Here is a 113,292-nt window from a genome sequence, read left to right as displayed (position 1 = left end):
CTTGTCCCTCTGCGACCACATCGAGGAACACCTCCTCGAGCGTGCCGTCGGCGCGCTCGAAGCGTTGACGCAATTCCCCCATCGTCCCTTCGGCGACGAGCCGGCCCCGGCGGATGATGCCGATCCGGTCTGCCATGCGCTCAGCGACTTCCAGGATATGCGTCGTCAGGATGATTGTCGCGCCTTCCGCCGTGCATTCGCCAAGGATATCCTTGACGACGCGCGCCATTGCCGCGTCGAGACCGGTGAGCGGCTCGTCGAGGATCAGGAGCCGGGGCTGGTGGATCAGCGCGCCGGCGAGCGCCACCTTCTGCTTCATGCCGCGCGAGAAGCCTTCGCAGCGCTGATCGGCCACCGGCGTCAACTCGAGGCGCTGCATCAGTTCATCGGCGCGCCGCCGCGCGGCCGCCCCATCGATCCCCCAGAGCGCGGCGACGAAGGCGAGATATTCGGCTGGCGTCAGCTTGTCATAGACCGTCGGCTCGTCCGGCACCCAAGCCATCACCTGCTTGGCGGCGAGCGGATCGCGTAGCCGATCGATGCCGAAGACCTCGACCGCACCCGAATCCGGCGACAGCAGGCCAGCGACGATGCGGAGCGTCGTCGTCTTGCCCGCGCCATTGGGGCCAAGCAGCGCGTAGAACTCCCCCTCCCGGATCGAAAGATCGAGATGATCGACAGCGGATTGGGCGCCGAAGCGCTTGACAAGGCCGCGAACAGACAGCGCGGATGGCATCAGGCCTCCTACCGGGAGCTGGCCTAGATTGTTCGAAACCTCTGTACGCCCGGTTAAGCGGGTTGGTTAAGAGGCCGAGCGATCGGGATTGGGGGTGATGGTGCCGAAAAGGCTCTGGGGCGGTCGCGGGCGGATGATCTCCGATGACGCGGCAACCCGCGTTTCGAGGATATCTCCACGGCCCTTAAAGCGGATTTACTTGGATATTCGCGTGGGGAAATGCGGAAATTCGCTATCGATTTCAGTGAGCGAACGCATCCCGCAAAATCGGGTTAAGCCGTTGATTTCATGAGAATGTGGCTCGACAGCTCGAGGAGCCAACATCTTTTCTGTCCCGAGCAGGTTTCTGAGTGCTGGCGGCTGATGCCGCCACAGGGCTATACCCATCAGCAGCCAGCCAGTTCTTAAATGTGGACATAGTAATACAAAGCGCTAAGACCCGTCCGCCAAGGCGCGTGCCGGGTTGAAGGGCTGCAATGACGTCTCAAGACAATCATCTCGTCGCGCCGGTGGCAAAGCCCGGCATATTGCAGCGCGCATACGATTGGGTGGTCTCCTATGCGAACCACCCGAATGCGGTTTGGGTGCTGGCTGCGATCTCTTTCATTGAAAGCTCGATTAGCCCCATCCCCCCGCTGCCGCTGCTGATCCCGATGTGCCTCGCGAACCCAAAGAAGGCCTGGCACTATGCGATGGTCTGCGCGATGTCATCGGTGGCCGGCGGTTTGGTCGGATACGCCATTGGCTATGGGCTCTATGAAACGCTAGGCCTCTGGATCATCTCGCTTTATGGCCTCGGCGACAAAGCAGCTGAGCTGCAGAAAAGCACGCATGATGCGTGGTTCTGGATCTTGATCACGAAGGGGCTGACTCCGATCCCATTCAAGATCGCAACCATCATGTCGGGCTTCCTGCATTTCGATCTGCTGAAGTTCACGTTCGCGACAATCGTCGCCCGCGTCACGTTCTTCTTCATCTTTGCGGCCGCGTTGCGTGTCTATGGCAACAGGATCCGCGAATTCATGGAGAAACAGCTGAAGCTTGCGACCTTCATCCTGCTGTTCTTCCTCGTCGGCGGCTTCTTCGTGCTGCCGCTTGTTCTGTAGGGATTGGAGCAGATCGGGATCGACCCCGCCGCACGGAAAGATAAACACGCGGCGCTTAAAACGGATTTACGCAGATACTCGCGTGGGGAAGCGCGGAAATTCGCTATAGATATCAGCGAGCGATCTCATCCCGAAAAATCGGGTTAAGTCATTGATATTCCATCCACGTGGCCCGACAGCTCGAGGAGCCATCTTCCTAACCAATTGGTGCCCGCGCTTTTTGCGGCTGAGCACAAGAAGCGGGGCAGCATCTGGTCGTTCTGGAGGCCAACCACCGCCGGCCGTCCCGAACCCGCCGAGCCAAGGGCCGAACGGCTTGCCCCTTGAACTCCCGTCTCACAGGTCAGGCGCGTACCATGGCAATTATGTTCATGCCTGCATTGCGGGCGACAACCAGCCCATCTTGGAAGACGTTGTTCACCCGCGCAGTCAATTCCTCAGGGGCTTGCCGGATTCAAGCATGTGCGCGATCCGCTCACGGCTTTTGGGTTCGGCCAGAAGGCCGATGAATGCCTCGCGTTCCAGTTCCAGCAGCCGAGCCTCGTCGAGGACCTCGATCAGGTTGGCCCCGCCACCCGTCAGGACATGCGCCAGCCGGGCGCAGATCGTGACATCATGGTCCGTCGCAAGGCCCATGCGGGCCATCGCCTCGGCCGATGAGACCAAAAGCGTCTCGCCCGATAGGCCCGGCAGCTGAAAGCGCGGCGGTTCGGAAGGGACCCGACGTGTCACCATCTCGCGCGCCTTCGTCTTCGCGTCCGTCAGAAGCCGCCGCCGGTTCATGGTGATCCCATCACCCGGTCTCAGGAAGCCCATCTCTCTCGCCTCGGCTGCGGAGCCGGAGACCTTGGCCGTCGAGATGGTTTCGAAGGCCTTCATGGCTGCCGGCATCGGACCGCGCGGCATCGCCTTCGCCGTGGAAAGGCGCCAAAGCAGCTCCTTGCACCCGCCCCAGCCCGGGATCAGCCCCACACCAACTTCGACGAGGCCCATATAGCATTCCGCATGCGCCTGAATGGCATTGGCGTGCAACGCCAGTTCGCAGCCGCCGCCCAGCGCCAAGCCCGCCGGCGCGGCAACGATCAGGATATCACTGTCGCGCAGGCGCGTCATGACGTGCTGGCCATAGGCCACGATGTTGGCGATGGCATCAGCGTTGTCGAGCGCGCCGGCCAGCTGTGCAAGATTCGCCCCGGCCGAAAAATGTGGCCCGTCGCTGTAGATGACCAGGGCGTCGAAGTCTTTGTCCGCGCGCTCGAGGCTGGCCTCGAGTTGGGCAAGAACCTGGCCATCGAGCGTGTTCATGCGCGTCGTAATCTCGAAACACGCAACGCCATCGCCGATATCCCAAAGCGCAGCCGACTCACCGCCGATCACCGGCGGGCTCGTGCGCTTAACATCGTCCAGAAGCAGGACCCCATCAGGCCGCACCATGTCCGTATAGCCGCCGGAACTTTGCAGCACCTGCCGGCGTCCGCCGCTCGCGTCGTAGAACGGCCGGGCCCCGGCCACCTTCAGAAGCTCTGGCACCGCGAGCCCATCGGCCTTGAGCCGTGCGACAAATGCTGTGATGCCGATCCTGTCGATCAACTCGAAAGGTCCGCGTTCCCAATCGTAACCCAGCCTCATTGCCTCATCGATGGCCTCGACGCTGTCGGCCGCGTCGCCGACAAGACATGCGGCGTAGGATAGGGTCTCACCCAGGACGCGCCGTGCAAAACGGCCATACTTGCTGTCATCGTCGATCAAGGCCAGCGGTGTCACGCGGGCATGCTTCAGGATCGGGATGTCGACCCGCATGGCTGGGCGATACTCGCCGGTCTGAAGGTCGACTGCCTCCTTGCGATTGCCAGCCGCGCGGTTCAGCCGGTAGAAGCCGCCCTTGCCCTTCCGGCCGGTATATCCAGCGGCAACCAGCTGCTCCATGATCGGTTGCGGGCGCAGCAAGGCATGGAAGGAATCCTCGGGCGGCAGCGCGTTGCCAAGACTTTTGGCCACGAGCGGCATCAGATCCAGGCCGACGAGATCGGCCATCCCAAAAATGCCCGTCTTGGGGATGCCCAAAGGCCGACCCATCACGGCATCGGCCTCCTCGACGGTCAGGCCCAGATCTATGGCCGCGTTGATCGCCGAGAGGCCCCAGTACACGCCAAGGCGATTGCCAATGAAGCCCGGCCGGTCGTTGCATCGCACAACGCCCTTGCCAAGGCGGTGATCGCAGAAGTCGCGGACCGAATCGATGGCCGTCGGGCGCGTTTGCGAACTCGCGACAAGCTCGAGCAGTGGCATGTAACGCGGCGGATTGAAGAAATGCGTGACGACAAAATCGGCGGCAAACGCCTCGCCAAGCCCTCCGGTCAGCACAGATAGCGGGATGGTCGACGTGTTCGAGGACACGATCGATCCCGTCTTCCGATGCGCATCGATCTTGGCGTAAATCGCGTGCTTCACATCGAGCCGTTCCGTGACCGCTTCGATGATCCAGTCACACTCGGCCAGCGCCGGAAGATCATCCTCGATGTTGCACGGGACCACGCGTTTCGCCGCCGAGCCCTGCATGAAGGCCGGAGGTTTGGCTTTTTGCAGCGCGTCCAGCGCACCCTTGGCAACCAAGCTGCGGTCGCGCGCCCCTTCGGGCACGATATCGAAGAGCAAGACAGGCACGCCGGCATTGGCGACATGGGCCGCGATTCCGGCCCCCATGACGCCGGCGCCGATGACGGCAACTTTCTCGATCCCGGACATCAGACGGCCTCCAGGACGGTTGCGATGCCCTGGCCCCCGCCGATGCATTGGCTCGCGAGCGCAAACGCGCCGCCCTCGCGCTTCAGTAGCATGGCGGCCTTGCCCGTAATCCGTGCACCGGTGGCGCCAAGCGGATGCCCGAGTGCAATTGCGCCACCGTCAATATTGACCGTGTCGGGATCAAGGCCGAGATCGCGCATGCAGGCCAAAGCCTGGCTCGCGAAGGCCTCATTCAGTTCGGTCACGTTCAGATCCTTTGCGCTGAGCCCCGCCCGATCCAACGCCTTTCTGCTGCTCACGACCGGGCCAATGCCCATGATCTCGGGGCTGCATCCGGCCACCGCCATGCTGCGAATCCGGGCCAGAACCTGCATTCCGTGCGCCTTGGCATATTCCTCCGAACAGACGAGCATGGCGGCGGCTCCATCGGTCAGAGGAGAAGACGTGCCCGCTGTCACCGAGCCTGTCTGGCTGAATGCCGGCTTGAGTTCGGCAAGCGCCTCGGCCGTGGTGCCGGGACGCAGACACCCATCCTGCAACACAGGTCCGGCGGGGCTGTCCACCGCAACGATCTCGTCGGCCAGCTTGCCGGCAGCCTGCGCAGCGGCGGCCTTTGCCTGACTAATGACGGCGAAGACCTCCTGATCAGCGCGCGAAATCTGCCAGCGATCGGCAACATTCTCGGCCGTCTCGCCCATGCCCATATAGGCTGCGGGCATGCGCTTGGCGAAGGCCGCGTTGGGCATGGGGTTGAACCCCAGCATCGGCACGCGCGTCATGCTTTCCACGCCTGCACAGATGAAGGCATGGCCCGCCCCGGCGGCAATCGCCCCGACAGCCATGTGGAGCGCGCTCATCGAGGATCCGCAGTAACGGTTCACCGTGGCCCCGGCGACGCTCTCCGGCAGCCCGGCCATGAGTGCAACCATCCGCGCGATGTTGAAGCCCTGTTCGCCCTCAGGGAAGGCGCAGCCCACAATGAGGTCCTCGATATCGGCGGGTTCCACACCCGTCCGCTCGATCAGCCCGCGAATGACTTGCGCCGCCATGTCATCGGGGCGCACGGAACTGAGCGCGCCTTTCCGGGCCAGCGTGAAAGGCGACCGGGCATACCCCGCGATTACAGCTTTTGTCATGGGCGTGTCTTTCTCAGGTGTAACAGGTTATGCGTTTCGCTGCCTTGAACTGGCCTTTGTCATTTCTGGCAGTCAGAAGCAGGCCGGTGAATGGCCGGAGCGCGCGCTCAGGCCAGCTCCAATCAGCTGTTGGTCCCCTCGAAGACCACGGCATCGGTTCTGGGCCTGGCAATCAGATCGGCATATTTCTTTTCAACCAGATTGCGTTTGATCTTCCTCGTCGGGGTCAGAAGGCCGTTCTCGATCGTCCAGGGCTCCTTGGCCACCACGATGTGGCTGAGCTTTTCATGCCCCTCAAGGCGCGCATTGGTCTTCTTCAGCGTCTCGGCAAGGCCCGTCTTTTCTTCCCCAAGGCTCATGATGTCACCCACCGCGTCACCCCTGACCACCACAGCCACCGGCTGCGGCAGGCCTGAACCCATTACGCAAATCTGCTCCACGTAAGGATTCTCCGCGATCAGGCTCTCGATCGGGACCGGGGCGACATACTTCCCCTTGCCGGTCTTGAACAACTCCTTCACACGGCCCGTGATCTTCAGGCTGCCATCGGTGTCGATCTCGCCCATGTCTCCGGTATGGAGCCAGCCGTCGCGGAACGTCTCGGAGGTTTTCTCGGGGTCCTTGTAGTAGCCTTTGACGATGCAATCACCCGCAATCAACAATTCCCCTTCATCAGAGATCTTGATCCTCGCCTCCTTGGCAGGGCCGCCGACCGTGCCGATCTTGGAATGCCTGAATGGATAATTGACGGTCACGAGGCCCGAAGTTTCGCTCATCCCGAACCCTTCGGTAATATTGATGTCGAGGCGCGAGAACCATTCCAGCACAGCAGGCGAAATGGGTGCTGCTCCCGAGCCGCAAATCCGCGTGCTGCTCAGGCCCAGAAGTTTCTTGATCTTCTTCTTCACCATGCCCCGGACGACGGGGATACGAAGCAGTCGATCCAGCTTCTTCTGGGGCAACTTGGCGAGGATTCCGCTCTGGAACTTCATCCAGAGCCGGGGAACCGAGATAAAGATGGTCGGGGACGCGTTGCGCACATCTTCGGCGAAGGTATCGAGGCTCTCGGTGAAGGCAACCGAACAGCCGTGATAGAGCCCGACATGCTGAACCATCGCCCGTTCGGTGATATGGGCGAGCGGCAGATAGGAAATCAACCGGTCATTTTCGGTATAGTTGAGAGCCTCGACCGCTGTTGTCGAACTGTAGCCGATATTCCTGAAGGTCACGACGATGCCTTTGGGATTGCCGGTCGTGCCCGAGGTGTAGATCAGCGAGAACGTGTCATCCATCTTGGGGATGTTGACGTCGACCAACGGCGCGTGGCAGGCGATCAGGTCCGTCATCTGATGATCGCAGGGCAGCGTCTCGTAGGGCTGGGCAATCGTCATGACGCCCGCGGGTATTCCCTGCCGTGCAGGCTCGAGATTGTCGAGTTTCCCGAGGATGATCGCCTTGGCCTCGCTGTGCTCGAGCACGTAACGGATCGTGTCGGCGCCTGCGGTAAAATAGATCGGCGCCGGGATAAGGCCGGCTGCTGCGATGGCAAAATCCGAAATGAACCACTCTGCCGTGTTCTTGCCGAGGATCGCAACGACATCGCCTTTCTTCAGGCCTAACGCACGGAAAGCCGCTGCCAGGCGCAACACCTCATCATGCGCCTGTGCCCAGGTCTTCTCGCGGTAGACGCGGTTGACGGGCTGGCGAAGATAAACCCGGTCGGGCGTCTTGCTTGCCCATTGGCGCAGCATCTCATACGGCACCGGATAGAGCGTGTCGGGCATCGTGTTACCTCCCTGGGACCGCTGGCCTTTGGCGGCGGCTCTCGTTTTTTTCTTTTCTCGCCGACCGATACCACGCCAGTCGCGCCGAGTTTGACCATTAGTGGACAAACCCGGCGCATCGATACGCCTAGGCTGCTTCGCAACGAGAAAACCAAATCGGCGGGGGGACGAAGTCCATGGTGGGAGAACTCGAGCAGGCAGTATCGGCGATCGTCGTGTGTTTCATCATGTTGGGGATGGGCGCGTCGCTCACGCTCGGGGATTTCGGCCGGGCGTCGAGGCGGCCACAGGGACTCCTTGTTGGCCTCGCTTGCCAATACGGGATCATGCCCATGCTCGGGTTCGCCCTGGTCAAGATCCTTGACCTGCCAGACGCCGTGGCCGTCGGGGTCCTGATCATCGCCTGCATGCCCGGCGGAACGACCTCGAACATGTTCACCTATTTCGCCCGCGGGAACCTGGCATTATCCGTCATGATGACTGTGGCCTCGACAGTCGTTGGCGTCGTGGCGATCCCGTTGCTCCTCACCTTCTATGCCGGGGCGCTAAAACTGACGATCCCGCACAAAAATATCATCATCGCGCTGGCGATCATGATCGTGCCCGTCGCGATCGGGATGTTGATTCGGCGGGCCAGCGGGCGGCTCGGCGCGATCACCGAACGGACAGGCTCGATGCTCGGCATTGTCTTCATCCTGTTCCTGATCGCCGCCTGGGTGCCGCGCAACTGGCAGTTCCTGATGGAAACGCGCGGCGGCGTTTACACCGCTGCTATCACGCTCGGCATCGCCGGCATCGCGCTGGGCTATGGCGTTGCGCGGCTGCTGCGGATGGATGAGACTGACGCACGCACGGTGGGGATCGAGACAGGGCTGCAGAACGGGCCGCTGGCCTTCAGCATCATCGCCTTCACCTTCACCGGGCCTGACCAGCAAAGCTACATGGCCGTGCCGGCGCTCTATTCCTTCTTCATCGTGATCGTGGCTTCGCTGGTCACGTTGCTCTTCAGGGCAACGGCCAAAAAGGTATCCAGCGAACGTCCAACATCAGCGCCGGGCGGATGACATGCGGCTTGCGTTCCCGTGGCGGAACATGCCTGCATTGCTCCTCCGATTGGGCGCACCACCCCGCCCTCGCCTTCGCAAACGTCCTTTCTCGCGACATAATGCCGGCATCAATGGACTGGTCGGATGTTTTCATCGGCCTCGGATCTGGACCAGCTCTACACTGGACCTGAGGAAAGCATCGGTTCGGCAACACATTGGAAAGCTTGCCCATACTGGTCAGAATTTGCGCGAGACAGCGAATTGGCCCGAATAGCTTCGGCGCTTGAAAATATTGGTCAGCGCCAAGTTCGTATCGGCCCGATAGATCTGGCCTGCGCCAAGCTCCCACGTGAAATCGAGCCCTGTAAATGGCGTCCAGACGAGGTTGAGTGCGGCCCGTCCGACCTGAACCTGGCCGCGTACCGGACCATCGGCCAGCTGCAGATCAACATAGGTGGCGAAGGCGTTTGACCGCCAGGTCGTCGACCAGCCATGGCTGTAGGCCAAAGCAGCGGTCCAGCCACGCATCGTCTCCAGAATGACAACCGAGGCATTGCGCGGTAAGGTGAAATTCAGAAGGCCGCCGGGCTGGGCAATGCCGAGAAATCCAGGCGCCGTATCGGCATAGGTTAGTTGCGCGATAACATAATCACCGGTGCCGAACCAGGCAATTTGCCGCTGAACGCCGACGATGGCTGCATAGCCATACCGCGTCGCGCGAGTGGGCGCTTCGAAGCGCAGCTGGCGCAGCGCGCCACCCAGATGCAAAGTGGTGCTGTCATTCTCGTACTGCCAGCGGGCCACGAAATCCGGCACCGCAACCCCTCCATATCCGGTACCGGCCAGCCGGCGCGTGATGGGGTCCTCCGCCGAAAGGACAAGCGTGCTTTTTTCGCTGGTGCGCAGGGCAAGCGACGACAGGAAGGTCGAGGCCGAGGGCGCCGTTGCCCTGAACCCGAACTCGTCGCCGGCCCAGAAATCGAAGTGCGAGCCCTTCAAACCCAACGTCACCGGACCAAGGCTCATCCAGATGCTGTTCGCCGATCCCGAACTGGTGCCCGCGGCGCTGGACCAATCGAGTTCAATGGCGGCGCGAAAGCGACCGATCGGCAAATCCTCGATCATCTGCAAACCGAAGGTGGTGCGTGCTTCCTTCAGCAGGCGGTCGCTGGCGCGGCTGACTCCGTTGGTCCCGTCATTCAGCGTTACCGAATAGGTCGCGGCCCCCGAAATTTTGTAGCACGGCCCGCGCTGCAGGCCCGACCGCGCGTGCGCCGCAATGAAATTGCGCACGGGCGGTTCCGAATCCTCGGTTTCCTCCTCCTCGTCGTCGTCGTCCTCTTCTTCCTCGCCATCATCGTCGGCTTTCGCGCTGTCGTTCTTCTGCGCAGATTTGGCGAAGCCTGCTGTCAGTTGACGCAGGTCGAGCCCGTCGAAAACCGGAAAGGGAAGATAAGCATCTGTATCTTCTGAGAAATGGCACGCAGCCAGCAAGGGAGCATTTGCCGGCCTCGCCTTGAGCAACCGCGCTGAAGCAGGATCAGACGCAGCAAGGATCGAACCGAAAACGACGATCCCGGCCGCCGGCCAAGCCAATCTTTTTGCGCGCAATCCAGAGACCATGCGATCGGTAAAGCGTAGATCGACAGACGGGTCAATGCGCCTCGTCTGCCCATTCCGGGAGACAATTTGACGAATTGCGACAAAGAAAAATCAATTGCCGGGCGAAATTAATTGTTATAAAACAAATACTTACGCCAGGACGTCGCTGGATCTCTCCGGCTTACCGAATTCGCGAGATCACTTCCTTGCCGCCACATCTCCTGTCGTGATCGACATCGTGAACCGAACGCGCAAGGCGGATGCGACAAACCCCTTCCCCCGGCGCGGAATCATCGACGTTGCGGCCATGGAGAAAGCCGCCCTGGCCAAATCGAAAGCTGGAACGGCACAGGAACAGGACAGTACCCTCCCTGCGGAGTAACGCGTTGTGCCGCTGAGGGTCCAGACCCATAAATCGGGCGCATTTTGACGAGAGGAAATCTGGAGATCAGAGTTTCTGGCCTGATCCGCAGGAAGCAATCGGGCTTGTGAGGATCAGGACGGAAGGTCTGACCCGGATCTGCCGCGCCTTCGGTGGTCCCGGGGTTTGAAAAATGGCCGAATTCAGCCATTTTCAAACCCCAAGGCCGTCAAGATCGCTCCATACTAATTTATCCTAGGCTCCATCAGGTAGCACTCGGAGGTCGTTTGCATGCAGATTGCCGTCAACGGAGCCCCGCAGATCGTAAAGGCTGCGGCCGATACGCCGCTTCTTTGGGTCTTGCGTGATGAACTGGGGCTCATGGGAACAAAGTATGGCTGCGGCGTTGCACTATGTGGTGCCTGCACGGTCCATGTTGACGGTCAGGCGGTCCGCTGGTGCCAGGTCCCGGTCGGGACGCTCGAGGGCGCAGCCGTCGTGACCATCGAGGACCTGGTGTTGTCGCCCCTTAGTTTCGGCCACGGCACGGATCTGCTGGAGAAGATCCCGATGAGCAAACCGTGCGGAAGGATAAAGACGCAGCGCTTAAAGCCGCCCTACCGGGATATCGGCATGGGGAAGCGCGGAATTTCGCTATAGATATCAGTGAGCGATCTCATCCCGCAAAAACTGGTTAAGTCCTTGATTTTCCATCAATGTGGCTCGACAGCTCGAGGAGCCCTCCCCTGCTTTCCGCGTCGGGTAGCCGACCGCTCTTCCACACGGCTTTCGTTTGGTGATTCACGCAGCCTCAGCGCCGGTAGACCGAGGCATCGGGCGACACAGCGCCCCGCACGATCAGGATTCGTGTCTGGTCGCCGCGGATGCCAAAATCATTGTCATTGATAAGAACCATGGCGCCGTCGCCAAGAAAGGCGACACCTTCGATCTTTTCCGGCGCACCGGGAAAATCGCGCGCACTGTCGAAGCGCAGGGACTTGGCAACGGGAACAAGGGACAGCTTCGCCAGATCATTCTCGGCTTCCAGCGACGGGCTGGTCTCTATCCGGTCCCAGGCACTGCCGAGAATGTTGGTCGCGCCCGCCAGAACGATTTCATGAAGCTTGGTGGTTTTCTCCGTGCGTTCCAAAACCAGCAGGCGGTCCGGCCCAAGGGCGGTCAGTTCCGATATGCGCGGATCGTTCTGCTTCTCCGATGGGTCGAGCGCGAAGGTCCGCGGCTCATCCAGCTGATAGACCCACTCGCCCACGAGTTTGCCGGCCACACGATCGAATTTGAAGAGGCGGCTATTCCGCGATTTTTCGTAGGTTGCGGCATTCGGGTTCGCGAGTGGATTCTGGATGATGAAATACAGGAATTGCTCATCCGGCGAGATGGCCATGGATTCGATGCCCCGGTTGCCTTGCCGCCGGGAGAGGATCGCCGGGAGCGCTCCAATGATCTCCGCTTCCGAGCTCCGGTAGTCATCGACCTGGTTTTCCGGCACGAAACGCCGCAGGATCCGGCCGTCCGCAGACAAATGTGCAATGGATGGCCCCATTTCCTCGCCTATCCAGAAGCTGCCATCCGAAAGCCGGACGATCCCCTCGAGATCGAGATTGTCCGCATTGTCCGGCAGAACCGTCCCGGCCATGTCGAGGCCGGTATCCTTCGTCGCCTTCGTCTGCGGGTTGAGCAGGCCGGCGATCGGCTTTCCAGAGCGGGTCTTGACGGGAATCGTATCGAGAACGCGGAAGCTCTTGCCGGCCAGATCGAGTTCCACCTTGTAGATCGAAGGGGTGTAGTCCGGCATCGGATAGACGCGCCCGTTCCGATGTTTCTGGCAAAGCCCCGCAATCGCCTTGGAAAGAAGTTTTCCGGCCTCCCCGCAAGTCATGTTCGGGCCGCGATCCCCGACTGTCCAGATGACATTCGCGGGGTCCTGCGGGTGACGGAAGGCAGCGGAGCCGATGCCAACCGAATAGTTGAGCGTCGTCCCGCCCGGCGCCGAGATGCCCGGCAAGCGTTGCGCTGGATCGCTCTCGGACAGAACCGTCACATCCAGCGCCCTTGCCGAAATGGAACCGAACAAAACGCAGAGAATTCCCAGGCCGATACGCTTCATGGCTACCCCTCGCGATAGATCTTTGCATGACAGATCGCATGCACATGAACAGTTTATGACGGGCGTCAGGTCTGCGGAAATTCGCTATCGATTTCAGTGAGCGATCGCATCCCGCAAGATCGATCTCACCCATTGATATTCCATCGATGTGGCTCGACAGCTCGAGGAGCCCAACGTCTTTCTGTGCGGCGGCATCGGCACATCCGTTCGGGCCAAGGCAGAACGCCGTCAGCGGTCAGAGAACGACACCACGCATCGGTACGGCATCCGGCCGCAATGATGGCCTCGCTCAACACTGGATGTCACGAAACCAGGGCTGTCCGCCGCGCGACACGGGCGAAGCCTGGTTCAACGGCCCCGTCCCGATGCAGAATGGGGCTGCCTTCCATCATACGCCCGTTGCGATCCTGATCCGGGCCTCAAATGCGCCATCGTTGGTATGCCGGAACGTCAGCTCTCCACCATGCAGCCGGGCGATGCGGGCGACGATGGGAAGGCCGAGGCCGGCGGAGCGGCCGTTGTCCGACCGGAGTTGCTGGAAGGGCTGGAGCAGCCGTTCGACATCGTCCGGAGAAATGCCGATGCCGTGGTCGCGCATGGTGATATCGATGGTGTGGCCATCGAAGCTGGTGCTCAGCATAAAGGGCGGCTTGCCGTATTTCAGGGCGTTTTCGACAAGGTTCTCGATGGCGCGCTCGAGCGCCAAGGGGCGAATGGCAACCTGCGGCAACTCTCCCGTTTGAAGATCCAGTTTCGCGCCGGAATGACGATGGCTTTCGGCCACCTCGGCAACCAGCCGGTTGATCTCAGCGTAGACAATCGGCTCGGCAGCCTCGTCGCGCGCAAATGCGAGGAACTGGCCGAGTGTCCGGTCGACCTTGTCGATACTGTCGACGATGCGCGCGGTGAGATCCCTATCAGCGCTATCCCCGAGCACCTCGACGGCAAGGCGCGCCCGAGTCAACGGAGTTCTGAGATCATGGGAGATGCCGGCAAGCATCAGGGCGCGATCCCTCTCCATTGTTTCAAGATCGCGCACCATCCGGTTGAATGCTGCAGCGACGGCGGCCAATTCGACCGGCCCGTCCTCGGGCAGTTGCGGCACGGCAAGGCCCGCCCCGACCTGGCGAGCCGCTTGTTCAAGTTCCGCCAGTGGCCGGTTGACCTTCCGGTTGATCAGCAGGGCCCCGGCAAGCCCGATGGCGATGCCAGCACATGACATCATCAGCCAGGAGTAGAAGTTGCTGGCCACGATGCCCTTGGCTTCGGTCACCACCCAGAGCCGTTCAGCGCCCGCCTTGGCTTCCAGCCAGAGCACTTCGTCAGGGGCTGGCGTGAAGACGACCTGTCGTCCCGGCAAGAGGACCTCCATGCGCCCAACAAAAACCCGCGAGAGCCAGTTCGAGTCCGATGCCGCCGGTGGTCCGTTGCGTTCGATGCGTAAGGTGCCGGTGGATGCGGCCGCGATGATGCGGTCGCGCTCGCCAGTCTCCGCCGATGCCAGTGCCTGTTCGAGCACGGTCAGGTAACGGCCTGTCAGTTCTGCCAGCTGGTTGGCACGCGGCACCTGAACCATCAGCAGATGGCCCAGGATGGTGATGATCTGGCCGCCGAGCACCAAAGCCACAATCAGGGCCGCGTTGCGCGCGAGCAACGACCGTGGCCAGCGAGGCAAGCCATGTCCGCTCATGATGGCTCGTCGTCCAGCCGCGGCACATAGACATAGCCATGACCGCGCACGGTCTGGATGAGCTCGGGCTTGGTCGGGTCGTCCTCGATGAGCTGCCTGAGCCGGAAGATCTGGATGTCGACGCTGCGGTCCATCACGGCGACGTCGCCGCCCTTGGTGAGGTCGAGCAATTGTTCGCGTGACAAGGGCCGCCCCGGCCGCAATGCCAGGGCATGCAGCATCGCGAATTCGCCGGTGGTCAGGCGATGCTCGGTGTCGTGCCGCGTCAGCTTGCGGGTATTCAGATGCAGGGTGAAGCCGCCTATCGCGATCTGGCCGTCGGCTTCCGGCACCCCTGTCGTCACTTTTGGACGCCGACGCAAGACGGCACTGATCCGTGCCAGGAGCTCGCGCGGGTTGAACGGTTTGGCGAGATAATCGTCGGCACCCATCTCCAGCCCGATGATCCGGTCGATGTCGGTTCCCTTGGCAGTCAACATGATGATCGGGATGTCGTTGCCCTTGGCCCTGAGACGGCGGCAGATCGCGAGCCCGTCCTCTCCGGGCATCATCAGGTCGAGCACCAGACAGTCGAAGCTGTCGCGCGCCATCATCCTGTCCATCTGACCAGCATCTGCCGCTGTTCGTGCAGAAAGCTGGTTGCCTCTGAGATAGCGCTCCAGCAATGACCTGATCTCGATGTCGTCATCGACGATCAGGACAGAGTGCAGTTGGTTCATGAAGCCTCCTGTCTAGTGCGGACATTCTCGCGGCTTCCTGTGCATCGGTCCAGAGCCCAGGATGTTTCCAAATGTTTCAGGACGGTGATCTCGAAATCCACCGAAACAAAAACGCCGTTCGTCGAAATGCTGGTGGAATGCAGCACTCCCAGTTTGGGGACCGACGCCGCTGATGGCGCCGCCACCCAAGGAGTGTTTCTGATGTCCCGCCTGCTCACGACCATTGCCACCGCCACCATCCTCATCGCCGGCACAACCCTGGCTCAGGCCCAGTGGAGCCGCAACGGCAGCGCGACCGGCCCCGGTGGCCGTTCCATCACAAGCCAAGGCGGCGGTTCGTGCGCGGGCGGCACCTGCAATTTCGGCGGCACCACGACCGGCCCGCAGGGCCGTTCTGCAACGCGTTCAGGCAGCGTCACCCGCACTGCGCCCGGACAGTTCCAGTCCAACGGCACCTATACCGGCCCCGGTGGCCGATCTGCGACGCGCAGCGGCTCCTTCACCCGCAACTGAGGCCGCACATCCACCATCATGAGGGTTGCCGGTTCGGCTCGCGTCGAATCCGGCAACTTCCAAGCCGCGAGGAGGGCCGCATGTCTGACCTGATGATCGAGACCCCGGCGGGCACCTTGCCGCTGGTTGTCGCATTCGCGATGATCCTTGGCGGAGTGGTGTTCCGAAGCGCCATCATCGTCGGAGCCGCCTTCCTGTGGCTTCGATTCTCGACATTCGCTCGCAGCCGAAGGGTTTTCCGCATCGCTTTGCCGGATGGCCAGCTGAGGTCGGAACTCATCGCCGCCATTCCCGTCCTCATGCTTGATGCTGCTGCTGTCACGGTCATGGTCTATGCCGGGTTGCTGACAACTGTACCCGCGACCTGGAGCAACGCGCTTGTCACCTTCGCGCTGATGTTCGTCTTTTTCGAGGTGTGGTTCTACGTCACGCACCGCGCCCTGCACACGCGCGCGTTGTTCTTTATCCATCGCCAGCATCATACCGCGCAGGTCACCGATCCGCTGACATCGCTGTCATTCTCGCTGATCGAGCGGCTGATGCTGCTCTTCGGTGCCCTCGGCGCTGCGATTGTATTGTCCTGGACCATTGAGATCAGCGTTGCGGGACTCGCAGCTTACGGTTTGGCCAACTACGCCCTGAACGTGCTCGGCCATTCCAATGTCGAGGTGTTTCCGGGCTGGTTCGCCCGCTCGCGGCTCGGCCGCTGGCTGGTCACGCCGACCTATCATGCCCTGCATCATGCGCGCTATCGCGGCCATTATGGATTGTTCACCTCGGTGCTGGACCGCATCTTTGGCAACGTCTACCCGGATTACGAGCTGGTGCAGGACCGCGCCAGTGCAGGGCAAGGCCTCACGCGACAGGGCGAGCGCCTGAAGCGAGAGGCCTGAGTGCCCTTGCCGAGGCCCGGCGCGACAACGACCTGCGCCAGGACCGGCAGCAACTTTGCCAGAGTTCTCGTCACACGGATGGCGTCTCGCCCTCGAACCAGCCGACATCGAGAGTCGCGACTTCGCTGAAGGGCACGCCTTTATCGATCGCGAGCCGGATGATGGGCCAGGTCGTCCAGGTCATGGAGAGCGCTGGCATCGGGTCGCGCCAGGACCATGTCACATCGCGGGTGCCCAGCAATTGCTGCATCACCGAAAAATATCCCCGCCGGAACATGACGCCCGACAGAACTGTCAGCACCGAATAGAATTGCTGCAATCGTGTCTCGGCCCTGGGCACGGCGGGCAAGCCCTCAAGCACTGCTGCGGCGATGCTCCGATTCTCGAAAAAATGGAGACCAGAGGTCGTCCGGGGATTGCACTCGATGCCCCAGACCTCGCCCTCGGCATCGAGGATGAGGTCAAACGAAATGAAGCCGGTATGGCCGGAGGCGGCAACAAAGCGCGTGATCCAATCCGCGATGCGCGCTTCCTCCACCCGCTCGAAAAGGATGGCCACGGACCCCTGAAACATCCGGCCCCGATAGATGATGTTCCCGACAATGCGCCCCTCATGCGCGATGGCGCATGACGAGTAGATCTCTCCGTCTACGAAGCGCTGGACCACGCAGGGGACGTCTTCTTCAGGCACGGCACTCCCCGCAGGCAGGATCCGGACGCCGCGCCCGCCGCATGAGTGGATCGGCTTCACAACAACCTTATTGCGTGCCGCCAGGCCTGCGGCCTCGGGCGTGCCAAGACGGTGGGTTTCAGGAGTCCGCACGCCATAGGCAGCGCAAAGCCGGGTGAAGCCATATTTGTCGTACAGCGGCAGCAGCGTCCCGGGCGGTGGCGTGAAGATCGTGACGGTCTCCGGGACCAGATCGCGGAGAAACGAGACATGCATCGTCTCCTCGGAGATGGGGATGACGATATCCACCGCTTCCTCCTGCACCACCCGGGCGAGATCTTCGAGATAGGCCCGCTTGCCGGCACTGGGCGGGCGCACCACCACCGATTTCGCGACCGACCGCGAGACGCCGGTCAGATGCCGCGCGAACGGCTCTGCCACCACGACCTTGCAGCCCAGCGAGGCGAAACTGCGCGCGACATCGAGGGCCTTGGGCAAACGTCCCAGCGTGATGAGGACGGTCGGCGCGCTCATCGGCCGGCCCGGGTGACCGTGCAGACGATCTGCTCGGTCGGGCGGGTCGTGAGACGGGCAGCGGGGAGCACGCGCTCAGGCGCCCGGATATGGAAATCAAAGCGGCGGAACAGCCGCGCGATGAGGAGGATGGCCTCCGTGGTGGCGAACGCCGCACCGGCGCAGACGCGCGGTCCCTGGCCGAACGGGATATAGGTGCCAGGCATGATCTCGCCCTCCCGCTCGGGGCTGAACCGGTCGGCATCGAAGACATGCGGGTTTCTCCAGTAGCGCTTGTGCCGGTGCAGCACCCAGGGCGCCACCATGACAAGCGCCCCGCGCCTGACGTTGAGGTTGCCGATGGTCGTGGCCTCCAGAGCCACGCGCGGCAGGAAAGTAATGGGCGGATAGAGGCGCAGCGTTTCCCGGAAGACGTTCCGGATGAAAGGCAGCCGTTTGGTATGCTCGAATTCGACCGGCCCCTCGCCGCAGACCTCACGCAGCTCGGCGCGCAGCCGTGCCACCATTCCCGGATGGGTCGCCAGGAGGTAGAAGACCCATGTCAGCGCGCTGGCGCTTGTCTCGTGGCCGGCAAGAAAGAGCACGCCCAACTGGTCGATCAGCTCTTCCCGACTGAAGGGAGTGTTGGTGTCGGGATCGCGTGCGCCGAGAATGGCGGTGGCGATATCGTCGAAACGCGCCGCATCAGCCCCGACATGCGTGTCGATGAGGCTCGCCAGATGGGAGCGGATCGTGGCACAGGCCGCCAGAACCTCGGGCTTCTGGGGGGCGCTGGTCCAGGCCGGGTCGAAGATGAGGCGCTTGATCTCCACCTGCGCGACGCTGCGCTCGAACAGGGTGAAAGCATCGAACACGTCATGTGCGGCCTGGTGCCGTAGCGTGGTCGAGAAAACCGTCCGGCAGATGATGTCGGCCGTCAGGTGGCTCATTGCAAGATCGAGGGAAAAGGGTTCGGCTTCCGCCGCAGCGCGGTCAAGCATCTCCTCCGTGGCCTCGCAACCGGCCACCATCGCCGGGTAGGCATTCGTGACCCGCATCAGGCTGAGCGAGGGGTCGATCATGCGCCGCTGGCGTTTCCAGACCGCCCCGGACGACACGAAGATGCTGTCGCCGATCAACGGGTCCAGCGCCTCGACCATCAGATCGCTTTTCGGAAAAATGCCCTCGGGATCCGAGAGCACACGGCGCACCTGATCAGGACGGTTCACGATCACCGTCTGGCGACGCGACCAGCCCAGATGCCCCACCTCCACGCGATAAGCCGAGGACGGCAGCAGCGACAGCAGGTCGCCGTCCCCCCGCAACAGGACACGCATCAGGGCCAGCAGGGCCGCAAAGGAGGTCGGTTTTGGGGGAGTGAAGATCTCGGAGCCCTTTGGGGGCGTGACAGCAAGGTTCATCGCGCAGTGCCGTTCATCGACAGCGTATGTGATGCTTTACACATAAAACTGTCAAGTGATATTGTCACTTCAAGGCAAGCCGAGGGCACGTCGCATGATCCTGTTTCATAGCTTTGTTGCCCTCCATATCGTGACCGGCAGCATCGGCGCCATCGCCTTCTGGGTGCCCGTGAGCGGCCGGAAGGGCGGCGTCAACCACAAGCGCTGGGGCAAGGTATTCAACGTCTGCCTGCTGATCACCAGCGGCCTCGCCGTCGGGATGAGCCTGTTGACGCTACTCGATCCTCTCGGCACCCATCCCCATCTCGTGGGCCTGTTCGAGGCCGATTTCGTCCGCGGCATCTTTGGATGGATGATGCTGCATAATGGCATCCTGACCGTGAATCTGGTCTGGTATGGCTGGCAATGCGTGGCAAACCGGCGCGACCATGCCGCCAACCGGACGCCGATCAATCTCGGCCTCCAGGGGCTCCTCCTCGTATCGGCCTTCGCCTGCGCGCTCGATGGCTGGCGGATCGGGCAACCTCTCATGATCGGCATTGCCATCGTCGGCTTTGCGACAGTGGCGACCAATCTCTGGTTCATCCTGAACCCGAATCCCGGCCAGATGGACTGGCTGAAGGAGCATATCAAGGGCCTCGTCGGCGCCGGCATCAGCGTCTACACCGCCTTCTTCGCCTTCGGCTCGGTGCGGATCATGCCGTGGCTGGCGCTCCACCCCGCAATGTGGTCCATCCCGCTTGCGATCGGCGTCGGACTCATCATCTGGCACCGGCGCAAGGTCGATCTCGGCATGAGGGCGCGGCGGGCTGCAGCGGCCTGACGGGCAGCAACGCCCGCAGCGGACCGACAGCTCCGTCCGGGCTCAAGGTCTTCAGATACGGGGTATCTGGAAGCTCGCCGCCTCCGGAACGACCTGATCCAGAACACGGGCCGAGGCGATCACGCCCGGTACGCCGGCGCCCGGATGCGTGCCCGCCCCGACGAGAAACAGGTTCTCTACCTCCTCGCTGACGTTGTGCGGACGAAACCATGCGGACTGGAACAGTTTCGGCTCCATCGCGAAGGCTGCGCCGTCGCGGGAGTTCAAGCGGTCGCGGAAATCGAGAGGGGTCATGATCCTCTGCGAGATGATGTGACGTCCGAGGCCTGGCATCACGGTTTCTTCCAGCCGCCGAAGCACGCGGTCGCGATAGGGTTCCGCTTCTCGCGTCCAGTCGACACCCCCACCGAGATTGGGCACAGGCGAGAGAACATAGAAACTGTCGCAGCCAGCGGGTGCCAGCGAGGGGTCGCTCGCCGTCGGCCTATGGAGGTAGAGGGAGAAATCCTCGGCGAGCGTCTTGTGGACGAAAATGTCGCGCAGAAGCCCCTCATAGCGCGGACCCATCACCATGGTGTGATGGTAGACATCATCGAAGCGCCGGTCGGTGCCGAAATACCAGACGAACAGCCCCATCGAGAAGGCGGCGCGGTTGAGCTTCGCGTCCGTCCAGCGGCGGCGCCTGATGGTGCCCAGCAGCTTCCCATAAGTCCAGGCGGGATCGGCGTTCGAGACAACGATCTCGGCCGGGATCACCTCTCCCGAGGCCAGCCGCACACCCGCGGCCTTGCCATCGCGCGTGAGGATCTCTGCCACCTCGCTCTTCATCCGCAAGGCACCGCCATGGCGGGTGATGAGTTCAGCAAGCGCGCGCACGATCGCACCCGTGCCGCCCATGGCGTAATGGACACCATGCAGCTTCTCGAGATGCGCGATCAGGCAGTAAAAGGCGGTGGTGCTGAGCGGGTTCCCGCCGATCAGAAGCGGATGGAAGCTGAAGACCAACCGCATCTTGGGGTTCTTGAAATTGGACGAAACCTTCGCGAAAACCGATCGATACCCCTGAAGACGGATCATGTCGGGAATGGTTTTCAACATGGTCGTGAAGCGGTGGAACGGCTGGTCAGCCAGTTCTGCGAAGGCGACCTTGTAGATGGCCTCGCTCGCCGCGAGGTGGCGCTCGAAGCCCTCCAGATCCTCGGGCGCGATGCGGGCCACCTCGGCGCGCATCTTCGTGACATCGGCACTGGCGCGGAACTCCGTTCCGTCGTCGAAGCGGATGACATAGAAGGGGTCGATGGGCCGCAGATCGACCGCGCCCTGCATCCGCTCGCCATGCAGGGACCAGAGCTCCTCCAGCAGGTAGGGCGCCGTGATGATGGTCGGCCCGGCGTCAAAGGTGAAGCCATCCTGGTGGAACGTGTAGGCACGCCCCCCCGGGGCATCGAGCTTTTCCAGCACCGTCACCCGGAAGCCTCGCGCCAGCAGCCTCACCGCAGCGGCGAGCCCGCCGAATCCCGAGCCGATGACAACGGCGTGGGGGCGAGGCGGGGACGAGATCATGTTCATCGAAACTCCATCCTGGGAGAGGCTCAGCAGAAGCCGCAGCTTCGCGTTTCCGGGCCAGGAAACACAAGGGGATGTGCGGCAGCCATTACGTCGCACCCAGCGTGACGAGGGCGAGCACGACGTAGCGGGCCGTCTTGGCGATCGCAACAAGGAGGATGAAACTGGGCAGCGGCTCGCGCAGGATCCCGGCGACCAAGGTCAGCGGGTCGCCGATGATAGGCGCCCAGCTGAGCAGCAGCGACCAGCGGCCCCACCGATGGTACCAGTGCCGGGCGCGATCCAGCGAGGCCTCGCTTGCAGGGAACCAGCGCCGGTGCCGAAATCGCTCCACCATTCGCCCCAGTCCGTAGTTGACGAGCGAGCCCAGCGTATTGCCGACGCTTGCCACTGCAACCAGCAGCCATGGCTCGACATGGCCCGCGAGCAGCAGCCCGATCAAGACGGGTTCGGAAGCCACAGGCAGCAGCGAGGCCGCGCCGAATGCGACGAAGAACAGGCTGGTCAGGGTGGCGGCGGTCGTCGTCATGCAAGGCGCATCGGCTGGAACTCGAAAGGATACGAATGGATGGATTTGCCCGGCGATTGTGCTCGATATCGACAGGGCGCTCGCCCTCACCTGCCCGTCCGGTTGCCGTTTTGCCGAACGACAAGCCAAAGGCCGGCAACGCGAAACGGTCAGGAAGACAATCCGCCGAGCAGGCGAAGCCTTCCCGGCCCGCTACAACCAGCACGAGACCGGCCCCCGGAACCTGCCCTATCTCAGCGATGCGGTCCATCGACCTGACTTCCGCCTGTGTCCAATTCAGTTGACACAGATTACCGATGCGGGCTGTTGGCACAAGTTGCTTTCCGGCTGTCGACGCGCAAATGAAGCGTGGAATGCTCCTCCCCAGCAACCATCAATCGGCAGGCCGAGCCCGCTGCCATCGGTGAAGTGGTCCTCTGAGTGCGGGGCCCGGAAGCCGCGCTCGATCGACATGGATAGCCCCCTGCGGAAGCGCGAAAACTCGCGAGCAATTTCAGTGAGCGGTCTGGTCCCGCAAAATCGGATTAAATCACTGATCTTGCGAGAGTGTGCCTGACAACTCGAGGAGCCGGTTTTCTTGCGGCTGCACCCGCTGCCCCCTCCTTCAGGGCCCGGCCCATTCCGCGAATTCGGGAAAATCGGGCTTCCGGCCCTGCGCTGCGGCGAAAGCCACAAAATCGCGTGCGATGATGGCGTCGAGATGTTCCTGCGTCTGGACGATCATCTGATAGCCGCGATCGAAGATCACCAGCGTCTCGCCGCCCCGAAGCACGGACCGCATCAAGTCAGGAATAACCGACGCCTTCCAGAGGTCGGGCCTTTCCGGATCGACGAACAGCACCACCGCCTTCTCCACCGGATCCCGGTGGAAATAGGCTCCGGCTTCAAGGGGATGAGGAATGCGGTTCCTGTCCGGGCTGTCGGTCAGGCGCGCGGAGAGGTAGGCGCAATTATAGCTGAGGCAGGCGGCAGGCCGCTCCGGCTGCCCGAACAGGCTGCAGCCCTGGTCACGGATATGGGCGCAGCGCCGGTACATCGGCTTGTCGAGGGCCATGATCTTGGGCAGGACACAGCAATAGGTGCATGTCCGGCACCAGCTGATCCGCGCGCCGGCCTGCCGTTTCTGTTTCGCCTGTCCCATGCGGTGCTCCCAGAACCCTGCCGCGCATAGGCGATGCGGGGCATCGAGACAATCGGGATTCGCGTCCGGCTTCCGGGCGATCAGGCGGCGCGGATGCCCGCCAGGAATTCCTCGACATCCTTCTGGAGGCGCTCGCTCTGCGTGGCGACGTCGGATGAAGCCGCCTGCACCGTGGAAGCCGCCTCGCCGGTGACGCTGGCGCCCTGACTCACCACGGTGATGTTCGAGGAGACCTCGCCGGTTCCCTTGGCCGCTTCCTCGATGTTCCGGGCGATATCGCGCGATGTGGCGCTCTGCTCTTCCATGGCCACAGCGATGGAGGTCGTGATCATCGAGATCTCGCTGATGGTCTTGCCGATATGCTCGATCTTCGCGACCGAGTCGATCGTAGCCGACTGCATGGCGCGGATCTGGGCGGCAATCTCTTCGGTCGCCTTCGCGGTCTGGCCAGCCAGTGCCTTTACCTCGGAAGCGACGACGGCGAAGCCGCGCCCCGCCTCGCCGGCACGGGCGGCCTCGATGGTCGCGTTCAGGGCGAGGAGATTGGTCTGGGCCGCGATGTTGTTGATGATCTGGACGACATTGTCGATGCCGGTTGCCATATCAGCCAGCATCTTGATGTCATTGATCGTCGCCGCAGCTTCCTGCACGGCCTTCCGGCCGATCCCGTCGGATTGTTCGACCTGCTTGCCGATCTCGCTGATCGTGGAGGTCATTTCCTCGGCAGCCGCAGCAACGGACGAGACATTGATCATTGCCTGTTCGGACGCCGCCGCCACAGAGGCTGATTGCTGTGTGGTTTCCTCGGCTGTGCGCGCCATGTTGGCGGCGGTGCTGTTGAGTTCCTCCGAGGCAGCCGACAAGCCCTTCAGGGCAATGGTGATTTCCTTCTCGAACTGGGCGATCAGCACGTCCATGTTCCGCTGCCGCCTGGCACGATCCTCGATCATGGCTTCCTGGTAGACCGAGATGGCGATATCCATGTCAAGCATGAGGGCGCTGTTGACGGCCGCGAGCGCCGCCCGCATCTTGGCCGGACGCCAGCGGAACTGCGAGACGACAACATCGTTCAGCCTTGAGAGAACATAGGCATAGCCGCCGATAAACCAGCGCGGCTCGAGCCCGATCTTGTTATGGACAGCGCCGATGGTGCGAACGCCGTTGATATAGTCCGCATCGAACTTGCCGTTGAACAGCCTTTCCCAATGGCTGCCCTGGACTTTCTTGAGCCGTTCGACCTGCGTCCCCATCATGTCCGCGAGCTTCTGCTCGCTCGTCACATGGCGGTAGAAGCCATCGAGGACATCCGGCATGGCCTTGGCCACGTGCGGCCAGAGTTCGCGGAGCAGCGCACTGGTCTTGGCATTAATGCGCAGGAAGCGGAGACGGACGTCGCGTTCCTGCATGTCCATAGCCGTTGCCATAGCCACTTTCATGCTGCCTCTTTTTTGATCAAATGATGGCCGACATTGCTATAATTACTCTAGGTTGCTAAATATTCGTAAAATTTGATACAATTCCAACTGCGCTCGAAAGCCATATTACTGGAAAATCAATTGATTATAACAATCTTTGTTATGTCAAAAAACTGCTCGCTGGCTCCCGCCCGCAATGGCCTCGAGCGGGTCAAGGATGCCCGCAGAATCAGGCCGGCGAGAGACGCGTGACCCGGCTTGGATTGGCTTCCGCAAGCAGCAGGGATCCATCGCCTTGCCCGTAGATTCCATGCGCACCGTTCAGCATGGGTCGGGCCCGGCCGATCCTCTGGCCATCCGGGCCGAGACAGGTCAGGCTCGGCGTCTCATCCGTGACATAGAGCCGCCCGGCTGCATCGCCCCAGATCGCGACCGGACGCCGGAAGCCGCCCCATTCCGTGAGATAATGGCCCTCGGCGTTGAAGACCTGCAGGCGGTGATTGCAGCGATCGACGACGACCACCCTCCCATCCGGCAGGCACCAGAGGGCATGGGGCTCGGCGAATTCGCCCGGGCCCGTGCCGAAGCTTCCCCAGGTGGCGAGATGGCGGCCGTCGGCTGCGAAACGATGGACATGCCAGCCAGCATAGCCATCCGAGACGTAGAGCTCCCCGGAGGGCGCCACGGCGATGTCGGTCGGGTGATTGAAAGGCGCATGCGGCACGCCGCGGGTGCCGATCCCGCCGAGCCGGACGCCTTCGGACGAGAAGATGATGATCTCGTGCATGTCGCGGTCGACAACGAAGATGCGGCCGTCCGGATGGGCGGTCAGGCAATGGCTGTCCGCAATCTCCTCCCCGCCGAAGGCTCCGAGAAAGGCGCCGTCCGGCGCGAGGATGATGACGCGCGGATCATCCGGGTCGACCAGCGGATCATGGCGCAGCAGCACATAGATCCGGCCATCGGGCGCGACCGTCACATCCGAGACCTTGCCGCTATTGGCGGGCCAGGTGCCGAAGGGCCGCGTAACCGTGAAGACGCGCTCGCCGAGGGCGACGGCCAGCCTGTGGAGCGGCGGCGTGTTCCTTGTCATCGCTCAGGATCCGGGAAAGGGATGGGTGGCAGCCCAGTGGCGGGCAATGTCCAGCCGCCGTGTAACCCAGACGCCCTCGTGGCCCTGGATATAGTCGAGGAAGCGCTCGAGCCCTGCCGCCCGGGCAGGATGGCCGATCAGCCGCATATGCAGGCCCACCGACATCATCTTCGGCTGCGTCTTCCCCTCACGCCAGAGCATGTCGAACGCGTCCTTGTGCCATTCGAAATAGTCGTTCGAGGTGGCGAAAGCGCCGCAGAACTTGCCGTCATTATTGGCGAGCGAATAGGGCACGACGAGATGCGGCTTGCCCGAGACCGTCTTCCAGTAGGGCAGCTCGTCATCATAGGCGTCGGAATCATAGAGGAAGCCGCCCTCCTCGACCACAAGGCGGCGCGTGTTCACGCTGGGCCCGTAGCGGCAATACCAGCCGAGCGGGCGCTCGCCGAGCGTCTTGCGGAGAGATTCGACTGCGAGGCGGATATGCTCGCGCTCCTCCTCCTCGCTGAGCAGGAAATGCTTGATCCAGCGCCAGCCGTGGCAGCAGCAATCAAAGCCGGAGGCGCGGATCGCCGCTGCAGCCTGCGGGTTGCGTTCAATGGCAAGGGCGCAGCCAAAGATGGTCATCGGCAGGCCGCGCTCCTGGAACAACCGCATCAGGCGCCAGAAGCCGACACGGCTGCCATAGGCGAACATGCCCTCCCCCGCGAGATCGCGGCCCGGCACGCCCTGGTTGAGGCCATGCGCCTCGGTCAGGCCGATTTCCGTGAAATCCTCTCCATCCTGGATCGAGGGCTCGGAGCCCTCCTCGTAGTTCATCACGAAATTGATCGCGATCCGGGCGCCACCGGGCCAGCACGGATCGGGCGGGTTGGCGCCATAGCCGATCAGGTCACGTTCGTAGGTCATGGCGGTCTCACATGCTCATGCGGCGGGTCAGGTTGGTGAGCCGGTCCATCACGATCATCAGGACCAGCACGACAACAATCAGCGCACCGGACATCGCTGCGACGCGGACATCCAGCGTTGTCTCCATCATGCCCCACATCCGGATCGGCAGCATGTTGGTCCGGGCGTTCGACAGGAAGAGCGAGACCGGCACATTGTCCATCGAGGCCACGAAGGCGAGGAAGGCCCCGGCAGCGATGCCCGGGGCAATGATCGGCAGGGTAATCCGGCGGAACGTGTAGAGCCGCCCGGCGCCGAGGCTGGCGGAACTTTCATGCAGCGCCGGATCCAACTGCGTCAGGCTTGCCAAAGTGGTGCGGAAGATGAAGGGCGCGATCACGACGATATGCCCGGCGATCAGCAAGTTGAGCGAGGGCCGGAAGCCGAGGATCGAGAAATACATCAGCGTGGCGAGGCCGAAAGCGAGGCCCGGCAGGATCAACGGCGAGAGGAAGCCGGCCTCCATGGCCCGGGCCGAGGGGCGGCTGACCCGGTTGAGCGCTAGCGCGGCCAGGGTCGCGAGGATCGCCGCGAGCGCCGTGGCGCTGAGCGCGACCCAGAGCGAGTTCGACAGGGCGACATGGACATGGCGCGAGCGGACGGGATCGAGCAGCGCCTCGTACCAGCGCAGCGAGAAGCCCGGCGGCGGGAATTTCAGCACGGTCGAGGAGGTGAAGGAACTGAGCAGGACGATGATGACCGGCACGATCAGGATGCCGAGGCCGATCACCGCCAGCGTGCCCATGACCAGCGAATAGCCCCGGTCGGTCGGTGTGTTGAGCTGGCGCGTCATGCGGTCCTCGCGAAGCGGCCGAGCATGGCGAAGAGGCTGACGCCGGCCAGAACGGCGACCAGCAGCGTGACCGAGGCCACGGCGGCGAAAGGCCAGTTATAGACCACCATGGCCTGCTGCCAGATCAGGGTCGGGAGATAGACAAGCCGCGCGCCACCGATCACGGTCTGCGAGATGAAGGCCGTGGTCGCCGAGGCGAAGACGAGGGTGGCACCGGCAATCCAGCCCGGCAGCGAAAGCGGCAGGATGACCTTGCGGAAGGTTCGCCATTTCGAGCCGCCGAGGGCACGCGAGGCATCCGACAGGCTTGGATCGATCTGGCGCATCACGGTGATCAGCGGCAGCAACATCAGCGGCATTTCGATCTGCATCAGCGCGATGACGAGGCCAAGTTCCGTCTGGAGCAGGTTGAGCGGTGCGGTGGTCAGACCGAGCGCCAGAAGCGCCTGGTTCAGCACGCCTTCCCGGCTGAGGATGGCGATCCAGGCGAAGGTCCGGATCACCACCGAGGTCAGCAGCGGCAGCAGCACGATGAAGAGCAGCAGGCGCTGCAATCCCGGCCCGCTGGCGATGAAGAGCAGCGCGATCGGGTAGGCGAAGAGCGTGGTCATGGCCACGGTCACGAGGCCAAGCCGCAAGGTGTCCCAGACGACGCCGCGATAGAACGGGTCGCCCCAGAACTTGGCCCAGGCGGCCAGCGAAAACCCGCCGAGATTGTCATCCACCGAGAAGGACATCACCAGCAGGATAAGGAGCGGGGCAGCGAAGAAGGCGAGATAGGTCAGGCCGAGCGGCGCCGCGAGGCGCCACTCCACTCCTGCCGTCTCCCCTGTTGCCGCCCCGCTCATGTTCCCGCCACCTTACTTGGTGATTTCCTTGTTGAAGCGCTCGATCCAGGCCGCGCGCTGCGGATTGATCACGTTCCAGTCATGCGTGACCATCTTCGCCACCTCGTCGAGCGACTTCACGTCGAGATTGTCGGAGAGCTTCACATCCTTGTTGACCGGGATCATGTTGTAGGGCGAGAGCTGCAGCTTCGACTGCGCATCGGCTGCGATCACCGTGTCGATATATTTGTGCGCGGCCTCGCGGTTCTCCGAGCCCTTCACGATATGCAGCGTGGTCGAGAAGGTGATGGCCCCGCTTTCCGGCGCGATGAACGCGATGTCGACGCCCTTGGCCTTCAGCGTCGCGGCATTGTTGGTGTTGGTGTACATGATGTCGATCTGGCCCTGCTGGAACAGGCCCGGCAGCGCGGCCGGCGTCGATACGGCAGCGACTTTCGGCAGGACTTCCTTCAGCTTCTTGAAGATCGGCTCGATATTCGTGGCCGAACCGCCGAAAGCCTTGGCCATCTCGACGAGCGACACAGTGCCGAAAGTCGTCTGGAAGCCGGTCAGGCCCAGCCGCTCGACATAGGGCGACTCGAAGAGCTGCGCCCAGGTCTTGGGCGGGTTCGGAACCTTTTTCGGGTTGTAGCAGATGCCGACGACCTGCAGGTTCACCGTCACGGCATCCGGCGCGATCAGGCCGGCCGGGAGCTTCGAGGCATTGGGGAGCTTGGAGGCATCAATCGGATCGAACAGGCCGGCCTGCCGGGCGGCAGCAGCCGGGCCCGGATCCAGCACGAAGCAATCGAAGGGCGGCACGCCGCGGGCAGCACGCACCTTCGTCACCTGGTCGACGGCCCAGAGCGTGTCGAAGGCGACATCGACGCCGTGCTTGGCCTTGAGCTGCGGTGCGATGATCGCGCGATAGGCTTCATCCCAGGTGCCCGGATAAATCGCAGCATTGAGGGATGTCGAGGCGCGGGCGGGCAACGGCAGGGCAGCGGCGGCGCCGAGCGCAGCAACGCCCTTGAGGGCTGAACGGCGGGTCAGATCGGTCATGTCGGCTTCTCCTTGTGACGTCGTACGCCGCCTCATGCGGCGGGTTGGGGAAAGAGGATCGGCCTCGCATGCGGGGCCAGGGCGCAATGCGTAGCGGCCATCGGGCTGGCGGGTTCGCCCGGCCTGCGACCGGCAGCAACCTTGAAGGCCTCGCCGGAGCGGGTTTCGACGTCATGAATCAGCTCGCCGCCGATCGGCAGGCTGAGCTTGAGCGTGACAGGGATGCTCCCGGCGGTGGCTTCATCCGTCAGGACGAGCTGCTCGGGCCGGATCGTGGCGACAACCCGATCTCCCGGCGCGAAGGGCTTGCGGCTGGTCACCTGCCAGAGCGCGCCGCTGGCGAGGCGGACAGAGTAGGCGCCCTCGCCCGCGCTCTCGATCACGCCGGCAAAGCGGTTTGAGGAACCGATGAAATCGTTGACGAAAAGGGTTTCCGGCTGGTCGTAGATCTCGACCGGCGAACCGAGCTGCTCGATCCGGCCCTTGCTCATCACGGCGATCCTGTCGGCGATCGACATGGCCTCGTCCTGGTCATGCGTTACGAGGATGGCCGTCAGGCCGAATTGCCGCTGAAGGCGCTTGATCTCGATCTGCATGTCGAGGCGGAGATTCTTGTCGAGCGCGGCGAAGGGCTCGTCGAGCAGGAGAATGCGCGGCCGGACCGCCAGGGCGCGCGCAAGTGCCACGCGCTGCTGCTGGCCACCGGAAAGCTGCCGGGGCTTGCGGTCCGCGAACCCTTCCATGCGGACGGTGGCGAGCATCTCCTTGACCCGCTCGCGGCAGGTGGTCTTGCTCTCGCCGCGGGCTTCAAGCCCATAGGCGATGTTCTCCGCAACCGTCATGTGCGGGAACAGCGCGTAGGACTGGAAGACGATGCCGACTTCTCGCCGGTTCGGCGGCAGGGCGTCGACAACCCGGTCGGCGATGACGACGCGGCCCGAGGTCTGGTTGATGAAGCCTGCAACGATCCGCAGGAGGGTCGATTTTCCGCAGCCGGAGGGACCCAACAGGGCGATCAGCTCGCCGGCCCGGACTTCCAGCGTAACCTCGTTGACCGCCAGCGCATCGCCATAACTGTGCGATATGGCGTCCAGCGTCAGCGGCTGGCTCTGGATATCCGGCGGGATGGCAGGGGCTTGCAGGGACACGCGGTTCTTCCGGACGACACGACTTGCCAAAGGTCCACGCAACGCCCGTGCCACCCTGAAAGGGGCGGTCGGGGGCCTTGATTGCCTATCTCCTGAGCGAATTGTAGAATTTTTTATACAAAATACGCAATGCTGCCTAAAATTCAGGCAATCGCATGCCGGCGGCAGGAACGGGCACCGGCACTGCCCTTGCTTGATGAGGAAGAACTGCCCCTACGCCCTATCCGATGGCTTCAACCTTGCCTGCCCTTTCCGAGGCCCCCATGACGAATGACCTGACCGGCTATGGCGGCACATGGCCGGACATCCGCTGGCCGAACGGGGCCAGGCTCGCCGTCTCCGTTGTCGTCAATTTCGAGGAAGGCGCAGAGATGCAGGTCGGCTATGGCGATCCGGCCAGCGAGCGTATGGGCGAGGTGATCAGTGTGGTCGAGCCGGGGCGGCGGGATCGCGGGCAGGAGCAGATCTTCGCCTATGGCATGCGGGCCGGCCTCTGGCGCATGCTCGACGCGCTGGACCGGCATCGCTTGCCCGCGACCTTCTTCCTCTGCGGGCAGGCGGTGGAACGTTCCCCTGCCCTCGCCGCCGAGGTGGTCCGGCGTGGCCATGAGCCTGCCCTGCATGGCTGGCGCTGGCGGCCTCATGCGGATTATGCCAGCCGCAAGGACGAAGCGCGGGATCTCGACCGCTCCCTTGCGGTGATCGAAGCCGCCTGCGGCACGCGTCCGGCCGGGTTCTTCTGCCGGGGCGCCGAAAGCGACTGGACGCGCGGGCTGCTCCGCGAGCGCGGCTTTGCCTATGCCTCGAACGCCTTCGACGATGACCTGCCCTATTGGGACCGCGAGGATGGCGCGCCCCTGCTCGTCCTGCCCTATGCGCTGGATACGAATGACATGAAGTTCTTCCATCCCAACGGCTTCGTCCGTTCCGGCGAGATGGTGGAGTATGTCTCCGATGCGCTGGACGTTCTTCTCGCCGAAGCCGATCAGGGCCGGCCAAGGCTGATCAATATCGGCTATCATCTCCGCATCTGCGGGCGCCCGGCGCGCTTCCCCGCCTTCGAACAGGTTCTTGCCCGGCTCGCCGCCCTCGGCGACCGGGTCTATGTCGCCCGGCGTGATGCCATTGCCCGCGCCTTCGCCGCGGCTTGTCCGCCATGATGAGAGTTCGTGAGGATCAGCCGATGATGCCCGAAACCGTTCTCGTGGCCGGCGACCGGATCATCGAAGGTTTTGCGCCGGACGGCGCGCCGCAGATCCATGAGGACGCTGCCCTCCTCGTCGAGGCCGGGCGCGTGGTGGCGATCGGCCCGGCGGCAACGATGCGGGCAAGCCATCCCGGCGCCCGCGAGATCGGCGGGCGCGGCAAGGTGATCATGCCCGGGCTGATCAATGCGCATCACCATGTCGGGCTGACGCCGTTCCAGCTCGGCTCGCCCGATCACCCGCTGGAATTGTGGTTCGCCTCGCGCCTCGCGCTGCGTGACATTGATCTCCGGCTCGATACGCTGTTCTCCGCCTTCGAGATGATCGCCAGCGGCATCACCACGGTGCAGCATTTGCATTCGCGGGCGCCGGGCGATGCCGAGGCTGTGCTGGGCGCGGCGCGCAAGGTGATCGGCGCGTATCGCGAAATCGGCATGCGGGCCTCCTATTCCATGGCCCTGCGGGACCAGAACCGGCTGGTCTATGCCGATGACCGGCGCTTCACCGAGAGCGTTCCGGATGCGCTTCGCCCGGCCTTGCGGGCCTATTTCGAGCGGTTCACGCTGCCGCTGGATCAGCAGGTCGCGGTGTTCGACGCCCTGCTTGCGGAGCTGGCCGGGGACAGCCGCATCCGCCTGCAGATCGCCCCGGCGAACCTGCACTGGCTGTCAGACGCGGCACTCGGGCTCGCGGCCGACCTATCCGCCCGGCATGGCCTGCCGATGCATATGCATCTGCTGGAGACGCCCTATCAGCGGGAATATGCGCGGCGGCGGACGGGGGGATCGGCTTTGGCGCATCTGACGCGGTTCGGGCTCGTCCATGACCGGCTGACGCTCGGGCATGGCGTCTGGATGGGCGAGGCCGAAATCGATCTCTGCGCGGCGCATGGCGTGCGGATCTGCCACAATTGCTCGTCGAATTTCCGGCTCAAGAGCGGCATCGCGCCGGTAAACCGTTTCCTCGCGAAGGGCATCCCGGTCTGCATCGGTATCGACGAGGCCGGCCTCAACGATGACCGCGACATGCTGCAGGAAATGCGGCTTGTGCTGCGCGCCCATCGCGAGCCGGGCATCGACGCGCCGCATCCTTCGGCAGCGGATATCTTCCGGATGGCAACCGAGCATGGCGCCGCAACGACGCCCTTCGGCAGCGCGATCGGCTCGCTCCGGCCCGGCTCTGAGGCGGATCTCGTGATGCTGGACCATGCGCGCGTCACCCGGCCCTACCAGCATGCCGGGACGCCTCTGGTCGACGTGCTGGTCCATCGCGCGAAACCGGAGGCCATCGAGGCGGTCATGGTTGGAGGCGAGGTGATCTATGCCGAAGGCCGGTTCACGCGGATTGACCGTGAGGCCATCCATGAGGCGATCCGCGAGAGCCTCGCCGCGCCGCTCACGCCGGGCGAGATCGACCGGCAGCACCTGGCCGAGGCGGTGTTCCCGCATGTGAAGACCTTCTATGATCGCTGGCTGCCGGAGGAGCCACTCCCGCCGCACACGCATTACAATGCGCGCTGATCAGGCACCCCGGAACAGCGAGAAGCCGAAGGGCGTGAACTTGAACGGCAGGTGATAATGCTCGGCGACCTGCCGGACATGGAAGCGGAACGGGACCAGATCGAGGAAAGGAGCCTCCCGGCCCGCCGCCGCGAAGAAGGCGCCGAGATCGAAACGGACCTCGTAGAGCCCTGCCGTGATGCCCTCGCCCGACGCAGAAGGGTGGTCGAGCAGGCCGTTCGGGCCGATCATCCCGGTCGCGACCAGAGCCGGCAGGGGTTCGAGCCGGTGCAACTCCACGGCCAGACCCGCCGCGACCCGGCCGGTCGAGACATCAACCGCGTGGATGGAAATGCCGCCTGCCTTGCCCATGGACCCCGTTCCGGTTTGCCGCCCGGGAAACACTAGGCGAAGCCTTCGGCTGAATCCATCCCGCCGGGGATCAGTTCCAGGCGCCGATCAGCGCCTCGGCGTCGGTGATGACGGCCACATTCTGGAGCGCGTAATTCACCGAGGCCGTGTGCCATTCGGCATTCATGGTCGAGCAGCAATCCTCCGGCACGACCATGAAATAACCCTTGTCCGCACCCGTCCGCGAAGTGTGCTCGATGGACATGTTGGTCCAGGCGCCGGTCACCACCACGATGTCGCGCTTCAGGGCCTTGAGCACGGTTTCGAGGCGGGTGCCTTCCCAGGCGCTCATGCGCTGCTTCTCGACGACATGGTCGCCCGGCTGCGCCTCCAGCCCCGGCACCGGGGCGACACCCCAGGTGCCGCGCACCAGCGCCCGCGCGTCGGCCAGCCCCTCGAAGAGCGGGGCGTTCATCGTCACGCCCGGGCAGCCGGGCTCGACCACGAACCAGACATGGATCACCGGGATGCCCTTGGCCCGCGCCGCAGCGGCAAGGCGCGCGGCATTGCCGATCGCGTTCTGCTCGCGGCAATGCACGGGCGAACCCGATGCGGCAAAGGCCCCGCCCTCCATCACGACATCGTTCTGCATGTCCTGGATGATCACCGCGCAGCGGGCGGGATCAAGCGCATAGCCCGGCGCGGCCTTTTTCGTGCCGTTCCGGGCGATGCTGGCGCCGGCCTGCGGCGCCGCGCTGCTCCGGGCAGGCGCCTGGCGCATATAGGGCTCGCTGCGGGGGCCAACTTTTGTATCCACCGCATAGACCGAATGGGTGGCGGTGAGGAACAGGGTGCGGAAATCCGGCCCGCCCCAGGCGAGATTGCCGACGAGTTCCGGCACGCGCAGCTTGCCGATCAGCCGGCCATCCGGCGCATAGACCCAGACGCCGCCGGGGCCGCAGACCCAGACATTGCCGAACAGGTCGCATTTCATGCCGTCCGGCACGCCAGGCTCACTGGCCGAGACGATGCCGGAGGCAAAGACCCGGCCATTGGCCAGCAGGCCATTGGGCTGGACATCGAAGACGCGGATCACATGCTGGACCGTGTCGTTGATGTAGAGCTTGCTTTCGTCCGGGCAGAAGCAGAGGCCGTTCGGCTGGTCGAACATCATCCGCTCGACCAGCAATTGCGGCGCACCACCGCCGGGCGCGATGCGATAGACGCCCTGGAAGCCGAGCTGGCGCGGCCGCTCGACGCCGTAAACCGGCATGCGGCCATACCAGGGGTCGGAGAAATAAATCGCCCCGTCGGATTTCACGACAACATCATTCGGGCTGTTGAGCTCGCGCCCGTCGAAATGGGAGGCGAGGATTTCCCGCCGGCCATCGGACCGCTCGCGCACCAAAGTCGAGGTCGCGTGCTCGCAGACGATGAGGTTCAGATCGGCATCATAGGTCATGCCGTTGCATTTGTTGGCCGGGCGCATCACCTCGGTGATGCCGCTCCGGTCCCAGCGGCGGCGGACATCGCCGGGCATGTCCGAGAACAGCAAATACTGGTCCCGCGGGTGCCAGACCGGCCCTTCGGTGAAGTCGAAGCCGGTGCCGATCTGGCGCACGGGGGCCCAGAGATCGACCAGATCGGCAAAGGCCGGGTCAAGCGCGACATGCGTGGTCATGGGCGTTCCTCCGTCTTCCGGATCCTCGGGGTTCGGGCGGTTCCCGGTGTCAGACCGGGAACCAGTTCCGCTTCGGCACGCTCTGGACCATCGGGCCCGGCACGGCCATGTCCAGCCGGCCGACCACCTGCCCCGCCTCGATCTTCGCGGGCTTGTCGTGCACGGGAAGCAGGAAGCGCGAGGTGTTGAGCAACTTCTTGATCGCTGCTTTTTCCTGCCGCTTCGTGGTGCCGTGATTGCCGGTGACGCGCGGCTCGTCGGCATGGATCTCGTGATACGGGTCAACGATCTGGTCGTTGAAATCGTAAATCACATCGCCGCAGATCGTCGCGCGGCCCTCGGCCGTATCGACATGGACATTCATCGAGCCCTCGGTATGGGCGCCGGCCGCTTCGAGATAACAGCCGGGGAACAGTTCGATCATGCCGCTGAGCTCGAGATCCTCCAGCCGCAAGGCATGCTTGGTGTGGAGGCGGTCGATCAGATGCTTGATATCCGGCGCGGGATATTGCGGATGCATCAGCCCGGATACCGAATATTCCAGTTCGCGCCGGTTGATGATCACCGTGGTGTTCATCGGGAACAGCTCATCTTTGCCGGCATGGTCGATATGCAGGTGGGTATGGGCGACATAACGCACATCGCCCATGCGGACGCCGTGTTTCTGAAGCTGGTTCTCGATCATATTCTCGTGGAATTGCAGCCCGCGCATGCCGAGGCTTTCCATGATCTGGTTGTGGCGATAGCCGGTATCGACCACGACTGGCCAGGGGCCGCCGAGGATCAGGAAGCCATAGGTATAAACGCGCTTGCGCTGGCCGCAGCCGCGCCCCAGCACGAGGAAGCTCGATTCCAGCTCGATGTCGCCATAGTCGAGCACCTTGATTTCCAGCGGCATGGGGGTTCCTCCTCGTTATGTCAGTTTGTAGGTTTTGCGGGCGGTGCCCGCGAAAATCAGCGCCCTGTCCGCCTCCGGCAGCGCGGCGGCGGCGGAGCGGTGGGCGGCGACAAGGTCGGCATAGGTCGTCCAGAGCTTCTCAATCGGGAAATTCGAGCCGAACAGGCAGCGCCCGGCGCCGAACAGCGCGACAGTCTCGCGCAGGATAAAGGCGGTATGGGCGGGGTCGTTCTTCCGCAGGAAGGTGCCGAGGCCCGAAAGCTTGCTGACGATATTCGGCTGCGCCGCCAGCCGGGCCATGCCTTCACGCCATTGCGCGATCCCCGCCTCCGACAGGTCTTCCAGCATGCCCGCATGCTGGAGCACGAATGTAACGCCCGGACAGGCGGCGGAGAGTTCTGCCGCGCTCTCCATCTGCCCCGCAAAGACCTGAAGATCGAAGCTCCAGCCAAAGGCGGCGAGTGCCGCAACATTGCGTTGGAGCACGGGGTCGCGGGCAAGATCCGGCCCGGAGGCAAACCGGTAGAGCGGATTGGCGTGCCAATGGAGCTGCATGCGGACACCGCGCACCGAGGGCTCTGTGGCGAGCGCGTCCAGAGCCGGGCGTATATCCCCAGCCAGCATGTCGGCATAGGCGACGATCGCGACGGGGAAGCCGGCCCGCCCGGCGGAATCCGCCACGAAGCGCACCTCGTCCAGGGCCCGGCCCGGCGCCCAGTTCGCCTGGACATAGACCGCGCCGGTCATGCCGGCCGCCGCGGCATCGGCGAGATATTCCTCGATCGGATAATCGCGGCGGATCGGCTCGTAGGGGCCGAAAATGCGCTGTTGCATCGGTCCCACGAGCCAGGGCAGGTCCGCCTGCCGCCAGATATGGAAATGTGCGTCGATCATGCCGCCCTCCCCGGCCGGGCGGGGCCTTGCCCGAGCGCCAACAGGTGCCGGCAGATCGCGGCGGTCGAATTACCATTGGCGAGGCTGCCCAGCATCGGCCGGATCGCCGCCAGCGCCTCGGTCTGCGGCTGGTAATCCGGGTCGGCCGCCAGCGGCGAGAACCAGTCGATGCGGAAGGCGCGGGTGGCCAGACGACGGACGGCGCCGATCATGGCGGCGGGATCGCCGCGTTCGAGCCCGTCCGAGAGGATCGCCACCACGGCGCCGCGCGCATAGCCCGCAAATCGCGGCACGGCGAGGAAGGCCGCCAGCGCATCGCCGATCCGCGTGCCGCCATCCCAATCCGCGACAAGGCCGGATGCCGTGGCGAGGGCCTGCTCGCGGTTCCGCAGCTTCAGCGCCCGGGTGACGCGGGTGAGCCGCGTGCCGAAGGTGAACACCTCGACGCGCGGCGCGCTCTGCACGATCACATGGGCCAGCGCGAGATTGGCATCGCTGCGCTGTTTCATCGAGCCGGACACGTCGATCATCAGCAGGATCGGCCGGGGCCGGCTGGCGCGGCGGCGGCGGCTGAGGGCCATCACATCGCCATCGGTGCGGATCGCGGCGCGCAGGCTGCGGGCGAGGTCGATCGTCGCGCCGCGGCGGGCCCGGCGGTAGCGATAGCCGCGCCGGCGTGGCAGGGCGGCCGGCAGGTCGCGGGCGAAGCGCGCCAGCGTATCGGCGGCATCCGGCGGACGCAGCGCCCGGATGGCCAGAGCCTCGGCCTCGATGGCCTGCTGGCCGGTCTCGTTGATGCTCTCGCCGATCAGGATCTCGCGGCTGCCCTCGTCCTCCTGGACCTTCAGCTCCTCGTCGGGCTGCCAGTCATCCGCCTCGCCCGGTTCGGCCAAGCCACCGAGGAAGTGGAAATCGAACAGGGTGTCGAAGGTCCCGCGCTGGTGCGGCTGCGGCGCCAGCGTCGCCCAGGCAGCCTGCCGGACCTGCTCCAGCGAGCGCGGCCCGAGCACGGTGATCGCCTCGAGGAAGGTCAGGGTCTGGTCGGGTGCCACGGCGAAGCCATGCTCGCGCAGCAAGGCGGGGAACGCGACAAAGGGGCGGCTCGCGGCCGGCAGGGGGTTGGCGCGCCTGTCCGTCATGCCGCCACCGCCGCGATGAGGGAATCCAGCCGCGGGCGGAGGAAGGCGAGATCCTCCTCGTCCTTCAGCGCTGCGCCAATGGACCGACGGAAGGCATCCGGCCAGGCGGCGCCCGTCCGCGCCAGGGCGGTCGCGGCCTCCGCCCAGTCCACCGCCTCGGCCACGCCGGGCGGCTTGGTCAGCGGTTCCTGCCGCAGCAGGCCGACGGCCTGGACCACGGCGCGGGCGGTCTGCTCGGCCACGGCCGAGGAGCGGAGCATGATGATCGCCGCCTCTCGCGCCGGATCGGGATAGGCGATGTAGTGGTAGATGCAGCGGCGGCGGAGCGCCTCGTGCAGGTCCCGCGTGCGGTTCGAGGTGAGGATCACGACCGGCCGTTCCGCGGCCCGCAAGGTACCACGCTCGGGGATGGAGATCGAGAAATCCGACAGGAATTCGAGCAGGAACGCCTCGAATTCATGGTCCGACCGGTCGATTTCGTCGATCAGCAGCACGGTGGATTCCGGCCGCCTGAGGGCCGAGAGCATCGGCCGCTCGATCAGGAAGTCGTCGCGGTAGAGATCGGCGCTCTCGCCCTCCCGCGCCTGCCGGATGGCCAGCATCTGGCGCGGATAGTTCCATTCGTAGAGGGCCGCGTTGGCATCGATGCCCTCGAAACATTGCAGGCGGATCAACTGGCGGCCGAGAATGCCGGCCAGAGCCTTCGCCGCCTCGGTCTTGCCGACGCCAGGCGCCCCTTCGAGCAGCAAGGGCTTCCCGAGCGCCAGCGACAGGAACGCCGCCGTAGCGATGCCATCATCGGCAAGATAGAAGGCCGCGCGCAGGGCCTCCGACAGGGCCTCGGGGCTGGACAGACCGTTGGGGAGCGCGCGGATCGTCATGGCTCAGAGCGCTCCGCCGCGCCGCGCCTGCGGCTTCGCGCCGCCATTCGCCCGGATGCCGCGCAGGATCTTCTCAGGCGTGATCGGCAGGTCGTTCACCCGCACGCCGACGGCATTGTAGACCGCATTGGCGACGGCCGGCAGGACCGGGTTCGCGCACATCTCGCCCGGGCCCTTGCCGCCGAAGGGCCCGTCCGGCGCAGGCCGTTCGAGGATGGTGATGCTGTAGGGCGCGAGATCGCCCGGGCCGGGCATCAGATATTCGTTGAAATCTCGCGGGCCGTGATCCGGGTTCGGATAATAGGGCTCCGGCGTCTCGTAGAGGGCATGGCTGATGCCCATCCAGGCGCCGCCAACGAGCTGCTGCTCGACCATTTTGGGGTTGATGACCCGGCCAAGTTCATAGGCCGAACTCATGCCAAGGACGGAGACCTCGCCGGTCTCGTCATCCACCTCGACATCCGCCACGAGGCAGGCATGGGCGAAGGCGGTGTTCGGGTTCATCTCGCCCGTCTCGGGATCGACAGAGGAGAGCGGGATGAGGAAGATACCGCGCCCGGCAATCGTCTTGCCCTGCTTGAACTGGGCCGCCTGCGCGGTGGCGCGGACTGTGATGGCGCGCGAGGGTGCGCCCTTCACATGGATATTGCCCTTGCCGTCAGTCACGAGATCGGCGGCATTGACCTCGAGTTCCTCGGCCGCCGCCTCCAGCAGCACGCCCCTTGCCTCGCGGGCGGCCGCGATGACGGCATTGCCCATGCGATGCGTGCCGCGGGAGGCGAAGGAGCCCATGTCATGCGGGCCGGTATCGCTGTCGGCGGTGTCGACATAGACATCCTCGATCGGCACGCCCAGCGTTTCCGCCGCAACCTGCCGGGTCACCTGCTTCATGCCCTGGCCAAGATCGATCGCCGAAAGTGCGACGGTGAATTTCCCGTCCGGATTGGAATGGATCAGCGCCTGGCTGGGATCGCCGCCAAGGTTCATGCCGATCGGATAGTTGACGGACGCCATGCCACGTCCCTTGTAGCGGGCCATCTCAGCGCCTCCTTGTGCCGAAGACCGATGAGAAGCGATGCGCGCCATGCTGCGAGGCCGGTGCCGGGCTGGGCGATGGCGCGACCGCGGGAGGTGCAGCCGGCGGCGGAGGCGCGGTCATTGGCGGGGCCACGGGCGGCGGTGCGGCAGCCGCCGGGCGATAGGGCTCGTATTGCGGCACGGCAGGCGCCTTGGGTCGGTTCTCGGTCGAGCCTTCCATGATCGGCTGCTTGGTCATCGGAACCCGCATCGTGCCGGCCGGGAGGGTCTGGGTCGGGCGACCGCCGCGCGTTTCCGGACGGTTGATGCGGCCATTCTCGTCGATCGGCGTCGCGGGGATCTCGGCGCGAGCACCGCCGCCGCCGGTCAGCGAGGATTGCCGCCGCGCCTCGTCGGAGAGCGGCCAACGGGCCTTTTCCGCTGCGACCTGCACACATTCGATGAGGGCCGTGTTCTTCGCCACACGGCGATGGGCCTTCATGTCGCCATCACGATAGGCGTTGAGGATCCGGAACTCCATCGGATCCAGCCCGCAGGCCTCGGCGCCCTTGTCCATATGGACCTCGAGGGCGAAATCAACAGCCGTGATCCCGAAGCCGCGCATCGCGGTCGAAGGGCAGCGGTTGGTATAGGCGACATAGATGTCCGAAGCGACATTCGGGATCGTGTAGGGCCCCGGCAGATGGGCCGTGCATTTGATCGCGGCATAGCTCGACAGCCGGGTATAGGCGCCGGCATCGAAATAGGAGCGGATCTGCCGCGCGAGGATGCGGCCATCGCGGGCAATGCCGTCCTTGATATAGATGCGCTCGGCGCCGCGCGGGCTGCCATAGAGCATCTCCTCCTCGCGATCGAGGACATAACGGACCGGGCGGCCTGTCATCATCGCGCCGAGGATGGAGAGCGGTTCGGTGAGGGAATCCACCTTGCCGCCGAAGCCGCCGCCCACCGTACCGCCGATGAAATGCAGGCGGTTGGAATCGAGATTGACGATCTTCGCTGCCGTGCCGAGCGAGAAGAACAGGCCCTGCGCGCAGGAATGCACGACAAAGCGGTCATTCTGCTCCGGCGCGGCGATCGAGCCGTTCGTCTCCGTCGGCGCATGCTCGATCGGCGACATCTGGTAGCGGTCCTCGACGATATGGTCCGCCATCGCGAAGCCGCGTTCGACATCGCCGAAGCGCAGCTTCTGATGGTCGTATTTCTCGTGATATTCGAAATAGTTGCCAGGATAGGTATCGTTGATGACCGGAGCGCCGGGCTTCAGCGCCTCCTCGACGTCGAACACGGCCGGCAACGGCTCGTACTCCACCCGAACCAGCGCCCGCACCGCCAGCGCCTGCGCCTCGCTCTCGGCGATGATCGCGACGATCGGCTCGCCCTTGTAGCGCACCTTGTCCACCGCAAGGGTCGGTTCGTCATCCTTGCCGAAATTGATCAGCGAAAGCAGCGTGTTCTTGTTAACCGGTACATCGGAACCGCGCAGGATGCGCTTCACGCCCGGTGCTCTTTCGGCGGCAGCAATGTCGATCCGGCGGATCCGCGCATGGGGGTGCGGCGAGCGGACCACCTTGAGATGCAGCAGGCCCTCGAAGGCATGGTCATCGAAAAAGGGCGAGCGGCCGGTGACATGGCCCGGCATGTCCTGCCGTTGCACGCCCTTGCCGACGACATTGAGATTGTCGTCGCGCTCGTTCTGGAAGAGGTCCTTGCGGAATTCCATGGCGGGTTGCCTCCTCAGGATCGGCGCTGCGCCGGCAGCGTCCGGGCCGCGGCGAGGATGGCCTGGATGATCGGCTCGTAGCCCGTGCAACGGCAGATATTGCCGGCAATGGCATCGATCACGTCTTCGCGGCTGGGATTGGGGTTGCGGTCCAGCAGCGCTTTTGCCGCCGTCAGCATGCCCGGCGTACAGAAGCCGCATTGCGCGGCGAAATGCTCCATGAAAGCAGTCTGCAATGGATGCAGGTTGGGCCCATCAGCCATTCCGGAGACGGTCTCGATGCTTGCTCCCTCGCAGGAAGCGGCCAACGTCAGGCAGGCGAGGCGCAGCCCGCCGTCGATCAGGACCGAACAGGTGCCGCAAGTGCCCTGCCCGCAGCCATATTTCGGGCCGAAATCGTTCAGGCCGCGCCGCAGGACGGTCAGCAGGCTGTCCGCCGGATCGGCGAAGGCGGCTCGGTCGGAGCCGTTGAGGCGGAATTGCACGGGAACTTTCGCCATCCTCGCCTCCTTCAGCTCTGGTTGGCCAGCAGCCGGCCGAGATGGACCGGCAGGACCTCGCGCCGATACCAGTCGCTGGCGATCGCGTCGGTCACGGGTTGGACGCCCTCGAGCGCGGCGGCCCGGGCCGCGGCGATGCCGTTGGCGTCGAGCGCCTTGCCTTCAAGGGCACGCTCAACCCCTCGGGCCCGGACCGGCAACGGCCCCATCGCGCCATAGGCGACTCGTGCCTGACCGATCCGGCTGGCATGGCCCGGCAAATGGGTGGCGATGGAGAGGACCGAAAGGCCTTTCGGCTTGACGCGGCTGACCTTGAGGAAGCGGAAATCGCCCGGCGCGACCGGCCGGTTGAACTGGACCGAGGCGACAAGGCGAGCTTCCCCGCGCGATCGCCCGGCGAGGAATTCCTCGATCGGAACGGCACGCGGGCTGCCATAGCCGGCAAGCACCATCACCTGGGCATCGAGCGCCAGCAGCGCAACCGCGAAATCGCCATAAGGCGCGGCCGCGAAGAGGTTGCCGCCGATTGTCGCCATGTTGCGGATGGCCGGCCCCCCCACCGCCCGCGCGGCGGCGTGGAGGAAGCCGAGTTCGCGCTGGGCGAGGATCGCAGCCATGGTCGCGCCGGCACCGAGCTCGATCCGCGTGCCAGAGACCTGGATCTGCTGCCAGGCCGGGTCGGTCACGCGCAGGAGGGTGCCATCGGTCAGGCGGCCCTCGTTGACGTCGCGCATCACGAGGGTCCCGCCCGAAAGCAGGGTGGTGCGGGAATCCGCGGCGAGGATGCCGGCGGCTTCGGACAGGCTCTGGACCACACGCAGCGCAAGGGGCATGTCAGGCTCCCGTCTCAAGAAGTTGCGGCATCTGGCGGACGGCTTCCATGCCGGCGACATAGACATCCTCGCCCACCATCCGGGCGAATTCCTCCTCACGGCCGGCGGGGGTTGTGAAGCGGCTCTCCCAGTGCCAGAAGCTCCGGTTGCCGTCGGTCACCGGCAGCAGCCGGATATGCGCGACATAGTTGAAGAGCGGAACCGGCGTATCGAGCAGGCAATAGGAATAGCTCATCTCGAGGTCGGAGAGGCTGAGCAGTTGTTCGCGCAATTCGCTGCCGTCGCGCAGGGTGAAGCGCCGCACGCAGCCGACCTTGTCCACCGGATGACCCCGCTCGATCTGGCTGGTGGCCACGATCGGGTGATACTGGTCATGGGCGTTGAAATCGCGCACGACAGCCCAGAGGCGGTCAACCGGCACATCGATGATCGTGCTGCGCACCACTTTGGGCATGTCAGCCTCCGAAAGCCCGCTTCAGCGCGTCGAACCCGCCCTGGAAGACATTACCGCCGATGCCACTGACCAGATCGGCCTCCTTGTCGGCCGCGCAATCGAATTCGGCCGACCATTCGATGAAGGTCCGGTCCTGATCGGTGACCGGCGTCAGGCGCAGGGTCGCGACATAATTGGTCAGCGGCATGGGCGAGTCGAGGATCGAATAGGTGCAGAACATGTCGTAATCCGACAGGCCCAGCAGCTGCTCGCGCAGGCGGTCGCCGTTCCGGAGCGAGAAGGCCCGGATGCAGCCGACCTTGTCGGCCGGCTCGCCATTCTCGATCCGGCTCTCGGCAATGGCCGGGTGCCAGTTCGGCAGGCCGTTGAAATCCCGCACCCGGGCCCAGACCCGGGCCGCCGGAGCATTGATCACGCTGGAAGCGTAGACGCGTGCCATGGGTCACCTGCTCACTTTACGAAACCTGATTACTTTTTCTCACCGCCGCCATCCTTGCCGCCACCTTCCCTGGGCTTGGGCGGCTGGGCATCCTTGGCGACGCGCTGCATGTCGGAGGCCTCGCGCATCAGCCCGCCCATCTTGGCGAGGCTGCCGCCCTCGATGCCGATCTCCTTCAGCACCTCGTCGATCAGCGGTGCCTGGACACGGTAGCGCAGCGCGCTCTCGATCACCTCGTCGGTCGGGGTGCGGCCGGAGCCGGAACCGGAGCCGGACAGGCCATCGACATGGAGGATCTTGATGCCGTCGATCTTCTCCATCGGCTTGACGCTCTCGCGGACGATACCCTCGATCCGGTCGAGCAGGCGGCGACGGAACAGGCCATAGCGGGCGCCATCCGTCAGCACATTCTCGGCCTCGTAGAGCAGGCGCTGGGCCTCGGCCTCGACCGCGCGACGGACCTTGTCAGCCTCGGCAGCAATGCGGGTTTCCTCGGCCGCTTTCTCCGCCATCATGACTTCCACGGTCTTGCGGCGCTTCGCCGTCTCGCGCTCGCGCACGGTGGTGACCATCTCCGCGGCCTCGACGGCCTTGGCCTTGGCGATTTCCGCCTGCACCGCCGCCGCACTCTCCTCGAGTGACTTGGTGTAGAGCGTGATCGCCTTTTCCATCGAGGCATTCTCGACATCGCGCTCGCGCTCGATCTCGAGCTTGCGCAGGTCGCGCTGGCGGCCGACCCGGGCGGCATCGAGGCCACGATCCGAAGCGATCCGGGCGCGCTCTACCTCCTCGTTCGAGACGATCTGCGCTTCCTGCAGCGCCTGGACCCGGGCAATTTCCAGCTGCTCGATCACGCGCTTGCGTTCGAGGCGGGCAGCCTCCAGCGCCTGCTCGCGGGCGACATCGGTCCGCTCGACCTCCTGCTTGGCGACGATCTCGGCCTGACGCAGCGCCTTGTCCGCATCGGTACGCTCGGCCTTCTTCGCGGCGAGCGTGATGGCGCGGTCTTCCTCGGCCAGTTCGACGACGCGCTTCTGCTCGATCTGCAGAATCTCGCGCGTCCGGGTCGAAGCGATGCGTTCCTCATCGATCTTCAGCTCGGCGGCAATACGCTGCCGCTCGACCGCATCGCGGCGGTGAATCTCGGCAGCTTCGAGTTCCTCGGTCCGGCGGATTTCCAGCCGGCGGGTCTCGAGTTCGGAGGCGATGCGCTCGGCAGCGATGGCCTTTTCCTGCGCAATGCGGGCGGCTTCGGTGGCCTCGCGGGCGGTGATCTCTGCCGTTTCGACCACCTTGTTGCGCTCGATTTCCAGCTTGCGACGGCCTTCCTCGAAGCTGATCCGCTCGGCGGTGACAGCGTTTTCCTGCGCGATCCGGGCCTTCTCCACCGCTTCGCGGGCGGCAATCTCGGCCTCGTCCAGCGCGCGGTTCCGGGCGATCTCGAGATTGCGGATCTCCTGCTCGCGCCCGATCCGCTCTGCATTGACGAGGGCTTCCTGCGTGATGCGGGCCTTTTCGGTCGATTCCCGCGCGGCGATTTCCGCCGCCTCGAGCATCCGTGTCCGCTCGATCTCCTTCTGGCGGGTTTCCAGTTCGGAGGCGATCCGGGCAGCCTGGATGGTCTTGTCGTTGAAGATCCGGGCCTTCTCGATCTCCTCGCGGGCGAGAATCTCGGCGGATTCAACCGCCTTGGTGCGTTCGATCTCGCGCTGGCGGACTTCGCGGTCGGAGGAGATCCGCGCCTCGCTGATGGCGCGCTCATTGGCGATCTTCGACTTCTCGATCTCCTCGCGCGAGAGGATCTGCGCCTGCTCGGCCTCGGTATCGCGGGCCGCCCGCTCGCGGGCCACCTCGGCGCGCTGCATGGCCCGCCGGATCTCGATCTCGCGCTGCTGGTCCAGCCGGGCGGTCTCGCTCTCGCGCTCGATATCAAGGGCCTGCCGCTCCGCCTCGAGATTGCGGGTGCGGATACGGATCATCGAATCCTGCTCGATGTCATTGCGGAGCTTCCGCTTTTCCTCAATCTCCTCGATGATCCGCGTCAGACCTTCGGCATCAAACCGGTTGGACGGGTTGAAATATTGCAGGTCGGTCTGGTCGAGATCCGTAATCGCCACCGATTCCAGTACAAGACCGTTCTGTTCCATCATGTCGACGGCGGCATCGCGCACGCGCTGAACATAGAGGCCGCGCTGCTCGTGCATTTCCTCCATCGACATTTCCGAAGCGACCGAGCGCAGGGCGGAAATGAACTTGCCAGAGAGCAGCGCATTGAGCTGGTCGGGCTGGAGGGTCCGCCGACCCAAAGTGGCAGCGGCGATGGAGACCGAGGGCTTGTCCGGGCGAACGCGGACATAGAATTCCGCATCGATATCGACGCGCATCCGGTCCCGCGTGATCAGCGCGTCCTGGTTGGCCCGGGTAACGGCCATGCGCAGGACATTCATGTTCACCGGCGTGACATCATGGATGATCGGCAGCACGAAGGCGCCGCCATTGATCACCACCTTTTCGCCAAACAGGCCGGTCCGGACGAAGGACACCTCCTTCGACGAGCGGCGATAGAGCCAGTTCACCAGATAGACGATGATCGCGATCACGATCACCGCCACGATAAGCCAGAGAATGAGGGTTCCGATCAGTTGCCCCGTCATGTCACGTTCCTCCCTCAGCCTGCCTCACGCCGGACCCGGCGTGCCGCCCGTGCGGCTGATTGTCTTGAAAGCCCTCGTCTGCTCGCGGATCGCCACTTCCACCGGCAGGCGCTCCATCGAGGAGGCGCCGTAGAAGCCGTGGCAATGGCGGGTGTTCTTCATGATGAAATCGGCATCCGGCGGTTCGGCCACCGGCCCGCCATGGACGAGGATGATCGCATCCGGCTTGACGGCGAGGGCCGCCGCCGCCCAGGCATCGACAATGGCCGGGCAATCCTTCAGCTTGAGCGCGGTTTCCGCGCCGATCGAACCGCCGGTCGTCAGGCCGAGATGGCAGACAATGATATCCGCCCCCGCGCCGGCCATGGCGGCGGCATCAGCCTCCGAGAAGACATAGGGCGTGGTCAGCAGGCCCTTCTGCCCGGCCAGCCGGATCATCTCGACCTCGAGGCCGAAGCCCATGCCGGTTTCCTCGAGATTGGCGCGGAAGACGCCGTCAATCAGCCCGACAGTCGGGAAGTTCTGCACGCCGGAAAAGCCGATCCGAGCGACATCGTCGAGGAAGACATCCATCGAGCGGAAGGGATCGGTGCCGCAGACCCCGGCAATAACCGGGGTCTTCTTCACCACCGGCAGCACCTCGCTTGCCATGTCCATGACGATGGCATTGGCGTCGCCGTAAGGCATCAGGCCGGAAAGCGAGCCGCGCCCTGCCATGCGGAACCGGCCGGAATTGTAGATGACGATCAGGTCGATGCCGCCGGCTTCCTCGCATTTCGCGGAAAGGCCGGTGCCGGCACCGCCGCCGACAATCGGCTCTCCCCGCGCGATCATCGCGCGGTAGAGAGCGAGCAATTCGGTGCGGGAAAAGCGGGGCATGTCTCAGGTCCTGCCGGTGGCGCCCCGGAAGCGGCCCTGATGCAGCGCACGGAAATGCTGCACGAGGGCCGCCGCAAAGGCGGGGTCGTTGATGTGATGCGGAAGCCGGATGAGCTGCCGGGTTGCGGTGACGCGGATCGTCGAGGCCAAGGCGTCGAAAAGAGCGGCATCGGCGGCGGGATCCCAGAAGGGCTGCCCCGGCGCATCAAGAGCCGAGACGCCGCCTTCCGGAAGGAGGAAGCGCACGGGCCCTTCCATCTGGTTGAGGCGCTCGCCGATCCAGCGGCCCATCCGGGCATTCTCCTCCGCCGTAGTCCGCATCAGGGTGATCTGCGGGTTGTGCGGGTAGAAGAGCCTCTGGCGATAATGCTGCGGCACGGTTTCTGGCGCGCCGAAATTGACCATGTCGAGCGCACCGACCGAACCGACATACGGAATCCTGGTGCGGATCACCGCGCCGAAGCGATCTTCGGTGGCGGGCAGGATGCCGCCCATCATCATGTCGCAGATCTCAGTGGTCGAGACGTCGATCACTCCGGGCACGAGCCCGGAATCGATCAGCTTCTCCATGGAGCGGCCGCCCGTGCCGGTGGCATGGAAGACAAGCGGCTCCCATTCCCGCTCGATCAGCCGCGTCACCTGCTGGACGCAGGGCGTGGTGACGCCGAACATGGTCAGCCCGACCAACGGTTTTTCGGCCTCTGGCCGGCGCGTCGCGGGCCCGTGCTGTTGTTCATGGAAATTCCGCGCCATGGCTGCCATGGCCTGCGCAGCATTGCCGAGTACTGTCCGCGAGACGCGGTTCAGCCCCTGAACATCGGTCACGGAATGCATCATCGTGATGTCGGTCGCTCCGACATAGGCCGCCACATTGCCCGAGGCCATGGTGGAAACCATAAGCTTGGGGACCCCGACCGGCAGGGTCTGCATGCCGGCGGTGGCGATGGCAGTGCCCCCCGATCCGCCAGCCGAGAGAATGCCGATCACGCCCTGCTGGCGGGCCATCCAGGCGCGGAAGGCCTCGGTCATCGCGGCGACGGCCTTGCCGCGATCGCCAGAGGCAATGCCGGCCGAGCCGGTCGGCAGGGCCAGGGCCACTTCCTGCGCCGAGACATCGGCGCCCTGGTTGCGGCCATTGGTCGAGAGATCGACAAGGCGGGTGCGCAAGCCCGCGGCCTTGATCGCGTCGCGCAGGAAACGCAGTTCGTCGCCCTTGGTATCGAGCGTGCCGGCGATGATGACATGCGGCTCCTGCGGCGCGCGGGCCGCGAGCGGTGAGACATCGCCGACACGCCGGCCGTCGATCGTGGCGAGGGTCGGCCGCGAGATGGTGCGGGCCTGCGCCTCGATCCGGGCGGCCGGCACATCCTGCGACCAGCGCGTCGGGAGTGTGGGATTGGCATTGTAGACCCGGATGGGGCCCTGCGGGGCCGGGGCGGCCGGGCCGGCAGCGCCGGAAGGCGCTCCGGTAGCGGCGGGCTCGGTCTCGTCATGGCTGTGCCGGCCGACGCCGAGCAGGCGCTGCTGGAGATCGCGGTCGGCGGCGAGGATCGACGAGGCGATGACGCGGTGGATCCGGCCATTGACCATGATGGCGATCGTGTCCGACATCTGGGTCGCAACGCCGATATTCTGCTCGATCACGAGGATCGAGACGTCGCCCTCGGCCGCGAGGCGCACCAGCGTTTCCTCGACATGGGCGACGATGACCGGGGCGAGGCCCTCGGTGGGCTCGTCCATGATGAGCAGGCGCGGATTCATGAGCAGGGCGCGGCTGATCGCCAGCATCTGCTGCTCGCCGCCCGAGAGCTGGCCGCCGCCATTGCGCCGCCGTTCCGCGAGGCGCGGGAAGACTTCGTAGATGCGCTCCGGCGTCCAGGCGCCTTTCCCGCGCGACATCAGGCGGAGATGCTCGTCCACCGTCAGCGACCGCCAGAGTCGCCTGCCCTGCGGCACATAGCCAATGCCCAGCCGGGCAATCTCAGCGGAGGTGCGGCCAACCAGTTCCTCGCCCATGAAGCGGATCGAGCCGGACGAGACCGGCACGAGTCCCATGATGGCCTTGCACATGGTGGTCTTGCCCATGCCGTTGCGGCCGACCACCGAGAGTACGCCCGAATGGAGGGCGAGATCGACACCCTGCACGGCATGCGAGCGGCCATAGAAGACGTTGACGCCCTGGAGTTGCAGGATCGGCGCGCCGGCGCCGCGGACGGGGCGTTCACTCATGGCCGCCTCCGAGGTAAAGTTCCTGCACCTCGGGATCGTCCTCGATCTCCTCCGGCCGGCCTTCCTTGAAGATGCGGCCATTATGCATCATCGTCACGCTCTCGACGACGCGCAAAGCCACATCCATGTCGTGCTCGATGATGATGTAGCCGATATGGCCGGGCAACGTGGTGAGGATCGACACGAGGTCGCGCCGCTCGGTCGGCGAGAGGCCCGCCGCCGGCTCGTCGAACAGGATGAAGCGCGGCGCACCGGACAAGGCGAGCGCGATTTCGAGCTGGCGCTGCTGGCCATAGGCGAGTTCGCCGACGAGCCGGTCCTTCTCCGCGCTCAGATGCACGGCCTCGACCAGCGTCTCGGCCGCATGGACGAGGGCATCGTCGCGCCGCGGGCGGATCAGCGAGAAGCGATTCCGCGAGACGCCCCGGCAGGCCAGATAGACATTGTCGATCACCGAGAGGCCGGCGAAAAGCGAGGAGATCTGGTAGGTACGGCGCAGGCCGCGCCGGATCCGCTCATGCGGCGGGAAGGTGGTGACATCCTCACCGAAGAAGCGGATCAGCCCGGCTGTCGGCAGGAAATCGCCGGTGATGCAGTTGAACAAAGTGGTCTTGCCGGCGCCGTTCGAGCCAAGCACGGCGCGCCGTTCGCCCGGGCGGACCGAGAGCGTCACATCGGATATGGCAGCCAGCGCGCCGAACATCTTGGTGATGCCCCGCAGTTCCAGCGCGTTGCCTGCGCTGACATGGCTCTGGCCAAGGGCGACCGGCCGTGGCGGTGTGACGGGGGCGTTCATGCCGCACCTCCTCCTGCCTGCTGGTCCTGCTGCTGCCTGCGGCGCGCGCGCCAGCGGTCCCAGAGGCCGAGCACGCCATCGGGCGAGAACAGCACGACCGCGAGGAAGCCGAGGCCGATGATCAGCTTGAAACGCTCGGCGGAGAAGCCGAAAAAGCCGAGGATATCCGGCGAGAAGACTTGCAGCATCACATAGATGAAGGCGCCGATGAAGGGCCCGAGCGGCCTTCTCATGCCGCCGACCACAGCCACGACGAGCACATCGATCGCGGCGGGAATGCCGATCGTGCCCGGCGCGATCTGGGCATTTTGCCAGACCAGAAGGATGCCGCCAGCCGAGGCGAAGACGCTGGCGAGCGCATAGGCCGCGACACGATGGGCGGTGACGTTGAAGCCGAGCGCGGCCATCCGGCGGGGATTGTCCCGTACGCCCTGCAAGGCGAGGCCGAACGGCGAGCGCGAGACATAGACCACTGCACCATAGGACAAGGAGGCCAAGGCGAGGCTGAGATAGTAGAAGGGCACGGGATCGCGCCAGTTCACGCCGAAAAGCTGCGGCGGCAGGACAAGGTTGAACCCGGAATAGCCGTTGAAGATCGTGTAGTTCTGCCGGGTGAAATAGAAGAATGCCGCCGCGATGGCGAGCGTGATCATGATTGTGTAGATGCCCTCTGTCCGCACCGCGAGGGCACCGGAAACCGTGGCAAAAAGCGCGGCGATCAGGAAGGCGGCGGGCAGGACGATCCACCAGGCAAGGCCGAGGCTGACGGTGACCGTGCCCGACGTCCCGAGGATCGCCACCATGTAGCCGGCCATCCCGGCCACGGTCATCTGCAGCAAGCTGACCATACCGCCATAGCCGGCAAGAAACATCAGGCTGAGCCCGATCATGCCGAGAATGAAGGTCCAGCCCATGATCTGGAACAGCCAGAAATTGTTGGCCACGACCGGAAGGAACAGCAGCACCACCGCCAGCGCCCACCAGGGCGCGGGGATGCGCTCGAACCAGAGTTTCTGGTCGGCGCGGTTGGCGAAACGGGGGGCGTGGTCGGTCATCGCCATGGCCTAGCGCCTCACCCCGAGCAGGCCATGGGGGCGGAAAGCCAGCACGGCGGCCATGATCAGGAAGGTGAAGACCACCGAATAGGTTGGCGCATAGACGAAGCCCATCTGCTCTGTGACGCCGATGATCAGCGAGCCGAGGGCCGCACCGACAATCGAGCCCATGCCCCCGACAATGACAACGACGAGGCTGGCCAGCAGGAATCGCGTATCCTCGCCCGGCGAGAGCGACTGGAAGGTGCCGCCGATAATGCCCGCCATGCCCGCAAGGCCGGCGCCGAAGCCGAACACAGCGAGGAAGACGAGCTGGATTCGCACGCCGGAAGCGGCAAGCATCTCGCGGTCATCCACGCCGGCGCGGATCAGCATGCCAAGCGCTGTCCGGTTCAGGACCAGCCACATCGCCACGCCGATGACGATGGCGGCAATCAGGATCCAGATCCGCACCGCCGGGTAGCGCAGCCAGTTGGTGGCGCCGGTGCTGGCATTGATCGAGTTGATGATCGGCAGTTCCATCGGCCCGGTGAGGAAGCCGGGCGCGAGGATCGAGTAGGACTGGCCGCCCCAGAGCCAGAGCATAAGATCGGCGAGGACGATGGAAATGCCGATGCTGACCAGCGTTTGCCGCAGTTCCTCGCCCTCCATTTTCGAAAAGATGAAGCGCTGCATGAGCAGGCCAAGCAGGCCGACAACGAGGAACACCACAGGAAAGGCGATGAACCAGGAGCCGGTAAGGCTGGAAATTTCGTAGCCGAGATAGCCGCCGAGCAGGAAAAGCGAGCCATGGGCAAGGTTGACGACCCGCATTAGGCCGAAGATCAGCGTGAAACCGGCGGCGACGAGGAAGTACAGCGCGCCAAGCGTGATTCCGCCGAGCAGCGCGTTGAGGAAGATCTGCTTGCGGCCCCATTTCGCCACCAGTTCCGGCGGCCAGGGCGCGAAGACAAGCCAGAGGAACACCGCGATCAGGATCGCGATGATCAGGCTCCGGAGCGGATTGCGCTTGATGATGTCATCCATCGCGGCGTGTCTCGGAAGACCTTGTCCTCGGGCCGGCTTCCTGTCTTCGCAGGGATATGCCGGACCCGGATGGCGCCCTTTCGCCACCCCTCGCGGCCAAGACTAGAATGAGCGCCGGGCGGCACGCTTTCCCGAACGTCTTTTCTTTCGGGAAATGCGGGGCCAGCCTCAATGGACGGCCCCGAGCACGCTGCGCCGGTAGGCGCTGGGGGGCACGACACCATTGGCGATGAAGAAGCGCGAGAAGCTGGCCGGCGTGGCGAAGCCGAGATCGAGGCCGATTTCCGAGACCGTCTCCTCGCCACGCGCCAGCCGCTCGATGGCGCGTTCCATGCGGAGGGCGTTGAGATAGAGCGTCGGCGGCAGGCCAACCTGCTCACGGAACAGCTTGAAGAAATGCGGCCGCGAAAGGCCCGCCGCGCGCGAGACGGCGCTCAGATCGATCGGCTCGCCCAGGGTCTCGCTCAGCAGGCTGATCGCCCGCCGGATCCGGAAATCGCGGAAGCCGAGGCGCAGACGGTCGCCGCCCTGCCCGCCCGCCTGCCATTGCCAGGTCTGGTCGAAGGCCGCTTGCGTCAGGGCGCTGAGCCTGTCCTCGAAATTGCCATCGCCGTCGGAATAGGCAGCAAGCTGCCGCGCGGTTTCGGCCGCAAGGCGGGCGATATGGTCATCCATACAGACGACCGGACGGCCGAAACGCAGGATTTCCGACGCCTGACCGCTGGCCTCCACGAACCAGCCGGGACGGATATAGAGCACCAGTGTCAGGGTCGGGATGCGGCGATCCACCGGCATGAAGTAATGCGGCTGCCAGGGGCTGATCGCTGTCGCCTCGAGCGGATTGAGCGGATAGGCCCGGCCATCGATCACGACCTTTGCCGCCGGTCCGCGGACGTGGAAGATCAGATGCCCTTCCCGATGGGCATGCGGCACCATCGGCCGGTCCAGCTCGTAGAGGCAAGCCCGCCCGAACGCACCATGTGCGACAGCGTGAGCGATGCTCATCGGTTTCCTCCCGCTTGTTTTTCTTCGCGGATTACGACGAATGTATAGGCAGCCGGATAACTGGCAACCGGTGATTGGGAGAGAGGCTGCATCGGGCTCACCATGCGGCCTCAAGGATGCGGCGGCAGTCGCCCGGGGTCAGGCGGCGCGGATTGGCAAGGGCAGCCGGATCATTCGCCGCCATCTCGGCGAAACGGTCGAAACGCCGCCGGTCGATGCCGATTTCCCGCAGGCTTGTCGGCAGGCCGAGGCCACGGGCGAAGGCGCCGATCTCGGTGCTGAGCGAGACCTGCCCGTCCCGGCGCGCCAGCGTCATGGCGAGCGCGGCATAGCGATCACCCACGGCCTGGGCGTTGAAATCGGCCATCGCCGCGAGAAGCGGGGCGTGGAGGTCACCCGGTAGAAAGCCGGACTGTAATTCCGGCTCGATGGGCAAGGCCAGCGCATCGACCCCGCCCACGGCCTTTTCGAGCGCGAGGCCGGCAGTCATCGCCGCCGCCATGATCTCGCGCCTCGCCTCGCGATGGCCCGGCACGCCGAGAACCACCGGTAGCCAATGCGTCATGCGGCGAACGGCCTCGAGGGCGAGGCCATCGGCAGGCGGGTTGTAGCTCGGGCTGGCATAGGCCTCGATCGCATGGACCATGATTTCCATGGCCGAGGCGGCAATCCGGCGGATCGGCACCTGTTCGAGCACGGTCGGATCGACGATCACCCGGTCGGGCCGCGGGCATGGGGCCGGCCGGCCATCGCGCGGGCGGACATGACGACCGAGGCCGAGATCGAACAACCCGACCGGCACGGCGATGACTGTCAGCCTCTCGCCGTTCCGGGATGCCTCGGCCGCCGCCAGCCGCGCCTGACCGACAGCCTGGGCCCCGCCGACAGCGATCAGGGTGGAGGTGCCAATCTGCCGCAGGCGGGCCAGCAGGGCGCGGGTTTCCCCGCGCGATGGGGCGCCGGGCGGAAGGGCATGGACAATCAGCGGGATGCGGTCCAGCGCCTCGCGAACGCGGACAAGAGCGGCGCGGGCACCGGGCTCTTCATCGGCCAGCACCAGAGCCTCGGACAGGGCCCCGGCTTCCTCGGGCAGCGCATCCTCAATGGCTGCCTCGGCGAAATGGGTCCGGGTCAGATAGCCTATCAGGGTCATCCGCAGCACTCCCGGCGAGGGCGATCTGGCGCCGCCCCTTTTCTGTCTGCGCGAAGGAGAGAGCGGCTGGCCCCCGGAGGGCCAGCCGCATGTCGGCATGTCGATGAGGAGGGCTTCTCAGCCGCCCGAGCGCAGCTTCGCGCAATCCACCACGTTGCGGGACGGGAGGCCGAGAGCACGGAACTGATCCACAGTCATACCCAGCGTCTGGGTGACGTTGTCGGACTTTGCCACCATTTTCGTGGTCATGTTGCCATCCGCCCCATCAACCACCTCGTTGATGAACACCGTGCCGGTGGCCTGGCGGTTCTCGTTGAGCGTGATCTTGCCGACCGGGCTGTCCAGCTGGAGCTTGTTGAGGGCTTCCTTGAACTTGGCCTGGCCGTTCGACAGGTCGCCGCCGGCCGCTTCCAGGCCCTTGATGGCCGCGAGCGTGGCCGTGTAGTAGCCCAGCCCGAACAGCGAGGGCGATGGCAGGCGCTGGTTGGCCGGGAAGGAATCCTGGTAGAGCTTCACATAGGATTTCCAGGCCGGATCGGGATTGTCATTGGCAAAGGGACCGGAAACCGGTGTGCCGAACAGGGCTTCCTTGGCCTTGCCCCGGGCCGTCAGGACGGTCTGGTCCGCCATGATCGTACCCCCGATGAGACGGGTCTTCTCGCCGGCCTGCTGGTACTGGTTCAGGAAGTTGATCGCGTCCGTGCCGCCGAGACCGAGATAAATCGCGTCGACGTTTTCCGGCAGCTGGGCGATGATGCCGCCGAAATCGGACTGGCCGAGCGGCTGCCAGAAGCGCTGCACGATATCACCGCCCGCCTTGCAGTAATCCACCGCGAAGCCCATGAAGTTCGTGTAGCCGAACGAGTAATCGGCCGCGATGGTTGCGATCCGCTTGAAGCCCTTGGTCTTGACCGCATAGGAACCAAGGCCATAGCCCCATTGGGCGCCATCGAGGTTGAACCGGTAGAAATTCGGCGCGGGATCGACCCAGGTGGTCTCGAGCGCACCGGAAATCCCGTTGATCACCACCTTGTCGGGGATGGTCTTGGCGAAGTCGCGCATGGCGATACCTTCCGAGCCGGAAAGCGGGCCGATGATGAGATCGACCTTGTCCTGCTCGATCAGCTTGCGCGCCATGCGGATCGTGGTGTCCGGCTTGGTGTCGGTCGGCGCGACGACCGTCTCCACCTTCTTGCCGGCAATGGTGTTGTTGATCTGCTTGAGGGCGAGTTCGACGTTGCGGACGCCATCCTGGCCCCCGGTCGCAAACGCGCCTTCAAGCGCGACGAGAATGCCGATCTTGATGGTTCCGCCCTGCGCCATGGCTGCGCCTGGCAGCATGAGGGCGGTGATCGCAACGGCTCCGAGCAAAGTCTTGCGCATAGGTGTTCCTCCCTGTGACGTGGCAGGTCCCGCCGGCCATGACGCCGTGACAAGCCTGCTCGTCTCGCAGCGCGATCTTCAGCCGCGCCTCGTGGAAGGCTGCCGTTCAACCCCGAAACCGCCCATATCCCAGCGTCTCATTTTATGGCGAAGGGCCGGCCGCATGCCCGCTTGACGCCCCGGAATGAACCGTTTCGACTGCAGCGTCCCATCGTGGTGGCAAGAAAGCGGCTTATGACACGCCTGCGTTTCGGAATGATCGGCCTCGGCATGGCAGTGGCGCCACATGCCAGGAGCCTGCAGGACCTTGCGGGCGAGATCGAGCTTGTCCATGCCTTCAGCCCCAGCCCGGAGCGGCGGGCCGGCTTCGCGAAGACGTTCGGGTTTCCCACCTGCGGACGGGTCGAGGATATCGTCGAGGATCCAAGCCTCGATGCGGTGATGGTGCTGACCCCGCCGAACACCCATCTCGAACTGGTCGAGCGGATCGCCGCCACTGGCAAGGCTATCCTCCTTGAAAAGCCGCTCGACATCTCGACGCGCAGGGCGGAAGCGCTCGTCATGGCCTGCGAGCGGGCCGGGGTGACACTGGCAATCATGCTCCAGCACCGGTTCAAGCCGGCGGCCGAACGCCTCGCCGCCCGCGTCCGCCAGGGCAGCCTTGGGCCGCTGATCCGGTGCAGCGCGGCGATTCCGCTCTGGCGGCCGCAAACCTATTACGACGAGCCGGGCCGGGGAACCCTGGCGCGAGATGGTGGCGGCGTGCTGCTGACGCAGGGCATCCACACGCTGGACCTGATGATAAGCTTGGCCGGGCCGGTGAGCCGAGTCTGTGGCGATGCCCTCACCAGCCCAGTCCACCGCATGGAGACCGAAGATCTCGTGACCGCCAGCCTGCGTTTCGCGTGCGGCGCTGTGGGCACGCTCGATGCGACAACCGCCTGCTTCCCCGGTTTTCCCGAGCGGATCGAGATGATCTGCCGCAACGGCACGGCGATCCTCGCCGGCTCCTCTCTCGACATCCATAGCCATGATGGCGGGCATGAAACCATCCGGCCGGACAATTCGCCCGGCGGGACGGGGGCGGATCCGATGGCCTTCCCGCATGATTACCACCGGGGCGTCATCGCCGACTTTGCTGCGGCCCTCCGCGAGAAGCGGGCGCCGCGCATTCCCGGCCGGGACGTGCTGCATGTCCACCGGCTGATCGATGCGTTGCTGGAATCGGGCCGGACCGGCCTGCCGGTCGATCTTGCCGGCTGAGGCCGGAAAGCGCGTTCCTATCGGGTTTTCTTCTCGATCAGCGCGGCAATCAACACGTAGCCGCGCCGCATCGCATGGTCGAACGGCGTCACTCCCTCGCGATCGGCAAGGCGCGGATCCGCGCCGGCTTCGAGGAGGGCATCGACGATCTCGACATAGGCGGGGCCTCCATCGCCGAGAATGACGGCTTCCAGCAAGGCCGTCCAGCCGAGGCGGTTGACGTGATTGACGTTGATCTTCGTCTTGAGCAGCCGGTAGACCACCTCGACATGGCCGTAATGGCAGGCGGGGATCAGCGCCGTGCCGCCATAGCGGTTGGTCGATGTAAGATCGGCACCATGGGCCAGCGTCATCTCGAGGATCTCCAGTCGGCCTCGGGCGCCAGCCAGCAGGAAGGGCGAGTCGCTGATCGAGTCCTTCGCGTTCACATCGGCGCCGGCCTGGATCAGGATCCGCGCGACCTCGACATGGTTGCCCTGCACGGCGGTCAGCAGGGCCGTCCGGCCTGTCCGGTCGCGCACATCCACCGGCACGCCGATGCCGAGGAACCGCGCGACAGCATCGGCATCGCCGGACGCGGCGGCATGGATCATGGCGATGGCGGAGGCCTCGTCGCGGGATTGCGCGGAAGACAGCATCACCAGCAGCGTGGATGCAGCGGACAATGCGATCAGACGTCTCCGGCTTTCCATCATCGGACTCCCCCGGGTCCAGCTCGGCAGCCGCCCCCTTGGGAAGGCTAGCATAGCGGGGTGCCGACGCGATTCACATTGTCTCGACGGCCTTCCCTTTGGAGCACGATGCGATATCTCGGAACGATGACACGCCTCGCCTCATCTTCCACCGTGCCCTCTCCAGTCGCCCCCTCCCCCGACCGGGTCCTCATCTGGTTCCGCAGCGATCTCCGCCTGACCGACAACCCTGCCGTCGTTGCTGCACGTGGAGCGAAGGAAGCCCTGTTCGTCTTTATCGACGAGACGAATGATGGCCTGCGTCCACGCGGCGGAGCCAGTCGGTGGTGGCTGCATCACTCGCTGGAGAGCCTCGGTCGGAGCCTTGCGGAACGGGGGCAGAAGCTGCTGTTCTTCAAGGGGGATTCCCGGCAGATCATCCCTGCATTGGCCAAACGGTGCAGCGCGGGCCGCGTGGTCTGGAACCGGCGCTATGGCCAGCCGGAGCGGGATATGGATGCCGGCATCAAGGCCACGCTGAAGGCCGACGGCATCACGGCCGAAAGCTTCAACGGTGCCCTGCTCTTCGAACCGATGGAGATCCGCTCGAAGGCCGGGGGCCCGATGCGCGTCTTCACCCCGTTCTGGCGGGCCTGCCGTGCCCTGCGCGAGCCGGACCAGCCGGTTGCCGCGCCGGAGCGGCTTCCGCCAGCGGCTGCCACGACGCCGACCGACAGTCTCTCCCTGTCTGATCTTGCGCTGCTGCCGACCCGGCCGGACTGGGCCGGCGGACTCCGGGCCAGCTGGCAACCGGGTGAGACCGGGGCAGCCGGCAGGCTGGCGGATTTCCTTGGTGGCCCGCTGCGCGATTACGGCGAGAACCGCAACCGCCCGGATTATGTTTCTACCTCCCGGCTGTCGCCGCATCTGGCGTTTGGCGAAATCTCGCCGCGGCAGATCTGGCACGCGACCGAGGCTGCCCGCATGGCCGGGCAGGCCGCCGGGAGCGCGGACGATATCGAGAAGTTCTTTTCCGAACTGGGGTGGCGGGAATTCTCTCACCACCTGCTGTTTCACTTTCCCACCCTGCCGAAAACGAACTATCAGCCGAAATTCGATTCCTTCCCGTGGGAAGAGAACCCGGAGGGGCTCGCAGCCTGGCAGCGTGGCCGGACCGGCTATCCGATCGTCGATGCCGGGATGCGCGAACTCTGGGAGACCGGTTTCATGCACAACCGGGTGCGGATGATTGTCGCATCCTTCCTCATCAAGCACCTGATGATTGATTGGCGGCTTGGCGAAAACTGGTTCTGGGATACGCTGTGCGATGCGGATCCGGCGAACAATGCGGCAAGCTGGCAATGGGTTGCAGGGTCAGGTGCCGATGCGGCGCCCTATTTCCGGATCTTCAATCCGGTCACGCAGGGGGAGAAATTCGATCCGGACGGCGACTATGTGCGTAAATTTGTTCCGGAACTGGCCCGTCTTCCGGACAAGTTCATCCACAAACCGTGGGAAGCGCCGCATCCGATCCGGCAGGCTGCGGGTATCGTGTTGGGACAGACCTATCCCGCGCCTGTCGTCCAGCATGAGCATGCCCGACAGCGTGCACTCGCTGCCTTCCAGTCTCTCTCCGGGGAGCCTCTTTGAAAGGACACGCCTTGCGAATTGCGATTATCGGGAGCGGCATTGCCGGTCATGGCGCCGCCTACCAGTTGACCAAGGCCTACGGAGCTGCCGCCGTCACCGTCTTCGAAAAGGAAAACCGCCCGGGAGGCCACAGTGCGACGGTCGATATCGTCTATGATGGCACGCCGATTTCAGTCGATACCGGGTTCATCGTCTATAACGAGCTGAACTATCCGCTCATGTCGGCCCTGTTCGCGGAACTCGGCGTCGAGACGCAGCTTTCCGATATGGGTTTTGCGCTGTCGCTTGATGACGGCGCCTTCGAATGGTCCGGCCAGGACAAGGATGTGCTCGCCTCGATGTTCGCGCAGCCCGCCAACGCGCTGCGGCCGGCGTTCTGGCGCATGCTGGCGGATATGATGCGCTTCAATTCGAAGGCCGTGAAGGATCTCGAGGCCGGCCGGCTGGCCGGGCTCCGGCTGGGCGATTACCTCGCCGCCGGCGGCTATGGCGCCTTCTTCCGCGACAATTACATCCTGCCGATGGGTGCTGCGATCTGGTCGATGCCCTCCTCGGCCGTGCTGGATTTCCCGGCGCAGAGCTTCGTGGCCTTCTTCAACAACCACCGGCTGCTGCATCTGTCGCGGCCGCGCTGGCGGACGGTAACCGGCGGAAGCCGGAACTATGTCCGGGCGCTGATCGGCCGGTCGGGCCACCAGACGGTTTATGGCGATCCCGTGCTTGAGGTGCAGCGCGAGGGCAACGGCGTGCGCATCGTTCTTGAAAGCGGCCGCATCGAGCATTTCGATGCCGCTGTGATGGCCACGCATTCCGACACCGCCTCCGAACTGATCGCCGCCCACTGGCCCGAGGAAGCGGCGGTGGTTGCCGATATCCGCTATGCCGAGGCCGATGTATACCTGCATCGCGACCCTGCTTTCATGCCGCGGCGCAAGCGGGCCTGGGCCGCCTGGAACGTGCTGAGAAAGCCCGCGCGCGATGCCGCCCCGGTGACGGTGACCTACTGGATGAACCGGCTGCAGGGGATCGACCCCGCCCGTCCGCTCTTCGTGACGCTGAATCCGCCCGCACCGCCAGCCGAGGGCACGGTGTTTGGCCATTACCGCTACGCCCATCCGCAATATGACCAGGCGGCGATCACCGCACAGGGCCGGATGCCCGGCCTGCAGGGGCAAGGAAGGCTGTATTTCGCCGGGGCCTGGATGGGGTATGGTTTCCACGAGGATGGCCTTCGGGCCGGCTTCGACGCGGCAGCCCGGCTGATCGCGGATCAGGCCGGCCATCACGTGGCCGCCGATCAGGCTCTGGCCTGAAGGGAGCCCGATGACACGCGCCGATGCCATGGCCTTTCCGCCACCGGATGTCCCGGCCGTCTTCTATGTCGGCCCGGTGATGCATGCCCGGTTCCGGCCGGTGCCGCACCGCTTCCAGTATCAGGTCTTCTCGCTGCTGGTGGACCTTGACCGACTGGACGAAGCGGACCGGCTGTCGCGCTTTTTCTCAATCGGTCGATTCAACCTGATCGGTTTCGACATGCGGCCGCACGGGCCCCGTCCCGGCGATGATCCACGCCGCGCCATCCCCCGTATGCTGGAAGAGGCCGGCATGGCCGAGCCGGTGGAGAAGGTATTTCTCCTTTGCTATCCTAGGGTTATGGGTTTCGTGTTTAATCCGCTTTCCGTCTATTTCGCCTATGGCCGGGGCGACCGCCTGATCGGCGTGGTCTATGAGGTGCGGAACACGTTCGGCGAGCGGCATTCCTATGTCGCGCCGGTGCAGCAGGGCGAGATCAGCCCGGCCGGCCTGCGGCAGAGCGCGAACAAGCTGTTCTATGTCTCGCCCTTCCTGGACCAGACCATGCAATACCTTTTCCGGCTCCTGCCGCCTGGCGGCGAACGGCTCAGCCTCCGGATCCTCGAGAAGGATCCGGACGGACCGATGCTTGCAGCGACTTTCACAGGCCGGCCGGAAGCCATCACCGATCGTTCATGCCTGCGCCTCAGCTTCGGCATGCCGCTGATGACGCTGAAGGTCGTTGCAGGGATTCATTTCGAGGCCTTGCGGCTCTGGCTGAAGGGGATACGTTTTTTCTCCCGACCGGCGCGACCGCCCGCGATCAGCCATGACGGGCGGTTTCTGGACGGCCATCATTTGGGGAAGAAGCCCGGTTCGACCGGGACAGGGGAGACCGGGCATGCAGCCTGAAACACAGCAACCCGTTGTGCTGACGGCCGAAAATGTCGGCAAGACCACGCGCGGCCTGCCGCAAACCATGCAGGCCGCCTTGCGTTTTGCCACGGGGATCCGGCGCGGCCGGATCGATTTCATCCTGCCGACGGGACATCATTTCCGGATTGCCGGCCCGGAAGCCGGCCCGCAGGCTCAATTGCACGTCCTGAACTGGCGTTTTGCCCGCCGCGTGATGTTCGCCGGCGATGTCGGCCTCGGCGAGACCTATCGCGACGGTGACTGGGACAGCCCCGACGTGACGGCCGTGGTGGCGCTGTTCGCGTCCAATGCCGATCTTGTCGACAATTTCCTCGCCCGGTCGCCGCTGGCGCGGTTTGCCCTCCAGCTCCGCCATCTCGTGCTGAACCGAAACACAAAATCCGGCTCGAAACGCAATATTTCAGCGCATTACGACCTCGGCAACAGCTTCTATTCGAGCTGGCTTGACCGTGGCATGACCTATTCCTCGGCGATCTTCGAGCCGGGCGACAATGACCTGACAGCCGCGCAGGACCGGAAATACCGCATCCTCGCCGATGCGATGGGGGTTCGCCCCGGCGACCACGTGCTCGAGATCGGTTGCGGCTGGGGCGGATTCGCGGAATTCCTCGCGCGGGAACGTTCGGCCCGCGTTACCGCGCTGACCATCAGCCGCGAACAGTATGATTATGCGCGCGAGCGCATCGCGCAGGCCGGGCTGTCCGACCGTGTCGAGATCCGCTTCCAGGATTACCGCGACGAGACCGGAACCTATGACCGGATCGGTTCGATCGAGATGTTCGAGGCGGTCGGGGAAAGCTACTGGCCGCATTTCTTCCGGACGCTCCGGGAACGGCTGAAGCCGGGCGGCACAGCCGGGCTGCAGATCATCACGATCCCCGATCATTTCTTCGAGGATTACCGCCGGAACGTGGATTTCATCCGCCGGCACATCTTCCCGGGCGGCATGCTGCCCTCGCCCTCGCGCCTCGGTGATCTCGCTCGCGATGTGGGCCTCAAGCTCGAGGCCGAGCGTGTGTTCGGCGGCGATTACGCCGAGACTTTGCGGCAATGGCGGGACAATTTCGAAAGTTCCTGGCCCCGCCTGCTGCCGATGGGCTTCGACGAGCGCTTCCGCCGGCTCTGGCGCTATTATCTCTGCTATTGCGAGGCGGGGTTCGATGTCGCCACGATCGACGTGCGGCAGATCGTCTATCGGCGGCACTGAGCGGGGTTGGTCGGGGCAAAAGCTGGGACCTGCCTCCGCCCCGGCTCAAGCGGCGTCAGGCAAGGGATCGATCAGGGCTGCTTGCCCTTGTCGTTCCATCCGGTCGACCAGCTGACGAGCGGCAGGTACCAGCTGCGTGGCAGCATGCGCAGGAATTTCAGGAAATAGGTAAAACGCCGCGGGAAAGTGATCTCGAAGGCGCGGCTCTCCATCCCGTCCAGGACGCGGATGGCTGCCGGCTCGACATCCATCAGGAACGGCATCGGGAAGGGGTTGGTATCGGTTGCCGGCGTGCGGATGAAGCCGGGATTGACGACCTGGATCAGGATACCGGAGAGTTCGCCGTCGAGCCGCAGCGATTCAGCCATATTGATCAAGGCGGCCTTGGTGGCGCCATAGCCGGCAGAAGTCGGCAGGCCGGAATAGCCGGCCACCGAGGCGTTGAACACGATCTGACCCCGTCCCCGCGGCACCATATGGGGCACCAGCGCATCGAGCGCGTTGATCGTGCCGCCGACATTGACCGCGAAGCTGCGATGCATCTTGCCGGCCTCGAACGGAAACAACCGCACGGGCAGGTAGATGCCGGCATTGAGGAAAGCGCGGGTAATGGGGCCGTGTTCCGCCTCGACCTGCCGGACGAGATCCGCCAGGGCGGCGGCATCGGTCACGTCAGCCGGCGCGGGGATGATGCGGCCGGGAAACCCGGTGGCGGCCGCAGCCAATGTGGCGAGTTCATCGGGGCGCCGGGCCGTGGCAACAACGCGCCAGCCGCGGCGGGCGGCTTCGAGGGCGACGGCATAGCCGATCCCCGAGCTGGCGCCGGTGATCCAGAACAGCCCGTCTTCCGGTTTCGAGACGGCCGGTTTCAATGGCTTACGAAGCGATTGACCAAGCGGCCGAACGTGCCCGTCAGGCGCAAGGGCGCATCCATCACGGCGAAGCAGATGCATTCCTCGTCGGCATCCGCAACCGGAACATGGTCGAGATGCTCGTCGGCGATCACCATGTCGCCACGGCGGTAATGACCTGTTTCATCCGTGAAGCCACCCTGCAGGACGAGTGTAACTTCAGCGCCCTCATGCGAATGCTGCGGCATCTTGCGGCCGGCCCGGATGCGGTAGAGGACGGCGCGGGTGTCGTCATCGGTTTCGAGGCGGAATTCCTTCACGCCCGGCAGAACCGTGCGGAAGGTCAGATCGTCAATCGACTTGCCAAAGAAGTGGCGCAGGGCACGAGGCTCGAGCGCCTTGCGCTCGGCGATCGCGGCTTCCACCGGCCCGGCAGAGAAGATCGCGTCCAGCCGGGCATCGCGCCCCCGGATGGCCACAGGCTTCTGCGCAGCAACATTGCGCGAGAGCCCCTCTTCCAACCGGGCGACAAAGCCACGATTAACCGGGGAGAGCTCCAGATGAGCCCCGACAAGCGCGTGGAGGGCACGCGGGAGGGTGCCGGCGGCGTAGCCTGCAAGCATCAGCTCCAGAGGCTGTCCATCCTGAATGGCGTTCATCGTTTCCACGAAGTCCTGCTCCTGCCCGTTCCAGAAAAGCGTCTTGCCAGAAAATGTCCTGCCCGATTGACGACTGGCTGTCGAAGATCGTGCACCTAACTGTTCGCTCTACGCCCTGCAACCGATTTTGGATCATCGGCGGCGAGTCGTGCAGCTGGAAAGAAGGCGTAGTCCCGCGCGGGTCCCGTGCGCAACGGGGCTCATTGCCGCAGAAACAGGGGTGGACGGGGATCGCGGCACGGCTTCTCTCCCGCCGGCGCTTCGCTATAGTGGAAGTCAATTCCCCCCTGCCAGCGAGACCGGCCTTGAGCGAAACGTCCGAATTGCCGCCCTTTCCGCCGACCCACCTGCTCTTTCGTGACGATGCCTATCTGAAAAGCGCCAAAGCGCGGGTAATCGGCCGATATTCGGACTTCCTCGTTCTGGATTGCACCCTGTTCTACCCCGCCTCCGGTGGACAACCCTCGGATGCGGGGTTGATTGTCAAATCCGGTGGACACAGCTTCCCGGCGGGCGAGTTGCGCTATCTTGACGCAGCAAAAACCATCGTTGGCCACAAGCTGCCCGAGAGCGAGCACCCGGCCGCCTGGGACGGCGCGGAGGTCGAGATGCAACTGGATTTCGAGCGCCGCTACCAACTCATGCGCGTTCACTCAGCGCTGCATCTGCTTTCTGTCGCCCTGCCCTATCCGGTGACGGGCGGCGCGATCGGTGTCGAGGATGGCCGGCTCGATTTCGACATTCCCGAAGCGGGGCTGGAGAAGGAGGCCATCACGGCCGAACTTAACCGGCTGATTGACCAGGCGGCGGAGATTACCTCGCGCTGGATCACCGACGAGGAACTCGACGCCAATCCGCAACTGGTGAAGACCATGTCGGTCAAGCCGCCGCGCGGCTCGGGCCGGGTTCGGCTGGTCGAGATTGCCGGGCTCGACCTCCAGCCTTGCGGCGGCACCCATGTGCGGAACACGCGGGAAATCGGGCCGATGCTCGTCACCAATATCGAAAAGAAGGGCAAGCAGAACCGCCGCGTTCGGATCGGTTTCGCCTGAAAACAAGGACGCGCAGCATGATCAACATCTTCAAGGACATTCCCTTCGTCACCACGGCGGAGGTCGCCGCAATGATCGGCAAGCCCGGAATCCGGGTGGTGGACGGCTCCTGGCACCTGCCGCCGACAGGCCGGAAGGGCGCGGCGGAATATCTCGAGGCGCATCTGCCGGAGGCGGTGTTCTTCGATATCGACGTCATCTCGGATCCGGCCAGCTCCCTGCCCCATATGCTGCCCGAACCCGCGTTCTTCGCGGAGAAGGCCGGCGCGCTCGGCCTTTCGGAGGGCGACACGATCCTCGTCTATGACCAGCTCGGCCTGTTCACGGCGCCGCGCGTGGCGTGGATGCTGCGGCTCTACGGGGCCCGCGATGTGCGGATCATGGAGGGCGGCCTGCCACGCTGGAAGGCGGAGGGGCGCCCGGTGGAAGCGGGCATGGCCAGCCCCGCGCCGGCGACCTTCACCGCCCGGCTTGACCGGTCCTCCGTGGCCGATCTCGACCGCGTGGCCGAGGCCTTGCAGAACGGCTCGGCGCAGGTTGTCGATGCCCGGCCGGCCGCCCGCTTCCGCGGCGATGCGCCGGAGCCGCGCCCCGGCGTCCGGGTGGGCCACATGCCGGGCAGCCTCAACCTGCCCTATGATGCCATCGCTGCCGATGGCGCCCTCAAGGACCCCGAGGCGCTCCGCGCTGCCATCGCCGCGGCGGGGATCGACCCCGCGAAGCCGGTCATCTGTTCCTGCGGGTCCGGCGTTTCGGCCTGCATCATCGCGATGGCCATGAGCCGGGCCGATATGCCCGTCGCGGCGATCTATGACGGCTCCTGGGCCGAATGGGGCAGCCGCGAGGATCTGCCGGTGGGGATGGGCGCACCAAAAGGCGCCTGACCCTTCCGGGTTACCCTTGCCGGTTCCGGGGCCGGCATCACGAAAAAGGGCGCCTCAGGGCGCCCTTCTTGTTTCATCCCAGGCCAATCGCGCTCAATGCAGGATCTGGCTCAGGAACAGCTTGGTGCGCTCGTGCTGCGGGTTCTTGAAGAACTCGTTCGGCTCGTTCATCTCGACGACCTGGCCCTGATCCATGAAGATGACCCGGTCGGCGACCTGGCGGGCGAAGCCCATTTCATGGGTCACGCACATCATCGTCATGCCCTCTTCGGCGAGGCTGACCATGGTGTCGAGCACTTCCTTGACCATTTCAGGGTCAAGCGCCGAGGTCGGCTCATCGAAGAGCATGATCTTCGGGCTCATGCAGAGCGAGCGGGCAATCGCCACGCGCTGCTGCTGGCCACCCGAGAGCTGGCCCGGATACTTGTTCGCCTGTTCCGGGATCTTGACCCGGGCGAGGTAGTGCATCGCCACTTCCTCGGCATCCTTCTTCGGCATCTTCTTCACCCAGATCGGGGCGAGCGTGCAGTTCTCGAGGATGGTGAGGTGCGGGAACAGGTTGAAGTGCTGGAAGACCATGCCGACATCCCGGCGGATCTCGTCGATCTTCTTGAGGTCGTTCGTCAGTTCCGTGCCGTCGACCACGATGGAGCCCTTCTGGTGCTCCTCGAGGCGATTGATGCAGCGGATCATCGTGGACTTGCCGGACCCCGAGGGACCGCAAACGACGATCTTCTCGCCGCGCGTGACCTTGAGGTTCACGTCCTTCAGGACGTGGAATTCGCCATACCACTTGTGCACGCCGATCATCTCGACCGCAGTATCATGCGTCAGCGGTGTCGGCTTCAGGTTCAAGACAGCCATGAGGTTACTCCCTTACCTCTTGTCGGCCACAGAAAGCCGCCGCTCCATCGCGCGGGCGTAGCTTGCCATGCCATAGCAGAACAGAAAATAGACGATCGCGGCGAAGGCATAGCCTGTCGTCGAGGTCGTCGGCGCGGCCCATTGCGGGTCGATCCGGGCGGTCTCGATCGCCTTGAGGAAGTCGAAGATGCCGACAATCAGCAATAGCGACGTATCCTTGAACAGGCCGATATAGGTGTTCACGATATTGGGGATCGTGACCTTGAGCGCCTGCGGCAGAATGATGAGACGCATCATCTGCCAGTAGCCCAGGCCCATGGCCATCGCGCCCTCATACTGGCCCTTCGGCAGCGCCTGGAGGCCAGCGCGCACCACTTCGGCCATGTAGGCCGAGGCGAAGAGGCCGATCCCGACGAGAGCCCGCAGCAGCTTGTCCACCGTGATGTTGTCCGGCAGGAACAGCGGCAGCATCGTGTTCGCCATGAAGAGCACCGTGATCAACGGGACGCCGCGGACGAACTCGATGAACATCACCGAGAAGAACTTGATGACCGGAAGTTTCGACCGCCGACCAAGCGCGAGCAGGATGCCGAGCGGCAGGGAGGCCACGATACCGACCCCGGCCACGACCAGCGTGACCATCAGGCCGCCCCAGCGGGCCGTGTCGACCGCCGAGAGGCCAAGCCAATCGGCTCCACCCAGCAGGAAGTAGGAAATGAGGGGAAGCACGACCAGGAAATAGATCATGCCGATATCGCGGCGCGGAGCCTTCAGCCAGAGCATCCAGGCCACGCCGATCGCCCCGAGGACGAAGAATACATCCACCCGCCAGCGTTGGTCGACGGGATAGAAGCCATAGATGAAGAAGTTGACGCGCTCGCGCACGAAAGCCCAGCAGGCTCCGGGCACGACGCCATTCTTCGCAATGCAGGCCTCGCGGTCAGCCCCGGTCCAGACCGCATCGAAGATGAGGAAGTTCAGGAAGCCGGGGATTGAGATATAGGCCACGGCCGCAGCCACGACCGTGAGCAGTATGTTGCCGGGCGACGAGAACAGGTTGTCGCGCATCCAGGCAAGGGGACCGACCAGGCTTCCCGGCGGCGGCAGGACCGCGGCGGGTTCCTGCCGGACATAGGCCTTCGACGAGGCAGAGACGATTTCGGTGTTCATTCGCTCCTCCTCAGCGCTCGACCAGGGCCTTGCGGGAATTGTACCAGTTCATCACCAGCGAGGTGAAAAGACTGATGGTGAGATAGACGGCCATGGTGATGGCGATGACCTCGACCGCCTGACCCGTCTGGTTCAGCACGGTGCCCATGAAGACCTGCACGAGATCCGGATAGCCGACAGCGACCGCCAGCGAGGAATTCTTCGTGAGGTTCAGGTATTGCGAGGTCAGCGGCGGGATGATCACGCGCATCGCCTGCGGGATGACGACGAGATCGAGGGTCGGTCCCGGCCGGAGGCCAAGGGCATAGGCAGCCTCGGTCTGGCCCTTGGACACGGCCTGGATACCGGCGCGCACCACTTCGGCGATAAAGGCCGCCGTGTAGATGACGAGCCCGAGCAACAGCGCCACGAATTCCGGGTAGACCTGAACCCCGCCGCGGATGTTGAAGCGGCCCAGATCCGGGATGTTGAAGCTCAGCGGTTGCCCCGCCGCGATGTAGATCAGCAGCGGCACAGCAATGACCAGGCCGAACCCGACCAGCAGGACCGGCGATTGCTGACCGGTTCTTTCCTGCCTTTTCCTGGCCCAGCGCCCGTAGGCAAAATAACCCATGAGGCCGGCACTCAGCGCCCAGGTGACCCAGGAGAAGCTGGCCCCGAAAACGGGCTCGGGCATGAACAGGCCGCGATTGTTGAGGAAGAAACCGCCCGGCATGGCGACCGAGTCCCGCACTTCCGGCAGCGCCTTCAGCACGGCATTGTACCAGAACAGCAATTGCAGCAGCAGCGGCGTATTCCGGATCACCTCGACATAAATGGCTGCAAGCTTGTTGACGAGCACATTCTTCGAGAGGCGCGCCACGCCGATGATGAAGCCGAGCATGGTCGCGAGGACAATGCCGATTCCGGCCACCAGCAGCGTATTGACCAGCCCGACCCAGAAGGCACGGCCATAGCTCGATGTTGTTTCGTAAGGAACGAGACGCTGGCCGATATCGAACCCGGCGGTGTTGTTCCAGAAACCGAAACCGGTAGCGATCTTCTGCTTGGTCATGTTGGCGATCGCGTTTGACGCGGCCTCGTAGACCAGGAACATGACGATGACAAAAAGGAGCGCCTGAAACAGATAGCCGCGTTTTTCAGGGTCGTTCCAGAAGGCAACGCGCGGCTTCTCGTCCCCGCCCGTTTCGCCCAGTTTCGGGGCATCGACCGAACTCATTGAAGTCTCCCCACTTCAATTATGCGGGAGAAATGCATGCGCTTGCAACCTGTGCTTGCAAACCCGGCAACCACCCCGCCCGGGCCCATCACTCCGGGCCTTGGTGATACGCCGCCAACTGACGTTGACCGATCTCCGGCCGACGGCAGTCACGCTCCCCCGAAAACAATAAAAAGGGGGATGGCCGACAGCAGCCATCCCCCGGATTGGCAATCCTCAGCGGATCGGCGGCGCGTATTGCAGGCCACCCTTCGACCACAGCGCATTGACGCCGCGGGCGATCTTCAGGCGCGAACCGGCGCCGACGTTCCGGTCGAACGATTCACCGTAATTGCCGACCTGCTTGATGACCCGGTAGGCCCAGTCGTTGGTGAGGCCAATGGCTTCGCCAAACTTGCCTTCCGTGCCGAGCAGGCGCTTCACGTCCGGATTGCCGGACTTCAGCATCTCGTCGACATTGGCTTTCGTCACGCCATATTCCTCGGCGTTGACCATGGCATAGTGGACCCACTTGACGATATCACCCCACTGGTTGTCGCCATGGCGCCAGGCGGCACCGAGCGGCTCCTTCGAGATGATTTCCGGCAGGACGATATGGTCATCCGGGGCCGTCAGCTTCAGGCGCTCGGCATAGAGGCCCGAGGCGTCCGTCGTGAACACGTCGCAACGGCCGGCATCATAGGCCTTGATCGTCTCGTCCGACGAGGCGAACGCGACGACTTCATACTTCAGCTTGTTGGCGCGGAAGAAGTCCGCGAGGTTCAGCTCGGTGGTCGTGCCCTGCTGGGTGCAGACCGAAGCGCCCGAGAGTTCCATCGCCGAGGCGATCTTCAACTTCTTGCGGACCATGAAGCCCTGGCCGTCATAGTAGTTGACGGGACCGAACTCGAGGCCCAGCTGCGTATCGCGCGACATGGTCCAGGTGGTGTTGCGGACGAGCACGTCCACTTCGCCGGACTGGAGCGCCGTGAAGCGGTCCTTCGCGGAAAGCGGAACGAACTTGACCTTGCTGGCATCGTTGAAGATGGCCGCAGCGATCGCGCGGCAATAATCAACGTCGAGGCCCGTCCAGTTACCCTGCGCGTCCGGCTGGCCGAACCCGGCAAGACCGGTGTTCGAGCCGCACTGCAGCACGCCACGGCTCTTGACCTGGTTGAGGGTTTGCGCGGAAGCCGAACCGGCCGCCATCACGAAGGCGGCGCCAACGGCAACCGACATCAGTACTTTCTTCATCAACTCGTCTCCCCGAGTGTTTCATTGCTCCCGTCGCAAGCGCTCGGATACGGCGCCGTCGGGTTTGTCCCAATTGCGACAGGAGTTTTCATTGCAGGCGATCTTAGACGAAAGGTCAAGGGCAAATCGGGCAATTTTGCCCTGCCAATGTGCCAAAACGTGAAATTCCGGAACGGGATTTCCGGATTTCCGAAGGCAATTGGTGAAAAACCGGCAGGGTGAGAGCCAAAACGGCAATCCGACCAATTTCGAGGCGAGCGGCCGGTTGGCTTGAAAAAGTCTTGTCCGCTGATATGATCCGACATAAGAGAATTTTTCCGGTTCAGAACCACAAATGAGAATAATGTTATGAAACTGATGTCTCCTGAAGAAAAACGATCCATGGGCGATGATACCCGGCTTGTCCTTGCCGGCCGCAACACCGCCGAGACGCACGGGTTCGTCAACGTACCGCCGTTCCGCGGCTCGACCGTTGTCTATCCGGATGCGGAATCCTGCCTGGCGGGGCGGAACCGCTTCACCTATGGCCGTCGCGGCAACCCGACCATGGAAGCCCTGCAACTGGCCTGGTCGGAGCTGGAAGGCGCGGCGGGCACCGTGATCTGCCCCTCCGGCGCCTCGGCCTGTTCGACCGCCCTGCTTTCCTGCCTCAAGACGGGCGATCACCTGCTGATGGTCGATTCGACCTATCGGCCAACCCGGGCGCTCTGCAACGGGCTGCTGGCCCGCTACGGGGTGGAGACGACCTATTACGATCCGATGATCGGCGCCGGGATCGAGGCGCTGATCCGGCCGAATACCCGCGCAATCTACATGGAAAGCCCGGGCTCGCAGACATTCGAGGTGCAGGATGTGCCCTCGATCGTCGCGGTCGCGAAGAAGCACGGGATCACCACGCTGATCGACAATACCTGGGCGACGGCCCTGCTGTTCAAGCCGCTCGATTTCGGGATCGACATCTCGATCAATGCTGCCACGAAATATCCGTCCGGCCATTCCGACGTGCTGATCGGCCTTGTTGCCGCCAACGAGAAGGCGCTGCCGGCCCTGCAGGCCACCCATGGCGATCTCGGCCTCTATCTCGGCCCGGACGACGTGTTCCTCACCCTGCGCGGCCTGCGGACCATGCCGCTACGGCTGCGCGAGCAGGGCGCGAACGCGCTGGCTGTGGCGCGGCATCTCGACCAGCATCCGCGCATCCGCCGCGTGCTGCACCCGGCCCTGCCCTCCTGCCCTGGCCACGAATTCTTCAAGCGTGACTTCAAGGGCGCCTCGAGCCTCTTCGCGATCGTGCTTGATGCGACAAGCGATGCGCAGGTCATCGCGTTCCTCGACCATCTGAAGCTGTTCGGCATGGGCTACAGCTGGGGCGGGTTCGAAAGCCTTGCCGTGCCCTTCGATTGCACGGCCTACCGCTCGGCGACGTCGTTCAACCTCGGTGGACGGGCAATCCGGCTGAATATCGGGCTGGAAACCCCGGCTGACCTGATCGCCGATCTCGATGCGGCGCTGGCGGCCATGCCAAAGGCGTAAGGCAGGTCAGGGCGCGAGCCAGTCCTTGCGGACAAGGGCCGCGCCTTCCCAGCCGAAGGCGGCGCGGCGATGGCCGCCATGCGCGAGGTAGAGCGTTTCCATCGTCTCGATGGTCATCCGCAGGACTGCGAAATTGGTCTCGCCTTCGGCCAGTTCCGGTGAATGCGAGGCCGGCAGGGAAAAACCATCGCCGGTCTCGATGGGCGTACCCGGCGCCGGCCGGGTGCCATAGCAGGCCTTGCTCATCGGCTGCGCGTTCTGCCACGCCATACGGGCCGTGGCATCGCCGTGGCTGATCGTGGCGAGGCCGGTCATCCGGACCTGCAGCTTCATGCCGGGATCATAGATATGGACGGCCACACTGCCGTTGGCTGCAACATCGTTTGCTTTCGCGGCGCGGATATCGGTATGGAACCGCAACCGGCGGATCTCCGGTTCGACGCCGCGCAGGATCATGGTGCGCAGGCGCGGCGCGCCGTCAGGCCCCATGGTCGCGATGGTGGGGTGATGGAAAGCCGAGCGGCGTGTCGAGGCGCCGGCACCCAGGCAGCGCCAGACCTCCGCGAGGGTGGCTTCCAGATCGTCCCAGAGCGAAGGGGCGGGCTGCTGCACGGTCAATCCCCCTGCGAGGCCACCTTGCCGCGTTCGCGCCGTTCCTTCGCGATCAGGGCGAGGTTGCGGAAATAGATGAAGAAGCTGAGCGCCTGCCCGAGGATGATCACCGGGTCGCGCTTGTGGATGCCGTAGGCCAGCACAATCGCCGCACCGCCGATCGAGAAGAACCAGAAGGCCAACGGCACGACGGAGCGCCCGGCCCGCTCGCTGGCAATCCATTGCACGATGAAGCGGGCGGCGAAGAGCAATTGCCCGAACACGCCCAGCACCGCCCACCAGGTGAAGTTGGTGATGAAAACATCATGCAGGAAGGAATTGAGATGGGTCGAGAGCTGGATCAGCATGTCAGGCTCCCGGCGCGGCGCCGACCTCGACAACAGGCGGGGTGGGACGCTTTCGCTTGATCAGCCACCAGACCCCGGCAAGATCGAGCACGCCAACGCGAAGGCGCCCCCAGAAGCCATAATTCGACACGCCCGAGCCACGCGGCCGGTCAACCACGTCGAGATGCGCCACCGCATAGCCCTCGCGCTTGACGAGCGCCGGCATGAAGCGATGGATCGCATCGAAATATGGCAAGGCGAGATAGACCTCGCGGGGGAAGGCCTTGAGGCCGCAGCCGGTATCGCGGGTACCGTCCTTGAGGATCGCACCACGGATCCGGTTGGCCTGCCGCGACTGCCAGCGTTTGAAGGGTGTGTCCTTCCGACCGACGCGCTGGCCCTGCACGATGCCGACGGCGCCCTCCCCCTCCTGCAAGAGGCGGATCATCTGCGGGATGAAGGCCGGGTTGTTCTGGCCGTCGCCATCAAGCGTGGCGATATACGTGCCGTGGGCGAAGCGCACCCCCGAGCGGATCGCGGCTGACTGGCCACCGCTCCGGGCATGGCGGAGCTGGCGCAATTGCGGGTAGCTGCCGCGCAGGTTCGCGAGGATCGTGGGCGTCTCGTCGGTCGAGCCGTCATCAACGAAGAGCACCTCGAAAGCCGGGCCACTTTCAAGCGCAGCGACAATCTCCGCCAGAAGCGGCGCGACATTGCCCTCTTCGTTCCGCACCGGAACGACAACCGAGATCAGCGGCAAGACCGCGGTTGCGGCCTCCGTATCCCCGGCGGTGCTGTCAGACTGGTCCACGCGGCGCTCCGTCGATTGGCTCAGCGGCGGACATACACGGCGATGTCGAGCACGCGCAACCGTCGCTGCTTGTCGAGCGCCGCATTGATGTTGACCCCGCGTACCCGTGTGACGAGGGCCGGCGCGCTGCGGCCCTGCAGGGCGGAACGGAACGCCTCCTCCGAGGCCCGTTCGATGAAGGCAATGCGGCAGCCCTCGCCCTCGCGGTCAATGAAGGCAGCGGCGCCGGCGGCATCGGTCATCAGCAGGGCGGTATCTGTGAGGAAGACGAGGCTCGGTTCACGATAGCCCACGGTCGCATAGGCGGGGCTGGCACAGCCGGTTGCCCGGGCCGCCTCGGCGAGGCGCGGCGACAGGTTGAAGGCCTTGAGCATGGGCAGGCCATTCGGGTAGGCCGCCAAAGTCAGCATCAGGCTTGCGGCAAGGCCGGCGACCAGCGCACGGACCGGCTTGGCCTGCCGTGCCAGCATCCAGGTGCCGTAGGCGCCGAGGGCAAAGGCAAGCGCGAGAAATGGCAAAGCGAGGAAGGGCAGCCGGAGGATGGTGAGTCCCTCTTCCAGCAGAAGGAACAGGCCCGGCACGCCGATCAGCAGGACCAGCGGCACGAGGAGCAGCAGGAATGCCGCCAGCCCGCGCGCCCAGCGCTGCTGCATCAGGCCGGAGCGCTCGGCCGCGATCATGATCAGGATGGCGATGGCGGGATAGACCGGCAGGACATAATGCGGAAGCTTGGTCGGCACGGCCTCGAGGATCAGCCAGAAGGGCACGATCCAGGCGAGGAGGAAGGCCACGCCGTCATCCCGCCTTTCGCGCCAGGCGAAAGGAATGGCCAGCAGGGCCAAAGGTGCCGCCGGCCAGAAGGTCAGCCAGAACACGCCGAAATAGGTACCGGGTGGCGCGCCGTGCTTTTCCTGCGCCGAGCCCACCTTGGCCAGCATGTCCTTGCCGAGCGATTCGGCAAAAAAGCTGCTGCCGGCCTTGGCAAGGATCAGCGACAGCCAGGGCAGCACCACCAGCGCGACGATCAGCAGGCCGAGACCGGGGCGCATGCCCTTCGCCCAGCCGAGATCGCGGTCGCGCCAGGCAAGGACGGCGATGGCAAGGGCCGCAACCAGCGGCGTGATCGGGCCCTTGACCAGCACCGCCGCGCCGATGGCCAGCCAGAACAGGACGAGGTGACGTTGCGTCAGGCCGGGGGCAACGCCCGGCGACCGGCTTGAAAGATAGGCGCGGGCCATGAAACCGAAGGCGGCGACACTCAACGCACCGAGGACGGCATCGGTCTTCGCGAGGCGTGCCTCGACGCCAAGCAGCACGGAGCCGGCCATCATCAGCGCGGCCAGCAGCGCCCCCTCGCGGGAGAGGAAGGCCAGGGCTGCCCAGTAGGTCAGCAGGACCATCGCGATGGCGCCGAGGAAGGAAGGCACACGGTAGAGGCCGATCGTCCGGCGGGCATCGGGCACGCCGAGCCATTCGCCGATCGAGACGGTGGCGCTCTGCAGCCAGTAGATGCCGACGGGCTTCTTGTGGCGCGCCTCCTCCTGGAACCGGATATCGACAAAGTCACCCGTCTCCAGCATCTGCTTCGAGGCCTGCGCGAAACGGGGTTCGTCGCGGTCCATCGGCTGGAGTGACATCTGCCCCGGCAGGAAGAAGCAAGCCGAGATGAGCACAAGAGCCAGCATGGCGCGCCGGTGCGTGCGCGTCAGCGCATGAAGCACGCCGCGCCAATCATGCTGGAACAGGGCCGAGACGGGATTGGGCATCAGCGGTCACTCGCTTGGCCGGCCCTCCGCGCCGACAGGGCGATTGCCCCGGGGCGCAGATGCCGCTCAAATTTTGATTCACCCGCAAAATCAACGCGCCAACCGGCGAGGATCACGTGGTTTCCGGACGCGTATGTGCGCCCTCTGAGATTTTGATTCAAGACGACAATGACAGAAAGTTACTCTCGCCCGGTTGAAACCGAATCTTAACATCGGCGAGTCTATCTGCCCCGGCCCTGCGAGAAGGTTTATGGCCCTGCGCCCCGGTTTTCCGCCTGAAATGATGTGAATCCGGGCTCATGCGGCACATGAAGCGCCAGAATCATTTTCTGAAGATATATGGATAACGCTTTGTTATTCCGTGTATATTGGCGACCCCTGCAGGGCTCGAACCTGCGACCTCATGCTTAGAAGGCACGCGCTCTATCCAGCTGAGCTAAGGGGCCGATCCGCGCGGGGCGCCGATCTCAATGTGTCCAGGTGCCGATCCGGTCGAAGCGGAAATTGTCGGAATAGGCCATCGGGCGGCGCGAGGCCTGGCGCGGTTCCTCGACGCGGTAGGCGAGGCCGTTGCGGGTCGCGTAGGCGATCGCCTCTTCCTTGGTGTCGAACCACAGCTTGACCTGAGACAGTGTGTCGGCAGAGCTGGTCCAGCCCATCAGCGGCTCGATGCTGCGCGCCTGCCGGGCCGGCTCGAATTCCAGCAGCCAGCGCCCGGTCTTCGCCGTTCCGGACTGCATGGCCGTCTTGGCCGGGCAATAGATTCTGGCGGTCATTGCGGAAGACCCCTCTTCAAGACACCGCGCCGGGCGAACCCGATTCGCGGCCAGCGCTGAACCCGTGAAACGCTGGCCCATCGGGCGGGCGGGATCAACGGGATTCCGATCGTCAGGCGTTTGCACGCTCGCGCGGGGCGCGTCAACCGCCTGCCCTCGATGTCGCTGCGTCGGGGAAACGAAAATGGTCGGGGTAGCAGGATTCGAACCTACGACCTGTAGTACCCAAAGCCATGCCCGAGCATTGATTTTTATGGACTTTCCTTGCAAAAAACGGACCCTTCGACGACGAATTTTCAACGGGTTACGGGCGGTTTGCAAAATGAAATTGCCCGCTTAATGCAATTACCGCTTAGTCGAAATTGATGCATCGCCGATATCAATAAACATGCGCCTGTCAGGACTACCTTCGCTGAATTTCCATTCGTGCTCGATCAGGCTTAGAGCGCTGCCGACACGGTCGGCAGCTCTAGGCTCACGACAGGACAGTTTCAGTAAGCTCAGCTTTCGGTAGCGCCTTTGCCCGACGCCGTGACGTTGCGCTAGCTGCTTCATATCTCCGTCGAGCGCAACCAGAATTGCCTCATTGGCTTGAGCTACCGCGCAAACAAGTTGATCCGGCGAACCAGATGCAGTAGCATCCTGCAAATAAATGACTAAATGACCATTATCCGAAAGGCGGCGTCCTACAGCGCGCGGAACACCCTCATCCAAAAAGAACCTCAACTTCGGCTTTTTCGTCACGCAGCCTTGCTACCTTGCTCAAAATCAATTGCCGCTTTTACATCCGCTGCGCTTAGGCTTGGATATTCGGCGAGGATTTGCTCAATGGTGTATCCATCTTCATGAAAATTCTTGATTGCCCTGACCGGGATACGGGTTCCTGAAATCACCGGAGCATTATGCGATACATTTCTGCTGCGTTGGATTTTGCCTATCTGCTTGGCGTCTCGTTCCGACAGATCCTTAATGTCTCGGCGTGTGTCGGAAACCACTTTTTCAAGCGGAATCCCGATAGAATATTGACCGCTAACCACTTCCCGTTGGCGCCCATCCTCGGGGTCATCGAAATTCACTCGCCGATTCAGAACGTAAAGCGTAACTCGTGACCAAGCACTGTTATCCAGTGCACAGAGCTTTTCCGCGACCTCTCGCAGATGCTGAACCGAAACAGAGTACTGCTTCGTGAGAACATTGAGGACGCGGAGTGCTGTAATGTCCTGAAATGAATAAACACGGCTGTAAGCTGCCCTACGGTTCTCATCCGCGAACTGCGGCGAGAACAGACCAGTTCGATCCCAATATCGAAGTTGATGCACGCTGATCCCGGACAGGCGCGAAGCCTGATCTTCGGTGAATGCGGATACAACCTGTTTTTCTGACTGTATGGTCATAGTGCATCCTAACCCTGGATTTTGCCCGGACAAAGCGGGAAATACGGCTAACGGATGGCCTGCCAATCTTGGTTCCTGGAGCGCTGATATCTAATCGATCGCCGAAATTTAGGATACAGCCTCTGCAAAATGATCTGCAAAACGCTCACCCCGAAAGTGAGCTAAGTCATTGGTCGGGGTAGCAGGATTCGAACCTACGACCTGTAGTACCCAAAACTACCGCGCTACCAGACTGCGCTATACCCCGAGGGCCGAACGGCCGAGGTTGTCCGGCTAGCATGCCTGCCGGGGCGGGACAAGCCGGCATCAGCCGGCACCACCCTCAGCGGAACATCGGATGGACGATCCGGTCTCCCGGCTTCAGGCCGAGCCGGTTGGCGACATTGGCATTGAGTTCCAGCACGGCGCGGACCGGAACGCCGGAGGAGATCATCTTCTCGGATTCCGGCTCGGTGCGGCTCTCGATCCGGTGGACGCGGCCATCGGCAAAGATGAAGACCATGTCGAGCGAGAGATAGGTGTTCTTCATCCACATCGTGACCAACTGGTCGCGCTCGAAATCGAACAGCATGCCCTGATCCGGCGGCATGGATTGCCGGAACATCAGGCCCCGCGCGCGCTGGGCATCGTTCCGGGCGACCTCGACATTGAAAATGTGGCGCCGATCACCGGACTGGATCTCGAGCCGCTCGAGCTGGTCGGCACTGGCCACGCTGCCGCCCTGCCCGCTCGCGCCCTGCGTGCTCTTCGCCGTCTCGTCCCATTTCTGGTACATGCGGGTGAGATTGGTCGTCAGGGAAATGCCGATCACCCCGACCAGGACGACAACCAGTGCAAAGATAAAGACGCGCGATCGGGTTTTGCCCCGCTCGACAGCCTTCGTATGATCCAGCTTCTCGCTCATGTTGCCGACGCCGTTTCCGGGCGCCCTTCCAATCCGTGTTGAACTCGGGAGGCGGCCCTTTCGGGCGCCTTCCCAAGCAACTATCCACGATTATGTTAAAAAATTAAGTCAACCGCGATGCGAGAATCCGCGTGGGTCAATGTGATGCAGGCGGATTTCCATCCTCTGCGATCCGGACCTCGGAAGCCATCAGCCCTTTCGGCCCGTTCCCGAACCGGACATAGACAACCTCGCCGGGCGTCAGCTCGGCGATACCCGTCCGGCGCAGCGTTTCCATATGGACGAAAATGTCCTCGGTCCCGTCGCCCCTGGTGACGAAGCCGAAGCCCCGGAGCCGGTTGAACCATTTGACCACCACGCGTTCGAAGCCGCCCGTCGGCGTAACCTGCACATGCGTGCGCGCCGGTGGAAGCTGGGAAGGGTGGGTGGCCGTGGAGACATCCATGGAAAGAATGCGGAAGGTCTGATAGCCGCGCTGCCGCTCGATGGCCTCGACCACGATGCGCGCACCTTCCGGCGCGGTCTGGTAGCCATCCCGGCGGAGGCAGCTGACATGCAGGAGGACATCCGGCATGCCATTGTCCGGAATGATGAAGCCGAAGCCCTTGGAGACGTCGAACCATTTGATCCGACCGGAAATCTCGACCAGGTCGAGCGGCTGGTCATCCTGCCGCAGATCAGCCTCCCCGGCCGACCCCGGAACCAGGAAGCGATTGCCAAATCCCTTGGCGCCGAAATCTTCACCCATCGCAACACACGGCCCGCGTTCAGTTCGTTGTGCCGGTACTCTCCGAACGGGCCGGAGATTACCGACGCACAACGAATCTTTCTCCTGCGTTAACCATGCCTTCAACTCCGTGAGTTCGGCAATCCCTAAACATCACGCGGAAGCATCAGGAGCGATGAATATCCACGACCACTTTCGCTTTTGCCGGTTTTCGCTTCAACCGGCGTCAATCTGCCTGAAAATCGAGCCGATCTCGCCGCGCCAGACGTGATCCGCCAGATCATCGAGCGGCGTCGGCTCACGGTTGATGATCACCAGCGTCGCCCCGTTCTGGCGGGCGAGGACTGGCAGCTCGGCGGCGGGATAGACAACCAGCGAGGAGCCGGCCACGAGAAAGAGATCACAGGATCGCGCGAGTTCCACCGCCCGGGCCATGGCCCCGGCCGGCATGCGCTGCCCGAAGGAGATCGTGGCGCTCTTGACCAGTCCGCCACAGGCGTCACAGGCGGGGGCATGGCCATGCGCCTCGAAATGGGCGCGGATGGGCGCCAGCTCATGCCTATGGCTGCATTCGAGGCATGTGGCGTAGGTGCCGTTGCCATGGATCTCGACCACGTCCTCCGGCGGCAGGCCGGCCGCCTGGTGCAGGCCGTCGATATTCTGGGTGATCAGCCCGGCGAGCCGCCCGGCGCGATGGAGGCTGGCGAGGGCGCGATGGCCCTCGGCGGGCTGCGCATCGCGGTAGAGATCGTCCATCGTGAACTTGCGCCGCCAGGCTTCGCGGCGGGCTGCCGCGCTGCTGACAAAGGCGTCGAAGGGAATCGGCTTGTTCGCCATCCAGGGCGAACCGGGCGAGCGGAAATCCGGCACGCCGCTTTCCGTCGACATGCCCGCACCGGTGAAGGCGACGATCCGGCGCGCCTTCGCGAGGATGTCCAGCAGGCCGTCAGGCGCCGTACTCATTGCCCGAGGGCGGCCGCTGCCCGGGCAAGCGCCGTGATCTCGTCCCAATGGCCTGCAGCGATGGCCGCCTTGGGCACCATCCAGGAGCCGCCGATGCAGAGGACATTGCCGAGGGCGAGATAGGTGCCGGCATTGGCCGGGGAAATGCCGCCTGTCGGGCAGAAGCGCAGGTCGCCGAGCGGGCCGGCCACGGATTTCAGGTAATCGACGCCTCCGGCGGCTTCGGCGGGGAAGAATTTCAGCTCGTGGAAGCCCATTTCCATCAGCGCGACCATTTCCGACACGGTCGCCGCGCCGGGCAGGCAGGGAATGCCGCTCTCTGCCACGGCGTGGCCGAGCTTCTCCGATGTGCCCGGAGTGACGAGGAAGCGCGCACCGGCATCCCGTGCCTCGCCGATCTGCGAGGGCGTCAGGACCGTGCCGATGCCGAGCACGAGATCAGGGCATTCCCGGGCGATCGTCTCGCAGCCGCGCAGGGCGGCATCCGTCCGCAGCGTGACCTCGACAACATCAATCCCGCCGGCCTGCAGGGCACGGGCCAGAGGGACGGCATCCTCGACGCGGTCTAGCGTGATGACGGGGATGACACGGGCCTTGCCGAGGAGCGGGGAAAAGCGCGGGAGGACAGTCATGGGCACCTTGAGGGCTGGAAGCGCGACGCCAAGTGAGGCACAAAGCGTTATCCCCGAGCGCCCTCCCGGCGCAAGCATCCAGCTTGAGGAAAGATCATGGAATATCTGCACACGATGGTGCGCATCCGGAATGTCGAGGAAAGCCTCCGCTTCTACCGCGATGCCCTGGGCCTTGTCGAAACGCGGCGCATCGACAATCCGCAAGCGCGGTTCACGCTCATCTTCCTGGCCGCGCCGGGTGATGTCGAGCATGCCAAAGCCCACAAATCCAAGGAAGTGGAGCTGACCTACAACTGGGATGACGAGGCTTATGCCGGCGGGCGGAATTTCGGCCATCTCGCCTATCGCGTCGACAATATCTACGAGACCTGCGCCCATATCCAGGCGATGGGCTACACGATCCACCGTCCGCCCCGCGAGGGCCGGATGGCCTTCGTGAAGTCTCCGGACGGCATCTCGGTCGAGTTGCTCCAGAAGGGCGACAACCTGCCCGTGGCCGAGCCCTGGGCCAGCATGCCGAATACCGGCAGCTGGTAACGACTTAACGGCATTCGAAGAAATCGGGCGCATGGTGCGGCAAGTTTCGCCCGGATGCGCCCGATGGATATGCTCAGAGAACTTGGCCAGTCACTGGCCCGCCCCGTCACCGGCCTGTTCGATCCCGGCAATCCGGGATCGCTCTACATGCTCGGCGCAGCCCTCCTGTTCACCCTCGGCTTCGTGGTGATCGCACGCCGGCGGCGTGGCACGCGAGAGACGCGGCTCCGCGCCTTCTTCCGCTTCATTTTCAGCCCGCGGGTCTGGCGGCATCGCTCGTCGTTGCTCGATTACAAGCTCTACGCGGTGAACACGATCCTTCTGGCCTCTGTGCTCACGGTCTTCATGGTCGGTTCGGAATTCTGGGTCGATCTCGTCGGGCCCTGGCTGGCCGCGGCCTTCGGACCGCCACCCGTCAATGCCTCGCCGAGCTGGTGGATCTGCGGAATCACAACCCTGGCGCAGATCCTCGCGCTCGATTTCGGCTACTGGCTGGCGCATTTCGGCTTTCACCGCTCGGAGATCCTGTGGGAATTCCACAAGGTGCACCATTCGGCCGAGGTGATGACCCCAGCCACGGAGCTGCGCCAGCACCCGGTCGAACTGGTCGCCTTTCCGATCGTGTTCGGCTTCACCACGGGCATTACCTTCGCCGTGATGGTCCAGGTTTTCGGTGCGGAAGCGCAGAAGCTGGGCCTGACCGGCCAGAACATCATCCTCGTCATCCACCTGATGACGTTCCACCATTTGCGGCACAGCCATGTGGCGATGCCCTTCACCGGATTCTGGGGCCGATTGCTCCACTCGCCCGCGCATCACGAGATCCACCACTCTGCCGATCCGAAGCATTTCGACCGGAATATGGGTTATCTCTTCTCGATCTGGGACTGGATGGCCGGCACGCTTGTCATGCCGCGCAAGGGCGAGAAGATCACACTCGGGATCGGTCATGAGGGCGCAACCCATGACAGCGTTGGAAATGTGATGTGGCTCCCTTTCCGCAATGCCGGCCGACTGATCGCTGCCCGCTGGCGTGGGCGGATGCCAGAAGAAGCGCCCGCCCGCGAGGGCTGAGAGCCCGCTCACCTCACTGGTTCGTGACCGTCGTGGTGCAACGGCCGTCGATGCAGGTCGTCGTCTCGATCCGGCAGACATTGTTGACGCAATTGCGCTTGGTCGAGGTCGAGCGGTTCTCGCGCTGGAAGGTGCTCGTGTTCACATTGGCAGGGCGCGGCGGCTGGACGACAGCCGGGCGCACCGCAGGTGCCGTGGTCTGCGGGCGCGGTGCCGGGCGCGGCGGATTCAGCGCCTGGATCAAGGCCTGCCGGTTGCGCTCGGATTCGCGGCGGTCCGCCGCTTCCCGGCGCAGGTCATCATCGGGGATGGGCATCCCGCGCGAGGCCAGAGCCGCGCCAGCCTCGGTGTTCCCCCAACGGGCGGACTCGGTCAGGTAATAGACGATCACGTTCTCTTCCTGCGGGAAGCCGGCAACGCCGCGCTGGTGGCATTGCGCCACCGCGTAGAGATAGGTTCCGGAGCGCGGAAAGGCCTTGGCAGCCTGGCACCAGGCCGGTGAATAGGCCGGCTCCGTCTGGAGCTGAAGTTCCGGCGTGCACGCGCCAAGCGCCATGGCCATCGTGATGGCCGCGATCAGTTTCTTCATCGTTCCAACCCCTGTTCTTGCGCGGGATTGAAACAGCCATCCTGCTGACAGACAAGCGAAAAGGCGGTGGCTCCACCAAAATAACCGCCTAGTCCAAATTGCGCTAGGACGGCATTCTTGCCACCGCTCCCGGGCCGGCGAGAATGCCGGCCGGGCTGACGGAAATCGGATGCCCCGCCCCTGCGGGCGGGCAGTTTCAGCGGCGCCGGACCATGGCCAGACGCCGCTTGCTGGATGTCATTCCGCGGCTTCCAGCCGGCCATAGCCGCCCGGGGTCGGCGTCTCGATGATGATCGCCTCGCCGGGCTGCAGCACGGTCTGGTCGCAGCCCTTCAGCACCTCGACCTCGCCGGACAGCCGCCGGACGCTGTTTTTCCCGACAAGGCCGTTGGCGCCGCCCTTCAGGCCGAAGGGCGGAACCCGGCGATGGCCGGAGAGCAGCGCGCAATCCATCGTTTCGAGGAACCGGATGCGCCGATGCGTGCCATCGCCGCCGCGCCACTGGCCGGCCCCACCCGAGCCGCGCCGGATGTGGAAATCCTCCAGCACAACGGGGAAGCGCAGTTCCAGGATCTCCGGATCGGTCAGACGCGAGTTGGTCATGTGGGTATGGACACCCGGCGTGCCATTCCAGCCGGGGCCGGCGGGCGAGCCGGAGCAGATCGTCTCGTAATATTGATGCTTGTCGTTGCCATAGGTCAGGTTGTTCATGGTGCCCTGCGCACCGGCCATCGCCCCCAAAGCGCCGAACAGGCAGTTCGTCACGGCCTGGCTGACCTCGACATTCCCGGCCACCACGGCGGCCGGATATTTCGGCGTGAGCATGGTACCCGGCGGCACGATGATCCGGATCGGCCGGAGGCAGCCGGCATTCATCGGAATGCTGTCTTCCACCATGACTCGGAACACATAGAGCACCGCAGCCCGGGTCACCGGTTCGGGTGCGTTGAAATTATCGTCCCGTTGCGGCGAGGTGCCGGTGAAATCGACCGTGGCCTCGCGCTTTTCGCGGTCGACCGTGATCTTCACCTTGATGCGGCAGCCCTGGTCCATCTCATAGTCGAAGACGGCATCGTGAAGCCGGGCGATGACGCGGGCGACGCTCTCGGCCGCATTGTCCTGCACATGGCCCATATAGGCCTGAACGACATCGAGGCCGAAGCCGTCGATCATCTTCTCGAGTTCCGCCACGCCCTTGGCATTGGCGGCGATCTGGGCCTTCAGGTCGTTGACGTTCTGGACGACGTTGCGGACCGGATATTTCGCGCCGGTCAGCAGCTTCACCAAAGCTTCCTCGCGGAATGTGCCTTCGTCCACCAGCTTGAAGTTGTCGATGTAGACGCCCTCTTCCTCGATATTCACCGCCAGCGGCGACATCGATCCCGGCGCAATGCCACCGATATCGGCATGATGCCCGCGGCTGGCGACCCAGAAAAGCAGCGTCTCGCCCTGCGGGTCGAAGACCGGCGTGCAGACGGTAATATCCGGCAGGTGCGTGCCGCCATTATACGGGGCGTTGATCGCGTAGACATCGCCCGGCTTGATGACGGGGTTGCCCTTGATGATGCTCTCGACCGAACGGTCCATCGAGCCGAGATGCACGGGCATATGCGGCGCGTTGGCGACGAGGCGGCCCTCATTGTCGAAGACAGCACAGGAGAAATCCAGTCGCTCCTTGATGTTGACCGAATAGGCCGTGTTCTGCAGCGCCACGCCCATCTGCTCGGCGATGGACATGAAGAGGTTGTTGAAGATCTCCAGCAGCACGGGATCGGCTTCGGTGCCGATGGCCTTGGCGCGGCGGAGTTCCTCGCGCCGGGTCAGGACGACATGATCCTTCGGCGTGACGCGGGCTTCCCAGCCCTGCTCGACCACGATGGTCTGGTTCGGCTCGATCAGGATGGCCGGGCCCATGAAGCGCGCACCGGGCTTCAGATCGGCCCGGAGATGGATATCCGCCTCCTGCCAGGCACCCTGGCTGAAAAAGCGGGTCCGGTGCCGGGCGACGGGCGTGGATTCCGGCGCGGCCATGCTCGGCTCCTCGAAGCCCGAGCCGCCGCCGATCGCCTCGACCGAGATCGCCTCGATCACCACCGGCTTGGCGCTGTCGGTAAAGCCGAACCGGGCGCGATGCGCGCTCTCGAAGCGCGAGCGGAGGGCCTGCGGGCCATCGCCCGGCTTCCAGGTGATTTCGATCGGGCTGTCCGTGCCGGCATAGCGCAGATGAAGCTCGATCACGAGGCGCACGGCCTCGCGGGAGATGCCCTGCTGCGCCACTTCCGACACTGCCTCGGCGCCGATCGAGCTCTCGGCCTTGCGGACATGCTCGGCGACATCGCCACCAAGCGGGACCTCGGACGCGACCTGCCGCGTCGCCCGGATCGAAGCGAGGCCCATCCCATAGGCCGAAAGCAGGCCGGAATAGGGATGGATCAGGATTTCGGTCATGCCGAGATGATCGGCGACAAGGCAGGCATGCTGGCCGCCGGCACCACCGAAGCAGTTGAGCGCATAGCGCGTGACGTCATAGCCGCGCTCGACCGAGATCTTCTTGATCGCATTGGCCATATTCATCACGGCGATCGCGATGAAGCCATCGGCGATCTGCTCCGCGCTCTTTCCGGGCACCCTGGCAGCAAGTTCGGCAAATTTCGCCTTCACCGCCTCGACATCCAGCGCCTCGTTCCGCTTCGGGCCGAAAATCGCGGGGAAGAAATCCGGGTTGAGCTTGCCGACCATGACATTCGCATCGGTCACGGCGAGCGGGCCGCCATTGCGGTAGCAGGCCGGGCCGGGATTGGCGCCGGCGGAATCCGGTCCGACGCGGAAGCGGGCGCCGTCAAAATGCAGGATCGAGCCGCCACCGGCCGCAACCGTATGGATGCGCATCATCGGCGCGCGCATGCGGACACCGGCCACCTCGGTCTCGAAAGCGCGCTCGAACACGCCGTCATAATGGGCCACGTCGGTCGAGGTGCCGCCCATATCGAAGCCGATGACGCGGCCGAAGCCCGCGGATCTGCCGGTTTCAGCGAGCGCGACAACGCCGCCGGCCGGGCCGGACAGGATGGCATCCTTGCCCTGGAACAGTTCCGCCGCGGTGAGGCCGCCGGAGGACATCATGAACATCAGACGGATGCCGGTCCGCCCGACATCGAGTTCCTCGGAAACCTGACCGACATAGCGCGAGAGGATCGGCGAGAGATAGGCATCGACAACCGTCGTATCGCCGCGGCCAACCAGCTTGACGAGCGGGGAGACCTCATGGCTGACCGAGACCTGGGGAAAGCCGAGGGCGCGGGCCATCGCCGCGACCTTCCGCTCATGGGCGGGGTAGCGATAGGCATGCATGAAGACGATGGCGATGGCCTGGACACCCTTCGCCTTCAGCGCCTCCAGCGCCTTCAGCGTACCAGCCTCGTCCAGCGGAGTTTCCACCGTGCCATCGGTCAGGATGCGCTCCTCGACCTCGACGACATCCGAATAGAGCAGTTCCGGCTTGATGATTTCCTTGGCGAAAATATCCGGCCGCGCCTGATAGCCCAATTCGAGGGCATCACGGAAACCGCGCGTCGTGATCAGCACGGTCCGCTCGCCCTTGCGCTCGAGCAGGGCATTGGTGGCCACTGTGGTGCCCATCCGGACCTCGCCGACGAGGCCGGCGGGGATCGGCGCGCCGGTCTCAAGGCCGAGAAGCTCGCGGATTCCCTGCACGGCCGCATCCCGATAAACACGCGGATTTTCCGAAAGCATCTTCCTGGCATGAAGGTTGCCAGCGGGATCGCAGCCGATCACATCGGTGAAAGTGCCACCGCGATCGATCCAGAAATTCCAGACTTTCTCGTTGCTTGACCTGTTCGTCGCGGACATCGCAGCCTCCCGGATTGCGCCATTCTTGTGTCACATATGTAAAACGTCGATAATTTGTTGACAAGATGAAAATGTGAGATAGCTTTGTTCACAGGCGCCGACAATCGGCAATCCTCAACCGGCAACAAGACCGGGCGAACAGGAAGGGAGATCCGCATGAGCCATGCGGTGAGTTCTGTGGCCGAGGCGCCCCGGGCGCTGCCGGCCCATGTCCGGATGTCGGCGGAGGCCGCGCGGCAGGTGATCCGCGCCGGCGAGTATGCCGGCCCGACCAGCGGCCTCGCCCCGGGCATGGTGCAGGGCAATCTCTGCATCCTTCCAAAAGATCTCGCAGCCGATTTCCTGCGTTTTGCCCAGCTCAACCCGAAGCCCTGCCCGATCATCGGCATGAGCGAGCCGGGCAGCCCCAAGGTGCCGCTTCTCGGCGCCGGCATTGACCTTCGCACCGACCTTCCCCGTTACCGCATCTGGCGGAAGGGCGAACTGGTCGACGAGCCCACGGATCTGATGGCGCATTGGCGCGATGATCTCGTCGCCTTCGTGATCGGCTGCAGCTTCTCCTTCGAGGAAGCCCTGATCGAAGACGGGATTCCGCTCCGGCATGTGAGCTGCGGCAACAATGTCGCGATGTACCGGACCTCGATCACCTGCAACCCGGCTGGGCCCTTTGCCGGCCCGATGGTCGTCTCGATGCGGCCGCTGAAGCCCTCCTATGCCATCCGCGCGGTGCAGATCACCTCGCGCTTTCCGGCGGTACACGGCGCGCCGGTCCATATCGGCAAGCCCGAGATGATCGGAATCACCGATCTTGCCCGGCCCGATTACGGCGACCCCGTCGAGATCCGCGAGGATGAATTGCCGGTTTTCTGGGCCTGCGGGGTGACGCCGCAGGCAGTGATCGCGGCCGCCCGGCCCGATTTCGCCATCACGCATTTCCCGGGATCGATGCTGATCACCGATCTGAGGAATTCGCGGCTTGCCGCGTTGTGACGAACGGCCGGCCGCCTCCGGGCGGCGGGCCAAAGGCCGTTGACCGAAGGGCCGGCGGTGAAACAAGCTCTGGCATGCCGGCTTTCCCTGCCGGTTGCCACAAAATGGGAGAACAGGGATGAAGACGACGACCATGCTGCTGGCTTCGGCCGGCCTTGCCCTCTTCGCCGGCTCGGCGAATGCGCAGACGAAATGGGACATGCCGACCCCTTACTCGGACGGCACGTTCCAGACGGTCAATGTTCGTGAATTCGTGGCCGATGTGGCCAAGACCACGGGCAACAAGCTGCAGATCACCGTGCATTCCAATGCCAGCCTCGTGAAGATGCCGGAAATGAAGCGCGCCATCCAGTCGGGCCAGGCGCCGATCGGGGAAATCCTGATCTCGGTCCTCGCCAACGAGGATGCGATGTTCGGCTTCGAATCCGTTCCGGGCCTTGCTCCCTCCTATGCCGGGGCGCGCAAGCTGCACAATCTGGCCAAGGCGTCGATCGCTTCCCGGCTCGAGAAGCAGGGCATGATGTATCTCTATTCGGTGGCCTGGCCGCCGCAGGGCATCTATACGAAGAAGCCGATCAATGCCCTCGCCGACCTGAAGGGCACGAAGTTCCGCTCCTACAACCCGGCTACAGCCCGTTTCGCGCAGCTGATCGGCGCCGTTCCGACCACCATCCAGGTGCCGGAAATCGCGCAGGCCTTCCGGACCGGCGTGCTCGACGCGATGATCACCTCGGGTGCCACCGGTGTCGACCAGCAGGCCTGGGACTATCTCAACCATTATTATGACACCCAGACCTTCCTGCCGCAGAACCTTGTCTTCGTGAACAAGAAGGCCTTCGACGCCCTGCCGGCCGATGTGCAGAAGGGCGTGCTCGAGGCTGCTGCCCGCGCCGAGGATCGTGGCTGGAAGAAGAGCGAAGAGCTCAACGAAGGCTACAAGAAGACGCTTGCCGAAAAGGGCGTGAAGGTCCTCCCGGCCACCGACGCCATGAAGGCCGAGATCAAGACGATCGGTGAAACCATGGCCAAGGAATGGGCTGAAAAGGCCGGCCCGGACGGCGCCAAGCTGGTGGCCGATTTCAAGAAATAAGCCGCCTCTCTCCCGAGGCTGACCCTGCGGCGCGAGTGGCGCCGCAGGGTTGGTCCCCCCTTCCCTGACGCCCTGCAACGCGGAGGCCGCCATGCGACGCGCGCTCGATGCCCTGTATCTGTTGACGGCCTGGATTGCGGCTTCGAGCCTGATCGCGATTGCCGGCCTCATCCTCGCGCAAGTGTCCTTGCGTGCCTTCGGATCGCAACTGCAATCCGCCGACGATTTCGCCGGTTTCGCGCTGGTCGCCACAACCATCGTGGGCCTTGCCCCGACCTATCGCCATAACGCCCATATCCGCGTCAGCCTTCTGATCGAGCGCTTCGCCATCGGAACGCCGGTGCGGAAGCTGCTCGAGCGGCTGGTCACCGCTGTCTCGGCCGTGCTTGTCGGCTGGGCCGCGTGGAATTCGGTGCATTTCGTCTACGAGAGCTACATCTACAACGAGGTCAGCCAGGGGCTGCTCCCGATCAAGCTCTGGTACCCGCAGACATTGATGGCCTTCGGCTTCATCGTGTTTTTCATCGCGCTGGTCGACGACCTCGTGACCGACCTCCTGGGCGGCACGCAGAGCCATCTCGCCCATGCCGCGGCCGGCGACGAAATGCCGGTCGAGAAGTGAGGCTGTCATGGATCCCGCAACTGCTTCCCTCTTTCTGATCGGCCTGATGTTCCTGTGCCTCGGCACGGGTGTCTGGATCGGTCTTGGCCTCGGCTTTGTCGGCTACTTCTCGCTGGCCTTCATTTCCGGAAAGGACCCTTCCCTCTCCTTCGCCACCACGATCTGGGGTTCGATGAACTCCTGGACCCTGACCGCCCTCCCCATGTTCATCTGGATGGGCGAGATCCTGTTCCGGTCGTCCCTCTCGGACGACATGTTCAAGGGTCTCGCGCCATGGATGCAGCGCCTGCCCGGTCGCCTGCTGCATACCAACGTCTTTGGCTGCGGGATCTTCGCCGCGATTTCCGGCTCGTCGGCCGCCACCGCTGCCACGATCGGGCGCATGACGATCCCGGAACTGCGCAAGCGCGGCTATGACGACTTCATGAATATCGGCAGCCTCGCCGGATCGGGCACGCTGGGCCTGCTCATCCCGCCCTCGATCATCCTGATCGTCTACGGGGTGGCGGCCGAGGTCTCCATCGCCCGGCTCTTCATTGCCGGCATCCTCCCGGGCATTGTGCTGATGCTCGTCTTCTCGGGCGTGCTGATCACCTGGGCGCTGATGAACCCGTCCAAGGTGCCGCCTCCGGATGCACCGATGACCTTCAGCCAGAAGCTCAACGAGAGCCGGCGGCTCATCCCGATTGTCGGGCTGATCGTGATCGTGCTCGGTTCGATCTATACCGGGATCGCAACACCGACCGAGAGCGCCGTGCTCGGCGTGGTCGGCTCGCTGCTGCTGACCGTGATCACCGGCACGTTCTCGTGGAAGATGCTCAATGACAGCGTGATGGGTGCCGTCCGCACCAATGCGATGATCGGCATCATCCTGGCGGGCGCCTCGTTCCTGACGGTCGCGATGGGCTTTACCGGCCTGCCGCGCATCTTCGCGGAATGGATCAACACGCTCGGCCTCACCCAGTTCCAGCTGATCCTCGCGCTGATGATCGTCTACATGATCCTCGGCTGCCTGATCGACGGCATCTCGATGGTGGTGCTGACGGCAGCGGTGGTGATGCCCGCGGTAAAGGCGGTCGGGATCGATCTCGTCTGGTTCGGCATCTTCGTGGTGCTGGTGGTCGAGATGGCGCAGATCACACCGCCGGTCGGGTTCAACCTGTTCGTCCTGCAAGGATTGACGGGCCGGAGCATGGGCTATATCGCGCTGGCAGCCCTGCCCTTCTTCCTGGCCATGGTAGCGATGGTTTTCGTCGTGATCCTGGTGCCGGACCTCGTGACCTGGCTGCCGAACCAGATGCTGGGCCAGAAATAACCCGCAAGGAGATGCGCCGATGGCGAACGATAAGACCGCAGCACCGGAGCCGCAGGCCCCGCTCACCAGCCTGCTCGGTCCTATCGTGTCCTCGGCGCATCTCGCCTCCGGCGCAAGCCCGGCTCTTTCCGAATTCGAGTTCGGGCTCATCCTTGTCGGCCATGCCTTCGACCGCTGGATGGTGCGCTGCATGGCGGCGGCGGGGGTGAAAGACCTCTCGCCGTTGGATGTGCTGGTGCTGCACACCGTCAATCATCGCGGGCGGGCCAAGAAGCTGGCCGATATCTGCCTCGTGCTCAATGTCGAGGATACGCATACCGTTTCCTATGCGCTCAAGAAGCTGGAGCGGCTCAAGCTGCTGAAGGCCGGCAAGGCAGGCAAGGAAAAGACCGTCACGATCACCGAAGCCGGAGAAAAAGCCTGCCTTGCCTATCGGGAGATCCGCGAGGCGCTGCTGGTCCGGGCGGTGCGTTCGCTGGGGCTGGACGAGGCCGTGCTTCACGATGTCGCGCAGCGCATGCGCGCGCTTTCCGGCCATTACGACCAGGCGGCCCGCGCGGCAGCCAGCCTCTGAGCCGGAACGCCTGCGCCGGGCTCAGGCCCGGGCACGCCGCTCCCGCAACATGCGGCGCGCCGTCATCACGGCAAAGGTGATGCCGAGGACCAGGCCGAGGAAAGGCCCGATCGTGAACGCATAGCCCATGGCGAGGCCGCCATCGCGGTCGAACACGCCGAACACGCTCGTCTGGATGATATAGGCGGCCATGCTCAGCACCCAGCCCCCGACAAGGCCGGCCAGAAACGCGAGGACGGTGAAAACCACGATCGCCATGGGGCCATCATGCCGGTTCAGAGATATCGCGCAAGGGCCGGCAGCAAGCCGACCGAGGCAACGCCATCCGGCTGCGGCGGCGGAACCACGGCCGGCGGCGCGGCGAGTGCGGCTGCAACCGCCCGGAACCCGGCCTCGACCGAGCAGATGACCGGCACGTCGACGAAGGGTTGCACCCGTGCGGCAAGACCGATCAGCCCTGCCCCGCCGAGAATGACGCGCTCGGCGCCAAAGGCTGAAACACAATGGCGGCAGGCATCGGCGAGGATATCGCGGAACGCATCCGGATCCGAAGCAATGGCGCCCCCGGTCGGCGGAATCGTGTGGATGCCGGCCAGCGTGGCATCGAGGCGGCGCAGGCGCACCATTTCCTCCAGCATCGGGCCCCAGCGCAGGCCGCCGGTCACGATGGCGTAGCGGGCGCCGCCGGCCGCGGCCTCGATTGCCGCCGCTTCGACGAGGCCGACAACCGGGACGGGTGCGATTTCGCGCAGCGCATCGAGGCCGGGATCGCCGAAACAGGCGAGCAGCACGGCGTCGCACCCCTCGCCATGCTCAGCCCAGGCCTCGATCGCGGCATGGCCGGCAATCGCGAAAGCCGCGCGGCTGGCAATGTAGAGACCGCCGAACCGCCCCGTCGCCGGCCGGATCTCGACCTCGGGCAATGCAAGACGGGCCGCGTCCACAACCATGGCGGTCATGTCGGTCCGGGTGTTCGGATTGATCACCAATACGCGTTTCATGCCTGTTTTTTCCTCACATCCCCGGGGAATGCACAAAAACCATGCATCCCGTTCCATTGCATGCAGTTCGGGCCCGGAAAGGACCCGGATTCTGGTCGGAACTCCCCACCTGCGCACAGCATGCCATGGCATAGGCGTTGCTTTCCCATGCTGCACAGACCGCCGCAAGACAGGATGCAAGGCGGTGCAGGGAGAACAGGATGCACTTCAACGTCAGACAGATCATTACCGCCAGCCTGCTGGCCGGCTCGATGCTGGTCGCCCCCGCCATGGCGCAGGAAAAGGTCCTGCGGATCGGGATGACCGCCGCCGACATTCCGCGTACCCATGGCCAGCCGGACCAGGGCTTCGAGGGCAACCGCTTCACCGGCATCCCGATGTATGATGCGCTGACCGCCTGGGACCTTTCCTCGGCTGACAAGGCCAGTGTCGTTGTTCCCGGCCTCGCGACGGAATGGGCGGTCGATGCCAATGACAAGACCAAATGGGTCTTCAAGCTGCGCCCCGGCGTGAAATTCCATGATGGCTCGGCCCTGACAGCCGACGCCATCGTCTGGAATGTCGAGAAGGTGCTGAAGAAGGAAGCCGCGCATTTCGATGCGAGCCAGGTCGGCGTGACGGTCTCGCGCATGCCGACTTTGCGTTCCGCCCGGAAGATCGACGATCTCACCGTCGAGCTGACGACATCGGAACCGGACAGCTTCCTGCCCATCAACCTGACCAACCTCTTCATTGCCAGCCCGGCCCATTGGAATGCCAAGCTGGCTGCCGTGCCGACCTCGGTGACGGACCCGGCCGAGCGGGCAAAGCAGGCCTGGGTGGCCTTCGCGGCCGAGCCGTCGGGCACCGGCCCGTTCAGGGGTGTGCGCCTCCAGCCGCGCGAGCGGTTCGAGATGGTGGCCAACAAGACCTATTGGGATCCGAAGCGCACGCCGAAAATCGACCGCGTTGTCCTGCTGCCGCTGGCGGATGCCAATGCCCGCACCGCCGCGCTGCTTTCGGGCCAGGTCGACTGGGTGGAAGCGCCCGCGCCGGATGCCATGCCGCGGATCAAGTCAGGTGGCTTCACCATCTATTCCAACCCGCAGCCGCATGTCTGGCCGTGGCAATTCTCTTTCGCGGAGGGCTCGCCCTGGCTCGACAAGCGCGTCCGCCATGCGGCCAATCTCTGCGTGAACCGCGAGGAACTGAAGACCTTGCTCGGCGGCATGATGGGGATTCCGAAGGGCTCGGTCTCGCCGGACCATCCGTGGTGGGGCAATCCGAGCTTCGACATCAAATATGACCTGGCCAGTGCCAAGAAGCTGATGACGGAAGCCGGCCATTCCGCCGCGAAACCGCTCAAGGTGAAGGTGCTGACCTCGGCCTCGGGTTCGGGCCAGATGCAGCCGGTGACGATGAACGAGTATCTCCAGCAGGCGCTGAAGGAATGCTTCTTCGATGTCGAGCTGGATGTCATCGAGTGGAACGCCGTCTTCACCAACTGGCGTGAAGGCGCCAAGGATCCGAAGGCGCGCGGCGCGAATGCGATCAATGTGACCTTCGCCACGATGGATCCGTTCTTCGCGATGGTCCGGTTTGTCTCGACCAAGGCGTTCCCGCCGGTCTCCAACAACTGGGGCTATTTCGGCAATGCCGAGTTCGACGGGCTGATCGCCAAGGCACGCTCGACCTTCGACGGCAAGGAACGCGATGCCGCGCTCGCCAACCTGCACAAGCGGATCGTCGAGGAAGCGCCGTTCCTCTGGGTGGCGCATGACGTGGGCCCGCGCGCGATGAGCGCCAAGGTCAAGGGCGTCGTGCAGCCGAAGAGCTGGTTCATCGATATCGCGCCGATGTCGATCAACTGACGTGTCATGCCCTGCCGGATTCCCCGGCAGGGCCTTTCCTTCCCCGTTTCCGGAGAGCTGCCATGCGCCGCGTGCTTCATACCCTGACGGCCATGTCCGTCCTTACGCTTACCTCGCCCGTTCTGGCGCAGGGCACCCTCCGGATCGGCATGACCGCATCCGATATTCCGTTGACCACAGGCCAGCCCGACCAGGGGGGCGAAGGTCAGCGCTTCATGGGCTTTACTCTCTATGATGCCCTTGTGAACTGGGACCTGACCCGTTCCGACAAACCTTCAGTGCTCATTCCCGGCCTTGCAGCAAGCTGGAGCGTCGATGCGAATGACAAAACGAAATGGATCTTCAAGATCCGCGAGGGCGTGAAGTTCCATGACGGCTCGACCCTGACGGCGGATGCGGTGGTCTGGAATTTCGACAAGCTGCTGAAATCCGACGCTCCGCAATTTGACCAGCGGCAGGCCTCGCAGGGGCGCTCGCGTATTCCCGCTGTGGCCGGCTACCGCGCCATCGACCCGCTGACGCTGGAAATCACCACGAAGGCCCCGGATGCGACCCTGCCCTACCAGCTCGCCTGGATCGGCATTTCCTCGCCCGCGCAATGGGAAAAGAAGGGCCGGAACTGGCAGGAAGTGGCCAAGGAGCCGTCCGGCACCGGGCCGTGGAAGCTGGCCGGCTTCACCCCGCGCGAACGGGCCGAACTCGTGCCGAACAAGGATCATTGGGACAAGACGCGGATTCCCAAGCTCGACAAGCTGATCCTCATTCCGCTGCCGGAGCCGAATGCCCGCACCGCCGCCCTGCGCTCTGGCCAGGTCGACTGGATCGAGGCACCGGCGCCGGATGCGGTGCCGACGCTGAAAAGCAACGGCTTCCAGATTGTCACCAATGTCTATCCGCATAACTGGACATGGCATTTCTCCAGCGCGGAAGGCTCGCCCTGGAATGATGTCCGCGTGCGCAAGGCAGCCAATCTGGCGGTGGACCGCGAGGGGCTGAAGGAATTGCTCGGCGGCCTCATGGTTCCGGCCGAAGGCTTCATGCCGCCGGGCCATCAATGGTTCGGCAAGCCGACCTTCAAAGTCAGGCGTGATCTTGCCGAAGCGAAGAAGCTGCTGGCCGAGGCGGGCTATGGCCCGAACAAGCCGCTGCAAACGAAAATCCTGATCTCGCCTTCCGGTTCGGGCCAGATGCAGCCACTGCCGATGAACGAGTTCATCCAGCAGAACCTCGCCGAGGCCGGGATCAAGATCGATTTCGAAGTGGTGGAATGGAACACGCTCATCAATATCTGGCGGGCCGGCGCGAAGCATGAAAGCTCGCGCAAGGCGACGGGGATGAACTACTCCTACTTCATCCAGGACCCTTTCACCGGCTTCGTCCGCCACCTCCAGTGCAACCTGCAACCGCCGGCCGGCACCAATTGGGGTCATTACTGCGACAAGGAAATGGAGAGCCTGTTCGACCAGATCCGCACGACCTTCGATGCCGATGCACAGACCAAGGTCCTGGAAAAGGTGCATGAGAAATACGTCAACGAGGCGCTGTTCCTCATGGTGACGCACGACGTCAATGCCCGCGCGATGAGCGCCAAGGTCAAGGGCTTCGTGCAGGCGCAGAACTGGTTCCAGAACTTCTCGTCGATCACCATGACGCCGTGACCGGGCAAAAGAGCGGACGATGCTGAGCTACATCCTCAAGCGACTGGCCCTGACCATTCCCGTCGCCTTCGGCGTGAGCATCGTCTGCTTCATGCTGGTCCACATTGCCCCGGGCGATCCACTGACCTCGGTGCTGCCGCCGGATGCCTCGGCGCAGTTGCAGGCGGAAATGCGAGCCCTCTATGGCTTCGACCGGCCATTGCCCGTGCAATACGGACTTTGGGTTCTGAAGACGCTGCAGGGGGATCTCGGCGTTTCCATCGCCACGGGCCGCCCCGTGGCGTCGGAACTCGGCAAGGCGCTGGGCAACACGCTCATGCTCGCCGTGCTGGCGACGTTGATCGGGTTCCTTTTCGGATGCCTGTTCGGTTTCGTGGCCGGCTATTTCCGCGACAGCTGGATCGACCGCCTCGCCTCGTTCGTCTCGATCATCGGTGTCTCGGTGCCGCATTACTGGCTCGGCATGGTGCTGGTGATCATCTTCTCGGTACAGCTCAACTGGCTGCCCGCAACCGGCGCCGGGCCCGGCGGATCGGCCGACTGGGCCTGGGACTGGGTGCATGTCCGCCATCTCATCCTGCCGGCCGTGACGATGTCCGTCATCCCGATGGGCATCATCGCGCGCACGGTCCGGGCGCTGGTCGCGGAGATCCTGAGCCAGGAATTCGTTTCCGGGTTGCGCGCCAAGGGCCTGCTCGATTTCGGCGTGTTCCGCCATGTCGTGAAGAATGCCGCGCCGACCGCCCTCGCCGTGATGGGCCTGCAGCTTGGCTACCTGCTCGGTGGCTCCATCCTGATCGAGACCGTCTTCTCCTGGCCCGGCACCGGCTTCCTGCTGGGCCAGGCGATTTTCCAACGCGACCTTCCGCTGCTGCAGGGCACGATCCTCGTGCTCGCCATGTTCTTCGTCGCGCTCAACCTGATCGTGGATATCGTGCAGTCGATGCTCGATCCGCGCGTCCAGAGGGCCTGAAATGAGCGCTGCCGCCCCCGCCCTGACCGCGATCGCCGCGATCGAGAAATCGCCCGGCTACTGGGCCGGTGTGATGCATCGCTTCCGGCGTGACCCAGTCGCCATGGCCGCCCTGATCATCGTGCTCGCCCTTGTGCTGATGGCGATCTTCGCGCCATTCATCGCGCCGGCCGATCCCTACCGGTCCTCGATGATCCGCCGGCTCCGGCCGATCGGGACGCCGGGCTTCCCGCTCGGCACCGACGAGCTTGGCCGTGACATGCTCTCGCGGCTGATCCTTGGCGGCCGGCTCTCGCTGCTGATGGGCGTCACGCCGGTCTTTATCGCCTTCTTCATCGGCTCGGCCATCGGGATCACCGCCGGCTTTGTCGGCGGGAAAGTGAATACCGTGCTGATGCGGACGATCGATGTGTTCTTCGCCTTCCCCTCCGTGCTGCTGGCGATTGCGCTGTCGGGGGCGCTGGGCGCCGGCATTTTCAACGGGCTGCTCTCGCTGACCATCGTCTTCGTGCCGCCCATTGCCCGGATCGCCGAGAGCGTGACGACCGCCGTGCGGAAGATCGAATATATCGAGGCGGCCCGGGCCTCCGGGGCCTCCGCCTTCCGCATCGTCCGGATCCATGTTCTGGGCAATGTGATCGGGCCGATCTTCGTCTATGCGACGGGGCTGATCTCCGTCTCGCTGATCCTCGCTTCCGGCCTGTCCTTCCTCGGCCTCGGCGTGAAGCCGCCCGAGCCGGAATGGGGGCTGATGCTCAACACCTTGCGCAACGCAATCTATGTGCAGCCGTGGGTTGCTGCCCTGCCGGGGCTGATGATCTTCATCACCTCGATCTCCTTCAACCTGCTTTCCGATGGATTGCGCTCCGCGATGGACATCAAGGCATGAATCCCGCTTTCGCCACCGCGTCCGATCCCGTTCCCCGCCCTCCGCTGCTCTCGGTCAACGGCCTGCGCAAGCATTTCCCGCTCAAGGGCGGGCTGTTCGGCCGGACCACCGGCGTCGTGCGCGCGGTGGATGGCGTCTCTTTCGACGTGGCCGAGGGCGAGACGCTCGGCATTGTCGGCGAGAGCGGCTGCGGCAAATCCACCACGGCGCGGCTGCTGGTGGACCTGATCACCCCGGATGACGGGCAGATCCTGCTGGAATCGCGCCGGCTCGGCGTCGATCTCGATGTGCGCGAATTGCGCCGGCATGTGCAGATGGTGTTCCAGGACAGCTATGCCTCGTTGAATCCGCGGCTGACGATGGAAGACGCGATTGCCTTCGGGCCGCGCGTCAACGGCATGCCGGCCGCACAGGCAACGGCGCTGGCGCATGAACTGCTTGCCAAGGTCGGGCTGGAGCCGCGCCGCTTCGCCGGCCGCTACCCGCATGAACTCTCGGGCGGGCAGCGCCAGCGCGTGAACATTGCCCGGGCGCTCGCCTTCTCGCCAAAGGTCGTCATCCTCGACGAGGCGGTTTCCGCGCTCGACAAATCGGTCGAGGCGCAGGTGCTCAACCTGCTGGCCGACCTCAAGAAGGAACTGGGCCTGACCTATATCTTCATCTCGCATGACCTGAATGTCGTCCGCTATATCAGCGACCGCGTGATGGTGATGTATCTCGGTGAGGTGGCAGAGATCGGCCCGGTCGAGACGCTCTACGCCAACCCGACGCATCCCTATACCCGCGCCCTTCTGGCCGCGATGCCGTCAATGGATCCGGACCGGCGCACGCAGGAAGCGCCGCTTTCGGGTGATCCGCCGAACCCGATCAACCCGCCTTCCGGCTGCCGGTTCCACCCGCGCTGCGCCAAAGCGGAGAGCGTGTGCAGCGCAGGCAGCCCCGGGCTGTTCAAGCTGCCGAGCGACCGGCATCTCGTGGCCTGCCACGCCGCCATTCCCGGCTCCGGCCACAGCCTTGCGGGGGTGACCGCATGACAGACCCGCTGGTGGAGATGAAGGATGTGACCGTGCGCTTCCATGGCACACGGACGGTCCATGCCGTCAATGGCGTCAACCTGACGCTGATGCCGGGCGAGACGCTGAGCATTCTCGGCGAGAGTGGCTCGGGCAAGAGCGTGACGCTGAAGACCCTGCTGCGCCTGCTGCCGGAAAACCGGACCGAGATCGGCGGCGAGGTCCGCGTGGCCGGCGCGGATGTGCTCTCGCTCGACGGGCGGGCGCTGGCCAACCATCGCGGCGGCGTGGTCTCGATGATCTTTCAGGATCCGATGCTGGCGCTCGACCCGGTCTATACGATCGGCGACCAGATCGCCGAGGCGGTGATGCGCCATGAAGGGATCAGCCGGCAGGCCGGGCTGGCCCGGGCGCTCGACATGCTGACCCGCGTGCGCATTCCCTCGCCGGAACGGCGGATGAAGGCCTATCCGCATGAAATGTCCGGCGGGATGCGCCAGCGCGCGATGATCGCGCTCGCCCTCTCCTGCCGGCCGAAACTGCTTCTGGCGGACGAGCCGACCACCGCGCTCGATGCCACGGTGCAGATCCAGATCCTGCTGCTCCTGCGGGAATTGCAGCGCGAATTCGGCATGGCGATGATCTTCGTCACGCATGATATCGGCGTCGCTGTGGAGGTGTCAGACCGGATCGCCGTGATGTATGCGGGCGAATTCGTCGAGACCGGCACCGTGCGGCAGATCATCCGCGAGCCGCGCCATCCCTACACGAAGGGGCTGCTCGCTGCGAACCTGCATGGTGCGGTGAAAGGGGAGCGGCTCGATGCCATTCCCGGCGCGCCGCCGGCGCTGGAGACGAAGCCGACCGCCTGTTCCTTCGCGCCGCGCTGCCTTGTCCGGCAAGACAGGTGCGAAACGGCCCGGCCGCCGGTCGTGAATTTCGATCCCGGCCGGATGGTCCGCTGCATCCATGCTGTCGAGCCGGCCATGGCCTGATGCCCTCCGGCTTGCCGGCACGGATCCGGCAGGCCAAACTCCGCGCCCCGATTGACGAGAATGCTATGCTGCTCCCTGAAGATCCCGCCCGCGCCTTCATGCCCTACCCTGCCGTGCCCGTGCCGAATGCGCCGGACGGGCCGCTGGCCGGGCTGACCTTCGCCGTGAAGGACCTGTTCGATGTGGCCGGCTACCGCACAGGCTGCGGCAATCCGGTCAAGCTGGCGCAATCGCCCGTGGCCGAGCGCCATGCGCCGCCGGTCCAGGCGCTGCTCGATGCCGGAGCCCGCTTCGTCGGCAAGGCCCATACCGAGGAGCTGGCCTGGTCGCTCTATGGCACCAACGCGCATTTCGGCACGCCGCTGAACCCGGCCGCCCCGGACCGCGTGCCCGGTGGTTCCTCCTCCGGCTCGGCCAGCGCGGTTGCGGCCGGGCTCTGTGACATCGCGCTCGGCTCGGATACGGGCGGTTCGGTGAGAGCGCCGGCCAGTTTCTGCGGGCTCTACGGACTCCGGCCAACCTTCGGTGCCATCGCGCTGGACGAGTGCATGCCGCTGGCCCCGACTTTCGATACCTGCGGCTTCTTTGCCCGGGATCTCGCAACCTTCGGCCGGATGGCCTCGGTGCTGCTACCGGCCGATACGGCCGATCTCTCCATGCCGCATCTGATGGTCGCGGCTGATCTTTTTGCGCGGCTGCCGGCCGCCAGCCAAGCCGCACTGGCGCCAAGGCTGGCGGCTATCGGCGCGATCTCGGGTGAGCCGGCACCGGCCATCGTCTATCCCGATGCGCAAGGGCCGATCTACGATGCCTTCCGCAAGCTGCAATCCTACGAGATCTATGCCGTCCATGGCGCCTGGTTCGAGCAGCAGAAGCCGGTTCTCGGGCCGCCGATCGCTGAACGTTTCGCCTATGCCCGGACCGTTACCGAGGCGCAGGCCGCCGAGGCGCGCATCATCCGCACGCGGTTCGCGGAAGGGTTCCGCGCTCTTCTCGGCGCGCGGGGCGTGCTGGTCAGCCCGGCCGTGCAGGGCCCGGCGCCGCGTCTCGATGACAGCCCGCAGGGCCTCGATGCCTATCGCCACGAGGCCATGGCCTTCCTCTGCCCGGCGGGTCTTTCCGGCCTGCCGCAGCTGGTGGTTCCGGCCGGCACGGTCGATGGCGCACCGATCGGCCTGTCGCTGATCGGACCTGCCGGTTCGGACCGGCAGCTTATCGCGCTGGCGGCGCGGCTCGGCCTGTGAGAACAGGCCTGTGAGGAAAGGCGGAGCGGTGAAAAAGACGACGCGCACCGACACGATCCTGACGCGGTTGACGCAGGACATTCTTGGCAAGCGGCTGGCCCCCGGCACGTCGCTCGACGAGACGCGCCTCGCAGAGCAGTTCGGGGCTTCGCGCACGCCCATCCGGGAAGCGCTGCGGCAGCTGGCGGCCAGCGGGCTCGTGGAGTTGCGGCCGCACCGCGCGCCGCTCGTGGCACCGACCAACGACCTGCGGCTCGCGGAAATGTTCGATGTGATGGCCGAGCTCGAGGCGCTCTGCGCATCGCGGGCCACGCTGGCCATGAATGCCGACCAGCGCGCCGAACTGGATGCGTTCCATCGGTCGATGGCGCCGATCGTCCGCGAATCCGATGTGGCGGCCTACCGGGCGGCGAATGTCGTGTTCCACACGATGATCTATGACGGCGCCCGCAACGGCTATCTCAAGCAGATCGCCCTCTCGACGCGGGAGCGGCTGGCCCCGCATCGCGGCGTGCAGCTCGAGGCCCCGGCCCGGCTGGCCCAGTCGCATCTCGAGCATGGCGAGATTGTTACCGCGATCCTGCGCGGCGATCACGAGGCTGCCGCCAATGCGATGCGCCGGCACCTGACCATCACACGCGAGACGCTGGCCACGCTGGCGCCCGCCCGCGCTTCGGGCGACTTGCCTAGAAACTAGACAAAACATCTGCTCTGCATACAATGTGAGCAGCCTCGCCCAGGCCCGTTTGCGGCGGAGTTTGCAGGCCTGCCCCGGGAGGAAGCCGTCACTTTCCCGCGGGATTGCCGCTCCCGTCATCGCCATTGCCACAACAACGCATCCGCCCCGGAAGGCTGCCCCCTCTTGGCACGCACCTTGCTGAACCTTGCGAGGGAGACAACGCCATGCCGACCAGCCATCCGACGATCGCCACGCTCCACCAGCGCTACAGCCAGGGTCTCCGCCCCGAGGCGGCGATCGAAGCGGCTTATGCGCGGCTGGCGGCGGTCAACGATCCCGGCATCTTTATCACGCTGGTGCCGGAAGCGGATGCGCTGGGAGCAGCCGGACGGTTGCCCGCTTTCGATGCGGCCCGCTACCCGCTCTGGGGTGTCCCTTTCGCGGTGAAGGACAATATCGATGTAGCCGGCCTTCCGACGACGGCAGCCTGTCCGGATTTCACCTACATGGCCGAACAGGACGCGCCGGTCGTCGCGCGGTTGCTGGCTGCGGGCGCGATCTGCCTCGGCAAGACCAATCTCGACCAGTTCGCCACCGGGCTGGTTGGCGTGCGTTCGCCCTTCCCGGCGCCGCGCAATGCCTTCGATGCCGGGCGCGTGCCTGGCGGCTCCTCCTCCGGCTCGGCCATCGTTGTCGCACAGGGGATTGCCTGTTTCAGCCTCGGCACCGATACGGCCGGCTCCGGCCGCGTTCCGGCGGGGCTGAACAACCTTGTCGGGCTCAAGCCGAGCCTCGGGGCCCTGTCCGGCCGGGGCATGGTCCCGGCCTGCCGGACGCTCGACACGATCTCGATCTTCGCCGCCAATGTGGATGACGCCGCGCGCGTACTCGGCATCGCCTCGGGTTATGATGCCGCCGACCCCTATTCCCGCCCGCTGCCGGAGCAATCGGACAAGCCGATGCGGGTTCTCGGCATTCCCGGCGAGAAGGACCGGCATTTCTTCGGCGATACGCTGATGGCCCGCGCGTATGAGGCCAGCCTCGACAAGCTGGCTAGCCTCGGCGTGACCCTGCGCGAACTGGATTTCGAACCCTTCTTCGCCGTGGCACGGCTGCTCTATGAAGGTCCTTGGGTCGCCGAACGCCGCGCCGCGCTCACGCCCTTCATGGACGAGAATCCCGCCGCCCTGCATCCCGTCACCCGAGCGATCATCGGCAAGGCTGACGGGATTTCTGCCACCCAGACCTTCCAGGCCTTCTATGCGCTGGCGGCCCTGCGCCGGCAGACCGAACCGGTCTGGCAGGAGGTAGATGGCCTTGCCGTGCCGACCTGCCCGATTGCGCCGACCCTCGCCGAACTCGAAGCGGATCCGATTGACCCGAATTCGCGCCTCGGCACCTACACGAATTTCGTCAACCTGCTCGATCTCTGCGGCCTTGCCCTGCCCGGCCCGTTCCGCAGCGACGGATTCCCGGCGGGGATCACCCTGCTGGCGCCGCGTGGCCATGATCAGAGGCTGGTCAAGCTCGGCAGGCAATTCTTCCCCGGCATCGGCGGATGCGAACGCTTCTCAACCAAGGAGGTCGCTGCATGAGCGCGGACCAGGCATCCGAGATGATCGAAATCGTGGTTGTCGGCGCCCATCTCTCGGGGATGCCGCTGAATGGCGAACTGACCTCGCGCGGCGGGCAGTTCCGCCGGGCGGGCGAGACGACGAAATCCTATCGCCTCAATGCCTTGCCCGGCGGCCCGCCCAAGCGACCGGGGCTGATCCGGATTGCCGAGGGTGAAGGCCATGCCATCGCCGTCGAGGTCTGGGCTCTGCCGGCGGAGGGTTTCGGCACCTTCGTCGCCGGCATTCCCGCGCCGCTCTGCATCGGCACCGTCCGTCTGGCGGATGGCACCAGCCCGAAGGGCTTCCTCGTGGAGCCGGAGGGCCTGATCGGGGCAACCGACATTTCCGAATTCGGCGGGTGGCGCGCCTACATGGCCGCCCTCGCCGCAACAACGACGAGCGCCGCCTAGAGCGCCCGGCCTTTCCCTTCAGAATGCCTACAACAGCGAGGACCGAACCATGATCAATCGCCGCCATCTTCTCGCCAGCGCCGGGGCCGGCCTTGGCGTCATCGCCATGCCGAACATCCTCCGCGCGCAAACGCGCACCGTCAAAATGGGGTCGCTCCGGCTGATCCATTCGATGACCCCGCATTTCTACGAGAAATTTGCACCGTCGAACCTCAAGATCGAGATCATCACTTTCGACAGCCCGACGGACGGCAAGAATGCCGTGGTGACCAAGTCGGTCGATTTCGGCGGCTTCGGCATTGCGGCGGCGACGCTCGGCGCTGCTGCGGGCGAGCCGGTGGTCGTTGTCGGCGCCTTTTGCAACAAGGGCATGGGCGTGATCGCCAAGGCCGGTTCGCCCATCAAGACCGTGAAGGACCTCAAGGGCAAGAAGGTCGGCATCTGGCCGGGCTCGACGCAGGAGGTCTTCATCATGGAGCGGCTGCGCCTCGAGGGTCTGTCGATCCGCGATGTCGTGGCAACCCGCGTTCCCTTCGGCGAAATGCATGCCATGCTCTCGCGCGGGGATATCGATGCCTATGTCGGTGCCGAGCCGGGCCCGGGCCTCTCGCTGGCGACCGGCGTCGGCCAGCTGGTCGAATACCCGTACAATACCGCGATGGGCGGCCTGAACATGATCTTCGCGACCTCGGAAGAGATGGTGGCGAAGGACCCCGAGCTGGTGAAAACCATGCTCACCGTGCATGCCAAGGCCTCCGAGTTCATGATGAAGAACAAGGATGCCGTGGCCGAGATGACGGTGGCCAAGCTCGGCGCCAACAAGGCGGCGGTCGAGAATGCGCTGAAGAACGACAACGTCGAGTATATCTGGAAACTCGACGAGACCGTGCTCAAGCAGGCCCGCACCTATGCCGAGCAGATGCTGGCGTTGAAGCAGATCCGCGCGCTGCCGGATTTTCCGAAGTTCCTGAACGCCTCTTTCTCCAACGCCGTCAAGACGGCCTGATGCTGCGGACCCGCGCCGCCGGCCGGCGCGGGCCCTTTCCCCAACCCGGGCGCTTTTCCTGATCGGAGAGAGTTTCATGGTGGATGTGACCAGTTCCGCCCCGGCTGCCGAAGAGGCGCCGCCGCGGAAGGCCAGCCTGCCCCACTTGGGCAAGGCGAGGGATTTCGCGCTGGCGATGATCGTGCCCGGCCTGCTGCTGCTGCTCTGGTATGTCGCGACCACGCAACGCTGGACGCGGCTGATCCCCACCCCGGCCGAGACGGCCGAATACATGGTCGATTTCGCGGTCGGTGGCATCTATGACGATGCCTTCTCGGCCACGCTCCATATCCATCTTCTCGCTTCGATGAGCCGCGTCTATGGCGGCTTCCTGCTGGCGGCCGCGGTCGCGCTGCCGCTTGGCCTGCTGATCGGGCGCATTCCGCTGGCCCGGAAGACGCTGGACCCGTTCTTCCAGCTGATGCGGCCGATCCCCGTGACCGCATGGCTGCCGCTCTCGATGATCCTGTTCGGGCTCGGGGCCAAATCCGCCTTCAGCCTCGTCTTCCTCGGCGCCTTCTACCCGATCCTGCTCAACACGATCTTCGGCGTGAAGAATGTCGATCCAAAACTGTTCGAGGCGGCCTCGATGCTCGGCTGCCGGGGCAATGCGCAGTTCTTCCGCGTGGTGCTGCCGGCAGCGCTGCCTTCGATCTTCACCGGCCTCCGGCTTGGCCTCGGCCTCGCCTGGTTCGTCATCGTCGTCGGCGAGATGACCGGCGTGCCGCAGGGGCTTGGCGCCGTCATCATGGACGGGCGGACGCTGTCGCGCACCGAACTCGTCATCTGCGGCATGATCATCATCGGGATTGTCGGCTACCTGTCCGACCGGATCGTCATGATGATCGGCAACCATCTCCTGCGCTGGAGCCCGACCCATCATGGCTGAGACCGATTCCCTGTCCGCTCCGCTGCCGATCATCGAAATCCGGAATGTCTCGAAAACCTTCTGGTTGGGTGAGCAGAAGATCGAGGCGCTGTCCGGCGCCAATCTCGAGATCCGCAAGGGCGAGTTCATCTGCCTGATCGGCGCCTCGGGCTGCGGCAAATCCACCCTGCTGCGCATCATGGCCGGGTTCGAACAGCCGACCGGCGGCGAGGCGCTGATGTGGGGCAAGCCGATCACCGAGCCCGGCCCGAGCCGTGGCATGGTGTTCCAGGATTACGCGCTGTTCCCCTGGCTGACCGTGCGCAACAACATTGCCTTCGGGCCGAAATCACAGGGCCGCTCGACCGGCGAGGTCAAGGAGATCTGCGACCGCTTCATCGAGATGGTCGGGCTGCAGAAATTCGCCAATGCCTATCCGCACCAGCTCTCCGGCGGCATGCGCCAGCGCGTGGCCATTGCCCGTGTGCTCGCCAATGATGCGGAACTGGTGCTGATGGACGAGCCCTTCGGCGCGCTCGACGCCATGACGCGCGAACGCCTGCAGGATGAACTTCTGGAGATCTGGGAGCGGACCAAGCTGACCGTGGTCTTCGTGACCCATGCGATCGAGGAGGCGATCTTCCTCGCCGACCGCGTGGTGGTGATGTCCCCCGGGCCGGGGCGGATCGACAGCGACAACCGGCTGACATTGCCACGCCCGCGCGACGTCGCCTCGCCGGAATTCAACGAAATCCGGCGTGATCTCTCCGCGCGCCTGCACTCGCACCACGGCAAGAAGGCGGCGTGATGCGGCCCGAAGACCGCCTGCCCTATCGCGCCAGCATCGACCGGCCGCCCCTCGTGCTGCCGGATGGAAAGGCCGTCGCCTGCTGGTTCATCGTCAATGTCGAGAACTGGCTGATCGACAACCCGATGCCGCGCCAGGTGCTGGTGGCCCCGACCGGGGCTGCCCTTCAGCCGGATATCGCCAACTGGGCCTGGCATGAATACGGCATGCGGGCCGGGCTCTGGCGGCTGCTGGCCGCGTTCGAGAAACGGGGTATCCGGCCAACGCTCTCGATCAACGGCTCGGTCTGCCACGCGTATCCACGTGTCGCCGGCGCGGCGCATGAGGCCGGCTGGGAGTTCATGGGCCATGGTTTCGTGCAGGTGCCGACGCATCGCATCGAGGACCAGCGCGCGATGATCGGCCAGACGGTGGAGACCATCCGCGCCTTCACCGGCAAGCCCTGCCTCGGATGGCTGGGGCCGGGCCTGACGGAAACGCTGGACACGCCGGACCATCTCGCCGAAGCGGGCATCCGCTATATCGCGGACTGGGTGGTGGATGACCGGCCCTGCCGGCTGGCGACGCGGCACGGCCCGGTCCTGACCATGCCGTATACGGTCGAGCTCAACGACATCCCGACGATCATGATCCAGCACCACCCCGCGGAAGAGCTGGCCCGCCGCGCCCTGCGCACGGCGGAAAGGCTGGTGCGCGAGGCCAAGGCCGGCGACGGCGGCAAAATCATGAGCATCGCCATTCACCCGTATATAACCGGGGTTCCACACCGGATTGACATATTCGAGGCGCTTCTCGACGATCTGATCCTCCTGGGCGACCTTGCCTTTCTGCAGGGGCGCGACCTTCACGATTGGTATCTGGCGAGTGGCGATGACACCTGACGTTCGGGCCTGGCGGCACTTCAGCCAAAGTGAACTCGACGCTGCCTACAACAACATGGCCGCAGTGGCTCGCTCCGGCGAGATCCTGAATTCACTGACCGCGCGGTCGATCAAGACGCGCGAGCGGACAGCCATCGCGCTCGACCTCGCCTATGGGCCCGGCGCGCGCCAGACGATCGACATTTTTGCCTGCGGCCATCCGCATGCACCGATGCTGGTCTTCCTGCATGGTGGCTACTGGCAGCGCAATGCCAAGGAGATGTTCTCCGTACTGGCCGAGGGGCCGTTGGCCCACGGTTTCGATGTGGCCATGCCGGGCTACACGCTGGCGCCGGAAGCCTCGCTGACACGGATCGTCGAGGAATGCGAGACGGCGATCCGCCTGCTCCGGGTGGTCGGGCCGTCGATGGGTGTTGCCGAATCGCGCCTGATCATCAGCGGCTGGTCGGCCGGCGGGCACCTCGCCGCGCGCCTGTCGGAAATGCCGGAAGTCGATGCTGCCCTGGCCATTTCCGGCATTTTCGACCTCGAACCGATCCGGCACAGCTACCTTCAGGAGGCGCTCAGGCTGAGCTCCGAGGAAGCGCATTTCCAGAGCCCGCAGCATCGCGTGGCGCAGGCGACCAAGCCGGTCTCGGTGATCTGGGGCGGGGCGGAACTGCCCGAATTGCAACGCCAGAGCCGGGATTACATCGCGGCCCGCGTGGCGACAGGCAAGCCGGTCAGCGGCGGAGCGATCGAGGGCGAGGATCACTTCACGATCCTCGCGCAGCTGGCTGACCCGACCAGCCAGGTCACCGGCCATCTCCTCGCGCTCGATTCCGGGCTGGGGGACTGACTGCCCAAGGGCGTGCCTCCTCCCGGCCAGCCGCATTGACATCCGCAACACGGCGCGGCAGCGCACGATACCGCTTCCCCAAAAGACAACGTCCCGCCTGGAGGGGCGGGACGCCGGTGTGGCACAGGGATCAAGGGGAGATACGCGTGCCCTACCCCGGTTCCGGGGGAAGGAGGCCTGCCCCCGGCAGTTTCTTTCAGCGTGTCATTGCGCCGGAGGCGTGGCCGGCCACCAATCCGGATTTTCCGGAACGATGCCGTGCTTGATGCCCCAGTCATACCAGTTGTCGACAACCGTGCCGGTGAGCAGGATGCCGATGCCACCGGTGATCGGGCAGAGGATGGCGAACCAATAGGCCCAGCGATGGATCGATTCCATCGAGGCGTTGAAGCCCATCGTCCAGCGCCAGAACAGGGCTGCACGCTCCGAGGCCGTGCCACGATCGGTGATCTGCTCGATCTCGCGCTCGCCGCCATAGCGGGTGACCGCAAGGATGGTGCCGGCATGCATCGCAAAGAGCAGGACGGAGCCATACAGGAACACGATCGAGAGGGCATGGAAGGGGTTGTAGAAGAGGTTGCCGTAGCGCAGCGAGAAGTTCTGCGTCCAGTCGAGATGCGAGAAGATCCCGAAGGGCACGGCCTCGCTCCAGCTGCCCATCATGACGGGCCGGATGAAGCCGGCAACCAGAAACAGCCAGATGGCGGCGGCAAAGGCCCAGGCCACATGGGTGCCAAGTCCGAGCGCCCTGGCCCGGCGATAGGTTCGCACCCACCACAGGATGACCGATGCCGTCAGGAAGAAGCCGGCAATCTGCCACAACCCGCCTTCGGCGAGGGGCGGGAGGATGGTGAGCCCATATTCCGGCTTCGGCGGATCGAGCGAAAGCCAGAAGAGCTTCCGGACGAACTGAACCGGATCCCAACCGACGGACGCCCACATGTGCAGCCCGATGATCTCGAAGGCGATGAAGCCGCAGATCAGCGAGGTGACGCCCGTCCAGCCGAGATAGATCGGGCCAAGCTGCGCATCCCCGATCTTGCCAAGCCAGTAACTATGCGCCGTCGTCTTGCCGCGCTCGTAAAGGTGGGGGGCGAGCGGGATGCCGAGATCCGGATCCCCGTGAACCTGAACCCGCGTGAAGATGTTCTGATAATAGGCCATGATGCGTCCCTCGCTTCAGGTTCGGCCGTCAGGTCTGCGGTGCAGTGGCGGGATTGGCCCAGTAGGACCAGTTCAGCCACCAGTTCCACCACTCGGCCCAGCCCTGGGTCCAGACGGGCCCGCTGATGATGATGCAGACCGCGCTCCAGAAAACCGCGCTCAGCGCCAGAAAGAGGCCGAGCCGGTGCACGCCGAGCGTGCCGATCGAGTATCCGATCGTGTCGCGGAAATAGCTGTTCTCGTGTTCGGGCGTCTTCACCTGCTCGCCACGGCCCGGATTTGTCGCCGAGAGGATCAGCCCGCCATGCAGCGAAAGTGCCAGCGTTGTCGCGAAGAAGAACGTGATCGCGATCATGTGTGCCGGGTTGTAGTGGAATTGCAGGTACTGGTACCCGACATTCGACACCCATTGCAGGTGGCTGAAGATGCCATAGGGAAAGCCATGGCCCCAGGCGCCGAGAAGAATGGGCCTGAAAACGACCAGCGTGACATAGGCAAGGATGGCGAAGGCGAAGGCAAAGGGCACATGATAGCCCATGCCCAGCTTCCGGCAGATCTCTACTTCACGGAGCGCCCACGAGACAAAGGCACCAATCGCGCAGAAGGTGATGACCTGCCAGAGTCCGCCCTCGGCAAGGGGCGCAAAGGCGAGGCCGTATTTGACGTCCGGAGGATTGATGCTGATGAGCCAGATGTTCCAGGTCGGGCCGAGGCTTGCGCCGAAGATGATCAGCGCTGTTCCAAGGATGGTGAAGAACGCCGCAGCGACCCCGAAGAACCCAACGTAAAACGGCCCAACCCAGAAATCGAAAAGATCGCCTCCGACCAAAGTGCCACCACGGACCCTGTATTTTCTTTCAAAGCTCAATAATGCCATTTTGACCTCCGTACAAGATTCGCTCTATGACCTACTTCTGGCCAATCGATCTTCGACTTGTTGATTAAAGAGGAGCGGACAACGATCTTTTATTTAAAGAACTCAATGTCCGCTCCATTTTTTATTTCTGGGCAGCCTTCGCAGCAACTGGCGCATTGAGCCAGCTATTGTAACGGGGCGTGCTCAACTGAATGAAGTGATTGAGCATCACCATCAGGAAGGCGAACGTGCAAACTGCGACCAGCGTGCGACGCGGATCGAAAATCAGCCAGATTCTCCACATAGATTGATCTCCATCTCTAGCGGGTTGGTTTAGAACCAGGGCCGCCACATCCAGATCAGGATGTGTGCGACGAGCGAAACAGCGAAGAATCCAAGCGTTCCTTGCACGAAGAAACCGTGGAATTCCTGCGCTTCCGCTCCAGTGAGGCCCGTCAAGGACCCTCCCTTGTCAGCCATTGTCTGACACTCCTACAGGTGGCCCGAAGGCCCGTACCGTGCATCTCCCGCACGGCTGGTTAGCTGCAGCTCGCCTACAGCATGACCCATGGCCGGAGGGGTCCGGCCAGGGGGCAAGAGTTACCCCATGAAGATGTAGGGGATGATCGCGCTGGCATCGGCGCGGGCCTCGGTGAAGACCGAGACCGGCCGGCTGCCGGAATGTTGCCCCGCAAGGCGCCGGAAGGCGCGGCGAAGCAGCACAAACGGAACGAGGAAAGCGGCCGTGAGCAGCGTCATGCGCTGGCAAAGTCGCTTCTGCTCGGCATGGGATTTCATCCGGGTGGACGTGTCCATCTTGACGGCGTGAGCCATGCTCATCTCCTCTCAACGTTCGGGCAGGAAAGGGCGGCGCTCCGGTCCCGCTCCAGGAACCGGACCGGAGGCACCGCCAGTGACCGAAGGGGTTGGCCAGAGGGCTTCATGACGAAACCTCCTCGCGCTGCCGGGCTTCGGGATCGAGATGTTCGGGCCGGACGCAATCACCGCCGGCGGCACGCGCCGCGCGCTCGGCATTGTCCCGCAGCCTTTTGGCAGCGGAGATCCGGACCAGAACGGGTTGTAGTTCGAGGAAGCGGTCGAGCATGGCCTTGGCCTCGCGCTCCCAGGCCAGCTCGCGATGCGCGCGGGCCGGAGTCCGGTCGACAGCGTCCATCTGGCCGGCCAGCGGCAGGATGTTGAACAGCGCGTCGAACAGCGCGTTGCAGACCTCCTGCACGAGATAGGTCGCGCCGGAATAACCCATGAAGGGCGTGCCGGTATGCCTGCGGATGATCGCGCCCGGGAAGGAGGCAGGGATATACATCGCCCGCGTCCCGGCCTCGGCCATGTACATCCGCTCGTTGTAACTGCCGAACAGCACAAGCGGCGGCTTCTCGCGGATCATCCGGATGATCGCCTCGTTGTCGGTTTTTGTTCCGGCGCTTCGCGACACGGCGAAGTTGCAAGGCAGGCCCATTTCCTCCTCGAGGAAGAGGCGGACTCCGCGTGAATAGGTTTCGTTCGCCACGATACCGAAGGAGGCGGTGCCGAAGAAATCCTGCGTGACCGAACGCCAGAGATCCCAGAGCGGCTTGATCGTCGTGTGTTTCTCACGCTCGATGAAGGGCTCGGGGTCGAGGCCGAGCAGATCGCCGAGGGTCCGAAGGAATTTCGTGGTCGAATGCAGGCCGATCGGCGCCTGGAGATAGGGCCGCTCGAGCTGCTCGCAGAGCATGCGCCCGAATTCGCGATAGAGGCAGACATTGACTTCTGCCTCGGCCAGCTTGCCGATATCGGCGAGATGGGTGCCGAGCGGGAAGGTCATGTGGACTTCCGCGCCGATACCCTCGATCAGCCGGCGGATCTCCGCCAGGTCGGAGGGCATGTTGAACATGCCATAGGCCGGGCCGATGATGTTGACCTTGGACTTCGCGCCTTCCGCACGCGGCTTGAGCTTCGGCACCTTTTTCGGGCCGAATTCCGTCCAGAGCCACATCATGGCCCGGTTGGCGCTCTGCCATTGGTCCTCGTCGATCGTGCGTGGCAGGAACCGCTGGATCGAGGTTCCCTGCGGCGTCACGCCGCCACCGATCATCTCGGCGATGGAGCCGGTAACCACCACCGAGGGCAGGCCGCTGTCGAGCACGGAATAGGCCTGCTTCATGGCGCCTTCGGTGCCATGCTGGCCGAGTTCTTCCTCGCCAAGGCCGGTGACGACGATCGGCAATTCATGCGGCGGCAGCGCATCCGTGTAATGGAGCACCGATGTCACCGGCAGGTTCTCGCAGCCGACCGGGCCATCGATAATGACCTGCAGCCCCTTCACC

Annotated in this window: 108 protein-coding genes and 2 tRNA genes (2 of these 110 only partly in view); 39 read left to right on the top strand and 71 right to left on the bottom strand. The window is 64.3% G+C overall.

Annotated features, from left to right (window positions below; translation table 11 throughout):
* Positions 1-736, bottom strand: the 5' portion of a protein-coding gene (locus P0652_RS11750) for an ABC transporter ATP-binding protein (protein ID WP_284178994.1). It extends 47 nt beyond the left edge of the window; 736 of the gene's 783 nt are visible here — the first part of the coding sequence; its start codon is at positions 734-736; its stop codon lies beyond the left edge, outside the window.
* 476 nt (positions 737-1,212) lie between these two features.
* Here P0652_RS11750 and P0652_RS11745 point away from each other — a divergent pair, with 476 nt between their 5' ends.
* Positions 1,213-1,842, top strand: coding sequence for a YqaA family protein (locus P0652_RS11745; protein WP_284178993.1), 630 nt, complete (start codon positions 1,213-1,215; stop codon positions 1,840-1,842).
* 429 nt (positions 1,843-2,271) lie between these two features.
* Here the strand turns inward: P0652_RS11745 and P0652_RS11740 are convergent, their stop codons facing one another.
* The 3 genes from P0652_RS11740 to P0652_RS11730 all read right to left on the bottom strand — a co-directional run bounded on the left by P0652_RS11740 (position 2,272) and on the right by P0652_RS11730 (position 7,507).
* On the bottom strand, positions 2,272-4,587 hold the full coding sequence (locus P0652_RS11740) for a 3-hydroxyacyl-CoA dehydrogenase/enoyl-CoA hydratase family protein (RefSeq protein ID WP_284178992.1): 2,316 nt from the start codon (positions 4,585-4,587) through the stop codon (positions 2,272-2,274).
* The gene (locus P0652_RS11735; protein ID WP_284178991.1) at positions 4,587-5,723 is read right to left on the bottom strand and encodes a thiolase family protein; all 1,137 of its coding nucleotides are present in this window, start codon (positions 5,721-5,723) and stop codon (positions 4,587-4,589) included. The genes P0652_RS11740 and P0652_RS11735 overlap by 1 nt, the downstream gene beginning before the upstream one ends.
* Positions 5,724-5,845: 122 nt before the next feature.
* Positions 5,846-7,507 (bottom strand): AMP-binding protein, encoded by a 1,662-nt coding sequence (locus P0652_RS11730; protein WP_284178990.1) that lies wholly within the window; start codon positions 7,505-7,507, stop codon positions 5,846-5,848.
* A gap of 176 nt (positions 7,508-7,683) precedes the next feature.
* On the opposite strand from P0652_RS11730, the gene P0652_RS11725 reads away from it, so the two are divergent.
* On the top strand, positions 7,684-8,571 hold the full coding sequence (locus P0652_RS11725; RefSeq protein ID WP_284178989.1) for a bile acid:sodium symporter family protein: 888 nt from the start codon (positions 7,684-7,686) through the stop codon (positions 8,569-8,571).
* Positions 8,572-8,790: 219 nt separating this feature from the next.
* On the opposite strand, the gene P0652_RS11720 is transcribed toward P0652_RS11725, so the two are convergent.
* A complete protein-coding gene (locus tag P0652_RS11720; RefSeq protein ID WP_284178988.1) occupies positions 8,791-10,176 on the bottom strand; it encodes a hypothetical protein in 1,386 nt (461 codons plus the stop codon).
* A gap of 94 nt (positions 10,177-10,270) precedes the next feature.
* Here P0652_RS11720 and P0652_RS11715 point away from each other — a divergent pair, with 94 nt between their 5' ends.
* Positions 10,271-10,537, top strand: coding sequence for a hypothetical protein (locus P0652_RS11715; protein WP_284178987.1), 267 nt, complete (start codon positions 10,271-10,273; stop codon positions 10,535-10,537).
* 270 nt (positions 10,538-10,807) lie between these two features.
* A complete protein-coding gene (locus P0652_RS11710; RefSeq protein ID WP_284178986.1) occupies positions 10,808-11,176 on the top strand; it encodes a (2Fe-2S)-binding protein in 369 nt (122 codons plus the stop codon).
* A gap of 151 nt (positions 11,177-11,327) precedes the next feature.
* On the opposite strand, the gene P0652_RS11705 is transcribed toward P0652_RS11710, so the two are convergent.
* The 3 genes from P0652_RS11705 to P0652_RS11695 form a co-directional block, all read right to left on the bottom strand.
* Positions 11,328-12,641 carry an esterase-like activity of phytase family protein gene (locus tag P0652_RS11705; protein ID WP_284178985.1) on the bottom strand — a complete coding sequence of 438 codons (1,314 nt, stop codon included), beginning with the start codon at positions 12,639-12,641 and terminating at the stop codon, positions 11,328-11,330.
* A gap of 388 nt (positions 12,642-13,029) precedes the next feature.
* The gene (locus tag P0652_RS11700) at positions 13,030-14,331 is read right to left on the bottom strand and encodes an ATP-binding protein (protein WP_284178984.1); all 1,302 of its coding nucleotides are present in this window, start codon (positions 14,329-14,331) and stop codon (positions 13,030-13,032) included.
* Positions 14,328-15,050 carry a response regulator gene (locus tag P0652_RS11695; protein WP_284178983.1) on the bottom strand — a complete coding sequence of 241 codons (723 nt, stop codon included), beginning with the start codon at positions 15,048-15,050 and terminating at the stop codon, positions 14,328-14,330. The genes P0652_RS11700 and P0652_RS11695 overlap by 4 nt, the downstream gene beginning before the upstream one ends.
* A 201-nt stretch (positions 15,051-15,251) precedes the next feature.
* Between P0652_RS11695 and P0652_RS11690 the strand changes: the two genes are divergently transcribed.
* Positions 15,252-15,563, top strand: a complete 312-nt coding sequence (locus tag P0652_RS11690) for a hypothetical protein (RefSeq protein WP_284178982.1) — start codon at positions 15,252-15,254, stop codon at positions 15,561-15,563.
* A gap of 80 nt (positions 15,564-15,643) precedes the next feature.
* Positions 15,644-16,456, top strand: a complete 813-nt coding sequence (locus P0652_RS11685) for a sterol desaturase family protein (RefSeq protein WP_284178981.1) — start codon at positions 15,644-15,646, stop codon at positions 16,454-16,456.
* Between the two features lie 70 nt (positions 16,457-16,526).
* On the opposite strand, the gene P0652_RS11680 is transcribed toward P0652_RS11685, so the two are convergent.
* Together P0652_RS11680 and P0652_RS11675 are read right to left on the bottom strand one after the other, a co-directional pair.
* Positions 16,527-17,660 carry an ATP-grasp domain-containing protein gene (locus P0652_RS11680; RefSeq protein WP_284178980.1) on the bottom strand — a complete coding sequence of 378 codons (1,134 nt, stop codon included), beginning with the start codon at positions 17,658-17,660 and terminating at the stop codon, positions 16,527-16,529.
* On the bottom strand, positions 17,657-19,060 hold the full coding sequence (locus P0652_RS11675) for a cytochrome P450 (RefSeq protein ID WP_284178979.1): 1,404 nt from the start codon (positions 19,058-19,060) through the stop codon (positions 17,657-17,659). Before P0652_RS11675 ends, P0652_RS11680 begins: the two co-directional genes overlap by 4 nt.
* A 94-nt stretch (positions 19,061-19,154) precedes the next feature.
* Between P0652_RS11675 and P0652_RS11670 the strand changes: the two genes are divergently transcribed.
* Positions 19,155-19,883 (top strand): hypothetical protein, encoded by a 729-nt coding sequence (locus P0652_RS11670; protein WP_284178978.1) that lies wholly within the window; start codon positions 19,155-19,157, stop codon positions 19,881-19,883.
* A 51-nt stretch (positions 19,884-19,934) separates the two neighbouring features.
* On the opposite strand, the gene crtI is transcribed toward P0652_RS11670, so the two are convergent.
* The 10 genes from crtI to P0652_RS11620 form a co-directional block, all read right to left on the bottom strand.
* Positions 19,935-21,452: a phytoene desaturase family protein gene (gene crtI, locus P0652_RS11665; protein WP_502947515.1), complete on the bottom strand. Its 1,518-nt coding sequence runs from the start codon at positions 21,450-21,452 to the stop codon at positions 19,935-19,937.
* A gap of 85 nt (positions 21,453-21,537) precedes the next feature.
* Positions 21,538-21,978: a YqaA family protein gene (locus P0652_RS11660; protein WP_284178977.1), complete on the bottom strand. Its 441-nt coding sequence runs from the start codon at positions 21,976-21,978 to the stop codon at positions 21,538-21,540.
* Between the two features lie 604 nt (positions 21,979-22,582).
* Positions 22,583-23,119, bottom strand: coding sequence for a hypothetical protein (locus P0652_RS11655; protein WP_284178976.1), 537 nt, complete (start codon positions 23,117-23,119; stop codon positions 22,583-22,585).
* An 80-nt stretch (positions 23,120-23,199) separates the two neighbouring features.
* Positions 23,200-24,525, bottom strand: a complete 1,326-nt coding sequence (locus P0652_RS11650; RefSeq protein WP_284178975.1) for a globin-coupled sensor protein — start codon at positions 24,523-24,525, stop codon at positions 23,200-23,202.
* A 238-nt stretch (positions 24,526-24,763) separates the two neighbouring features.
* Entirely contained in the window at positions 24,764-25,627 is an 864-nt protein-coding gene (locus tag P0652_RS11645; RefSeq protein ID WP_284178974.1) for an NHL repeat-containing protein, read from the bottom strand.
* 3 nt (positions 25,628-25,630) lie between these two features.
* Positions 25,631-26,536 carry an allantoinase PuuE gene (locus P0652_RS11640; protein WP_284178973.1) on the bottom strand — a complete coding sequence of 302 codons (906 nt, stop codon included), beginning with the start codon at positions 26,534-26,536 and terminating at the stop codon, positions 25,631-25,633.
* Between the two features lie 7 nt (positions 26,537-26,543).
* Positions 26,544-27,368 carry an ABC transporter permease gene (locus P0652_RS11635; protein WP_284178972.1) on the bottom strand — a complete coding sequence of 275 codons (825 nt, stop codon included), beginning with the start codon at positions 27,366-27,368 and terminating at the stop codon, positions 26,544-26,546.
* A complete protein-coding gene (locus P0652_RS11630; protein ID WP_284178971.1) occupies positions 27,365-28,183 on the bottom strand; it encodes an ABC transporter permease in 819 nt (272 codons plus the stop codon). Before P0652_RS11630 ends, P0652_RS11635 begins: the two co-directional genes overlap by 4 nt.
* A gap of 45 nt (positions 28,184-28,228) precedes the next feature.
* Positions 28,229-29,257 carry an extracellular solute-binding protein gene (locus P0652_RS11625; protein WP_284178970.1) on the bottom strand — a complete coding sequence of 343 codons (1,029 nt, stop codon included), beginning with the start codon at positions 29,255-29,257 and terminating at the stop codon, positions 28,229-28,231.
* Between the two features lie 32 nt (positions 29,258-29,289).
* Positions 29,290-30,405 (bottom strand): ABC transporter ATP-binding protein, encoded by a 1,116-nt coding sequence (locus tag P0652_RS11620; protein WP_284178969.1) that lies wholly within the window; start codon positions 30,403-30,405, stop codon positions 29,290-29,292.
* A 263-nt stretch (positions 30,406-30,668) separates the two neighbouring features.
* Between P0652_RS11620 and P0652_RS11615 the strand changes: the two genes are divergently transcribed.
* Entirely contained in the window at positions 30,669-31,565 is an 897-nt protein-coding gene (locus tag P0652_RS11615) for a polysaccharide deacetylase family protein (RefSeq protein ID WP_284178968.1), read from the top strand.
* A gap of 23 nt (positions 31,566-31,588) precedes the next feature.
* Positions 31,589-33,130, top strand: coding sequence for an amidohydrolase family protein (locus tag P0652_RS11610; RefSeq protein WP_284178967.1), 1,542 nt, complete (start codon positions 31,589-31,591; stop codon positions 33,128-33,130).
* Here the strand turns inward: P0652_RS11610 and P0652_RS11605 are convergent, their stop codons facing one another.
* From P0652_RS11605 to P0652_RS11505, 21 genes are all read right to left on the bottom strand, one after another.
* Complete coding sequence (locus P0652_RS11605; protein ID WP_284178966.1) at positions 33,131-33,481, bottom strand: hydroxyisourate hydrolase; 351 nt, start codon at positions 33,479-33,481, stop codon at positions 33,131-33,133.
* Positions 33,482-33,551: 70 nt separating this feature from the next.
* Entirely contained in the window at positions 33,552-35,141 is a 1,590-nt protein-coding gene (locus P0652_RS11600) for an isochorismatase family protein (protein ID WP_284178965.1), read from the bottom strand.
* A gap of 49 nt (positions 35,142-35,190) precedes the next feature.
* Positions 35,191-36,039: an MBL fold metallo-hydrolase gene (locus tag P0652_RS11595; protein WP_284178964.1), complete on the bottom strand. Its 849-nt coding sequence runs from the start codon at positions 36,037-36,039 to the stop codon at positions 35,191-35,193.
* A gap of 15 nt (positions 36,040-36,054) precedes the next feature.
* Positions 36,055-36,933 carry an amidohydrolase family protein gene (locus P0652_RS11590; RefSeq protein WP_284178963.1) on the bottom strand — a complete coding sequence of 293 codons (879 nt, stop codon included), beginning with the start codon at positions 36,931-36,933 and terminating at the stop codon, positions 36,055-36,057.
* A complete protein-coding gene (locus P0652_RS11585; protein WP_284178962.1) occupies positions 36,930-38,072 on the bottom strand; it encodes a VWA domain-containing protein in 1,143 nt (380 codons plus the stop codon). The genes P0652_RS11590 and P0652_RS11585 overlap by 4 nt, the downstream gene beginning before the upstream one ends.
* Positions 38,069-38,953, bottom strand: coding sequence for an AAA family ATPase (locus P0652_RS11580; protein WP_284178961.1), 885 nt, complete (start codon positions 38,951-38,953; stop codon positions 38,069-38,071). The genes P0652_RS11585 and P0652_RS11580 overlap by 4 nt, the downstream gene beginning before the upstream one ends.
* Before the next feature lie 3 nt (positions 38,954-38,956).
* A complete protein-coding gene (locus tag P0652_RS11575; RefSeq protein WP_284178960.1) occupies positions 38,957-39,991 on the bottom strand; it encodes a xanthine dehydrogenase family protein molybdopterin-binding subunit in 1,035 nt (344 codons plus the stop codon).
* 1 nt (position 39,992) lies between these two features.
* Positions 39,993-41,714 (bottom strand): xanthine dehydrogenase family protein molybdopterin-binding subunit, encoded by a 1,722-nt coding sequence (locus P0652_RS11570; RefSeq protein ID WP_284178959.1) that lies wholly within the window; start codon positions 41,712-41,714, stop codon positions 39,993-39,995.
* 14 nt (positions 41,715-41,728) lie between these two features.
* Entirely contained in the window at positions 41,729-42,214 is a 486-nt protein-coding gene (locus P0652_RS11565; protein WP_284178958.1) for a (2Fe-2S)-binding protein, read from the bottom strand.
* Positions 42,215-42,225: 11 nt separating this feature from the next.
* The gene (locus P0652_RS11560; RefSeq protein ID WP_284178957.1) at positions 42,226-43,047 is read right to left on the bottom strand and encodes an FAD binding domain-containing protein; all 822 of its coding nucleotides are present in this window, start codon (positions 43,045-43,047) and stop codon (positions 42,226-42,228) included.
* Between the two features lies 1 nt (position 43,048).
* Positions 43,049-43,501 carry an SRPBCC family protein gene (locus tag P0652_RS11555; RefSeq protein WP_284178956.1) on the bottom strand — a complete coding sequence of 151 codons (453 nt, stop codon included), beginning with the start codon at positions 43,499-43,501 and terminating at the stop codon, positions 43,049-43,051.
* A gap of 1 nt (position 43,502) precedes the next feature.
* On the bottom strand, positions 43,503-43,940 hold the full coding sequence (locus P0652_RS11550; RefSeq protein ID WP_284178955.1) for an SRPBCC family protein: 438 nt from the start codon (positions 43,938-43,940) through the stop codon (positions 43,503-43,505).
* Between the two features lie 29 nt (positions 43,941-43,969).
* A complete protein-coding gene (locus P0652_RS11545) occupies positions 43,970-46,594 on the bottom strand; it encodes a flotillin family protein (RefSeq protein ID WP_284178954.1) in 2,625 nt (874 codons plus the stop codon).
* Between the two features lie 24 nt (positions 46,595-46,618).
* Positions 46,619-47,473 (bottom strand): phosphoenolpyruvate hydrolase family protein, encoded by an 855-nt coding sequence (locus P0652_RS11540; RefSeq protein WP_284178953.1) that lies wholly within the window; start codon positions 47,471-47,473, stop codon positions 46,619-46,621.
* Between the two features lie 3 nt (positions 47,474-47,476).
* Complete coding sequence (locus P0652_RS11535) at positions 47,477-49,702, bottom strand: ABC transporter permease (protein ID WP_284178952.1); 2,226 nt, start codon at positions 49,700-49,702, stop codon at positions 47,477-47,479.
* Positions 49,695-50,498: an ABC transporter ATP-binding protein gene (locus tag P0652_RS11530; RefSeq protein ID WP_284178951.1), complete on the bottom strand. Its 804-nt coding sequence runs from the start codon at positions 50,496-50,498 to the stop codon at positions 49,695-49,697. The genes P0652_RS11535 and P0652_RS11530 overlap by 8 nt, the downstream gene beginning before the upstream one ends.
* Positions 50,495-51,559 (bottom strand): branched-chain amino acid ABC transporter permease, encoded by a 1,065-nt coding sequence (locus tag P0652_RS11525; protein ID WP_284178950.1) that lies wholly within the window; start codon positions 51,557-51,559, stop codon positions 50,495-50,497. Before P0652_RS11525 ends, P0652_RS11530 begins: the two co-directional genes overlap by 4 nt.
* A gap of 3 nt (positions 51,560-51,562) precedes the next feature.
* Positions 51,563-52,579 (bottom strand): branched-chain amino acid ABC transporter permease, encoded by a 1,017-nt coding sequence (locus P0652_RS11520; RefSeq protein ID WP_284178949.1) that lies wholly within the window; start codon positions 52,577-52,579, stop codon positions 51,563-51,565.
* Between the two features lie 168 nt (positions 52,580-52,747).
* Positions 52,748-53,584 carry a helix-turn-helix domain-containing protein gene (locus P0652_RS11515; RefSeq protein WP_284178948.1) on the bottom strand — a complete coding sequence of 279 codons (837 nt, stop codon included), beginning with the start codon at positions 53,582-53,584 and terminating at the stop codon, positions 52,748-52,750.
* Between the two features lie 97 nt (positions 53,585-53,681).
* Positions 53,682-54,737 (bottom strand): dehydroquinate synthase/iron-containing alcohol dehydrogenase family protein, encoded by a 1,056-nt coding sequence (locus P0652_RS11510; RefSeq protein WP_284178947.1) that lies wholly within the window; start codon positions 54,735-54,737, stop codon positions 53,682-53,684.
* Between the two features lie 117 nt (positions 54,738-54,854).
* Positions 54,855-56,120: an ABC transporter substrate-binding protein gene (locus P0652_RS11505; RefSeq protein ID WP_284178946.1), complete on the bottom strand. Its 1,266-nt coding sequence runs from the start codon at positions 56,118-56,120 to the stop codon at positions 54,855-54,857.
* Positions 56,121-56,354: 234 nt separating this feature from the next.
* Between P0652_RS11505 and P0652_RS11500 the strand changes: the two genes are divergently transcribed.
* Positions 56,355-57,383, top strand: coding sequence for a Gfo/Idh/MocA family protein (locus P0652_RS11500; protein ID WP_284178945.1), 1,029 nt, complete (start codon positions 56,355-56,357; stop codon positions 57,381-57,383).
* 17 nt (positions 57,384-57,400) lie between these two features.
* Here P0652_RS11500 and P0652_RS11495 read toward each other — a convergent pair whose 3' ends face one another.
* The gene (locus P0652_RS11495; protein WP_502947514.1) at positions 57,401-58,075 is read right to left on the bottom strand and encodes an ankyrin repeat domain-containing protein; all 675 of its coding nucleotides are present in this window, start codon (positions 58,073-58,075) and stop codon (positions 57,401-57,403) included.
* A gap of 108 nt (positions 58,076-58,183) precedes the next feature.
* On the opposite strand from P0652_RS11495, the gene P0652_RS11490 reads away from it, so the two are divergent.
* Genes P0652_RS11490 through P0652_RS11475 form a run of 4 tightly spaced genes read left to right on the top strand, consistent with a single transcriptional unit; the run spans position 58,184 to position 63,140 of the window.
* Complete coding sequence (locus P0652_RS11490) at positions 58,184-59,704, top strand: cryptochrome/photolyase family protein (RefSeq protein ID WP_284178943.1); 1,521 nt, start codon at positions 58,184-58,186, stop codon at positions 59,702-59,704.
* Between the two features lie 11 nt (positions 59,705-59,715).
* On the top strand, positions 59,716-61,017 hold the full coding sequence (locus tag P0652_RS11485; protein ID WP_284178942.1) for an NAD(P)/FAD-dependent oxidoreductase: 1,302 nt from the start codon (positions 59,716-59,718) through the stop codon (positions 61,015-61,017).
* A 10-nt stretch (positions 61,018-61,027) separates the two neighbouring features.
* Positions 61,028-61,909 (top strand): DUF1365 domain-containing protein, encoded by an 882-nt coding sequence (locus tag P0652_RS11480; RefSeq protein WP_284178941.1) that lies wholly within the window; start codon positions 61,028-61,030, stop codon positions 61,907-61,909.
* Positions 61,899-63,140 (top strand): SAM-dependent methyltransferase, encoded by a 1,242-nt coding sequence (locus P0652_RS11475; RefSeq protein WP_284178940.1) that lies wholly within the window; start codon positions 61,899-61,901, stop codon positions 63,138-63,140. Before P0652_RS11480 ends, P0652_RS11475 begins: the two co-directional genes overlap by 11 nt.
* Positions 63,141-63,211: 71 nt before the next feature.
* Here the strand turns inward: P0652_RS11475 and P0652_RS11470 are convergent, their stop codons facing one another.
* A complete protein-coding gene (locus tag P0652_RS11470; RefSeq protein ID WP_284178939.1) occupies positions 63,212-64,012 on the bottom strand; it encodes an SDR family NAD(P)-dependent oxidoreductase in 801 nt (266 codons plus the stop codon).
* Positions 64,009-64,650 carry a ChrR family anti-sigma-E factor gene (locus P0652_RS11465; RefSeq protein ID WP_284179106.1) on the bottom strand — a complete coding sequence of 214 codons (642 nt, stop codon included), beginning with the start codon at positions 64,648-64,650 and terminating at the stop codon, positions 64,009-64,011. The genes P0652_RS11470 and P0652_RS11465 overlap by 4 nt, the downstream gene beginning before the upstream one ends.
* A gap of 305 nt (positions 64,651-64,955) precedes the next feature.
* On the opposite strand from P0652_RS11465, the gene P0652_RS11460 reads away from it, so the two are divergent.
* Both P0652_RS11460 and sseA read left to right on the top strand, forming a co-directional pair.
* Positions 64,956-65,702: an alanyl-tRNA editing protein gene (locus P0652_RS11460; protein WP_284178938.1), complete on the top strand. Its 747-nt coding sequence runs from the start codon at positions 64,956-64,958 to the stop codon at positions 65,700-65,702.
* A 17-nt stretch (positions 65,703-65,719) separates the two neighbouring features.
* Positions 65,720-66,586: a 3-mercaptopyruvate sulfurtransferase gene (sseA, locus tag P0652_RS11455; protein WP_284178937.1), complete on the top strand. Its 867-nt coding sequence runs from the start codon at positions 65,720-65,722 to the stop codon at positions 66,584-66,586.
* A gap of 93 nt (positions 66,587-66,679) precedes the next feature.
* Here the strand turns inward: sseA and P0652_RS11450 are convergent, their stop codons facing one another.
* The 4 genes from P0652_RS11450 to P0652_RS11435 all read right to left on the bottom strand — a co-directional run bounded on the left by P0652_RS11450 (position 66,680) and on the right by P0652_RS11435 (position 71,072).
* Positions 66,680-67,450 carry an amino acid ABC transporter ATP-binding protein gene (locus tag P0652_RS11450; RefSeq protein WP_284178936.1) on the bottom strand — a complete coding sequence of 257 codons (771 nt, stop codon included), beginning with the start codon at positions 67,448-67,450 and terminating at the stop codon, positions 66,680-66,682.
* A gap of 12 nt (positions 67,451-67,462) precedes the next feature.
* On the bottom strand, positions 67,463-68,620 hold the full coding sequence (locus tag P0652_RS11445) for an amino acid ABC transporter permease (protein WP_284178935.1): 1,158 nt from the start codon (positions 68,618-68,620) through the stop codon (positions 67,463-67,465).
* Between the two features lie 10 nt (positions 68,621-68,630).
* Positions 68,631-69,839, bottom strand: coding sequence for an amino acid ABC transporter permease (locus P0652_RS11440; protein WP_502947513.1), 1,209 nt, complete (start codon positions 69,837-69,839; stop codon positions 68,631-68,633).
* A gap of 216 nt (positions 69,840-70,055) precedes the next feature.
* Positions 70,056-71,072, bottom strand: coding sequence for an amino acid ABC transporter substrate-binding protein (locus tag P0652_RS11435; RefSeq protein WP_284178934.1), 1,017 nt, complete (start codon positions 71,070-71,072; stop codon positions 70,056-70,058).
* A gap of 348 nt (positions 71,073-71,420) precedes the next feature.
* On the opposite strand from P0652_RS11435, the gene metC reads away from it, so the two are divergent.
* Positions 71,421-72,605 carry a cystathionine beta-lyase gene (gene metC / locus P0652_RS11430; protein ID WP_502947512.1) on the top strand — a complete coding sequence of 395 codons (1,185 nt, stop codon included), beginning with the start codon at positions 71,421-71,423 and terminating at the stop codon, positions 72,603-72,605.
* A 6-nt stretch (positions 72,606-72,611) separates the two neighbouring features.
* Here metC and P0652_RS11425 read toward each other — a convergent pair whose 3' ends face one another.
* The 13 genes from P0652_RS11425 to P0652_RS11365 form a co-directional block, all read right to left on the bottom strand.
* On the bottom strand, positions 72,612-73,217 hold the full coding sequence (locus P0652_RS11425) for a pyridoxamine 5'-phosphate oxidase family protein (RefSeq protein ID WP_284178932.1): 606 nt from the start codon (positions 73,215-73,217) through the stop codon (positions 72,612-72,614).
* Positions 73,218-73,219: 2 nt separating this feature from the next.
* A complete protein-coding gene (locus tag P0652_RS11420; RefSeq protein ID WP_284178931.1) occupies positions 73,220-73,564 on the bottom strand; it encodes a lipid-A-disaccharide synthase N-terminal domain-containing protein in 345 nt (114 codons plus the stop codon).
* Position 73,565: 1 nt separating this feature from the next.
* Entirely contained in the window at positions 73,566-74,354 is a 789-nt protein-coding gene (locus P0652_RS11415) for a glycosyltransferase family 2 protein (protein ID WP_284178930.1), read from the bottom strand.
* Between the two features lie 20 nt (positions 74,355-74,374).
* Positions 74,375-76,120 carry an ArnT family glycosyltransferase gene (locus P0652_RS11410; protein WP_284178929.1) on the bottom strand — a complete coding sequence of 582 codons (1,746 nt, stop codon included), beginning with the start codon at positions 76,118-76,120 and terminating at the stop codon, positions 74,375-74,377.
* Positions 76,121-76,489: 369 nt separating this feature from the next.
* A tRNA-Arg gene (locus tag P0652_RS11405) sits at positions 76,490-76,566 on the bottom strand.
* A gap of 21 nt (positions 76,567-76,587) precedes the next feature.
* Positions 76,588-76,896: an ETC complex I subunit gene (locus P0652_RS11400; RefSeq protein ID WP_284178928.1), complete on the bottom strand. Its 309-nt coding sequence runs from the start codon at positions 76,894-76,896 to the stop codon at positions 76,588-76,590.
* Positions 76,897-77,241: 345 nt separating this feature from the next.
* Positions 77,242-77,640, bottom strand: coding sequence for a DUF5615 family PIN-like protein (locus P0652_RS11395; protein WP_284178927.1), 399 nt, complete (start codon positions 77,638-77,640; stop codon positions 77,242-77,244).
* A complete protein-coding gene (locus P0652_RS11390) occupies positions 77,637-78,290 on the bottom strand; it encodes a DUF433 domain-containing protein (RefSeq protein WP_284178926.1) in 654 nt (217 codons plus the stop codon). Before P0652_RS11390 ends, P0652_RS11395 begins: the two co-directional genes overlap by 4 nt.
* Before the next feature lie 170 nt (positions 78,291-78,460).
* A tRNA-Pro gene (locus P0652_RS11385) sits at positions 78,461-78,537 on the bottom strand.
* Positions 78,538-78,612: 75 nt separating this feature from the next.
* Positions 78,613-79,194 carry a DUF192 domain-containing protein gene (locus P0652_RS11380; RefSeq protein WP_284178925.1) on the bottom strand — a complete coding sequence of 194 codons (582 nt, stop codon included), beginning with the start codon at positions 79,192-79,194 and terminating at the stop codon, positions 78,613-78,615.
* Positions 79,195-79,330: 136 nt separating this feature from the next.
* The gene (locus P0652_RS11375; RefSeq protein WP_284178924.1) at positions 79,331-79,942 is read right to left on the bottom strand and encodes a cold-shock protein; all 612 of its coding nucleotides are present in this window, start codon (positions 79,940-79,942) and stop codon (positions 79,331-79,333) included.
* 195 nt (positions 79,943-80,137) lie between these two features.
* Positions 80,138-80,884: an SIR2 family NAD-dependent protein deacylase gene (locus P0652_RS11370; RefSeq protein ID WP_284178923.1), complete on the bottom strand. Its 747-nt coding sequence runs from the start codon at positions 80,882-80,884 to the stop codon at positions 80,138-80,140.
* Complete coding sequence (locus P0652_RS11365) at positions 80,881-81,516, bottom strand: bifunctional 4-hydroxy-2-oxoglutarate aldolase/2-dehydro-3-deoxy-phosphogluconate aldolase (RefSeq protein WP_284178922.1); 636 nt, start codon at positions 81,514-81,516, stop codon at positions 80,881-80,883. Before P0652_RS11365 ends, P0652_RS11370 begins: the two co-directional genes overlap by 4 nt.
* Before the next feature lie 96 nt (positions 81,517-81,612).
* Between P0652_RS11365 and P0652_RS11360 the strand changes: the two genes are divergently transcribed.
* On the top strand, positions 81,613-82,053 hold the full coding sequence (locus P0652_RS11360) for a VOC family protein (protein WP_284178921.1): 441 nt from the start codon (positions 81,613-81,615) through the stop codon (positions 82,051-82,053).
* 63 nt (positions 82,054-82,116) lie between these two features.
* Entirely contained in the window at positions 82,117-83,127 is a 1,011-nt protein-coding gene (locus P0652_RS11355) for a sterol desaturase family protein (RefSeq protein WP_284178920.1), read from the top strand.
* 13 nt (positions 83,128-83,140) lie between these two features.
* Here the strand turns inward: P0652_RS11355 and P0652_RS11350 are convergent, their stop codons facing one another.
* Positions 83,141-83,716, bottom strand: coding sequence for a hypothetical protein (locus tag P0652_RS11350; protein ID WP_284178919.1), 576 nt, complete (start codon positions 83,714-83,716; stop codon positions 83,141-83,143).
* Between the two features lie 237 nt (positions 83,717-83,953).
* Positions 83,954-87,586, bottom strand: a complete 3,633-nt coding sequence (locus P0652_RS11345; RefSeq protein ID WP_284178918.1) for a hydantoinase B/oxoprolinase family protein — start codon at positions 87,584-87,586, stop codon at positions 83,954-83,956.
* 156 nt (positions 87,587-87,742) lie between these two features.
* On the opposite strand from P0652_RS11345, the gene P0652_RS11340 reads away from it, so the two are divergent.
* From P0652_RS11340 to P0652_RS11320, 5 genes are all read left to right on the top strand, one after another.
* Complete coding sequence (locus P0652_RS11340) at positions 87,743-88,576, top strand: putative hydro-lyase (RefSeq protein ID WP_502947511.1); 834 nt, start codon at positions 87,743-87,745, stop codon at positions 88,574-88,576.
* 118 nt (positions 88,577-88,694) lie between these two features.
* Entirely contained in the window at positions 88,695-89,666 is a 972-nt protein-coding gene (locus P0652_RS11335; protein WP_284178917.1) for a TRAP transporter substrate-binding protein, read from the top strand.
* Between the two features lie 91 nt (positions 89,667-89,757).
* Positions 89,758-90,288 carry a TRAP transporter small permease gene (locus P0652_RS11330; protein ID WP_284178916.1) on the top strand — a complete coding sequence of 177 codons (531 nt, stop codon included), beginning with the start codon at positions 89,758-89,760 and terminating at the stop codon, positions 90,286-90,288.
* A gap of 7 nt (positions 90,289-90,295) precedes the next feature.
* Complete coding sequence (locus P0652_RS11325; RefSeq protein WP_284178915.1) at positions 90,296-91,603, top strand: TRAP transporter large permease; 1,308 nt, start codon at positions 90,296-90,298, stop codon at positions 91,601-91,603.
* Between the two features lie 19 nt (positions 91,604-91,622).
* Positions 91,623-92,177, top strand: coding sequence for a winged helix DNA-binding protein (locus tag P0652_RS11320; RefSeq protein ID WP_284178914.1), 555 nt, complete (start codon positions 91,623-91,625; stop codon positions 92,175-92,177).
* 21 nt (positions 92,178-92,198) lie between these two features.
* Here the strand turns inward: P0652_RS11320 and P0652_RS11315 are convergent, their stop codons facing one another.
* Positions 92,199-92,435 carry a hypothetical protein gene (locus P0652_RS11315; RefSeq protein ID WP_284178913.1) on the bottom strand — a complete coding sequence of 79 codons (237 nt, stop codon included), beginning with the start codon at positions 92,433-92,435 and terminating at the stop codon, positions 92,199-92,201.
* 17 nt (positions 92,436-92,452) lie between these two features.
* Positions 92,453-93,178, bottom strand: coding sequence for an aspartate/glutamate racemase family protein (locus P0652_RS11310; RefSeq protein ID WP_284178912.1), 726 nt, complete (start codon positions 93,176-93,178; stop codon positions 92,453-92,455).
* Positions 93,179-93,378: 200 nt separating this feature from the next.
* Between P0652_RS11310 and P0652_RS11305 the strand changes: the two genes are divergently transcribed.
* From P0652_RS11305 to P0652_RS11235, 15 genes are all read left to right on the top strand, one after another.
* On the top strand, positions 93,379-95,028 hold the full coding sequence (locus tag P0652_RS11305) for an ABC transporter substrate-binding protein (RefSeq protein ID WP_502947510.1): 1,650 nt from the start codon (positions 93,379-93,381) through the stop codon (positions 95,026-95,028).
* A 62-nt stretch (positions 95,029-95,090) separates the two neighbouring features.
* Positions 95,091-96,686, top strand: a complete 1,596-nt coding sequence (locus P0652_RS11300; protein ID WP_502947509.1) for an ABC transporter substrate-binding protein — start codon at positions 95,091-95,093, stop codon at positions 96,684-96,686.
* 19 nt (positions 96,687-96,705) lie between these two features.
* The gene (locus tag P0652_RS11295; protein WP_284178911.1) at positions 96,706-97,659 is read left to right on the top strand and encodes an ABC transporter permease; all 954 of its coding nucleotides are present in this window, start codon (positions 96,706-96,708) and stop codon (positions 97,657-97,659) included.
* A 1-nt stretch (position 97,660) separates the two neighbouring features.
* Positions 97,661-98,548, top strand: coding sequence for an ABC transporter permease (locus P0652_RS11290; RefSeq protein ID WP_284178910.1), 888 nt, complete (start codon positions 97,661-97,663; stop codon positions 98,546-98,548).
* A complete protein-coding gene (locus tag P0652_RS11285) occupies positions 98,545-99,582 on the top strand; it encodes an ABC transporter ATP-binding protein (RefSeq protein ID WP_284178909.1) in 1,038 nt (345 codons plus the stop codon). The genes P0652_RS11290 and P0652_RS11285 overlap by 4 nt, the downstream gene beginning before the upstream one ends.
* Positions 99,579-100,556, top strand: a complete 978-nt coding sequence (locus tag P0652_RS11280; protein WP_284178908.1) for an ABC transporter ATP-binding protein — start codon at positions 99,579-99,581, stop codon at positions 100,554-100,556. The genes P0652_RS11285 and P0652_RS11280 overlap by 4 nt, the downstream gene beginning before the upstream one ends.
* A gap of 65 nt (positions 100,557-100,621) precedes the next feature.
* A complete protein-coding gene (locus P0652_RS11275; protein WP_284178907.1) occupies positions 100,622-101,800 on the top strand; it encodes an amidase in 1,179 nt (392 codons plus the stop codon).
* A 28-nt stretch (positions 101,801-101,828) separates the two neighbouring features.
* Positions 101,829-102,497 carry a GntR family transcriptional regulator gene (locus P0652_RS11270; RefSeq protein WP_284178906.1) on the top strand — a complete coding sequence of 223 codons (669 nt, stop codon included), beginning with the start codon at positions 101,829-101,831 and terminating at the stop codon, positions 102,495-102,497.
* 206 nt (positions 102,498-102,703) lie between these two features.
* Positions 102,704-104,074, top strand: coding sequence for an allophanate hydrolase (gene atzF, locus P0652_RS11265; RefSeq protein WP_284178905.1), 1,371 nt, complete (start codon positions 102,704-102,706; stop codon positions 104,072-104,074).
* Entirely contained in the window at positions 104,071-104,505 is a 435-nt protein-coding gene (locus P0652_RS11260; protein ID WP_284178904.1) for an allophanate hydrolase-related protein, read from the top strand. The genes atzF and P0652_RS11260 overlap by 4 nt, the downstream gene beginning before the upstream one ends.
* Positions 104,506-104,554: 49 nt before the next feature.
* The gene (locus P0652_RS11255) at positions 104,555-105,511 is read left to right on the top strand and encodes an ABC transporter substrate-binding protein (protein WP_284178903.1); all 957 of its coding nucleotides are present in this window, start codon (positions 104,555-104,557) and stop codon (positions 105,509-105,511) included.
* 76 nt (positions 105,512-105,587) lie between these two features.
* The gene (locus P0652_RS11250; RefSeq protein WP_284178902.1) at positions 105,588-106,439 is read left to right on the top strand and encodes an ABC transporter permease; all 852 of its coding nucleotides are present in this window, start codon (positions 105,588-105,590) and stop codon (positions 106,437-106,439) included.
* Entirely contained in the window at positions 106,432-107,226 is a 795-nt protein-coding gene (locus P0652_RS11245) for an ABC transporter ATP-binding protein (RefSeq protein WP_502947508.1), read from the top strand. Before P0652_RS11250 ends, P0652_RS11245 begins: the two co-directional genes overlap by 8 nt.
* The gene (locus P0652_RS11240; RefSeq protein WP_284178901.1) at positions 107,226-108,107 is read left to right on the top strand and encodes a polysaccharide deacetylase family protein; all 882 of its coding nucleotides are present in this window, start codon (positions 107,226-107,228) and stop codon (positions 108,105-108,107) included. The genes P0652_RS11245 and P0652_RS11240 overlap by 1 nt, the downstream gene beginning before the upstream one ends.
* Positions 108,097-108,945: an alpha/beta hydrolase gene (locus P0652_RS11235; RefSeq protein ID WP_284178900.1), complete on the top strand. Its 849-nt coding sequence runs from the start codon at positions 108,097-108,099 to the stop codon at positions 108,943-108,945. The genes P0652_RS11240 and P0652_RS11235 overlap by 11 nt, the downstream gene beginning before the upstream one ends.
* Before the next feature lie 204 nt (positions 108,946-109,149).
* Here P0652_RS11235 and pufM read toward each other — a convergent pair whose 3' ends face one another.
* The 6 genes from pufM to bchZ form a co-directional block, all read right to left on the bottom strand.
* On the bottom strand, positions 109,150-110,109 hold the full coding sequence (gene pufM, locus P0652_RS11230; RefSeq protein WP_284178899.1) for a photosynthetic reaction center subunit M: 960 nt from the start codon (positions 110,107-110,109) through the stop codon (positions 109,150-109,152).
* A gap of 28 nt (positions 110,110-110,137) precedes the next feature.
* The gene (gene pufL / locus P0652_RS11225) at positions 110,138-110,986 is read right to left on the bottom strand and encodes a photosynthetic reaction center subunit L (protein ID WP_284178898.1); all 849 of its coding nucleotides are present in this window, start codon (positions 110,984-110,986) and stop codon (positions 110,138-110,140) included.
* A gap of 121 nt (positions 110,987-111,107) precedes the next feature.
* Positions 111,108-111,269: a light-harvesting antenna LH1, alpha subunit gene (gene pufA / locus P0652_RS11220; protein WP_284178897.1), complete on the bottom strand. Its 162-nt coding sequence runs from the start codon at positions 111,267-111,269 to the stop codon at positions 111,108-111,110.
* Positions 111,270-111,298: 29 nt separating this feature from the next.
* Positions 111,299-111,445 carry a light-harvesting antenna LH1, beta subunit gene (pufB, locus tag P0652_RS11215; protein ID WP_284178896.1) on the bottom strand — a complete coding sequence of 49 codons (147 nt, stop codon included), beginning with the start codon at positions 111,443-111,445 and terminating at the stop codon, positions 111,299-111,301.
* A 120-nt stretch (positions 111,446-111,565) separates the two neighbouring features.
* Positions 111,566-111,799: a hypothetical protein gene (locus tag P0652_RS11210; RefSeq protein ID WP_284178895.1), complete on the bottom strand. Its 234-nt coding sequence runs from the start codon at positions 111,797-111,799 to the stop codon at positions 111,566-111,568.
* 106 nt (positions 111,800-111,905) lie between these two features.
* On the bottom strand, positions 111,906-113,292 hold the 3' portion of the coding sequence (gene bchZ / locus P0652_RS11205) for a chlorophyllide a reductase subunit Z (protein WP_284178894.1). The gene runs 62 nt beyond the window's last position; 1,387 of the gene's 1,449 nt are visible here — the last part of the coding sequence; its start codon lies off the right edge, out of view; it ends in the stop codon at positions 111,906-111,908.

The organism is Rhabdaerophilum sp. SD176 (genome assembly GCF_030143245.1).
GTDB lineage: Bacteria > Pseudomonadota > Alphaproteobacteria > Rhizobiales > Beijerinckiaceae > Rhabdaerophilum.
The sequence above is the reverse complement of the archived record's forward strand: the minus strand, read 5'-3'. Positions and strand labels throughout refer to the sequence as shown.

What these genes read in the sequence shown, in the direction of transcription:
- P0652_RS11745 (WP_284178993.1), top strand. Translation starts at nt 1,213, where the DNA reads ATGACGTCTCAAGACAATCATCTCGTCGCGCCGGTGGCAAAGCCCGGC.
- P0652_RS11740 (WP_284178992.1), bottom strand. Translation starts at nt 4,587, where the DNA reads ATGTCCGGGATCGAGAAAGTTGCCGTCATCGGCGCCGGCGTCATGGGG.
- P0652_RS11735 (WP_284178991.1), bottom strand. Translation starts at nt 5,723, where the DNA reads ATGACAAAAGCTGTAATCGCGGGGTATGCCCGGTCGCCTTTCACGCTG.
- P0652_RS11730 (WP_284178990.1), bottom strand. Translation starts at nt 7,507, where the DNA reads ATGCCCGACACGCTCTATCCGGTGCCGTATGAGATGCTGCGCCAATGG.
- P0652_RS11725 (WP_284178989.1), top strand. Translation starts at nt 7,684, where the DNA reads ATGGTGGGAGAACTCGAGCAGGCAGTATCGGCGATCGTCGTGTGTTTC.
- P0652_RS11720 (WP_284178988.1), bottom strand. Translation starts at nt 10,176, where the DNA reads ATGGTCTCTGGATTGCGCGCAAAAAGATTGGCTTGGCCGGCGGCCGGG.
- P0652_RS11710 (WP_284178986.1), top strand. Translation starts at nt 10,808, where the DNA reads ATGCAGATTGCCGTCAACGGAGCCCCGCAGATCGTAAAGGCTGCGGCC.
- P0652_RS11705 (WP_284178985.1), bottom strand. Translation starts at nt 12,641, where the DNA reads ATGAAGCGTATCGGCCTGGGAATTCTCTGCGTTTTGTTCGGTTCCATT.
- P0652_RS11700 (WP_284178984.1), bottom strand. Translation starts at nt 14,331, where the DNA reads ATGAGCGGACATGGCTTGCCTCGCTGGCCACGGTCGTTGCTCGCGCGC.
- P0652_RS11695 (WP_284178983.1), bottom strand. Translation starts at nt 15,050, where the DNA reads ATGAACCAACTGCACTCTGTCCTGATCGTCGATGACGACATCGAGATC.
- P0652_RS11690 (WP_284178982.1), top strand. Translation starts at nt 15,252, where the DNA reads ATGTCCCGCCTGCTCACGACCATTGCCACCGCCACCATCCTCATCGCC.
- P0652_RS11685 (WP_284178981.1), top strand. Translation starts at nt 15,644, where the DNA reads ATGTCTGACCTGATGATCGAGACCCCGGCGGGCACCTTGCCGCTGGTT.
- P0652_RS11680 (WP_284178980.1), bottom strand. Translation starts at nt 17,660, where the DNA reads ATGAGCGCGCCGACCGTCCTCATCACGCTGGGACGTTTGCCCAAGGCC.
- P0652_RS11675 (WP_284178979.1), bottom strand. Translation starts at nt 19,060, where the DNA reads ATGAACCTTGCTGTCACGCCCCCAAAGGGCTCCGAGATCTTCACTCCC.
- P0652_RS11670 (WP_284178978.1), top strand. Translation starts at nt 19,155, where the DNA reads ATGATCCTGTTTCATAGCTTTGTTGCCCTCCATATCGTGACCGGCAGC.
- crtI (WP_502947515.1), bottom strand. Translation starts at nt 21,452, where the DNA reads ATGAACATGATCTCGTCCCCGCCTCGCCCCCACGCCGTTGTCATCGGC.
- P0652_RS11660 (WP_284178977.1), bottom strand. Translation starts at nt 21,978, where the DNA reads ATGACGACGACCGCCGCCACCCTGACCAGCCTGTTCTTCGTCGCATTC.
- P0652_RS11655 (WP_284178976.1), bottom strand. Translation starts at nt 23,119, where the DNA reads ATGGGACAGGCGAAACAGAAACGGCAGGCCGGCGCGCGGATCAGCTGG.
- P0652_RS11650 (WP_284178975.1), bottom strand. Translation starts at nt 24,525, where the DNA reads ATGCAGGAACGCGACGTCCGTCTCCGCTTCCTGCGCATTAATGCCAAG.
- P0652_RS11645 (WP_284178974.1), bottom strand. Translation starts at nt 25,627, where the DNA reads ATGACAAGGAACACGCCGCCGCTCCACAGGCTGGCCGTCGCCCTCGGC.
- P0652_RS11640 (WP_284178973.1), bottom strand. Translation starts at nt 26,536, where the DNA reads ATGACCTACGAACGTGACCTGATCGGCTATGGCGCCAACCCGCCCGAT.
- P0652_RS11635 (WP_284178972.1), bottom strand. Translation starts at nt 27,368, where the DNA reads ATGACGCGCCAGCTCAACACACCGACCGACCGGGGCTATTCGCTGGTC.
- P0652_RS11625 (WP_284178970.1), bottom strand. Translation starts at nt 29,257, where the DNA reads ATGACCGATCTGACCCGCCGTTCAGCCCTCAAGGGCGTTGCTGCGCTC.
- P0652_RS11615 (WP_284178968.1), top strand. Translation starts at nt 30,669, where the DNA reads ATGACGAATGACCTGACCGGCTATGGCGGCACATGGCCGGACATCCGC.
- P0652_RS11610 (WP_284178967.1), top strand. Translation starts at nt 31,589, where the DNA reads ATGATGCCCGAAACCGTTCTCGTGGCCGGCGACCGGATCATCGAAGGT.
- P0652_RS11605 (WP_284178966.1), bottom strand. Translation starts at nt 33,481, where the DNA reads ATGGGCAAGGCAGGCGGCATTTCCATCCACGCGGTTGATGTCTCGACC.
- P0652_RS11600 (WP_284178965.1), bottom strand. Translation starts at nt 35,141, where the DNA reads ATGACCACGCATGTCGCGCTTGACCCGGCCTTTGCCGATCTGGTCGAT.
- P0652_RS11595 (WP_284178964.1), bottom strand. Translation starts at nt 36,039, where the DNA reads ATGCCGCTGGAAATCAAGGTGCTCGACTATGGCGACATCGAGCTGGAA.
- P0652_RS11590 (WP_284178963.1), bottom strand. Translation starts at nt 36,933, where the DNA reads ATGATCGACGCACATTTCCATATCTGGCGGCAGGCGGACCTGCCCTGG.
- P0652_RS11585 (WP_284178962.1), bottom strand. Translation starts at nt 38,072, where the DNA reads ATGACGGACAGGCGCGCCAACCCCCTGCCGGCCGCGAGCCGCCCCTTT.
- P0652_RS11580 (WP_284178961.1), bottom strand. Translation starts at nt 38,953, where the DNA reads ATGACGATCCGCGCGCTCCCCAACGGTCTGTCCAGCCCCGAGGCCCTG.
- P0652_RS11575 (WP_284178960.1), bottom strand. Translation starts at nt 39,991, where the DNA reads ATGGCCCGCTACAAGGGACGTGGCATGGCGTCCGTCAACTATCCGATC.
- P0652_RS11570 (WP_284178959.1), bottom strand. Translation starts at nt 41,714, where the DNA reads ATGGAATTCCGCAAGGACCTCTTCCAGAACGAGCGCGACGACAATCTC.
- P0652_RS11565 (WP_284178958.1), bottom strand. Translation starts at nt 42,214, where the DNA reads ATGGCGAAAGTTCCCGTGCAATTCCGCCTCAACGGCTCCGACCGAGCC.
- P0652_RS11560 (WP_284178957.1), bottom strand. Translation starts at nt 43,047, where the DNA reads ATGCCCCTTGCGCTGCGTGTGGTCCAGAGCCTGTCCGAAGCCGCCGGC.
- P0652_RS11555 (WP_284178956.1), bottom strand. Translation starts at nt 43,501, where the DNA reads ATGCCCAAAGTGGTGCGCAGCACGATCATCGATGTGCCGGTTGACCGC.
- P0652_RS11550 (WP_284178955.1), bottom strand. Translation starts at nt 43,940, where the DNA reads ATGGCACGCGTCTACGCTTCCAGCGTGATCAATGCTCCGGCGGCCCGG.
- P0652_RS11545 (WP_284178954.1), bottom strand. Translation starts at nt 46,594, where the DNA reads ATGACGGGGCAACTGATCGGAACCCTCATTCTCTGGCTTATCGTGGCG.
- P0652_RS11540 (WP_284178953.1), bottom strand. Translation starts at nt 47,473, where the DNA reads ATGCCCCGCTTTTCCCGCACCGAATTGCTCGCTCTCTACCGCGCGATG.
- P0652_RS11535 (WP_284178952.1), bottom strand. Translation starts at nt 49,702, where the DNA reads ATGAGTGAACGCCCCGTCCGCGGCGCCGGCGCGCCGATCCTGCAACTC.
- P0652_RS11530 (WP_284178951.1), bottom strand. Translation starts at nt 50,498, where the DNA reads ATGAACGCCCCCGTCACACCGCCACGGCCGGTCGCCCTTGGCCAGAGC.
- P0652_RS11525 (WP_284178950.1), bottom strand. Translation starts at nt 51,559, where the DNA reads ATGGCGATGACCGACCACGCCCCCCGTTTCGCCAACCGCGCCGACCAG.
- P0652_RS11520 (WP_284178949.1), bottom strand. Translation starts at nt 52,579, where the DNA reads ATGGATGACATCATCAAGCGCAATCCGCTCCGGAGCCTGATCATCGCG.
- P0652_RS11515 (WP_284178948.1), bottom strand. Translation starts at nt 53,584, where the DNA reads ATGAGCATCGCTCACGCTGTCGCACATGGTGCGTTCGGGCGGGCTTGC.
- P0652_RS11510 (WP_284178947.1), bottom strand. Translation starts at nt 54,737, where the DNA reads ATGACCCTGATAGGCTATCTGACCCGGACCCATTTCGCCGAGGCAGCC.
- P0652_RS11505 (WP_284178946.1), bottom strand. Translation starts at nt 56,120, where the DNA reads ATGCGCAAGACTTTGCTCGGAGCCGTTGCGATCACCGCCCTCATGCTG.
- P0652_RS11500 (WP_284178945.1), top strand. Translation starts at nt 56,355, where the DNA reads ATGACACGCCTGCGTTTCGGAATGATCGGCCTCGGCATGGCAGTGGCG.
- P0652_RS11495 (WP_502947514.1), bottom strand. Translation starts at nt 58,075, where the DNA reads ATGGAAAGCCGGAGACGTCTGATCGCATTGTCCGCTGCATCCACGCTG.
- P0652_RS11490 (WP_284178943.1), top strand. Translation starts at nt 58,184, where the DNA reads ATGCGATATCTCGGAACGATGACACGCCTCGCCTCATCTTCCACCGTG.
- P0652_RS11480 (WP_284178941.1), top strand. Translation starts at nt 61,028, where the DNA reads ATGACACGCGCCGATGCCATGGCCTTTCCGCCACCGGATGTCCCGGCC.
- P0652_RS11475 (WP_284178940.1), top strand. Translation starts at nt 61,899, where the DNA reads ATGCAGCCTGAAACACAGCAACCCGTTGTGCTGACGGCCGAAAATGTC.
- P0652_RS11465 (WP_284179106.1), bottom strand. Translation starts at nt 64,650, where the DNA reads ATGAACGCCATTCAGGATGGACAGCCTCTGGAGCTGATGCTTGCAGGC.
- sseA (WP_284178937.1), top strand. Translation starts at nt 65,720, where the DNA reads ATGATCAACATCTTCAAGGACATTCCCTTCGTCACCACGGCGGAGGTC.
- P0652_RS11450 (WP_284178936.1), bottom strand. Translation starts at nt 67,450, where the DNA reads ATGGCTGTCTTGAACCTGAAGCCGACACCGCTGACGCATGATACTGCG.
- P0652_RS11445 (WP_284178935.1), bottom strand. Translation starts at nt 68,620, where the DNA reads ATGAACACCGAAATCGTCTCTGCCTCGTCGAAGGCCTATGTCCGGCAG.
- P0652_RS11440 (WP_502947513.1), bottom strand. Translation starts at nt 69,839, where the DNA reads ATGAGTTCGGTCGATGCCCCGAAACTGGGCGAAACGGGCGGGGACGAG.
- P0652_RS11435 (WP_284178934.1), bottom strand. Translation starts at nt 71,072, where the DNA reads ATGAAGAAAGTACTGATGTCGGTTGCCGTTGGCGCCGCCTTCGTGATG.
- metC (WP_502947512.1), top strand. Translation starts at nt 71,421, where the DNA reads ATGAAACTGATGTCTCCTGAAGAAAAACGATCCATGGGCGATGATACC.
- P0652_RS11420 (WP_284178931.1), bottom strand. Translation starts at nt 73,564, where the DNA reads ATGCTGATCCAGCTCTCGACCCATCTCAATTCCTTCCTGCATGATGTT.
- P0652_RS11410 (WP_284178929.1), bottom strand. Translation starts at nt 76,120, where the DNA reads ATGCCCAATCCCGTCTCGGCCCTGTTCCAGCATGATTGGCGCGGCGTG.
- P0652_RS11400 (WP_284178928.1), bottom strand. Translation starts at nt 76,896, where the DNA reads ATGACCGCCAGAATCTATTGCCCGGCCAAGACGGCCATGCAGTCCGGA.
- P0652_RS11390 (WP_284178926.1), bottom strand. Translation starts at nt 78,290, where the DNA reads ATGACCATACAGTCAGAAAAACAGGTTGTATCCGCATTCACCGAAGAT.
- P0652_RS11380 (WP_284178925.1), bottom strand. Translation starts at nt 79,194, where the DNA reads ATGAGCGAGAAGCTGGATCATACGAAGGCTGTCGAGCGGGGCAAAACC.
- P0652_RS11375 (WP_284178924.1), bottom strand. Translation starts at nt 79,942, where the DNA reads ATGGGTGAAGATTTCGGCGCCAAGGGATTTGGCAATCGCTTCCTGGTT.
- P0652_RS11370 (WP_284178923.1), bottom strand. Translation starts at nt 80,884, where the DNA reads ATGAGTACGGCGCCTGACGGCCTGCTGGACATCCTCGCGAAGGCGCGC.
- P0652_RS11365 (WP_284178922.1), bottom strand. Translation starts at nt 81,516, where the DNA reads ATGACTGTCCTCCCGCGCTTTTCCCCGCTCCTCGGCAAGGCCCGTGTC.
- P0652_RS11360 (WP_284178921.1), top strand. Translation starts at nt 81,613, where the DNA reads ATGGAATATCTGCACACGATGGTGCGCATCCGGAATGTCGAGGAAAGC.
- P0652_RS11355 (WP_284178920.1), top strand. Translation starts at nt 82,117, where the DNA reads ATGGATATGCTCAGAGAACTTGGCCAGTCACTGGCCCGCCCCGTCACC.
- P0652_RS11350 (WP_284178919.1), bottom strand. Translation starts at nt 83,716, where the DNA reads ATGAAGAAACTGATCGCGGCCATCACGATGGCCATGGCGCTTGGCGCG.
- P0652_RS11345 (WP_284178918.1), bottom strand. Translation starts at nt 87,586, where the DNA reads ATGTCCGCGACGAACAGGTCAAGCAACGAGAAAGTCTGGAATTTCTGG.
- P0652_RS11340 (WP_502947511.1), top strand. Translation starts at nt 87,743, where the DNA reads ATGAGCCATGCGGTGAGTTCTGTGGCCGAGGCGCCCCGGGCGCTGCCG.
- P0652_RS11335 (WP_284178917.1), top strand. Translation starts at nt 88,695, where the DNA reads ATGAAGACGACGACCATGCTGCTGGCTTCGGCCGGCCTTGCCCTCTTC.
- P0652_RS11330 (WP_284178916.1), top strand. Translation starts at nt 89,758, where the DNA reads ATGCGACGCGCGCTCGATGCCCTGTATCTGTTGACGGCCTGGATTGCG.
- P0652_RS11325 (WP_284178915.1), top strand. Translation starts at nt 90,296, where the DNA reads ATGGATCCCGCAACTGCTTCCCTCTTTCTGATCGGCCTGATGTTCCTG.
- P0652_RS11320 (WP_284178914.1), top strand. Translation starts at nt 91,623, where the DNA reads ATGGCGAACGATAAGACCGCAGCACCGGAGCCGCAGGCCCCGCTCACC.
- P0652_RS11315 (WP_284178913.1), bottom strand. Translation starts at nt 92,435, where the DNA reads ATGGCGATCGTGGTTTTCACCGTCCTCGCGTTTCTGGCCGGCCTTGTC.
- P0652_RS11310 (WP_284178912.1), bottom strand. Translation starts at nt 93,178, where the DNA reads ATGAAACGCGTATTGGTGATCAATCCGAACACCCGGACCGACATGACC.
- P0652_RS11305 (WP_502947510.1), top strand. Translation starts at nt 93,379, where the DNA reads ATGCACTTCAACGTCAGACAGATCATTACCGCCAGCCTGCTGGCCGGC.
- P0652_RS11300 (WP_502947509.1), top strand. Translation starts at nt 95,091, where the DNA reads ATGCGCCGCGTGCTTCATACCCTGACGGCCATGTCCGTCCTTACGCTT.
- P0652_RS11295 (WP_284178911.1), top strand. Translation starts at nt 96,706, where the DNA reads ATGCTGAGCTACATCCTCAAGCGACTGGCCCTGACCATTCCCGTCGCC.
- P0652_RS11290 (WP_284178910.1), top strand. Translation starts at nt 97,661, where the DNA reads ATGAGCGCTGCCGCCCCCGCCCTGACCGCGATCGCCGCGATCGAGAAA.
- P0652_RS11285 (WP_284178909.1), top strand. Translation starts at nt 98,545, where the DNA reads ATGAATCCCGCTTTCGCCACCGCGTCCGATCCCGTTCCCCGCCCTCCG.
- P0652_RS11280 (WP_284178908.1), top strand. Translation starts at nt 99,579, where the DNA reads ATGACAGACCCGCTGGTGGAGATGAAGGATGTGACCGTGCGCTTCCAT.
- P0652_RS11275 (WP_284178907.1), top strand. Translation starts at nt 100,622, where the DNA reads ATGCTGCTCCCTGAAGATCCCGCCCGCGCCTTCATGCCCTACCCTGCC.
- atzF (WP_284178905.1), top strand. Translation starts at nt 102,704, where the DNA reads ATGCCGACCAGCCATCCGACGATCGCCACGCTCCACCAGCGCTACAGC.
- P0652_RS11260 (WP_284178904.1), top strand. Translation starts at nt 104,071, where the DNA reads ATGAGCGCGGACCAGGCATCCGAGATGATCGAAATCGTGGTTGTCGGC.
- P0652_RS11255 (WP_284178903.1), top strand. Translation starts at nt 104,555, where the DNA reads ATGATCAATCGCCGCCATCTTCTCGCCAGCGCCGGGGCCGGCCTTGGC.
- P0652_RS11250 (WP_284178902.1), top strand. Translation starts at nt 105,588, where the DNA reads ATGGTGGATGTGACCAGTTCCGCCCCGGCTGCCGAAGAGGCGCCGCCG.
- P0652_RS11245 (WP_502947508.1), top strand. Translation starts at nt 106,432, where the DNA reads ATGGCTGAGACCGATTCCCTGTCCGCTCCGCTGCCGATCATCGAAATC.
- P0652_RS11240 (WP_284178901.1), top strand. Translation starts at nt 107,226, where the DNA reads ATGCGGCCCGAAGACCGCCTGCCCTATCGCGCCAGCATCGACCGGCCG.
- P0652_RS11235 (WP_284178900.1), top strand. Translation starts at nt 108,097, where the DNA reads ATGACACCTGACGTTCGGGCCTGGCGGCACTTCAGCCAAAGTGAACTC.
- pufM (WP_284178899.1), bottom strand. Translation starts at nt 110,109, where the DNA reads ATGGCCTATTATCAGAACATCTTCACGCGGGTTCAGGTTCACGGGGAT.
- pufL (WP_284178898.1), bottom strand. Translation starts at nt 110,986, where the DNA reads ATGGCATTATTGAGCTTTGAAAGAAAATACAGGGTCCGTGGTGGCACT.
- pufA (WP_284178897.1), bottom strand. Translation starts at nt 111,269, where the DNA reads ATGTGGAGAATCTGGCTGATTTTCGATCCGCGTCGCACGCTGGTCGCA.
- pufB (WP_284178896.1), bottom strand. Translation starts at nt 111,445, where the DNA reads ATGGCTGACAAGGGAGGGTCCTTGACGGGCCTCACTGGAGCGGAAGCG.
- P0652_RS11210 (WP_284178895.1), bottom strand. Translation starts at nt 111,799, where the DNA reads ATGGCTCACGCCGTCAAGATGGACACGTCCACCCGGATGAAATCCCAT.